At 41.9% G+C, this 115343-nt stretch carries 99 protein-coding genes, 7 tRNA genes and 2 rRNA genes (2 of these 108 only partly in view); 57 read left to right on the top strand and 51 right to left on the bottom strand.

The window, feature by feature from the left end; all coding sequences use genetic code 11:
• The 5 genes from AS219_RS03740 to AS219_RS03720 all read left to right on the top strand — a co-directional run.
• On the top strand, positions 1-1010 hold the 3' portion of the coding sequence (locus AS219_RS03740; RefSeq protein ID WP_067980248.1) for a carboxypeptidase. 346 nt of this gene lie to the left of the window's left edge; 1010 of the gene's 1356 nt are visible here — the last part of the coding sequence; its start codon lies beyond the left edge, outside the window; the stop codon is at positions 1008-1010.
• A 26-nt stretch (positions 1011-1036) separates the two neighbouring features.
• Positions 1037-1585, top strand: coding sequence for a signal peptidase II (gene lspA / locus AS219_RS03735; protein ID WP_369814143.1), 549 nt, complete (start codon positions 1037-1039; stop codon positions 1583-1585).
• Positions 1586-2911, top strand: coding sequence for a M16 family metallopeptidase (locus AS219_RS03730; protein ID WP_231861869.1), 1326 nt, complete (start codon positions 1586-1588; stop codon positions 2909-2911).
• Positions 2912-2913: 2 nt separating this feature from the next.
• Positions 2914-4260, top strand: coding sequence for a M16 family metallopeptidase (locus AS219_RS03725; protein WP_067980244.1), 1347 nt, complete (start codon positions 2914-2916; stop codon positions 4258-4260).
• A 130-nt stretch (positions 4261-4390) separates the two neighbouring features.
• Positions 4391-4464: transfer RNA gene (locus AS219_RS03720), tRNA-Arg, on the top strand.
• Positions 4465-4678: 214 nt separating this feature from the next.
• Here the strand turns inward: AS219_RS03720 and ychF are convergent.
• The 7 genes from ychF to AS219_RS03680 all read right to left on the bottom strand — a co-directional run bounded on the left by ychF (position 4679) and on the right by AS219_RS03680 (position 12627).
• Positions 4679-5731, bottom strand: a complete 1053-nt coding sequence (gene ychF, locus AS219_RS03710; protein WP_067980238.1) for a redox-regulated ATPase YchF — start codon at positions 5729-5731, stop codon at positions 4679-4681.
• Positions 5732-6852: 1121 nt separating this feature from the next.
• A complete protein-coding gene (locus AS219_RS03705) occupies positions 6853-7515 on the bottom strand; it encodes a hypothetical protein (protein ID WP_231861868.1) in 663 nt (220 codons plus the stop codon).
• 687 nt (positions 7516-8202) lie between these two features.
• Positions 8203-9237, bottom strand: coding sequence for a hypothetical protein (locus AS219_RS03700; RefSeq protein ID WP_067980235.1), 1035 nt, complete (start codon positions 9235-9237; stop codon positions 8203-8205).
• Positions 9238-9331: 94 nt separating this feature from the next.
• Entirely contained in the window at positions 9332-9925 is a 594-nt protein-coding gene (locus AS219_RS03695; RefSeq protein WP_067980232.1) for a hypothetical protein, read from the bottom strand.
• Between the two features lie 249 nt (positions 9926-10174).
• Entirely contained in the window at positions 10175-10507 is a 333-nt protein-coding gene (locus AS219_RS03690; RefSeq protein WP_067980600.1) for a hypothetical protein, read from the bottom strand.
• Positions 10508-10899: 392 nt separating this feature from the next.
• Positions 10900-11673: a DsbA family protein gene (locus AS219_RS03685; protein WP_067980228.1), complete on the bottom strand. Its 774-nt coding sequence runs from the start codon at positions 11671-11673 to the stop codon at positions 10900-10902.
• A gap of 249 nt (positions 11674-11922) precedes the next feature.
• Positions 11923-12627: a thioredoxin domain-containing protein gene (locus AS219_RS03680; RefSeq protein WP_231861867.1), complete on the bottom strand. Its 705-nt coding sequence runs from the start codon at positions 12625-12627 to the stop codon at positions 11923-11925.
• Positions 12628-12697: 70 nt separating this feature from the next.
• Between AS219_RS03680 and recR the strand changes: the two genes are divergently transcribed.
• The 6 genes from recR (at position 12698) to trxA (ending at position 15393) form a co-directional block, all read left to right on the top strand.
• On the top strand, positions 12698-13288 hold the full coding sequence (gene recR / locus AS219_RS03675) for a recombination mediator RecR (protein ID WP_067980597.1): 591 nt from the start codon (positions 12698-12700) through the stop codon (positions 13286-13288).
• Between the two features lie 113 nt (positions 13289-13401).
• Complete coding sequence (rplU, locus tag AS219_RS03670) at positions 13402-13701, top strand: 50S ribosomal protein L21 (protein WP_067980224.1); 300 nt, start codon at positions 13402-13404, stop codon at positions 13699-13701.
• A gap of 50 nt (positions 13702-13751) precedes the next feature.
• Positions 13752-14000, top strand: a complete 249-nt coding sequence (gene rpmA / locus AS219_RS03665) for a 50S ribosomal protein L27 (protein ID WP_067980222.1) — start codon at positions 13752-13754, stop codon at positions 13998-14000.
• 10 nt (positions 14001-14010) lie between these two features.
• On the top strand, positions 14011-14688 hold the full coding sequence (trmD, locus tag AS219_RS03660) for a tRNA (guanosine(37)-N1)-methyltransferase TrmD (protein WP_067980219.1): 678 nt from the start codon (positions 14011-14013) through the stop codon (positions 14686-14688).
• Positions 14689-14711: 23 nt separating this feature from the next.
• Positions 14712-15074 carry a 50S ribosomal protein L19 gene (gene rplS, locus AS219_RS03655; protein ID WP_067980216.1) on the top strand — a complete coding sequence of 121 codons (363 nt, stop codon included), beginning with the start codon at positions 14712-14714 and terminating at the stop codon, positions 15072-15074.
• A gap of 10 nt (positions 15075-15084) precedes the next feature.
• Positions 15085-15393 carry a thioredoxin gene (trxA, locus tag AS219_RS03650; protein WP_067980212.1) on the top strand — a complete coding sequence of 103 codons (309 nt, stop codon included), beginning with the start codon at positions 15085-15087 and terminating at the stop codon, positions 15391-15393.
• Positions 15394-15428: 35 nt separating this feature from the next.
• Here the strand turns inward: trxA and metG are convergent, their stop codons facing one another.
• Positions 15429-16958, bottom strand: a complete 1530-nt coding sequence (metG, locus tag AS219_RS03645; RefSeq protein ID WP_231861866.1) for a methionine--tRNA ligase — start codon at positions 16956-16958, stop codon at positions 15429-15431.
• Positions 16959-17189: 231 nt separating this feature from the next.
• Here metG and AS219_RS03640 point away from each other — a divergent pair, with 231 nt between their 5' ends.
• Positions 17190-17930: an alpha/beta hydrolase gene (locus AS219_RS03640; protein ID WP_067980207.1), complete on the top strand. Its 741-nt coding sequence runs from the start codon at positions 17190-17192 to the stop codon at positions 17928-17930.
• Between the two features lie 15 nt (positions 17931-17945).
• Here the strand turns inward: AS219_RS03640 and gpmI are convergent, their stop codons facing one another.
• From gpmI to AS219_RS03625, 3 genes are all read right to left on the bottom strand, one after another.
• Positions 17946-19418 carry a 2,3-bisphosphoglycerate-independent phosphoglycerate mutase gene (gene gpmI / locus AS219_RS03635; protein ID WP_067980204.1) on the bottom strand — a complete coding sequence of 491 codons (1473 nt, stop codon included), beginning with the start codon at positions 19416-19418 and terminating at the stop codon, positions 17946-17948.
• A 68-nt stretch (positions 19419-19486) separates the two neighbouring features.
• Positions 19487-20269, bottom strand: coding sequence for a tetratricopeptide repeat protein (locus AS219_RS03630; protein WP_231861865.1), 783 nt, complete (start codon positions 20267-20269; stop codon positions 19487-19489).
• A gap of 78 nt (positions 20270-20347) precedes the next feature.
• Positions 20348-20938 carry an OmpA family protein gene (locus AS219_RS03625; RefSeq protein WP_067980595.1) on the bottom strand — a complete coding sequence of 197 codons (591 nt, stop codon included), beginning with the start codon at positions 20936-20938 and terminating at the stop codon, positions 20348-20350.
• Positions 20939-21355: 417 nt separating this feature from the next.
• Here AS219_RS03625 and AS219_RS03620 point away from each other — a divergent pair, with 417 nt between their 5' ends.
• Complete coding sequence (locus tag AS219_RS03620; protein ID WP_067980196.1) at positions 21356-22096, top strand: Mrp/NBP35 family ATP-binding protein; 741 nt, start codon at positions 21356-21358, stop codon at positions 22094-22096.
• Between the two features lie 133 nt (positions 22097-22229).
• On the top strand, positions 22230-23786 hold the full coding sequence (gene guaA, locus AS219_RS03615; RefSeq protein ID WP_156469334.1) for a glutamine-hydrolyzing GMP synthase: 1557 nt from the start codon (positions 22230-22232) through the stop codon (positions 23784-23786).
• Positions 23787-23859: 73 nt separating this feature from the next.
• Here the strand turns inward: guaA and AS219_RS03610 are convergent, their stop codons facing one another.
• Together AS219_RS03610 and AS219_RS03605 are read right to left on the bottom strand one after the other, a co-directional pair.
• Entirely contained in the window at positions 23860-25581 is a 1722-nt protein-coding gene (locus AS219_RS03610) for a monovalent cation:proton antiporter-2 (CPA2) family protein (protein ID WP_067980190.1), read from the bottom strand.
• A 21-nt stretch (positions 25582-25602) separates the two neighbouring features.
• Complete coding sequence (locus AS219_RS03605; RefSeq protein ID WP_067980187.1) at positions 25603-26133, bottom strand: thioredoxin family protein; 531 nt, start codon at positions 26131-26133, stop codon at positions 25603-25605.
• Positions 26134-26510: 377 nt separating this feature from the next.
• Between AS219_RS03605 and infA the strand changes: the two genes are divergently transcribed.
• From infA to AS219_RS03590, 3 genes are read left to right on the top strand one after another with little or no spacing between them, the layout of a single operon-like run.
• Positions 26511-26792, top strand: coding sequence for a translation initiation factor IF-1 (infA, locus tag AS219_RS03600; RefSeq protein ID WP_067980184.1), 282 nt, complete (start codon positions 26511-26513; stop codon positions 26790-26792).
• 41 nt (positions 26793-26833) lie between these two features.
• Entirely contained in the window at positions 26834-27454 is a 621-nt protein-coding gene (locus AS219_RS03595) for a Maf family protein (protein WP_067980181.1), read from the top strand.
• A complete protein-coding gene (locus tag AS219_RS03590; protein WP_067980179.1) occupies positions 27444-27869 on the top strand; it encodes a transcription antitermination factor NusB in 426 nt (141 codons plus the stop codon). The genes AS219_RS03595 and AS219_RS03590 overlap by 11 nt, the downstream gene beginning before the upstream one ends.
• Before the next feature lie 8 nt (positions 27870-27877).
• Here the strand turns inward: AS219_RS03590 and AS219_RS03585 are convergent, their stop codons facing one another.
• A complete protein-coding gene (locus tag AS219_RS03585; protein WP_082784597.1) occupies positions 27878-29827 on the bottom strand; it encodes a hypothetical protein in 1950 nt (649 codons plus the stop codon).
• Between the two features lie 197 nt (positions 29828-30024).
• On the opposite strand from AS219_RS03585, the gene AS219_RS03580 reads away from it, so the two are divergent.
• A tRNA-Ala gene (locus AS219_RS03580) sits at positions 30025-30100 on the top strand.
• Between the two features lie 80 nt (positions 30101-30180).
• Here the strand turns inward: AS219_RS03580 and AS219_RS03575 are convergent.
• From AS219_RS03575 to AS219_RS03545, 7 genes are all read right to left on the bottom strand, one after another.
• Positions 30181-31836, bottom strand: coding sequence for a CTP synthase (locus AS219_RS03575; protein ID WP_067980172.1), 1656 nt, complete (start codon positions 31834-31836; stop codon positions 30181-30183).
• Positions 31820-32143, bottom strand: coding sequence for a preprotein translocase subunit SecG (gene secG, locus AS219_RS03570; RefSeq protein WP_067980169.1), 324 nt, complete (start codon positions 32141-32143; stop codon positions 31820-31822). Before secG ends, AS219_RS03575 begins: the two co-directional genes overlap by 17 nt.
• A gap of 59 nt (positions 32144-32202) precedes the next feature.
• The gene (locus AS219_RS03565; protein ID WP_067980166.1) at positions 32203-32967 is read right to left on the bottom strand and encodes a P44/Msp2 family outer membrane protein; all 765 of its coding nucleotides are present in this window, start codon (positions 32965-32967) and stop codon (positions 32203-32205) included.
• A 356-nt stretch (positions 32968-33323) separates the two neighbouring features.
• Complete coding sequence (locus AS219_RS03560) at positions 33324-34250, bottom strand: P44/Msp2 family outer membrane protein (protein WP_067980163.1); 927 nt, start codon at positions 34248-34250, stop codon at positions 33324-33326.
• Positions 34251-34574: 324 nt separating this feature from the next.
• Positions 34575-35345 carry a cell surface protein gene (locus AS219_RS03555; RefSeq protein WP_067980161.1) on the bottom strand — a complete coding sequence of 257 codons (771 nt, stop codon included), beginning with the start codon at positions 35343-35345 and terminating at the stop codon, positions 34575-34577.
• Between the two features lie 116 nt (positions 35346-35461).
• On the bottom strand, positions 35462-36325 hold the full coding sequence (locus tag AS219_RS03550) for an alpha/beta fold hydrolase (protein WP_067980158.1): 864 nt from the start codon (positions 36323-36325) through the stop codon (positions 35462-35464).
• Positions 36326-36424: 99 nt separating this feature from the next.
• Positions 36425-37249, bottom strand: coding sequence for a hypothetical protein (locus tag AS219_RS03545; protein WP_231861864.1), 825 nt, complete (start codon positions 37247-37249; stop codon positions 36425-36427).
• A 397-nt stretch (positions 37250-37646) separates the two neighbouring features.
• On the opposite strand from AS219_RS03545, the gene AS219_RS03540 reads away from it, so the two are divergent.
• The 8 genes from AS219_RS03540 (at position 37647) to AS219_RS03505 (ending at position 55600) form a co-directional block, all read left to right on the top strand.
• Positions 37647-38714: a patatin-like phospholipase family protein gene (locus AS219_RS03540; RefSeq protein ID WP_067980150.1), complete on the top strand. Its 1068-nt coding sequence runs from the start codon at positions 37647-37649 to the stop codon at positions 38712-38714.
• A gap of 130 nt (positions 38715-38844) precedes the next feature.
• Positions 38845-40617, top strand: coding sequence for an ABCB family ABC transporter ATP-binding protein/permease (locus tag AS219_RS03535; protein WP_231861863.1), 1773 nt, complete (start codon positions 38845-38847; stop codon positions 40615-40617).
• Between the two features lie 315 nt (positions 40618-40932).
• Positions 40933-41229, top strand: a complete 297-nt coding sequence (locus AS219_RS03530) for a VirB3 family type IV secretion system protein (protein WP_067980147.1) — start codon at positions 40933-40935, stop codon at positions 41227-41229.
• A 2-nt stretch (positions 41230-41231) separates the two neighbouring features.
• A complete protein-coding gene (locus AS219_RS03525) occupies positions 41232-43640 on the top strand; it encodes a VirB4 family type IV secretion/conjugal transfer ATPase (protein WP_067980143.1) in 2409 nt (802 codons plus the stop codon).
• Positions 43640-46180, top strand: coding sequence for a type IV secretion system protein (locus AS219_RS03520; protein WP_067980140.1), 2541 nt, complete (start codon positions 43640-43642; stop codon positions 46178-46180). Before AS219_RS03525 ends, AS219_RS03520 begins: the two co-directional genes overlap by 1 nt.
• The gene (locus AS219_RS03515; RefSeq protein ID WP_231861862.1) at positions 46167-48719 is read left to right on the top strand and encodes a type IV secretion system protein; all 2553 of its coding nucleotides are present in this window, start codon (positions 46167-46169) and stop codon (positions 48717-48719) included. Before AS219_RS03520 ends, AS219_RS03515 begins: the two co-directional genes overlap by 14 nt.
• A 10-nt stretch (positions 48720-48729) precedes the next feature.
• Positions 48730-52464 (top strand): type IV secretion system protein, encoded by a 3735-nt coding sequence (locus AS219_RS03510; protein ID WP_067980138.1) that lies wholly within the window; start codon positions 48730-48732, stop codon positions 52462-52464.
• Entirely contained in the window at positions 52451-55600 is a 3150-nt protein-coding gene (locus AS219_RS03505; RefSeq protein WP_067980135.1) for a type IV secretion system protein, read from the top strand. The genes AS219_RS03510 and AS219_RS03505 overlap by 14 nt, the downstream gene beginning before the upstream one ends.
• Before the next feature lie 12 nt (positions 55601-55612).
• Here the strand turns inward: AS219_RS03505 and yidD are convergent, their stop codons facing one another.
• The 3 genes from yidD to rpmH are packed head-to-tail and all read right to left on the bottom strand — an operon-like array spanning position 55613 to position 56393.
• Positions 55613-55921 carry a membrane protein insertion efficiency factor YidD gene (yidD, locus tag AS219_RS04005; RefSeq protein WP_231861879.1) on the bottom strand — a complete coding sequence of 103 codons (309 nt, stop codon included), beginning with the start codon at positions 55919-55921 and terminating at the stop codon, positions 55613-55615.
• The gene (rnpA, locus tag AS219_RS04090; protein WP_255353755.1) at positions 55921-56268 is read right to left on the bottom strand and encodes a ribonuclease P protein component; all 348 of its coding nucleotides are present in this window, start codon (positions 56266-56268) and stop codon (positions 55921-55923) included. The genes yidD and rnpA overlap by 1 nt, the downstream gene beginning before the upstream one ends.
• Entirely contained in the window at positions 56259-56393 is a 135-nt protein-coding gene (rpmH, locus tag AS219_RS04000; RefSeq protein WP_011452229.1) for a 50S ribosomal protein L34, read from the bottom strand. Before rpmH ends, rnpA begins: the two co-directional genes overlap by 10 nt.
• A 178-nt stretch (positions 56394-56571) precedes the next feature.
• On the opposite strand from rpmH, the gene AS219_RS03495 reads away from it, so the two are divergent.
• On the top strand, positions 56572-57591 hold the full coding sequence (locus AS219_RS03495; RefSeq protein WP_231861861.1) for a COX15/CtaA family protein: 1020 nt from the start codon (positions 56572-56574) through the stop codon (positions 57589-57591).
• 42 nt (positions 57592-57633) lie between these two features.
• On the opposite strand, the gene lgt is transcribed toward AS219_RS03495, so the two are convergent.
• Positions 57634-58434, bottom strand: coding sequence for a prolipoprotein diacylglyceryl transferase (lgt, locus tag AS219_RS03490; RefSeq protein ID WP_067980130.1), 801 nt, complete (start codon positions 58432-58434; stop codon positions 57634-57636).
• Between the two features lie 102 nt (positions 58435-58536).
• On the bottom strand, positions 58537-59139 hold the full coding sequence (locus tag AS219_RS03485) for a riboflavin synthase (RefSeq protein ID WP_067980584.1): 603 nt from the start codon (positions 59137-59139) through the stop codon (positions 58537-58539).
• A gap of 313 nt (positions 59140-59452) precedes the next feature.
• Between AS219_RS03485 and purC the strand changes: the two genes are divergently transcribed.
• Positions 59453-60175 (top strand): phosphoribosylaminoimidazolesuccinocarboxamide synthase, encoded by a 723-nt coding sequence (gene purC / locus AS219_RS03480; RefSeq protein WP_067980128.1) that lies wholly within the window; start codon positions 59453-59455, stop codon positions 60173-60175.
• Between the two features lie 136 nt (positions 60176-60311).
• A complete protein-coding gene (locus AS219_RS03475; protein WP_067980123.1) occupies positions 60312-60971 on the top strand; it encodes a peptidylprolyl isomerase in 660 nt (219 codons plus the stop codon).
• 55 nt (positions 60972-61026) lie between these two features.
• Here AS219_RS03475 and AS219_RS03470 read toward each other — a convergent pair whose 3' ends face one another.
• The 3 genes from AS219_RS03470 to AS219_RS03460 all read right to left on the bottom strand — a co-directional run bounded on the left by AS219_RS03470 (position 61027) and on the right by AS219_RS03460 (position 63149).
• A complete protein-coding gene (locus AS219_RS03470) occupies positions 61027-62196 on the bottom strand; it encodes an aspartate aminotransferase family protein (protein WP_067980120.1) in 1170 nt (389 codons plus the stop codon).
• Between the two features lie 12 nt (positions 62197-62208).
• Positions 62209-62916: a class II aldolase/adducin family protein gene (locus AS219_RS03465; protein ID WP_067980118.1), complete on the bottom strand. Its 708-nt coding sequence runs from the start codon at positions 62914-62916 to the stop codon at positions 62209-62211.
• A 156-nt stretch (positions 62917-63072) separates the two neighbouring features.
• A tRNA-Asp gene (locus AS219_RS03460) sits at positions 63073-63149 on the bottom strand.
• Positions 63150-63241: 92 nt separating this feature from the next.
• On the opposite strand from AS219_RS03460, the gene AS219_RS03455 reads away from it, so the two are divergent.
• Positions 63242-64291, top strand: a complete 1050-nt coding sequence (locus AS219_RS03455) for a mechanosensitive ion channel family protein (RefSeq protein ID WP_231861860.1) — start codon at positions 63242-63244, stop codon at positions 64289-64291.
• 9 nt (positions 64292-64300) lie between these two features.
• Here AS219_RS03455 and AS219_RS03450 read toward each other — a convergent pair whose 3' ends face one another.
• The 3 genes from AS219_RS03450 to AS219_RS03440 form a co-directional block, all read right to left on the bottom strand.
• Entirely contained in the window at positions 64301-65500 is a 1200-nt protein-coding gene (locus AS219_RS03450) for an MFS transporter (protein WP_067980116.1), read from the bottom strand.
• A gap of 189 nt (positions 65501-65689) precedes the next feature.
• Complete coding sequence (locus AS219_RS03445; protein WP_067980114.1) at positions 65690-66832, bottom strand: branched-chain amino acid transport system II carrier protein; 1143 nt, start codon at positions 66830-66832, stop codon at positions 65690-65692.
• Positions 66833-66850: 18 nt separating this feature from the next.
• Positions 66851-67432, bottom strand: a complete 582-nt coding sequence (locus tag AS219_RS03440) for a tRNA threonylcarbamoyladenosine biosynthesis protein TsaB (protein WP_231861859.1) — start codon at positions 67430-67432, stop codon at positions 66851-66853.
• A gap of 192 nt (positions 67433-67624) precedes the next feature.
• On the opposite strand from AS219_RS03440, the gene AS219_RS03435 reads away from it, so the two are divergent.
• The 6 genes from AS219_RS03435 to AS219_RS03410 all read left to right on the top strand — a co-directional run bounded on the left by AS219_RS03435 (position 67625) and on the right by AS219_RS03410 (position 73201).
• On the top strand, positions 67625-68242 hold the full coding sequence (locus AS219_RS03435; RefSeq protein WP_067980578.1) for a superoxide dismutase: 618 nt from the start codon (positions 67625-67627) through the stop codon (positions 68240-68242).
• Between the two features lie 33 nt (positions 68243-68275).
• Positions 68276-70843, top strand: a complete 2568-nt coding sequence (locus AS219_RS03430) for a TRAP transporter permease (protein WP_082784595.1) — start codon at positions 68276-68278, stop codon at positions 70841-70843.
• A complete protein-coding gene (locus AS219_RS03425; RefSeq protein WP_067980109.1) occupies positions 70844-71476 on the top strand; it encodes a CvpA family protein in 633 nt (210 codons plus the stop codon).
• A gap of 71 nt (positions 71477-71547) precedes the next feature.
• Entirely contained in the window at positions 71548-72006 is a 459-nt protein-coding gene (gene rplM, locus AS219_RS03420) for a 50S ribosomal protein L13 (protein WP_067980106.1), read from the top strand.
• Positions 72007-72008: 2 nt separating this feature from the next.
• A complete protein-coding gene (gene rpsI / locus AS219_RS03415) occupies positions 72009-72446 on the top strand; it encodes a 30S ribosomal protein S9 (RefSeq protein WP_067980104.1) in 438 nt (145 codons plus the stop codon).
• A gap of 200 nt (positions 72447-72646) precedes the next feature.
• A complete protein-coding gene (locus tag AS219_RS03410) occupies positions 72647-73201 on the top strand; it encodes a hypothetical protein (RefSeq protein ID WP_067980101.1) in 555 nt (184 codons plus the stop codon).
• A 22-nt stretch (positions 73202-73223) separates the two neighbouring features.
• Here AS219_RS03410 and AS219_RS03405 read toward each other — a convergent pair whose 3' ends face one another.
• The 3 genes from AS219_RS03405 to miaB form a co-directional block, all read right to left on the bottom strand.
• Positions 73224-74642 carry a cryptochrome/photolyase family protein gene (locus AS219_RS03405; RefSeq protein ID WP_067980096.1) on the bottom strand — a complete coding sequence of 473 codons (1419 nt, stop codon included), beginning with the start codon at positions 74640-74642 and terminating at the stop codon, positions 73224-73226.
• A 580-nt stretch (positions 74643-75222) separates the two neighbouring features.
• Positions 75223-75312 (bottom strand) — tRNA-Ser (locus AS219_RS03400).
• 353 nt (positions 75313-75665) lie between these two features.
• Positions 75666-77000: a tRNA (N6-isopentenyl adenosine(37)-C2)-methylthiotransferase MiaB gene (gene miaB, locus AS219_RS03395; RefSeq protein WP_067980573.1), complete on the bottom strand. Its 1335-nt coding sequence runs from the start codon at positions 76998-77000 to the stop codon at positions 75666-75668.
• Positions 77001-77436: 436 nt separating this feature from the next.
• Here miaB and AS219_RS03390 point away from each other — a divergent pair, with 436 nt between their 5' ends.
• The 3 genes from AS219_RS03390 to rpsU all read left to right on the top strand — a co-directional run bounded on the left by AS219_RS03390 (position 77437) and on the right by rpsU (position 79745).
• Positions 77437-79065 carry a ribonuclease J gene (locus tag AS219_RS03390; RefSeq protein ID WP_067980094.1) on the top strand — a complete coding sequence of 543 codons (1629 nt, stop codon included), beginning with the start codon at positions 77437-77439 and terminating at the stop codon, positions 79063-79065.
• A gap of 1 nt (position 79066) precedes the next feature.
• Positions 79067-79474, top strand: coding sequence for a cytochrome c maturation protein CcmE (locus tag AS219_RS03385; protein WP_067980092.1), 408 nt, complete (start codon positions 79067-79069; stop codon positions 79472-79474).
• Positions 79475-79550: 76 nt separating this feature from the next.
• Positions 79551-79745, top strand: a complete 195-nt coding sequence (gene rpsU, locus AS219_RS03380) for a 30S ribosomal protein S21 (RefSeq protein WP_067980089.1) — start codon at positions 79551-79553, stop codon at positions 79743-79745.
• Between the two features lie 29 nt (positions 79746-79774).
• On the opposite strand, the gene hemA is transcribed toward rpsU, so the two are convergent.
• Together hemA and AS219_RS03370 are read right to left on the bottom strand one after the other, a co-directional pair.
• A complete protein-coding gene (hemA, locus tag AS219_RS03375) occupies positions 79775-80995 on the bottom strand; it encodes a 5-aminolevulinate synthase (RefSeq protein ID WP_067980086.1) in 1221 nt (406 codons plus the stop codon).
• Between the two features lie 15 nt (positions 80996-81010).
• A tRNA-Gly gene (locus tag AS219_RS03370) sits at positions 81011-81083 on the bottom strand.
• 561 nt (positions 81084-81644) lie between these two features.
• On the opposite strand from AS219_RS03370, the gene AS219_RS03365 reads away from it, so the two are divergent.
• Positions 81645-82733 carry a metallophosphoesterase family protein gene (locus tag AS219_RS03365; RefSeq protein WP_067980570.1) on the top strand — a complete coding sequence of 363 codons (1089 nt, stop codon included), beginning with the start codon at positions 81645-81647 and terminating at the stop codon, positions 82731-82733.
• A gap of 121 nt (positions 82734-82854) precedes the next feature.
• Here AS219_RS03365 and AS219_RS03360 read toward each other — a convergent pair whose 3' ends face one another.
• The gene (locus AS219_RS03360) at positions 82855-84681 is read right to left on the bottom strand and encodes a hypothetical protein (RefSeq protein WP_067980084.1); all 1827 of its coding nucleotides are present in this window, start codon (positions 84679-84681) and stop codon (positions 82855-82857) included.
• A gap of 153 nt (positions 84682-84834) precedes the next feature.
• Between AS219_RS03360 and AS219_RS03355 the strand changes: the two genes are divergently transcribed.
• Positions 84835-84921 (top strand) — tRNA-Ser (locus tag AS219_RS03355).
• Positions 84922-84976: 55 nt separating this feature from the next.
• Here the strand turns inward: AS219_RS03355 and AS219_RS03350 are convergent.
• The 3 genes from AS219_RS03350 to AS219_RS03995 all read right to left on the bottom strand — a co-directional run bounded on the left by AS219_RS03350 (position 84977) and on the right by AS219_RS03995 (position 86925).
• A complete protein-coding gene (locus AS219_RS03350; protein ID WP_067980081.1) occupies positions 84977-85864 on the bottom strand; it encodes a bifunctional 5,10-methylenetetrahydrofolate dehydrogenase/5,10-methenyltetrahydrofolate cyclohydrolase in 888 nt (295 codons plus the stop codon).
• Positions 85848-86330 carry an NADH-quinone oxidoreductase subunit NuoI gene (gene nuoI / locus AS219_RS03345; RefSeq protein ID WP_067980078.1) on the bottom strand — a complete coding sequence of 161 codons (483 nt, stop codon included), beginning with the start codon at positions 86328-86330 and terminating at the stop codon, positions 85848-85850. Before nuoI ends, AS219_RS03350 begins: the two co-directional genes overlap by 17 nt.
• A 208-nt stretch (positions 86331-86538) precedes the next feature.
• Positions 86539-86925, bottom strand: a complete 387-nt coding sequence (locus AS219_RS03995; protein WP_082784594.1) for a J domain-containing protein — start codon at positions 86923-86925, stop codon at positions 86539-86541.
• Between the two features lie 80 nt (positions 86926-87005).
• On the opposite strand from AS219_RS03995, the gene AS219_RS03335 reads away from it, so the two are divergent.
• The 5 genes from AS219_RS03335 to AS219_RS03315 all read left to right on the top strand — a co-directional run bounded on the left by AS219_RS03335 (position 87006) and on the right by AS219_RS03315 (position 92579).
• The gene (locus AS219_RS03335) at positions 87006-87548 is read left to right on the top strand and encodes a NifU family protein (RefSeq protein ID WP_067980075.1); all 543 of its coding nucleotides are present in this window, start codon (positions 87006-87008) and stop codon (positions 87546-87548) included.
• A 166-nt stretch (positions 87549-87714) separates the two neighbouring features.
• The gene (locus AS219_RS03330) at positions 87715-88626 is read left to right on the top strand and encodes a ribose-phosphate diphosphokinase (RefSeq protein ID WP_067980072.1); all 912 of its coding nucleotides are present in this window, start codon (positions 87715-87717) and stop codon (positions 88624-88626) included.
• The gene (locus tag AS219_RS03325) at positions 88598-90556 is read left to right on the top strand and encodes a biotin carboxylase N-terminal domain-containing protein (protein WP_067980069.1); all 1959 of its coding nucleotides are present in this window, start codon (positions 88598-88600) and stop codon (positions 90554-90556) included. The genes AS219_RS03330 and AS219_RS03325 overlap by 29 nt, the downstream gene beginning before the upstream one ends.
• A gap of 114 nt (positions 90557-90670) precedes the next feature.
• Positions 90671-91975, top strand: a complete 1305-nt coding sequence (locus AS219_RS03320) for an AmpG family muropeptide MFS transporter (RefSeq protein WP_231861858.1) — start codon at positions 90671-90673, stop codon at positions 91973-91975.
• Positions 91976-92357: 382 nt separating this feature from the next.
• Positions 92358-92579, top strand: a complete 222-nt coding sequence (locus AS219_RS03315; protein ID WP_156469324.1) for a hypothetical protein — start codon at positions 92358-92360, stop codon at positions 92577-92579.
• Positions 92580-92846: 267 nt separating this feature from the next.
• Here the strand turns inward: AS219_RS03315 and AS219_RS03310 are convergent, their stop codons facing one another.
• Entirely contained in the window at positions 92847-95687 is a 2841-nt protein-coding gene (locus AS219_RS03310; RefSeq protein ID WP_067980063.1) for an AIR synthase-related protein, read from the bottom strand.
• A gap of 246 nt (positions 95688-95933) precedes the next feature.
• Between AS219_RS03310 and smpB the strand changes: the two genes are divergently transcribed.
• Together smpB and AS219_RS03300 are read left to right on the top strand one after the other, a co-directional pair.
• A complete protein-coding gene (gene smpB / locus AS219_RS03305) occupies positions 95934-96377 on the top strand; it encodes an SsrA-binding protein SmpB (protein WP_067980060.1) in 444 nt (147 codons plus the stop codon).
• Between the two features lie 502 nt (positions 96378-96879).
• Positions 96880-96955, top strand: a tRNA-Arg gene (locus tag AS219_RS03300).
• A gap of 99 nt (positions 96956-97054) precedes the next feature.
• Here AS219_RS03300 and pstB read toward each other — a convergent pair.
• From pstB to AS219_RS03285, 3 genes are all read right to left on the bottom strand, one after another.
• A complete protein-coding gene (pstB, locus tag AS219_RS03295) occupies positions 97055-97822 on the bottom strand; it encodes a phosphate ABC transporter ATP-binding protein PstB (protein WP_067980056.1) in 768 nt (255 codons plus the stop codon).
• A gap of 97 nt (positions 97823-97919) precedes the next feature.
• On the bottom strand, positions 97920-98378 hold the full coding sequence (locus AS219_RS03290) for a flavin reductase family protein (protein ID WP_067980054.1): 459 nt from the start codon (positions 98376-98378) through the stop codon (positions 97920-97922).
• A complete protein-coding gene (locus tag AS219_RS03285) occupies positions 98375-99217 on the bottom strand; it encodes a 4-hydroxybenzoate octaprenyltransferase (protein ID WP_067980051.1) in 843 nt (280 codons plus the stop codon). Before AS219_RS03285 ends, AS219_RS03290 begins: the two co-directional genes overlap by 4 nt.
• Before the next feature lie 363 nt (positions 99218-99580).
• Between AS219_RS03285 and AS219_RS03280 the strand changes: the two genes are divergently transcribed.
• The 5 genes from AS219_RS03280 to ispG all read left to right on the top strand — a co-directional run bounded on the left by AS219_RS03280 (position 99581) and on the right by ispG (position 105644).
• A 23S ribosomal RNA gene (locus AS219_RS03280) occupies positions 99581-102359 on the top strand.
• 52 nt (positions 102360-102411) lie between these two features.
• Positions 102412-102520, top strand: a 5S ribosomal RNA gene (gene rrf / locus AS219_RS03275).
• 55 nt (positions 102521-102575) lie between these two features.
• Positions 102576-103544: a pyruvate dehydrogenase (acetyl-transferring) E1 component subunit alpha gene (gene pdhA / locus AS219_RS03270; protein ID WP_067980048.1), complete on the top strand. Its 969-nt coding sequence runs from the start codon at positions 102576-102578 to the stop codon at positions 103542-103544.
• Between the two features lie 126 nt (positions 103545-103670).
• Complete coding sequence (locus AS219_RS03265; protein ID WP_231861857.1) at positions 103671-104348, top strand: inositol monophosphatase family protein; 678 nt, start codon at positions 103671-103673, stop codon at positions 104346-104348.
• Positions 104349-104399: 51 nt separating this feature from the next.
• Positions 104400-105644 carry a flavodoxin-dependent (E)-4-hydroxy-3-methylbut-2-enyl-diphosphate synthase gene (gene ispG, locus AS219_RS03260; protein ID WP_067980042.1) on the top strand — a complete coding sequence of 415 codons (1245 nt, stop codon included), beginning with the start codon at positions 104400-104402 and terminating at the stop codon, positions 105642-105644.
• A 168-nt stretch (positions 105645-105812) separates the two neighbouring features.
• Here ispG and AS219_RS03255 read toward each other — a convergent pair whose 3' ends face one another.
• The 3 genes from AS219_RS03255 to AS219_RS03245 form a co-directional block, all read right to left on the bottom strand.
• Positions 105813-107123, bottom strand: coding sequence for a TolC family protein (locus AS219_RS03255; RefSeq protein WP_067980040.1), 1311 nt, complete (start codon positions 107121-107123; stop codon positions 105813-105815).
• A 179-nt stretch (positions 107124-107302) separates the two neighbouring features.
• Positions 107303-107866 carry a hypothetical protein gene (locus AS219_RS03250; RefSeq protein ID WP_231861856.1) on the bottom strand — a complete coding sequence of 188 codons (564 nt, stop codon included), beginning with the start codon at positions 107864-107866 and terminating at the stop codon, positions 107303-107305.
• Between the two features lie 107 nt (positions 107867-107973).
• Positions 107974-109482 (bottom strand): acyl-CoA carboxylase subunit beta, encoded by a 1509-nt coding sequence (locus tag AS219_RS03245; RefSeq protein ID WP_067980034.1) that lies wholly within the window; start codon positions 109480-109482, stop codon positions 107974-107976.
• 494 nt (positions 109483-109976) lie between these two features.
• On the opposite strand from AS219_RS03245, the gene AS219_RS03240 reads away from it, so the two are divergent.
• Complete coding sequence (locus AS219_RS03240) at positions 109977-110678, top strand: TerC family protein (protein ID WP_067980031.1); 702 nt, start codon at positions 109977-109979, stop codon at positions 110676-110678.
• Positions 110679-110716: 38 nt separating this feature from the next.
• Here AS219_RS03240 and pyrF read toward each other — a convergent pair whose 3' ends face one another.
• Positions 110717-111403 (bottom strand): orotidine-5'-phosphate decarboxylase, encoded by a 687-nt coding sequence (pyrF, locus tag AS219_RS03235; protein ID WP_067980028.1) that lies wholly within the window; start codon positions 111401-111403, stop codon positions 110717-110719.
• Positions 111404-111864: 461 nt separating this feature from the next.
• On the opposite strand from pyrF, the gene rpsT reads away from it, so the two are divergent.
• The 3 genes from rpsT to hemH all read left to right on the top strand — a co-directional run bounded on the left by rpsT (position 111865) and on the right by hemH (position 114297).
• Positions 111865-112128, top strand: a complete 264-nt coding sequence (gene rpsT, locus AS219_RS03230; protein WP_067980025.1) for a 30S ribosomal protein S20 — start codon at positions 111865-111867, stop codon at positions 112126-112128.
• A gap of 104 nt (positions 112129-112232) precedes the next feature.
• Positions 112233-113180, top strand: a complete 948-nt coding sequence (locus tag AS219_RS03225) for a hypothetical protein (protein ID WP_156469323.1) — start codon at positions 112233-112235, stop codon at positions 113178-113180.
• A gap of 136 nt (positions 113181-113316) precedes the next feature.
• Positions 113317-114297, top strand: a complete 981-nt coding sequence (gene hemH / locus AS219_RS03220) for a ferrochelatase (RefSeq protein WP_067980019.1) — start codon at positions 113317-113319, stop codon at positions 114295-114297.
• Positions 114298-114314: 17 nt separating this feature from the next.
• Here hemH and AS219_RS03215 read toward each other — a convergent pair whose 3' ends face one another.
• Entirely contained in the window at positions 114315-115136 is an 822-nt protein-coding gene (locus AS219_RS03215) for a hypothetical protein (protein ID WP_067980015.1), read from the bottom strand.
• A 157-nt stretch (positions 115137-115293) separates the two neighbouring features.
• Positions 115294-115343: the final stretch of a hypothetical protein gene (locus tag AS219_RS03210; protein ID WP_231861855.1), read on the bottom strand. 421 nt of this gene lie beyond the right edge of the window; only the last 50 of its 471 coding nucleotides appear in the window; its start codon lies beyond the right edge, outside the window; the stop codon is at positions 115294-115296.

Below are 115343 nucleotides of genomic sequence, written 5' to 3'. Positions count from 1 at the left end.
GAAAGGTAAAGGACTTTTCTCTCGTAAAGGAGGAGTTTAAAAAACTCATTGAGGTGGTTGCGCAGATAGCGGCTTTGTATGCAAAAGATTCTAGTGTGGATAGATATTCAGCTCTGTTGAAGGCTTATCAGATCGATCCGGACCATCTTGAACAGCTCTGTATAGGTGTAAGTCCGTTGTTGAAAGGAAAAGTCCAGGGTTTAGGAGAAATTTCCTTGAATAAGCCCCAAGAGAAAGGAGATGCCAAGTGTAATCATAAACGCGTCGTTGAGAAGTTTTTTCCAAAGAATGTGGTTAGAGTTTTTTACTCGGATCATTTTCACCTCTCAGGCGGAGAAAATGGGCTCAAGTTGATTATGCAAGAAGGTGGGAGCGCATTCTTCCCGACATTATTGTTCCTTTTAGGGCAGGGACTGTATATAAGAAATCTTCCATATGACAAATGGAGGACACAGCCGATATGCAATCCAACCAGTATCTCTATGTATGCGGTTCAGGGTTTTTTGTTTTCTCATTTTCTTTTCGAAGAGAAGAACTTTGCTCAGTTTCTTGGTGTACAAGAGAAATCTGAGTATTCGAGTTCAATCATGGGTGCAAACAAGTTTGTTGCGCTTACACACTTGATGATACTATTCTCAATCGAGAAGTCGCTCATAAACGGTGAGGTTTCTGTTGATGATATTCAGAAGCTTTTTGTTGAGGATCTTTCGTATTATTTCGGTGTAAACGATCCGCACGCAAGTATTCTTGATAATCATCATTGGTTTTTTGGTGAATTTTGCTACTATCCTTCTTACTTGAAGGGGATGATTGCGTCTGGACAGATATTCCACGTGTTGAAGTCCGAATGTTCTGGGTTAAAAGAGGAAAAATCGTTAATAAGAAAACTAGTTGCGTGGTTAAGTTCTAATGTGTATACTAAGGGAGCGCGTTGTTCCATGGACGAGTTAATCACTAAGCTTACTGGCGAGCCGCTTGACTGCAGATTTTTCAAGAAATTTGACCAGTAGGTTGTTCCTCCAGTTCTTTCTTTTTAGTGTGCGCTTTACAGGGTGTTGGTTGTGTGTTGCGAAGGAAGTTGTTTGAGGGATCCGTTTTCTTTCGACAGGTTTTAGTGATCCTAGTTGGGTGCTGTGTTACCTTCTTAGACTTGTATACGAAGCGCATGTGCGCTTTAATGCTGGAAGGTGTTACAGAGGTAAAACTTTTTCCCGTCCTTAATTTTGTCAGGGCATATAATACTGGTGTGAGTTTTGGGCTTTTTGGTGGGTATCAGTTCTCGAACATTTTTTTCCTTCTTGTCAGTGTGCCCGCAATAGCATTTGTCTTGTTCTTTTCTCTTCGTGAGAGAAGGCTAGTTGCCTGTGTAGCCTGGGGTTTTATTCTTGGAGGTGCCATTGCTAACTTTGCTGACAGGGTGCGTTTTGGTGCTGTGCGTGATTTTATCGACTTTCATTTTTTAGATTTTCATTGGCCGGTTTTCAATGTTGCTGATGCGGCTATTTTTCTTGGTGTTGTGTTTGTGCTCTTTTATTCAACCAGCAGTAGGATCTCTTTGTCTGGGGGAGATCGTAGAATCAATTAGATGAGAAATATTATGAAGGAGTTTTTATCTTGTTTGCTCTGTGTTTTTTTGTTTCTCTTTTCGAGTCTGGGGCATTCGAAAGAAGACGAGCGTGTCCACTATACATTGAGTAACGGGTTGGATGTTTATCTGATAAAGGATACTTCCCTGCCCATTGTTTCGCATGTTCTACTTTATAAAGTTGGAGGTGCGAGCGATCCTAGGGGCGGTTCTGGGCTTGCCCATTATCTAGAGCACCTAATGTTCAGAAGCTCGAAGAATATTCCAAATATTAGTAAGGAGATAGATGGGTTGCATTCTTTGTACAACGCATTTACCTCCGATTATCGCACGGTTTACCATCAACTTTTTCATAAAGACAAGTTGGAGAAAGTCGTTCGTCTTGAGGCTGAAAGAATGCAGAATCTTGTGATCAGTGATGAGGCTGCAGGGTTGGAACGCAAAATCGTGATAGAAGAGCGCAAAATGAGAGTAGACAACAAACCAGTTGTAAAACTCGAGGAAGAGATGATGGCGGCCTTTTATCGGAATGAAACAGGTTGGAATGTTATAGGTTGGGAGGAAGAGCTTGAACTTTTTGATGCTGCGCTGGCGCAAAGAATGTACAATGCATGCTATCGGCCGTCAAATGCGGTACTTCTTATTCTTGGAGATATCGATGTTGCTGAAGTAAAGGGATATATAGAGAAGTATTATGGTGTCTTGAAAAATTCATCTTCTCGGTGGCGTTCGTGTTTTGGTAATTTTGCAGAGCCAGCACATCATTCGGACATAAATGTCAGAATGGTCAATTATAAAACAGAAGACAGGGCTCTAATATACTTTTTTCCGGCGCCTAATATTTCAACAGAAGAATATGCTGCGATGTTAGTGGCTTCTCAGGTATTAGCAGGTGGTAAGACAAGTGTATTGGGTATGGAGCTTGTTCACAATCTCGGGCTCGCACTCAATGTTTCGGTAGATTATGATTATTTCACTCTTCGTAAGGGGATCGTTGAAATAGTTATCACTCCGCTGAATCCAGACGTGAAGTTAGGAGTTCTCGAGGAAGGTGTTTCGGGTATCATGTCAGAGGTTATCAAGAATGGTGTCAATATCGAAGATATTGAAGCTGCAAAAATGACACTGAAAGTCTCCTTAATGAAAGCTTTGGACGGTTTCAGTGCTCGCAGCATTAGTCACGTTGTTGCCTTGTCTGTAGGTGCTGATTTTGACCACTTCCAGAAATTGGCAGAACGTATCTCAACTGTAACGCCGGAACAAATTAACAATGCAATTATGCAATTGATGAATGCGAAGAAAGTAATCGGGTACTTAGATAAATAGATATGCTTAGAGGTCTTGTCTTTGTTTTATTTTTTGTGATGTGTGGGTTTTCCCATGCAGTTGATACTCAGACCTTATTCAAGATTAGTGAAGTTGAGAGTAAGTATGGTGTGAGAGCGTGGTTTGTTCATAAAGATGATGTTCCATTGGTCTTTTACAGTTTTGTGTTCAAAGGGGGGGGCTATGCATATGATCCAAAAGCAAAACTCGGGTTGGCAGCCCTTGTTGTGGAGGTTCTTAACGAAGGTATAAGTGGTACAACCAACAGAGATTTTGTAAAAAGTCTTGAAAAAATAGGTGGTAAAATAGTATATGACCTTGGAACAAATGATCTTGTGGTAACTGTGAGTGCTCCAAAGGAATCCATAAGGCAGGCGATTGAGCTTTTTTGTGCGTCAATAGCAAAACCAAAATTGGACGACGAAACTCTGTCAAAAGTGAAAGAAAGACAAATTTCACAACTTAAGAGAGCTGAAGGTGATCCGGTATCTATTGCTAAGACGGAATTTTTCAAGGTTGCGTTCCCAGATTCAGGCTATTCGAATGTCCGTTGGGGACGCGTCGAAACGGTTAGCGCAATAAAGGCGGAGGATATAAAGACGAAAATTGTCAACGTTTTTAACAGAATCAACATGAGGATTGCAGTTCTTGGAAACACTCATGCTGATGATATCAAGTCCGTGTTGGACGATTATCTCATAGAGTTCCCTTTGACAATGATGGAGGTCAAAAAGCTTGAACAGCCTGTTTTCCGCACCTCAGGTGAGTGTATTTCAGTCGAAAAAAGTATCCCGCAGAATATTATTTTGTTCGGGCACACCGGAATGAGTCCAACAGACAAGGACTTCTACAACCTGGTGGTATTAAATCACATTCTTGGAGGTCCTGGACTTGAGTCGTTGTTGATGCAAGAAATTCGTGAACGCAGAGGCCATACGTATGGTATATACACGCAGATAATGCATTCGGCGGTTAACTTGTTGTTCGGTTTTGCTACAACAAGCAATGATAGCGCTCCTCAGGTGAGGGAGGAAATATTAAACGTGCTGAATGAGTTAAAACGTTCTGGGTTAACCTCTGCTAGTGTTGAGAAAGCTAAAAGCCATTTACTGGATACTTTTGTCCTGAAAATGGATAAGTCAGCTAATATGTTGGATATGCTTGTGCAAATGCAACAGGAAGGTTTGGGGATTGATTACATGCAAAGATACTTAGAGGGAATACGCAAGGTAAAAGTCGAAAATCTAAACTTATTTATAAAAGATTTTTTGAATCCTCAGTCTGTACTCTTTGTTAGTGTTGGCGCAAAGGCTTCATCCACTACCGGCGCAAAGGTTTGTCCAAAGTAATAGAGATATATTGAGAGGCTTTTGCTGCATAAATGAACATGATTCTTGTTATACATGGTGTGTCAATCACGTTAACTCAGTGGTGGTTCTAGCCTTTTTTTTAATTCCAGTGTAGAATCTGGCTCTGTGTGCACCCTTAGCTCAGCTGGATAGAGCGTTTGACTACGGATCAGAAGGTCAGGGGTTCGAATCCTCTAGGGTGCTTGGGTAACCTTAGTTTTCTGAGGACTGATTCCCAGTACCAGCTGGCAGTCTGGTTTTTTTGTACTCTAAGACGGTATTTGTAGGTGGGTTTGCTTCTTGCTGAGAGTTGGAGCGGCTACCTTTAGATAACACGCTATCTTTGTGTTTTTTCCGTCTCTGTATGTTTTCCCTAAGTCTCTTCGCTAAGACGTCCTTACTAATCTTTGACATAGCGCTACCCGTGTTTAAAAACGATTACATCTCCGTCTTGTATGATGTATTCACGGCCCTCTGAACGAACCTTGCCGAGTGCTTTACACTTTTGCTCACCACCGAGAGTGATATAGTCCGTGAAGCTTATTACATCGGCCTTAATGAACTTCTTTTCGAAGTCCGTATGAATGACTCCGGCCGCTTGAGGAGCTGTAGAACCTCTTTTGATAGGCCAAGCTCTTGCTTCTTTTTCTCCTGCAGTGAAAAAGACAACAAGGTCAAGAAGCCTTGAACTTGTCTGGATCACCTTATTTAGTTGTGATTCTTCTAAGCCAAGTTCATTCAAGAAAAGTTTGCGATCCTCTGGTGAGTCTAACAGAGAGATTTCCGCTTCTATTGCCGCGGAAACCTTAACCGCTTCGGACATATTGTCCTGTGCGAATTTTTCTGCCTGTTTGCTGAAATCGTTTCCTGAAATGACATCTTCTTGTGGAACATTACACACGTATAGAACCGGTTTTGCACTTAATAGATGCAGTTCTCTAAACGTTTGATCCATTAGATCACATGGAAGAGGATTTTTTTTATTTAATATCTCCAGAGCTTGTTCTATCGTCTGAGCAGAGGTTTTACTTTTTTTAAGACGATTTTCTAGACTCTGAATGTCTGCGAGGAGCAACTCAGTTTTTATGATTTCCGCATCGTACACTGGGTCTACCTTCCCATGAACGTGTCTTATGTTGTCATCCGGAAAACATCTCAGAACGTGTATTATAAGGTCTACTTCTCTTATGTGGGAAAGGAACTTATTACCTAATCCCTCACCTTTGTTCGCTCCCTTAACTAGCCCCGCAATATCAACGATTTCTAATTGGCTGAATACAATTTTTTGTGCCGCTGAAATTTCGGCTATTCGAACAAGGCGTTCGTCATATTCTGGTACTTTAGCAATATTTGGTTCTATTGTACAAAAAGGATAGTTTGCAGCTTCGGCTGCTTGCGTTTGCGTCATCGCATTAAACAGAGTCGACTTTCCGACATTTGGAAGTCCGACGATCCCGCACTTTAAGCCCATATCTAGAATTCACCACCTGGTGGGAGTCTACACTTTTTGCTGTTTTTACGCAACTTTTAACAATGGAAGACGTAGTGAACTGCTTTATCCTAAAAAAAACTTCATAAGTTTTTTGTGCAAATAGCTGTGTTTCTAATGAGAAATTAGTTTAGTGAGGTTCTTATCTACTGGGAACCCGGGAATTTATCTCATTCTAAAAGATATTTATACGTATTGCGGGTGTTACTTTGTTTTAATCTGGTGTTTTTGAGACTCACTAGTGCTGACTGTGGTGGTCTGTAGTTTATTATGTGGTTTGTATAGGATAGATGTCGCTGCAGCCGTTGTACTTTTTTATGTTTGCTAGACTTCTGATAGTAGATTTTCTGCACCGTTTTTCAGTTTACTGTGTCGGGTGGGTTTGTGTAGTTGCTGTAGCGATATGGCATCCACAGTTCTTTGTATCAATTTGTTTGTATACTTAACGTTAAACGTTCGATTTGCCATCGATTATGAGTTTCTTTTGATCCAAACAGATGCAAAGGTATGCTACCAGTGCTTCACTAGGGTCCTGTATTGACAGGAATAGTTTTTCATGAGTTTTGTGTTAGCCCACGAAAGCCATTTGATCTCATAGAGACAACATATATCGTTGGTATTTAGGTATGTGGATAATCCTTTTCTAAAGGTCTGATCTGGATAGTAATCTTATTGTGGTAATGTGCTTGCACTAAATATGTTTATGAATGCTCAGCCATCATTATGATTCGTGTTATGGCGTGTCCTCCTATTTGGAACTTGTCTTTCTATCTTCAGGACTGTGGCACCAACTTCGGTTCGAGCGTAGGCTAAGCTCTAGTTTGTTTTGTGGGTGGTGCCCCAATGGTGTGTTTATTACATTGTTCGTGCTATTGTTCCCAGTTCTACAAGTTTCTTGGCGAAGCTAGTTGCGTCTTCGAGATTGTCATTGCTGAACAGCTCTCTTAGTGCTGAATTAGTGAGTAATTTTTTCAAATTAGCAACTGCTTCATTATTCTCAAGCGATGCTTTGAAGTGAGGAGAAGTTAAGATTTCGGTTGCGTGTCCAGCTGTTGTTTCGTTTTTGAACAGATTGTTAAAATGTTGATTCTTTATCAAGTCATTTAATTTGCCGTGTTGATGATGCTAATTATAAAATCTATCACTCTTTTGGCGATTCCTTTATCCGTGAACGCTTCCCCAAAAAATTCGTTAGTAAGTATATCTTCTACTTCTTCACTAGCTGGACCTGCGAACAGCTTTTTGAAATTCTGATTTGTGAGCACATTCTTCACTTTATCTTTTCCCGAACATTCAACGAGTTCTTCGAAAGTGCCGGTCCTATCTGTAAGGATGTTTTTTATTGTGTCTTTGCCTGCACCTTTTAGAATTTCCTTGAACTTGCTGCTTTTTAGTATTTCCTTTGCCGTCTCATCTTTTAGTATTTCAGCCGCATTGCTGTTCTTGAGTAACTCAGCTGCATTCGCGTTCTTTAGGACTTCTCCGGCAGTATCATTCGTTATAACAGCACTGGCTATACTATCGGTAAGAATAGCTGTTGCATTGTGGTCAGTTAGTATGGTTTTTACGGTGCTAGCTTTAGTTTTATCTTCAAATAGTTCTTTGAAGTTTTCGCTGGTGAGTACATCTTCCAATTCTGCCTTACTCACGCCTTTTGATGCACTAGCAAAATTCGGATCTTTAGCCAAGCTGAGAAAGATTCCATCTATTAGATTTTCGAAATATGTGTCATCGGAAAGTACGCTCAAAAGTGTATCGCCTGGCATAAAAATTATTTATCTTAAGAAATTTACTAAGAAATGGTAGCTTTAAGTTATAAAAAATATATAAAATTGTAATGTTTAAGATTGCCAAGTTTTACATCTATTTTTAGCTATAGAAAATTGCATAAAGCCTTATTTTTTCTTTCATGCTAGAAGACGCAAAGTTTGCGTATAGATTGCCTAATGTAAAATTAGGATATAGCAACTTACAGGAACTATCGGAGCGCAGTGGTGTCAATTTACGTACGTTTTGATTATTGACACTTCCGACTTATCTTCTATGTTGTTGTGCCAAGGATGAGTATTTTGGTCTGGGAGTTTAGAGGGTCTAAGCTATTTTGGACTGTTCTTTTGATATGTGTTATCAAAACTTGAGCTTAGCCTACGCTCGAACCGAAGCTGGTGCCACAGTCCTGAAGATAGAAAGACAAGTTCCAAATAGGAGGACACGCCATAATACAAATCATAATGATGGCTAGATGTTGTCGCTATGTGACGGGAGTTCGCTTTAGAGCAGTTCCGGTTAGGGTAGGTGCTATATTCTAGCAGCAGGAAAAAGAGTTTATATAAATCCTTCTTGTTGTTTAGTGTGGGTAGAGTAGGATACTTTACCTTCTGCTACTTCAATGAAAGAGGGAAAAGTTTCTATGTAATTTCGCTTGGGCTGAGTTGTTTTACCCCATCCTATAATTAATTAACCGCATTACGGAGAGTGACTGCAATAGTCTCGCAATGTGGATTGGTAAAATCAGTATCTAATTCCTTTCTTTTCGTGCAAAGCTGTTCTCCAAAGCTTTTTAATTTCTCGGCATAGTTGGTGTTGTCGCTCTCTGTAAGTAAACCCTTTAGGCTAGCCAAGGCTCCTTCAAGTGCTTGCAGTTTTTTTGGGTTGTCCTTACATGTTTCAACTAGGGGTTTAAGCTCACTCTTGGTAAAAATTGCTTTAACAGCTTGGGCGCTATCTGTTTTGTCAAATAACCCTTTAAAGCTGTCATTAGTAAGGAGGTCTTTGAATTCGTTTTTACCTGCACTTTCTATAAGCTCTTTAAATTTACCCGTGCTGTCTGTAAGAATTTCTTTTAGTACGTCTTTACCTGCACCTGTTATTGTTTCTTTAAACTTACTGTTTTTTAGTACTTCTTTAGCTGTTTCGCTCGTAAGAATTTCCTTAGCATTGGCGTCTTTTAGTACATCGGCTGCATTTGTGTTTTTTAATATATCTTTAGCTGTGGTGTTTTTTAGTACTTCTTTAGCCGTGCCGTCTTTTAGTACATCTTTAGCTGTTTGATCCGTAAGGATTTCCTTAGCATTGGTGTCTTTTAGTACTTCTTTAGCTGTGCTGTCTTTTAGTATCTCGGCTGCATTGGTGTCTGTAAGTACCTCTTTTACATTATTGGCTTTCGTATCGTCCTCAAATAATTTTTTAAAGTTCTCATCTGTAAGAAGGTCTTTTACTTTCTCCTTACCAGTGCTTTCTATGAGCCCTTTAAAGTTACCTGTGCTGTCGATAAGTATGTCTTTTAATATATCTTTACTACTACTTTCTATTAGGTCTTTAAACTTCTTGGTGCTGTCTGTAAGGATGTCTTTTAACTCTGTCTTTCCATCGCCTTTGAGTATTCCATTGAAAACCGTGTCCTTAATTAGGCTGAGGAGAAGTGTATCAGTTAAGTTATTGAAATGCGTTTCATCGGAAAGTACGCTTAAAAGTGTATCGCCTGCCATAACAATATCGAAATAAATCCTAAAACCCCAGTGAAAGAGGGAAAAGTCTCTATGTAATTTCGCTTGAGCTGAGTTGTTTTACCCCACCCTATAATCAACTACTACTACCAGTGCAACTTACTGTAAGGTTCTTGCAACTACCGTTGGTAAAGGTGCTATCACACTCACTTCTTTTACTGCAGAGATCCTTTCCAAACTCTTGCAATTTCTCGGCATAGTTGCTGCTGGTGCTCTCTGTAAGTAAACCCTTTAGGCTATCCAAGGCTCCTTCTAGTGCCGTCACTTTGTTTGGGTTGTTCTTACATGTGTCAACTAGGGGTTTAAGCTTATCATTGGTAAAAATTGCTTTAACAGCTTTGGCGCTATCTGTGTTCTCAAATAACCCTTTAAAGCTGTCATTAGTAAGGAGGTCTTTGAATTCGCTTTTACCTTGACTTTTTATAAGATCTCTAAAATTACCATTGTCATCTGTAAGAATGCCTTTCAGTATGCCTTTACCTTGACTTTCTATAAGCTCTTTAAATTTGCCAGTGTTATCCGTAAGGATGTCTTTTAATTCTGTCTTTCCATCGCCTTTGAGTATTTCATTGAAAACCGTGTCCTTAATTAGGCTGAGGAGAAGTGTATCAGTTAAGCTATTAAAATGTGTGTCATTGGAAAGTACGCTTAAAAGGGTATCGTCTGGCATAGTGGTTTTCGTATCAAGAATTTTATGCAAGCATAATACTTCCTGGTTATGAAAAATGTATAAAGTTGCTGAATTTTATATCCATTTTTATTACGAAAGATCATGAAACTGTAATATTCTATCCCCCTTATGCTAAAAATGTGAACCATAAAGTATTTATTATTACAAACCGGTTGGGATATGATGAGCTGCTGCTCAATTGGGTCCCGACTGTACCTGAGAAATACAGTCGGTGGTCTTAGATTTTAATTATTTCTTTTTTGATTGAGACTTTTTTGCATTCTTTGCTTCTTCATCCAGATGCTTCAAGACATTCATGATTGCCTTGTTTTCGGTTCTTGCGTCGTCCTCTGGAAGCTTGCCGTCTTTTTTATCATGTTCAAGAACTTTGATTGTTTCTATCAGGGTCGGATTGTATCTAGGATCATGATCTATAACATATGAGATTTCGTCTTTTCTTTGCAGATTTGGAAGCTCGCGCGATAGGTCTTTGTCGTCACAAATGAGACTAAAGTCTTCTATACTACCCTCAACATGAACAAGTGCATCATCGTCATGTAAAGGAAATTCTAATGACATCATGTTTGTACCCCTTTCCAATGTATTATTTCTGAAGTCGCTTTTTTGTCTTGAAAATCCGCCCAACAGCTGAACTTTGCCTGCTGCACAGAATTGTCTGGCCAGAGTCTAGCTCGGAAAGCTGAACATTCTGTTAATTATTTCAAGAAAAGTATAAAAACTTATTCCTTATAACTGTCCAATTGTAAGTTTATTGTGGAATGATCCCATAAAATGGCGACTCCCCTGAAAGCAAGAAACAGTGCACAGGAGCCCCTAGTAACATTCAAGATGGTAAAAAGCTTATGAAGAAGGCCATAAGCGGAGCCTAAACAAGAAACCGCAAGATCAACCTAAAGAGCGGTGCGGCATTGTTCGAAAATGCCTCAAACCCGCAATGAGAAGTAAACTGTTGCTTATGATGCCTTTTCAAGCATCTCACGAAGTCCAGCTTCACTCACACCCTGTACTATCTTATCACCAACGATAAACACAGGCGTTCCATCTAATCGCAGTTTTTGTGCAAGCTGTATGGTTGCCTCAATCATAGCGGAAATTTCACTCTCATTCTGCTCGACAAATTTCAACACTTCCTGCGGATCAAGGTCGATTTCAGAAAGGATCTTCGTAATGACTTCTGGTGTGTAAACACCATCATGAGCCATCAGCCTGGAATGAAAGTCAGAGTACTTCAAATTTTGGATGTCCTTCTCTTTCATAAAAAGAAAAACACCGGTATCGTACTTTGCGGCAACTAATGAGCTCTGTCCGAGAATCGGCAAATTTCTCAGAGTGTACGTAACGTTTGGATAATCACGCTTTATCTTCAGTAGAATTTGTGAGGCAAGCTTGCAATAACCACACGAAGCATCAAAAAACTCAACCAAGACAGTCTTTGCATTCTTAGCAACAAAGGACGGATAGTTGGTGTCAAAAACCTCACTCTTGTGCTGAGCTATCAACTTGTTTATTTCTTGCTCTTTTTGTTTTTGTTGTTCCTCAAACTGTGCAAGCCGATACTGATTTACAGATTCTAGTATTTTCTCTGGATTTCTTTGTATGTACTCTTCCACGATCTTCTCCGTTTGGGAGACCGCATAAGCATCCTTTACACGCCCGTAATACCAATTCGACACAAAAGGAAAACCCGCTATAGCAATAAGGGCAAGCACTAACAAAAAGGTTCTCATATTTCAGGATCGGAACAGCAACAAAACCCACAACGCAGTATTGTCTTAGTTAACCTGCGTCATGTCAACATTGACTAACCATTTATGCAATTTGTGACAGTGGTGAGCCTACACTCTTTGTATAAACCAACGCATAGCGTCTGCCTTAAGCCGAGTACCACATGGTATGGTAGTTAAGTTCTAATAAATCAAGCTGGAGAGAGTACCAGGAGGTAAGTGAACCTCAACTGAATGACTAGTCCAATTCCACTATCCTTCTATAGTTCTTTTATCGTTCAGAATTTTTTCTATCTTCTTCTCAAAAGAAGAAAATTTCAGAGGTCCCGTGTACCTTTCACCGTTGATGAAAAGCACCGGAGTACCCTCAATACCCACTTTCTTGATTCCGAACAGTTTCGAATATAATACCTCATCCTTAACACCAAGATCTTCTGTGCAGGAAAGAAATTTTTCTTTTGCGCTCCCATGAAGATTCGCATCCGAAATGATACTGTCAAACATTTTGTCAGCATCTTCTTTGTTCTTTGCGTTGTTTCCAACATCAAAAAGTTTTCTTATCAGGCTGATCACGTGTTCGTCATTAGGCATTGTGTTTTTGCGGTAGCACATAAGAAAAACAGACGCATTGAACGATAGCTTATCAAGGGGAAAGTCCCTCATGATTAACATGACTTTACCCGTCCTACCATATTTCTCATATACAGGCAGGATGAGCTTTTCAAAGGCGGCTTTGCAGTGTGTACAGGAGAAAGATGAGTAATCAACAATGGTAATGGGCGCATCAGTGCTACCTATTGGTAAATCGCCAGGAAAGAGAAGATTCTCACTTACCTTCAGTGTTGTAGGATTGAATTTTAACGCATCAGGGTACAAGGACAACGGTGCGGAAAAAGCAAGCGAAAAAGAAAGAAGAGTAACTAAGCCACAGAGTAACCACTTATGAGAATAAGACATACACAAACACAGAATGTGCGCAGACGCAAAACCCGGATATCATTATACACGCGATTGAATGATAAAGTTAATGGACAAGAAGATAAAAGCCCTAATAAACCTTGCTGAAAATTTGCCGGGATTGGGGCCTAAGTCAGCAAGGAGAATAGTTTTGCACTTATTGAAGTCTAAGGAGACAACGTTGATACGGTTTATTGATGCGATGCAGGTTCTCTATGAGACAATCAAGCACTGTGAGCTGTGCGGAAATCTCGAAAGTGAATCACCCTGTTCAATTTGTAGAAACACTAAAAGAAGCTCAGATATCGTATGTGTAGTTGAGGAGATTACTGATCTCTGGGCAATAGAAAAGGCTGGAGTACACAGTGGAAGATATCATGTGTTGAATGGTGCATTATCCATTGTGAATGGTATTACTCCCGAAACGTTGCAAATAGAAAAGCTAAAACTAAAGGTTTCTTCTGGAACTGTAAAAGAGCTGATCATTGCTACCAACGCAACCGTAGAGGGCCAGACGACTGCACAGTACATAGTTGAAGTCTTGAAGGAGATGCAAGTGAAATTATCGTTTTTGGCGCATGGCATACCTGTGGGTAGTGAGATGGATTATCTAGATGAGGGAACACTGGGAATAGCATTCGCGAATCGTAGAGCTGTATAAAGTTGTGTTGACATACCGGTGCATAATATCTTAAGTCTTGGCCTGTAAGGCTGTACTTTACTTTTTTTGAGTCAGGATTTACAATCTTACCCAGTGGTGTCGGGGATGCCTTTATGCTTGCGGTAGTTGAACAAGGAAGTAAACAATACCTTGTCAGAAAAGGACAGGTTATCAGTGTGGAGAAAATCGCTGCTGAACCAGGGGAAGAGGTTGAGATTTCTTGTGTGAAGTGTGTCCTTGATGGAGAGACCAAACCTCATTTTGGTGTTGGTACGGTTAAGGCCTCGGTCCTGGCGCAGGAAAGAGGTGAAAAGCTTGTTATTTTCAAGAAGAGGCGCAGAAAAAATTCACGTAGGCGGAATGGACATAGACAATATGTGACGATTCTCAGAGTTACGGATATTGCTTTGTAATTGACTTTTCAGCTTGGGGTCTATTTTTTTATTATTTTTTGTAGAATCTTATGGCAACGAAGAAAGCCGGTGGTAGTAGTAGCAACGGTAGGGATTCGATAGGTAAGAGGTTAGGCGTAAAGAAATTTGGCAGCGAGAGCGTAATTCCGGGTGACATAATAGTCAGACAGCGTGGAACGAAGTTTCACCCTGGCAGGAATGTTGGAATGGGTAGCGATCATACCATTTTTGCTATGAAGTCTGGCTTCGTATCGTTCTCTGTTGGTCTGAAAGGTCGACGTTTTGTTCACGTAACGTAGATTCCCTGTCGTGCGTTTCGTCGTTCTGACGATGTTTCCAGAGGTTTTCCCCGGACCTTTGGGTGTATCAGTCGTCGGTAGAGGATTGACTAGTGGATGTTGGTCCCTCGAAGTTGTTCCGATAAGGCGCTTTGCTGTAAATAGTCGCGTTGACGATACTCCTTATGGTGGGGGACCTGGTATGGTGATGCGTGCCGATGTCCTGGGTGAGGCATTTGAGTACGCGAGCTCTGCTTATAATGTGGAGAGGCGTATATTTCTCAGTCCTAGGGGCACGAGATTCGCACAAAACTCTACCGCTAGTCTAGTGGAAGCTGGTAGTGTCTTGTTAATTTGTGGGCGCTTCGAAGGAGTTGACCAAAGATTCTTGAATTACTACAATGTTGAAGAGCTCAGTGTCGGTGATTACGTACTTTCTGGTGGCGAGATCGCTGCTATGGCGGTGATAGATAGTTGTGTTAGATGTATTCCCGGGGTTTTGGGCAATCTGGAGAGTCTCAAGTGTGAGAGCTTTGTTGGCCCCTCGTTAGAGTACGACCATTATACACGGCCGAACTCTTGGAAAGGATTGAGTGTTCCTGAAGTCCTTATGAGTGGGAACCACAGGAAAATAAATGAGTGGAGAATTAACTCCGCTGCAGCCGCTACGGGCAGGAATAGGCCGGATCTGGTTGTGGAAGAAAGTTAGGTTTGATTTTATAACAAGTCGATATGGGTGTCTTAGCTAAATTTAATGAGGCTCAGAGGGAAGCTCTTTCTGAAGGTAGGAACTATCCCGAGTTCAGGGCCGGCTATACCATGAGTGTAGAGTTCTATGTCCAAGGTACTTCTGGACGTACGCAAGTTTTTAAAGGTCTTTGTATTGGAAAAAGCAACAAGGGTGTGCACTCTTCTTTTACATTGCGCAAGCTCTCTGTGCATGATGTTTACGTAGAGCGTACTTTTCGTTTGTACTGGCCTTCTATTAAGTCCATTTCAGTTGAGAGAGAGGGTAAAGTGAGAAGGGCTAAGCTTTATTACATTAGGGCTCTCACAGGAAAGGCAACCAGAATAAAGAAAGAATACCGCAATTAAAGAGTTTCATATGGATGAGCTAAGTGATTTTTCTACGCAAGTTTCTGGTTCTTCTGGCCTTGTCCTTTTGGATTTTTGGGCAGATTGGTGTGCGCCGTGCAAGCAATTAATCCCTACACTTGAGGCTTTTGCAGAGTCCGCCGAGAATGTGAAAGTATATAAGGTCAATATAGACGGTCCTGGTCAGGATTTAGCTGTTTCTAATGGTGTAAGGGCTGTTCCAACGTTGATACTATTTAAAGACGGAAAAATTGTAGATCGCAAAGTCGGGGTTTTGTCATTGTCGCAACTCAAGGAATGGATTGCCACGTTCTCCTAGTGCAGTTACTCTCTGTACGTGTGGAATTGCTGTAACTACCGATGTTTCTTGAATAGCGGCGAGACCGGTAGCGTGATTTGTGTTCCAGGTTTTACACGTGACTCCCTGTTCATATTTGCTAGTTTTCGTTCCCCCGATGGAACTGCAAGCAGGTCCAGCATAGTACTTGCAGATTGCGGAATAAATGGCTGAAGTCCTATAGCAATTATTCTGAGCGCTTCTAGCACTGAGTATAAGATTCTACCTGCTTTCTCAGGGTTTTCCTTTAATTTCCACGGCTCCTCTGTAGATATATACTCGTTTGCCTTGCTGGAAAGTTGTATTATCCTATCCAAGCTACTATTAAGGTCGAGCAGTTCGATGTCATTTTTGTAGCCTTTAGCTAGTGAGTACGCAAATTCCAGGAGCTCATTTTCTGATTCGTAGATCTCACTCACTTTTGGGCCTAGCAGCCTGACTGTCAAAGTGAGTGTTCTATGTAAAAGGTTTCCTATATTGTCAGCTAGTTCACTGTTGATTCGTTCTATTAGACTTGCCGTATTGAAGTTACCATCTTTTCCAACAGTTATTTCTCTTATTAGGAAATATCTTATTGGATCTACACCAAACTCAGAAATTAATTCGAATGGGTCTATTATATTTCCAAGTGATTTCGAAATTTTCTCACCATCATTAAGCCACCAACCGTGTGCAAGTATCACATCGGGCGTTTTCAAATTTGCTGCCATAAGGAAAGCTGGCCAGTATATTGAGTGAAAACGTAATATGTCCTTTCCTATTATGTGTATTACACGTGCATTATCCCAAAAAGCGGAGAATAAAGAGTCAGTACTTGTATCGGGATAGCCAACGGAAGAAATATAATTCGTCAATGCATCAAGCCAGACATACACTGTGTGTGTTGGATCATCTGGAACATTTATTCCCCATTGGACTCGAGTTCTAGAAATAGATAGGTCGTGCATGCCAGCCTTAAGGAAGGCCAGCATCTCATTAAATCTACTTTTTGGTTGTATAAATGTTGGATTCTCAGCATAGAATTTCTTCAGTAGTTCAGAGAATTGAGAAAGTTTGAAAAAGTAACATGCTTCTTTTGTCCACGACACGGGTGCTCCTGTCGGAGCAAGGCCATTCTGCAGTTCGGCTTCTGTGTAAAAGGCTTCATCTCTTTCGGAGTACCATCCTGAGTACTCGTCTAAGAAAATAAACTCATTCCTACTTAATATACTCCACAGTGCTTGAACAGCATCCTTATGTCTTGTTTCAGTTGTGCGTATGAAGTCAGAGAAATCATAATGCATTGCCACACATAAATCGCGAAAGCGTTTGCTTACATGGTCTACAAAGTCTGTTTCACATTTTCCATGTTTTTTGGCTGTGTTTTGTACTTTTTGTCCGTGCTCATCAGTTCCCGTTGTGAAACGCACTTCATGACCGACTAATCTAAGTGCTCTTGTTAGTACATCAGCTATCAAGCTGCTGTATGCGTGACCTATATGTGGATTGTCGTTTACATAATACACTGGTGTGGTGACGTAATATCGCATGGGACGAGCGAAAAGCATTGAAGCCACTCTAACACATTTGTTGCTTCATTTCATAGTTGTGTACTAGAGCTCCATTCAGGTGCAAAGGTTACATGAAAAAGTTTAGCATATTGCTTTTTTACTCCATTAGTTACAAAATATATGTTCATCTGTGCTTTTTTCATCTGTTCAACAAGTGGTAACGGTTCTGCGTTGTATGCTGCATGATTCATGGGTGCACAGGTTTGCTAGAGTGTTTTTATTCGTACTATGAAAGGGGAAGGTTCTGAAATACTTTTTGCCAGTTCTTTGGGCAAGCTCCATGGGTATTATCATGATGTTCCTGGTGCCCAGTCTGTAGCGCTCGTTCTCCCACCTAATCCGAGGTATGGTGCTACGATGAAAAACAAGGTCGTGAAGTCTATTTACTCTTGTTTTGCTAGCAAGGGTTTTTCGGTTCTCAGAATGAATTACAGGGGGGTTGGATATTCTTCCGGTCAGGTTAGCGTACGGGATGAGGATTTGATCAAGGATGCCAATGCAGCTATAGAGTGGCTTCAGTCGTGTTATCCACTGGTAAGTTCGTTTTGGGTTTCTGGGTTTTCTTTCGGTGCTTGGCTTGCGCTGAATCTAGTCATGCGAAGACCGGAAATTTCTGGCTTTGTAGCAGTAGCCCTTCCATTGAAGGTGTACGACTTTTCTTTTTTGTCTCCGTGTATTGTTCCTGGCTTGATTGTTCAGGGGGATCAAGACCAATTTTGTGATGCTGCTGATCTAATTAAACTTACCTCTCCCGTTTCAGAGAGGCTGAGCAAGTTTAAAGTTGAGATTCTTGAAGGTGCCGACTGTCGTATGAGTGACAGCTATAACCTTGGGCTTTTACAGCAGAAGATTGATGATTATTTGTCATTTGCTTTCTCTACAGCGCCGGTACGTATCCATTGTGAGGACGAAGAAGTCTATCACGATACTGACATTGAGGAACGGATTCTGGTTGAGGAACAGGCTTAGTTGCTCCGTGGGTGGCTATTCGAGATAAATAAGGTCACTGGCTAGTTCTGTTGGTTTTTCTATGTCAAGAAGCTTGAGGACGGTTCCAGCGATGTTATATAAGCCTCCGTTGTTTACACGTTTCACCCTTTTTGACACTACAATGAATGGTACTAGGTTTGTTGTGTGAGCTGTGTTCGCAAGCTTTGTAGAGTGGTCGTACATAGATTCTGCGTTACCATGATCCGAGGTGACTATCATTTCGTATCCGTTAAGTTCGCAGGCCTCTTTATATAGCTCGCCAAGGCAGTTATCTAATGTCTCTATTGCCTCGATAGTTGCTGACATGTTTCCAGTATGGCCCACCATATCGGCGTTTGCGTAGTTGACCACAATGAAGTCAAACCTTTTTGACCTTATCGCCTTGATAAGTGCATCAGTTATCTCTAAGGCTGCCATTTTTGGGTACAAATCATACGTCTTGACGCGTGGTGAGTTTATCAGAATACGCTCTTCTCCTGGAAAAGCTGCCTCTTTTCCTCCATTGAAAAAGTAACTCACATGAGCATATTTTTCAGTCTCCGTGATTTTGAGCTGGTACATTCCAGCACCTGAGATAATCTCCGATAGAGTATTCGTGATATGATGCCGCGGGATCAGTGTTGGTAAAGGTTCTTCAAAGTACTGACTCATTGTCATCATTTCTGAGAATTTAATCTTGTCTTCACAGAAGTTCGTTTTACCGATAAGCTCAGAGGTAATTTGTCTTGCCCTATCTGGACGAAAATTTGCTATAAAAAGTCCATCTCCATCTTGGGCGCCTGCATATTCCCCAATCACTGATGGTGGAATAAACTCGTCGCTTATGCCCTGAGCATAATAATACTCTATGGCCTCAGTTGCTTTTTCGAAGATTCTTTGGTGCTTTGATGGTTTTACAATAACGCGATACGCTTCGGCCGTTCGGTCCCAGTTTCTATCTCTGTCCATGCCGTAGTAGCGTCCACTCAGAGTCGCAATTTTTCCTGTGTTCTCTTCTGTGAAATATTGCTTTGCTGCTTTTGGTGCTGTGTCACGACCATCTAAGAATGCATGTATACACACAGTCACTCCATGCGATGTGAGGTAGTTTGAGATTTTGTTTATATGTGCGACGTGAGAGTGTACTCCTCCATCAGAGAAGAGTCCGACAAGATGACACCTCTTCCCTTTGAGTTTGGTTGCAAACACATTCAACTGAGGGTTTTTGTCGATTTTTTCAAGCTCGTGGTTAACTCGAACAAGGTCATGATATATAATCCTTCCGCTACCTATGGTCATGTGACCAACTTCTGAGTTACCCATTTGTCCTTCTGGTAAACCTACTTCTAGGCTGCTTGCGGAAAGAAGTGAATGCGGAAACTTTTCTAACAGCACGTCATAGTGTGGGGTTCTAGCTTGGCGGATAGCGTTATACTTGTCTTGAGGTGAAACACCCCAGCCATCCAGTATACACAAAATTAAAGGCATCTACTGATATCAAGCGAACAAAAGATCCAACCTAGTGCAGTCAAAACACGCCGGGCGATTGTAACATATCACTCGAACTCTTGCATCACGTTTTCACAGCGTGCCGAGAGAATTTCTTTCTCCTTTTGAAGCTGTGTTTTGACAGTGGAGTTAGATGAAAATTCCTTAAGAGCCTTTCGCAAAATTGAGCATGCGTGATCATAGTCTCCTGTTGACCTTAATATGCTAATCGATTTTACCAGTGCAAGAGGTGCCCGAATCCCTGTTTTGTCTGCATGATAACTTTTTATAAAGCTTACTAATGCAGCTTTGTGTTGCTTCTTGTTCAGATGAAGGTTTCCGAGGAAATAATACACATCATCTAAGAAATTGCTTTTCGGAAAGCGTCCAACGAACTGGTTTAGGCTTTTTTCAGCTTCTTCACTTTGTGATCGCTCCATCAATAAAAGGATGTTTTTATAATGGTTTCTCTCTGCAGCATCATGCGGATCCATATTTTTTATCTTGTTTACATCGTACAGGGTTGTCTTGTCTATGTTGTCTAAGCTGCTCAATTCAGGTTCATTCTCCTTTATACTCACTTTCCGTGTGTCTTGAGGTTTTTTGGTTGGGTAAGGCACAGGCTTTTTAGGTATTTTGCCTTCTTTTTTCAATTCTCCAAGAATGATCTCGATCTTTGATATACTACTTCTTATTGTTTCGAGCTCTCTTACTACAGAGCTGAGATCAACATGCGGCTCAGATACTTGTTGTATTGCAAGAGCCACGGACCCACAGAAAAAAGGAGTGTATAGAGGGAGCAACAGTAGAAACCAAAACAGAACAAACCTCATGCACCCATACGCGGACATACAAACCTGTCGAAAGGACCGAACAGAAAGAAGAAAACTCGAAGGCTTTTCAACCCTCACCATGCTGAGTTCAAGGTACTACTCCTGATTACACTCCTGCACAAATTCTACAACAACCCTACGATTTTTCGCATGGGCTTCTTCTGTATCACCTTTGTCAACGAGCTCATCTTTACCTGCGGAAGCTGTGCAAAAATGACTCCTTAAACTATCCTTTGAAGAAGGGACAACCTGTGTAGCATCGTCGGAAGAACCGGGGAAACCTCCAAATTCTTGTGCAGGATCGTCTAGATTTTCAGAGACGGCTCCTAACAAGTACTCAAGAACCGCAACAGCTCTCTCATTGCCAAGTTTTGAACTGTCCTTAGGAGTGTCAAGCTTATCAGTATGACCTGTAATTAAAACTTTAAGATTAGGATTTTCACTGATTCTCAGAGAAATGCACTGGGCGATGTTTTCATAAATGAGTTGCTCTGCCTCAGGTGAAACCGCTGACTCACCAGATTTAAAATGAATTACGGCTAAAGTTCCACTTTTTTTTGGACACTGGCACTCAACGCCAGAAAATTGCGAAGAAGTGGAACTACCATGTCGCGACGTGCCTACACTTAAGCAGCCGGACAGCGACAAAAGCGCTGAAAATAATGCAACATTAACGATTCTTGACATTGTACCTCCAGTTCCCATTTCACAAAGCTTCTAGTCAGAACACCACCGCCTACATGTGGAACTAGGACGGCAAGCCCGCTAAGGAATGGTATCTAACCCAGCTTAACTAAAGATTAATGTCCGTTAAAAGTCAACTGCAAGTGTATGCTATTTTCAATATACACACGAATATAAAACAAGCTCCTTCTTTTAAACATCAGGTGCACAGTACCACTTGACTTGGATGAGTGTACTTTCTAAACAGCCGATGAGACAGATTCACAGTTGATAATTCTTGTTTTGACGGGAAAGTAAGCCCATTGTTTAAAACTGTAAATGCACAATACTACCATTTGATATGTGGAGTATTTCCATTAACAGCTAATACAGAAATTTTTTTAGTGATCTCTTTCTGTAGTAAAATATTTGGAGTTTGGTATGCCAAAAATTATCATTATTGCTTCCGGTAAAGGAGGTGTGGGAAAATCAACGATCGCGTTAAATCTTTCTGTTTTACTGGCGCGAAATTTCAGAACCGGTCTAATAGATGCTGATATTTATGGACCCTCTCTTTCGTTTATGCTCGGAACTGAAGCAAAAATCACAATGACTGAACGAGAAACACTAGTTCCTGTGGAAAAGTTTGGGCTTAAATATGTTTCAGTTGGTGCAATGGTAGAATCAAGTGCGCCGATACTATGGCGTGGACCAATGCTATCTAAGATTCTACGTACTTTTCTCACTAATACTGAGTGGGGTGAGTTAGATTATCTTGTCATTGATACTCCTCCGGGTACCGGTGATGTTCACATTACACTCTGTGGTGATTTTGATATCGATGGTGCAGTTCTAGTAACGACTGCACAAAAAGTTTCAATACAGGATGTCTCAAGAGCATGTGAAATGTTTAAGAAATTACAAATTTTTGTTCTTGGTGTAATTGAGAACATGAGTTGCTCCCATTTAGAGAAAGATGAGCAGTATATTATTGGAGACGCAGAAAATACGAAAGAATTTTCAAGGGCTTTTTCTGTCCCAGTGCTTGGCAGAGTTCCATTCTTGAGGCAAATCTCATATTCGTGTGATAGCTCTATACCAGCAGTTTTGGATGCTGAGATTACTATGATATACAAACCAATCTTAGATGCATTGCTTTTTAGGCTAAATGAAAGAGTGTGATCAGAATTTGTAAGACAAACTAAAGGGAGCGTTTGCATCGCAAGGTGTATTTTTTTACTTTTAACCATGCTTCACTAGATTTTGTTGTCTATCAGCAATATAATTTGCCCGTGTACTCCCGTGAGAGCAAATGATACCCGAAATAGCAATCATTGATCTAGGGTCGCAATTCACCCAACTAATAGCGCGAAAATTAAGGGAAAACGGATGCCGCTCGTGTATCTATACCCCATCTGATTTTACTTTTTCTGACAATGTAAAGGGCGTTATATTATCTGGCAGCCACCGCTCTACTAGTGAGTATGCGGACTACAGGGACTTAATCGCAATGGTTCTGAACGCGAATTCTACGCGTGGTATACCAGTGTTGGGAATCTGCTACGGAAAGCAGCTCTTGAGTAGTTTCTTTGGTGCTGATGTGGTTTCAGGCAAAAACCGCGAATATGGAAAGGCTAGACTCCAGATCATTGCAGAAAGCCCAATTGTGAACAACATCAGTGCTGCGGATTTTACGGTCTGGATGAGTCACGGCGATGCAGTTGTGACGCTTCCGTGTGGCTTTCAATGTATAGCAATGACAGACGACTGCCAGTTTGCGCTTATTGCTGATGAAAAGAGGAAGATATATGGTTTCCAGTTTCATCCTGAAGTCTCACATACTGAGAATGGTGATGTCTTACTACGCAATTTCATAGCAATTGCAGGAGTCGAAAATACCTGGGATTTACAAGTTTTTTCCGAGGAAGAAAAACGTATAGTAGTTTCCACTACCGGTGATGCAAATGTTCTTGCCGCAGTTAGCGGAGGTGTTGATTCAACGGTTGCAGCGAAATTTATGTACGGAGCAATAGGTGAGAGGCTTCACTGTATTTTTGTAGATACAGGACTTCTGAGAAAAAATGAAGCTAATGAAGTGAAAGAGCTATTTTCGTCGTTGGGAATACCACTGAAGATCGTTTCTGCAGCTGATAGGTTCTTTGGAAAGCTTGTTGGAGTTACAGATCCTGAAGAGAAGCGAAAAATTGTGGGAGAGACTTTTATCCAAGTGTTTGAAGAAGAAGCTCTCAAAATACAGGATGTGGAGTTTCTTTTACAAGGTACTTTATACCCCGATGTTATCGAATCGGGTGGCGGAGGTTCCCATACAATTAAATCTCACCATAATGTAGGCGGGCTGCCTAAGAAAATGGGGTTAAAGTTGCTTGAGCCTTTTAGGTTGCTCTTCAAGGATGAGGTAAGGGCAATCGGGCGTCAGTTAGGGGTGAACGAGGCCCTTTTAATGCGGCATCCGTCACCAGGGCCCGCTCTGGCAATACGAATCCTAGGAGAAGTAACTCAAGAGAAAGTAGCTATACTTCAGGATGTCGATGAGATATATATCTCGACGATGAAGGAATACAATCTGTATTCTGATATATGGCAGGCTTTCAGCATCTTATTACCAGTCCGTTCCGTCGGTGTGATGGGGGATAAGCGCTCTTATAATTATGTTTGTGCGCTGCGTGCTGTTACTTCTCATGATGGAATGACGGCTAGCGCCTACCCGTTCGAAGCTCATGATGATGCTAAGTTACGCTTTCTTTGCTTTCTGAATGAGGTTGCAACCAGAATACCTAATCGTGTGAGTGCAGTCTCTCGTGTAGTATACGACATTACATCAAAACCTCCAGCTACAGTTGAGTGGGAATAAACCTTGACATTTTAGGTGCTTTGCACGTGTGCAGAGCTCTTCGTGCTTGTGTTTATGTGTCTTAAGAAGATGATTACTCTTTGGCGATGCTCTTTGGAATTGCATAATCACACGCTCTGAAGCGTTCCTTCAGTGAGGCAATTGCGAAAGATCCCAGACCGACTGACTGTAACACTTCTGCCCCTATTTGCAGACCGGTTTCGTAAGTTTCCGGTACCAGTTTATGTGCACCTAACTTTCTATAAGTCTTGATATCAGAGAAATCCGACACGCGCACGACAATCGTAGCGTGGGGGAAACTTTGACTTATGAGAGCGACCGCCTTTTTGCTAGTAACCCCATTTTGCATCGAAAGCACTATAGTTGAAGCTCTGTCTGCAGCAATTGCCTCTAGAGTGGTACGCTTATTGATGTTTCCTTTAAAAATAGGGAACCCTTCATCTTGTGCTCTCTCTACAATTTTGGAATCCACGTCGATGGCAATGTAGTTAATTCTCTCCTCAGATAGCATCCGTGCAACCATTCTACCCACCCGGCCAAAACCTGCTATGACCACATGGTTATCAATATCAGCAACACTAGCACGCATCAGTTGGATGAGTTCATCTTCTTCGACTATTCTGTCAGGTGCTTCAAGTTTATTTGCAACCATAGCCCCAATACTCGAGAAAAGTGGTGTGAATGCCATACTCATTGTAACTGCGGAGACCAATATGTTAACCAGTGAGGCATCAAGGATTGCAGTACTGCTGTCCAACTTAAACAAGATGAGTGCAAATTCACTTCCCTGCGCTAGCAGCAAACCAGCATTTATTGCAGGGCCAGTTTTAAAACCAAACAATTTGGCTAACCCTATTATAATCGATGCCTTGAGTGTCATTAGAGCTAAAGCCACACCGGTAATTAATCCTATGTTTTCAGCGAGCGTTCTGAGGTCTATCGACATGCCAACTGTCATAAAAAATAAGCCTAGAAGTAAACTCTTGAATGGGAATATTACCTGCTCTACTTCATGACGGTATTCCGTTTCTGCCAGTAATAGACCAGCCACAAATGCACCCATTGCCATTGATAATTCAAGTTTCTCGGTTATATAAGCTGCACCGAGCACTATGAGTAATGTCGTAGCTATAAATAGTTCGCTACTCTTGGTGGAAGCGATAATCTTAAAGAAAGGCCTTAGCAATAACCTACCAGCAACGAAAATTAGCAACAACACCAAACCGGCCCTGATCAGTGACATCGCGATAGGAAGAAGGAGATTTTGTGGTGCATTATTTCCTAAGAGTGCGACGAGCACCAGCAGCGGCACAACTGTAAAGTCCTGCATGAGCAATACAGCTATTGAAAGCCTACCTACTTGGTTTGATTCCATTCCTGTTTCTTGCAGTACCTGAAGTACTATGGCCGTTGAAGAAAGCGCAAACGCACACCCTATTATGATTGATGCACTTGAACTGTTACCAAATACTCGACAGATTAGTATGATCAAAAGCGCAGTTATTATGACCTGTAGTGTTCCCAACCCGAAAACGTGGAGCCGCATGGACATGATCCGATCTAACGTAAGCTCCAACCCGATCAGGAAAAGTAGAAAAACAATTCCGAACTCAGCGAAGGTTTCCATGGGTGAGGAAAACTCGACTATTTTGAATCCATGTGTGCCAAGAACTGCTCCGGCAACAAAATAACCCAAAATTGGACTTATATTTAATTTCAAGAACAACGCTACCACTAAAACAGCGGTCGAAAGCAGCGCTATTACCTGGAACAAAGTAATGCCATCATCAAACATGCAAAGGTGATACCGTCAAAATTATTTCCACTTTATTGAACAGCCAATACTGGGTTTCTGTTTTCTCGAGACCTTTTTGCCATCGGCGATTTCCAGCATCGCATCGAGCAGATCATGGGTTCCTGATGTGAGATCCATGAAGTGTCCACGATACTGCAACTCAAGTTTTTTGTCGAAACCGAAAAAATCCGGCGTACAAACAGCCCCATAGCTTGCAGCAATCTTTTGTTCAGCATCATAAATGTAAGGGAATGAAAAACCGTATTCCCGTGCAAAGTCAGCCATTTTTTCTGGCGAGTCTTCTGGATACGAAGAGACATCATTTGGCATAATTGCTACTGCACCAATACCGCTCTCTTGCATCAATTTTACATCCTCGGAAAGTTGCCGCACTATTTGCTTTACATACGGACAATGGTTGCAAATAAACATCACCAAAGTACCATTGGGACCAGCAACACTTGACAGCGAGTACACTGAACCACCAAACTCAATCGAAAAAGGAGGCGCTTTGAAACCAAGTGAGGCTTCTGGAGTGCTCATCTTTACCATAATAGAAAATGCCAGAGACGGTGGAAGATGTTAACCTAAATGACCCTAAATCGCAAGAGTATCAAAAAAAGCGGCTCTCTCATTAACAAAAAATTTCCTTATTCAGATTGCATGTTCGTAAAGCATCATATTCTTGGGAATAGTTTGGGGTATGTGATGAATGAATATTTAATTATCCAATATGTGCATTTCTTCATTACATTCAGTTTGGATTTCTCTTGACTGGATCGGGGGAAGTTGTTAATCCGGACTTTAACAATTATCATACAAGTGGATCGCTGCTTGATATGAGAATCAAGTTAAGGTTTTGTATAGGATTCATTTAATAAAGTAAGAGTTGTAAATTTGTAAAATCCGTATGTCGAGGAAGCATTGTTATGCCTAGGGAAGATGAAAAGCGCTTTGTAGGTGAGGTAATTGAGGTTCTTAGGGGACCTGAGTTTCGAGTGAGACTCGAAAATGGGAAAGAAATACTGGCGCATTCTTGTGGTAAGATGCGCAGAAAGAAAATAAAGATTATCCTTAGTGATAAGGTAGTTGTTTCGATGTTTCTTCAGTATGACACGAACAGGGGGATCATCGTCGAAAGAGAGGGATTCCGAAAGAAGCGTACGGATGATCTTGGTGATGGAACTGCTAAAGATAAGAAACGAAAATGAATTATTATTCATGTTGACCATCCACTTATACATTATGTGACATGCACTCCGACTTTATTCTGGGTTCCTCATCAAAATGTAGGAGTCGGCTCCTCGAAGTTCTTGGATTTTTCCCAAAGAGGTCTATTGGACCAGAAATAGATGAATCACCAAAAGGGAGTGAGCTTCCTCTTACTTATGCTAAGAGAATGGCTTATGAAAAAGCACTTAAGCTCAGAGGAGTTTGCCGTGAGGAAAACGTAATAACGGCTGATACCGTAGCTTCTTGTGGTAGACGTATACTTCCCAAGGCGTGTTGTGATGAAGATGTACGCTATTGTCTTGAGCTCCTAAGTGGAAGGAGACACAGACTTTATACTTCGCTTTGTTTAGTTACAAAATCTGGTGAGATAAGACAAAAGACGGTCATGACCGTCTTAAAATTCAAAAGACTCTCTCACGAAGAGATAGAATTTTACCTGGCAATAAAGGAAGGTATTGGTAAAGCAGGTGGCTATTCAATACAGGGAGTAGCACAGGGCTTTGTTTTATTCATTAGAGGTTCATACTTCAATGTTGTTGGACTTCCAGCCTATGAAGTCGTCTCGCTTTTAAGGTCTGTAGGTGTGTTTCAGCAGAGTAAGGAAGCTCTCTGCTCACAAGGAGTAGAAGATGCCAAGTGAGAAAAGGGTCGCCAGGTTATTGTCTATTGAAGTGTGCTACTCAAGTTATTATTCTGATTTACCTAAATCAGAACTTATTAGTAGGGCCTTGGAGCTGCAGGAAGTACCCTATATGAGGCGGTATGAGCTTGGGTTACTCAATTCTGTCTTAGATTTGTGTCTTGCTAACACGGAAGTGGATACAGAGCTTATAGGACGCTTCTTATCTGAAGAGTGGGAGATTAGTAGAATGGATAATCTCAAGCTATCTCTCTTAAGGGTTGCCGTATCCGAACTTCGGCTAAGCAATGTTGCGCAGAGAAATCTTGTAATTAATGAATACGTAAGCTTAGGAAGACTCTTTCTACCAATAAAGGAAGTTGGTTTTATCAACGCAATACTTGAGAAGCTGGCGAGCGAAATTCAAGGACAGTAGATTTAGATTTACCTTTCGGCACCTCGACTTTCTTGATTCCTGATATTAATTCCTCGTTGTACAGTCAAATCTGTAAGACCTGTCTCCGGTTGCTCTGTATCTGAATCACCAAAAAGGGAACACTGTTCACTAAGCAACTCAGCAGATGAGGCTGTACTTCCAGTTCTTGTACGATTTGTGGATGATCTTGTTCTCGGCCACGGAAAATTGCGCGTGCTGTGTGAACTAACCAAACCAACAGAGCTGCTACTTCTTGCGGCGCTTGCAAACAGACTGGGAGAGTTATCTCCTCCTATTCCTTCATGATCATCCGTTTGTACTCTCTTTAGGCCAAAACATCCGGTCTTTCCTCCACTATGCGAAGCAAGAAATTGCGCATGGCAAGCATTAACTAGCACTCTTTGTATTATTTCTGGTTGCAGCTCCGGAGAATTCATTGTGCATGCGATTGCATCTGCTGAACTTGTTATGTATCCCGTGCGATCCTTACCGCTTTTACATGAGACGCATAAAACACTATCGTCACACGTCTGTTCCCATAGTGCCGTGACTTTAGCCGCGATCCTTGCATTTTTATTCCTAGGAGTACTTCTAAACGGTGAGGTTATCACTTCATAGAGTGAACGAACTCTACCAGAAAAGCCACTTTGTTTAAGCCCAAGCCTTCTGAGCTCGACTAGTTCCTTTGCTAGAGTTCTCTCTTCCCGCGTTGCTAGATTGCTTATATTACTGCATGCTTGTCGATATGCTCTTGTATTCCAAGTGTTAGTAGACTGCGTGAGATACCGTACCAAGTCTCGGCATCCGGGGTTTGTACTTATTCCAGATTTTTGAACGTAACCACCTATTACCTTGTTGCAAGTCTGGTGTATTGTGTTTTTACTGATAAACCTGAGTGCGTTAGTTGGTATGATGTGCGTATTTGGCTTGCCAATAGCCTTTTGTGTGGTGTCAACAACGTAGATGTCGAGGATATTCGCGCTCAGCTTGGGAAAAAACTTGTCTAAGAATCCCTGCAGTGGAACGCTCGAACACAAGGTAAGCATGTGCACACTTTTTCCAGGATTAGCATGACGTAGTTGCTGATAGCTTTCATTAGCTAGTTGTAATCTTAGTGCTGTGTCAGCATGCGTAGTAGCAAGTGACGCACTATGCATATAACTAGCCAGGGGTGTTCTACTGACGATATTGCCTGAACTGTCTATGGTGAGCTTTTCAAGTGTTTTTTTGAAAGCATTACGTAGACCGGGTGTACCTCTTAAATATGTTGAGAGAATATGCAGATTATCCACGAAGGCATCTGCATGCCTTCTGAAGATGGCTTGTTCAACAGGATCTAGATTTCGATACCAGGACTGCTGTGCATAATTCCGTAAAAGCTGTTTCTGACTTTCCGTTGTTTCTGTAATTGGGACATCAGTTTGAGAAATTATGCTATCTCCAACTCTCGTGACCGTCGCTACTGCAAAGTGATGCTTATCTCCTAGAGCAGCATAAGCCTCAGCCTTTCTTACCAGATTGGCAATTTTGTTCAGTGAGAGTGATGGCAGCACATCTCTCTGAAGGATTGTACAAACTTCGGTGTTAAAGGTCTTTAAAGATTTCCGGCATGCGTCTTCGTCACAACGCGGCAATCCAGTCTTTAGGACATTTAGAGCCCTACTTTTTAGCTGACGTCTTAGTGTTCCCTGCGCGGGGTCAGTACACACAGCAGCAACTATCTCATCAGCTGCCCTGAACATATTCAGTATCTGTAGCAGGTAGTCATGCGATGAGAATGGATTCCTTGGTGCTTGGAGTCCTTCTTGGAGTGCTGATAGGTCGTACCGCGTTATTTGTTGGTCGTTCTCATTTTTAATCCAAGCTATTCCCCTATCAGTATCTGCAGCTTCCTTGAGAATGAGTAACGCTTCCTCGTAGCTGAAGCTTTCTTCTGTAACCCTAGTGATGAGGTCCATTAACGAAGCGAGTGCGCGTAGTGGTCGGGGTGATTCTGATGACTGCATGTATACTCAATAAGATTGTGGTCTAAATCCCTTTTCAGTATTTTAATACTAATAAATTTACGAAAATATAAAGGAGAAAAAATTCTCGAATGAAGAAGACATAACTGTGGCTTGACATCTACCGCATGATCGTTTCTAATGTGCCAGGAGGGGGTATAGCTCAGCTGGTAGAGCATCTGGTTTGCACCCAGAAGGTCGCAGGTTCAACTCCTGTTGCCTCCACCACTTACTGTGGCTTTCCCTCTAGTTGCTAATTCTAGCATAAATCCGCCTAAAATGCACGTTCGCCGTATGCGCGAGCCCTGTCAGCTGTACTTGCGTAGCAATCCTGCTTTCACAAATGACAAAAATAGTGGATGTGGTTGAAATATCCTGGATTTGAATTCTGGGTGAAACTGTACCCCCAAGAACCATGGGTGATCTCTGAGTTCAAGGATTTCTGGAATGCTATAATCTTTCTCTGAATACCCAGAAAAAAACATACCTCTTTCTTCTAGTGCAGGTAGATAACGCGGATTTGCTTCATATCTATGCCTATGCCGTTCTACAATCACTTCTGTTTCATTGTAAATTGCGTAAGCTTTCGACTCCTTCTTTAGAACACAGTTGTACTTGCCAAGGCGCATCGTGCCGCCAATTTGTGAGGATTGACTACGCCTTTCCACGGATGAGTCTGGACGGTGCCACTCATCCAAAAAGCAAATCACCGGCGCTTCACAATTTTTGTTAAACTCCGTTGAATCAGCACCTTCAATCCCAACAACGTTTCTTGCAAACTCTAAAACTGCCAGCTGGAAACCAAAGCAAATACCCAAAAAGGGAACGTTATTAACCCTTGCGTGCGTTATCGCTGATAGCTTGCCATCTATTCCGTTATTACCAAAGCCGCCCGGAATGAGTATCATGTCAAACTTTGAAAGATCAGACATGTTGTCCCCTCGTGCGTCTATAATCTGGACGGATAAATTTACGCCCACAGCGAAAGCGGCGTGCTGCAAAGCAGCATCAACTGAAATATAGGCATCACACAAATCTGAGTATTTACCGATTATCGCCACAGAAAGTCTTTTGGTACTGCTTGCAAGAGATCGTGTTTCTTGCACGACTTTCTTCCAATAAGACACGTCTGCTTCTAGTGGACCACGTCCAAGAAGTGCACTTATCTTTGTATCAAGTCCTTGCTCTTTGTACATTACAGGGATCTCATATACGTTGTCGACATCCTGTGCTTCTATAACGTTACCCTCTTTAACGTTACAGAACAGAGCTATTTTCCTTTTATCTGCACTAGACATTCGTGCAGATTGTGTTCTGCATATTAAGAAATCGGGCTGTATACCTAATGCGTTCAGTGCCTTGACAGAGTGTTGGGAGGGTTTTGTTTTAAGCTCACCAGAGGATTTTAAGTAAGGAACAAGGGTAAGATGCAAATATATAACATTCTCCTTTCCGACTTCATACGCAACCTGCCTTGCGGATTCAAAAAACGGCTGTCCCTCAATATCTCCAACTGTACCACCGATCTCACATAGTATCACATCGTACCGATCAGATCCGGAGTAAATAAAGTCTTTAATAAGATTTGTGACGTGGGGTATAACTTGTACAGTTGCACCAAGATACTCACCATTCCGCTCACGCTCTATGAGGTCAACATATATTCTACCCGCTGTCGTGCTATCATGACGGGTGCAATTTATGCCAGTGAATCGCTCGTAATGACCAAGATCAAGGTCGGCCTCGGTACCATCCTCAGTGACGAAGACTTCACCGTGTTGCAGTGGACTCATGGTCCCAGGATCGACGTTGAGGTAAGGGTCCATTTTCCTGATGCAGACACGGAATCCCATAGACTGCATAAGGGACGCTATGGCAGAAGTCGTAAGTCCCTTACCAACAGACGACGAAACACCACCTGTGACAAATATAAAGGCGCAAGACCCCCTACTCGGAAGAGGCATAGTCAGTATTTTCAGATTCCCTATGATCTGCTTCCAGGGCCCTCTCTAACTCTCCTTCCACTTCGTTTACTATAATCTCAGTGTTCGAAGCAAAATTTAATTTTCCCAGAAAGATGGTGTTCAGGAAAAATATAAACAAGAGGACCCAGGTAAACCTAACAAACAAACTAGATGCACTTCTGACAGGAAAAAGAGCCCCACGCCCAGAGGCAAAAGCACCAGCTACACCAGAACCTGAATTTTGACACAGGACCAATGTAACAATTAAGACCGCAACAACAAACTGTAAAACAATCAAAAATAACATGCACACCTACACAAAATCAGCGGTACAAAACCCCACCCTGTAGCAAGAGAAACTAAGAACTATGCGTTCATAGGCACCATCACACCAACTTCAAAGTTGTGTACCATGTGTGCAACTTTAGGTGCAAAGGTAGTATTACCATCATCTGCTTTTGCGCCTGTATACTCTCTTTCGTTGAGGTATGTAAATTTATACCCGGCATAAGGCACAACAGAAGCCAAACCGGTCACATTGACACCAGCTTTCAACTGAGATGCAAGGTGATAAGCAGTGACTGAATTAGATTTTTCAAAATCCAGAGCAACTCTTTGTGCACCAAAACCTACACCAAAGTATGGACTTATGTATTCAGTAACAGCAACGTCATAGTTTACACTAAGCATACCACCGATAAAGGTTGCACCTTTATAAGTTGCAGTAGTATTTGCACTATTTGTAGTGGTACCACTAGTTCCGCTGCCAGTTGTAGTGGTAGCTGCAACAACAGGAGTTGTAGACAACTTGGTATCTTTTTCAGCAGTGACTTTGTGTACACTACCTTCGATTTCAACTCTCATGCCACCAAAATAGTAGCCGAGTGCACCAGATCCACCCATGAGTCCGAAATCATATTTTGGTTTGAATGCCTTTTTATCTGCTGTAGTGGCATAGGCGCTACCACTCCATTCAGTTTCTTGGATCATGCCAGGAGCATAACCGACTTTAGCGTAAAATACATCTGCTTCGTCAACAAAATCCTCCGCACCACTCTGCCCATAAGAAGGAGATGCGCACGCAAGGACACCCACAAGGGCAGCACTCACTAGGAACTTTCTATTTATCATTTAGTTCACCTCTTTGAAGTTTCATAGGGAAAGTCTATATCATGCCCTCCAAGAAGTCCATCGTCAAGGGCCTTTGAAGTAGATCTTTTTGATTTTCTGAGTTCAAAATCGCCCAATCGATTTGATATGCTTACCCACTCGAGAACATATCAGATTTAGGTGAATCCACAAAAAAGTGTCAAAAAATAAGTCTTAAATCGGACAAAACAAAGAAGTCGCGAGCAGCGTTCTTGTGGCGATTCCATTTTGTAGTATACATCCGACATAACGGAAATTTCCCCTTGAAATACACTAATCTACATGAAGGAAGATAGACTTTCTTGGAAATCTATCTTCCGGTGTGAGTAAGTAATGCATTACGCATCGAGCAAGAATGTAAAGCCTACCTCTAAGTTATGAAGTATGTGTTTTGCCACAGGCGCAAAGTTTACACCTGCTACTGGGCTTGTCTCTACCTCATAGTCACGAAAGAGGGATGTTATGAGACCACCACTAGATGATTTGGATCTTATCACACCCAAACCTGTTACTGGTTCTTTAGTTCCTGTTTCCGCGAAGTAGCGTGCGGTATATCCTAAATAAGGTACTACGCCAGCCTTCTTTAGATAATCAACATCGAAAGAAAGACCGACTTTACCCTGTGCAACAAAAGGTGTACTCACTAGCTCTTGTGCTTCGGATAATTTGTACTTGACCTTAGCAAATCCGATACCGCCTCCTACAAACATGTTTAGTACCTTACCGGCACTGAAGTCGTGGTATACATTCAATAAGCCGGCCTTGTAACTGAAATCCGTGAATTGCATAGGTCCGACGGGCACAAATTGTATACCGTCTAATTTTTTATCCTTATCTGTCCCCGTTGGTAGATTGGATGGTACATCTGCGACACCGTAGAAAGTTTCTTCTGCTCTTTCAGCAAGTTTACCTGCACCGTTTATCAGGACTTCAAATTCTATTCTTGCCTGTTCGATATGGTAGCCAACTGCTAGACCGACACCCATCATGTTGAACGCATGTGTAGGTCTGAATTCTCTCACCACAGTACCATTGAGATAGCCATCTGGTTTGCTCGAATGAGAGTCATTCCAGGCATTTATCGCTGCAAGCCCAGTATCCATGAAATTACTCTCTCCAGAGAGCTTTGTTATATTGAAGACCCTTCCATAAAGTCCAATTTCTGAGTTTGGGGTTTCAGGATCTGTAGCTTTGGCTTCGTATGCGGGGGCTAGAGCAAGCAAACAAAGACATGCAGCACTTTTCAAAAAACGGTTATCAATCATTTATAAACCCCCGATGGTTCAGTAAAATGCAAAGAACTAACCTAATTTTGTAAAAAAAAATATTACTTTTTTTCGTATTAATCTCAATTAACTATTTAAAATAGCATAAAAAATAATCTTTTTTCAGAATTTGAGTGTATAAAATTTGAGAAATCTTGCTTAATTCCGAAATCTCAGAGCAAGGAGGAATTTATAGTGTGAGGTTAGATGTTAGTTTTTCCTAACGCTGAGCTTACCATTTTCTCTAGAAACGGAGCCCAGAAGATCTCATACGCAAGAACACAGTATGAGAGAGTATTTGCGGTCACTTTAATCTAAGTTGTACTAGCGCGCATGAAATACTACACCCGCCTCAATATTGTGAGAAACATGACTCATCTCACGAATCTTGTTCACTGATCCTTTCACCTTGTCAACAATGCCTAGATTTGGATCTAGATGGTCTGTAACTATTGCTGGGACATCAGTGAATTTTTTTGCACATAGGCTTGAAATTAACATTAACCTGTACCCAAAATATGGTTTTATTGCCACTGAGAACAGTTCAAGATCCGACTTTAGTCCCATTCTTAATTGTGTTACAAGAGGGAACCCGTAACTACCGTCATCTCCTTCGGTGAGTATACTGCCGCTACCAATGCCAACGCCTACATAAGGACTTAATAGAGTTACCCCAGAGAATTCTAGGTTGGTATTGAGGATCCCCAACAGATATACACCTTCCGCGTTAAAATTCTTATCACTAGTTGGAGTGGTCTCAGTTTTGCTTGTGGGGTCGCTAGTTTGAGGAACTAAAGACGAAGAGGTGGTGCGTCCATACAGGCACTCTGCCTCTATACTAATGCCCGACACAGTGAATCCGATTTTACCACCGAAACTCTCGAGTGTACTGTCCATAAGTCTATCCTTAGTTACAGTGAGAAGTTTTCTTTTTTCTGTGCGTAGATCTTCTCCACTGATTTTGCCGGCTACAAAAGCACTGTAATTAGCACCGGCATAAAATCTAGCACCCGACTTCACAGGAAATGCGTTAGCGGAATCACCAAAGAGAAGAGCGAGCAGTAAAGCCCAGATCGCAGGTCTGGAAATATTCATAAAGGGTAAGGCCGATTTCTCATTCCAAAAGGGCAATATATCATAAAGATATTTCTTATCAACAAAGATAAAAGGTGTGTATCAATGGGTTCTGAAGTTTGTGTGTTCGGGAGACTCTAATTTTGTTTTTGCTTTTCCGAACTATTTGCGAGTAACCAAGATTTGATGTCTTCTAACTGTTTGTGATCCATGAGTGAGGGTGCATGTCCTATACCAGCGTATTCTAGACACGAAATTTTCTGGTGCGACTGAGCCATTTTAGTAAATGTTTCTTCTGATAACATACGTGAAAGTTCTCCTCTCAGTGCAAGTATTGGAATATTTTGGTTAATATTGTGCCATATTTCCCATAAATCTCTGGATCCAGTTATTTTTTCCTTGTGGTTTCTAAAAATTTCTGGGTCAAAGTCCAATACATATTTTCCTTCCTTGGTATTTCTGAATGAATAATGCAGTACATGTTGCCAATGTTCTTCTTTGCGCAGGCCAAGTGGTTTTAACATTACTCTTAAGAATTTTTCTGCCTCGTCAAGTGATGAAAAAGTTGGGTACATGCAGAGATATTTGCTTAATACCATCATTGCCGAGAAGTCTGTATATGGTCCTATGTCATTTATAACAAGTGCTTCGATTTTTTGAGGAATAGTAGACGCTAACATCATTGATATTATTCCCCCCATTGATGTTCCTACTAAAATGCATTTCTGTGGAGCCAATCTGTTTATAAATTCCAAAAGAATTTTTTGGTAATTCTCATATGTATACAGCTCTGGTTGCATGTATTCGCTTTCTCCTCTACCTGGCACATCAATAGCTATGACCCTAAAATCGCTTTCTGCTAATGTTTTGGCCAGATAATCAAAGTCACGTTTATTCCTGTTAATACCGTGGATACAAATTACAGGTCCAAGTTTACCCTTACAGTTCCAGTCTAGGTATACTATTTTTCCAAAGCTGGTTGTTATGCTTTTTTTCTCCACTCTTCCTGTTAAATTTCTTAAGCTCGAAAATAGCCTACGAAGAAAGCACTTTCAATGGTGGATGAGTTGATTATGCATGTTCTGCACTTTCAAAGCGGATTAGACAGCACAGAGAGGCTGAGAGGTGGAAAGATTTTCCAAAGAAACAGAAGTAGCACTCTCCGATTCTTGCGAAGGACTTTCTTCATTCACGCTGTTCGCCCTCATTTCTTTTAGCGCGGATACGAGCAGAAAAGTTAGAACTATGCAAAAAAGAGCTATTGAGGAGAAGAATACTCCCAAAAGGCAAGATTCTATTTGTACAGTGTATTTCTCGAAAAGGACGTCATCCTTGAAAGTTTCTTTAACTATGCCTTTGAGAATCTCGGCTAGGGGATTATTACGAATATTGTAGAACTTTAGTGCAAAGTTCAAAATACTTTCGGGTCTTTTGCTAGGTAGTAGAAAAAACGGTATGAGTAATATAGTGACAGCCAAGAGAGTTCCAAGTGTGAATCCAAGAGTAAACTGTGCTGCTTTTAAGACAGACTTCCTTTTCCTTTTTTGCTCTGATTGCCCTTCGACAACATTCTTTCTCCGTTCAAGTACACCTGCTACTTCATAGGCGGTTAAAACGATAAAACCTCCGATGATAAGGAATGTAGTAATCATACTGACAAGGATTGCTTTGGTGAAAAAAGACCTGCTACTACTAAGCAGGTACCCCTTGTTCCAAAAAAGGAACTGTGCCAGTGGGTTCGAACGTTGAGATAAGTAGAGTTGATCCAAGGTACTCGCTATGAGTTCATATAGGACGGCAGAATCATGAAGGTATTTCATTATTGCCAAGGTGATAATGCTTTGCAGCGCTACCTGTACCAGGAAGCCAAGCAGGGCAGTAGGAAGCCATTCAAACCTTCTTCTTGGTTCTAGCGGGTTCCTCATTTTAACATAGCCGGACGAACGTCCATAACATCCCGATCCCATTTTCTAAAACAAAGTTGAACAATACGACTGCGCATGATCATAAACCTGTGGTAGCAACAAAGCTGCATACACAGAACGGCGCATATGAACACAAGGATTATATGCGCTGTGTAGATCAAATGTAAAGTTATTTACAATAACGATACCTATCAACTCATGATTCGATAAAATTGTATAACAAAATATGTTACACTACAGCTCTAGTTTGCGGTGCAAAATCCGTCTGAATTGCTTTTAGGTCCTTAGAGCTTGAAAGAATTTGTCTAAGCTAGTTGCATCGGATCATTATTTCATTTGTTCGCTTCTGGCGGATAAAAGTGTTTTTCTTCTGTATATCTGAAAGTGCAGTGATACTATGCCGTATAGAAATTTGGTTTTTAAAGGTGGTGGTGTAAAGGTTCTTTATAGTGTTGGAGCTATGGAAGCACTAGAAGAACATGGTGTCCTAGATTCCATAGAACGGGTTGCGGGTGTTTCATCGGGAGCTGTGTTGGGTCTTCTCACAGCGATGGACATGAGCGTAGAGGAGATAAGAGATTTTTTCCTTAAGGTCCCTTTTGCAGAAGAAGCAGAGGCAGTGTGTCTGCCTGAACAGACCAACAGGTTTTTTGAAGAGTATGGTAGATATACCGGGGAGAAATTGCTTGGGCAGTTGTGCAGCCTACTAGAGAAAAAGTGTGGTACCTCCAGCGTTACCTTTGCTGAAATGCACGATCTTGGATTTAAGGATCTTTATGTCTTTGCCACAGATGTTACGAACAAAAAACTTGTTCAATATTCCTGGGAGGATACACCGGATTACAGTGTTGTGGATGCTGTAAGGGCTTCTGCTTCTTATCCGTTTTACTTTGTTCCATGCCGTGGACCAAATGGGGAACTTTTAGTTGACGGAGGTCTGTTGGACAATTACCCACTTTGGCTTTTTGATCAACCTCAATTTCTTTCTGATCCAGACGCAGACTACAATAAGGAGACGCTTGCTATTCACATAGGTATGTGTGGTGAGGAACAGACTTTGTGGACGCATAAAGATTTGCTCTTCATGATGCAGTTGTTCAACGATATGCATCCTGGTGTAATCTCTAAGAGAATCGGAGAGCTGGACTTCTCTCAAGTGCTTTCTGGGCCTGCTGAGTATAATGATCTCCTTGGATATCTGATGTATATCTTTGATGCTGGTAGGACTGCTCAGCCTAGGTATCATCATCCTAATTTTGCTGGGGAGATGAGCATCGATACAAACTTTGTTAGTTCAAACGGTAGGGTGTTGAGCACTTTTGATCTTGATCTTAGCGAAGAAGTTCGTCGTGAGCTTATGGAGCACGGGAAAAAAGAGGCGAACAAATTCTTTGAGGAAGTATGTCTTCTTGAAACAGAGTTTTGTTTTCTACCAGAAGATCCTCCACAAATTGACCTGTTGTAGAATGTTACTTGGAGACTAGTGTAGTGAAAGCAGACTTGGTATTCACTTCTAAATGTGCTAGCACGTAGGTCTAGACTGGATACATCCGCGGTATCAGGTTACCGATATTTTGGTATTTAAACCGCGTTACATGATAGACATGACAACGTTATCATTAATTTTTGACTTATTGTGGCGCAAGAGTTCAATTAGGTTACGCTTTGCTCTTGTTTCAGCATGTGGGTTTCTCTGTTTGGCGAAGATAAGCAGCAGTCTGGTACCATTCATTTATAAATTCCTTTTTGATGCAATCGAGAAATTTGACTCGGTACAGAATTTTTCTATTGGATCAGTTATTTTAGTTGTCTTCGCTTATGCAGGAGTAAGGTTTCTATCTCAAATTTTGAATGAGCTAAAGGAGATATGTTTTGTTTCAGTTGAACAAAATGCTGCTAAAACATTAGCTTTAGAAACCTTTTCTCACCTCCAGTATATGGGGATGAGGTTCCATTTAAGTAGGAAAATGGGTGAAGTATCTAAAGTAATGGAACGCGGTGTAAAGGCAATCGAAACATTCTTGAGATTTGCAACTTTCAGTATATTTCCAACTTTCCTTGAAACGATCTTTGTTTGCATACTTGTTTTTCTTTTCTATCCGTACTACTACTTTGTGCTGCTTTTTCTGACATTGGCTCTCTATTGTGTTTACACGATCTTAATCACACAGTGGCGGACTGGCTGTATAAAGGAAATGAAGCTAGCTGAAACGAAAGCTGCATCCAAAGCAGTTGATAGTCTGATAAATTATGAAACTGTCAAATATTTCAATAACCAAAGCTACGAAGCCACTTGCTATTCCAATTTTCTCAAAGGCTATGCGGAACTTGCGGTAAAAAACAGGAGGAGCTTGTCCGTTCTCAATGTTGGCCAGGCGCTAATCATTGCTCTTGGGTTAGTTGGAATAAATCTTGCAGTTATTCTTGATATTCTTGCCAATACTGCGACGATTGGTGATTTTGCTCTAGTTAATACATACCTTTTGCAGCTTTACATTCCTCTGGGAAATCTTGGTTTTGCGTATAGAGAAATGCGTCTTGCTTACCTAGATGTAGATTCAGTTAGAGAGTTGTTATCAAAAGGATGTCATGACAACGTGCAAAACCGGAGCTCTGAGTTTGTATTCAAGGAAGGAGTGGTTGAATTCAAAGATGTGAGCTTTGGATATTCTGATGATCGCCAAGTTCTAAGGAATCTCTCTTTTCGCATGGAGCGTGGGAAAACTCTTGCGATAGTTGGAAAGAGCGGTGCTGGTAAGTCAACAATATCGAAATTGTTATTTGGGTTTTATTCTCCATCCAAAGGCCAAGTCCTAATAGATGGCCAGGACCTCAGTACTTTGAGACCTGAGACTTTTCAACGGTATATCGGTGTTGTTCCACAGGATATTACCTTATTTAATGATACCATCTTCAACAATATTGCATATTCTGATCCGCAAAATACAAAGTTAGATGATGTAATCAGAGTTGCGAACCTTGCAAGTGTTCACGAGTTCATTACCCGTACAAAGGAACAGTATCAGACTGTCGTCGGAGAAAGAGGTCTCAAACTTTCTGGTGGTGAAAAACAAAGGGTTGCTATTGCACGTATGTTACTCAAAAAGGATGCAAAAATTCTTGTATTCGACGAAGCTAGCTCTTCGCTTGATAGCAAAACAGAATCCGCAATTAAAGAGAGCATTATGAACGCTGGGAAAGATTGTACGTCTTTGATTATTGCGCACAGATTGTCTACAGTGGTTTACGCAGACGAAATCCTAGTTCTCGCTTGTGGTGAGGTGGTTGAAAGGGGGACTCATTCCACGCTTCTTGCAATGAAAGGTGCATACTACACACTATGGCAGCATCAAAATCGGTTTGGATAAAGAATTGCTTTATATTCTAGGAATAGGATAAATAAGATGCATCACTGATCTGCTCTGGAGTGCCTTGTTTATCTGTTAACAAAGAGCGCCACTTTTGCTACTAGATATAGATTTTCTGTGTGGTCGTGGCTAGAATTTGTCCGACCAGGATCCGTGTAGCTGGTTGTGGTGACAGGGATTCTTGGGTTTGAGTATTTTACAAGAGTAGTGTTGTGATAGTTATGTTGGGAAATACTTAACGATTAGGTAATAATGTGTATCTGAATGGGTGCGGTGTATCCATGATGTCATGAGTTGATAGCGGGATTGTGAAGTATGGGTGTAGGTAGTTTGGGTCTTGATCCGCTCTTTAAGGGTCTTACGCGTCCGGCAATGTTCCTAGGTGTGAGTTTCACTTTCAGTGCAATGAATCTGATTGTCTCGTTGCTTGGGTATATACTAACAAAAAATCTTTTCATCATGCTTTTTTTCATGCCGGTCATACACGGAATAGGATATCTTATCTGTTTTAACGAGCCCCTCTTTTTGGAGCTTTTTCTAGTAAGGAATCAGAAATGCATGAGGTGTAAAAATCGTCTTTACCATAATGCTAACTCTTATGATGTGCTCTAAGGATGTTCGATTTCTCCATTTTTAAGAACTACAAAGCTAAAGTTGCTTCTTCCGAGTATCATGCTCGGAATTTTATACCATATAAGGATCACTTAGATTCTAGCACCGTCCTCCTTAAGGACCACTCTATGCTCAAGGTTATAAGGCTGGTGGGTTACCCCTTCGAGACCGCCGATGATGAAGATGTAGACATCCATAAGGCACTAAGAAATCAGCTTTTCAAAAGCGTCTCTTCTGGTCATTTTGCCCTTAGTTTCCACTTAATCCGTAGGAGAGAAGGAAGTCAAGCTCGTGCTTTCTTTTCTAACAAGATACCTAACTATTTTGCTGACTATGTCAGAAAAAGGTGGCGCCAGAAACATGGAGACAAAAGCTCTTTTGTGAACGAGTTATACATAACAGTCGTGAGACGCAACGATAGAAAGGTTGAGTTCTTTAACGATTTGTACAGAAAGGTAACTCGTAAGGATACAAAAGAAGGTCGTATCGCCGATCTGAAAATTGCCCATGAAGAATTGGAGGAAATGACAAACAAGCTTTTGATAAGCTTGAGGAATAACACACCACATCTCCTTGGATTGAAAAAAGTTGGCAATGTCACATACTCCGAAGTTTTAACTTTTCTCTCTAGGATTGCCAATTGTGGTGTAACACAGTCAGATCTTGTTCTTCCTTACAACCGACTGGATGAGGCTCTTTGTGGTTGTAGGATGTATTTTGGACGAAAGTCGATAGAGATAGTCACACCGTCTAGAAGTGAGTATGCTGGGATTATAAGTCTGAAGGAATATGGGCAGAACACATCAGCTGGAATGCTCGACAATTTTCTGCAAGTCCCATATGAACTTGTTATCACTCAGACATTTCAGTTTGTACATAGACAGGTTGCAATCAGTAAGATGCAGGTTCAGCAGAGTCGAATGTTACAAACTCAAGATAAAGCTATTTCGCAAGTTGCTGAAATAACTAGAGCTCTCGATGATGCTATGAGTGGTCGAATTGCGTTTGGGTTGCATCATTTGACCATACTTTGCCGTGAAAAAACTGAAAAAGGACTTGAGAATGCACTGTCACTGGTTGAATCCGAGCTGACAAATGCAGGTGTGTATGCTGTCCGTGAAAAGATAAATCTGGAACCTGCTTTTTGGGCGCAGTTACCTGGAAATTTTGATTATATAGTTAGAAAAGCAACAATAAGTACACTGAATTTGGCAGGTTTTGCATCGCAGCACAATTATCCATTTGGGAAGATGGAGGGTAATCACTGGGGAGATGCGATCACTGTTTTTGATACTGCTTCGGGTACGCCATTTTACTTCAATTTCCACTGTAAAGATGTTGGGCATACACTAATAATTGGCCCGACGGGTGCAGGTAAGACTGTCTTGCTCAACTTTTTATGTGCACAGAGCATGAAGTTCAGGCCGCGGATGTTTTTTTTTGACAAGGATAGGGGTGCTGAGATTTTTATTCGTGCACTAGGTGGTGTCTACACAGTGATAGAGCCAAGGAGTAAGAGTGACTTTAATCCTCTTCAACTTGACGATACACACGAGAATAGAACCTTCCTGACAGAGTGGTTAAAGCTTCTAGCTTCCGTAAATGGAGATAAGTTCACTGCAGCGGATATTGCGATGCTCAATGATGCTGTGGCAGGTAATTTTAAGTTAGACAAAGCGGATAGAACTCTAAGCAATCTTTCTGCGTTTTTTGGATTGGAAGGTGACAATAGTTTGGCTACTCGCCTACTAATGTGGTATGGAAATGGTTCGCATGCAACACTTTTTGATAATCAGGAAGATTGTCTTGATTTTTCGAAGGCCAGTGTATTTGGTTTTGAAATGGGACACCTTCTTAGAGATAGCGCGGCGCTCGCACCTGTTTTGCGATATTTGTTCCATAGAATAAGCATCTCATTGGATGGCTCTCCCTCCATGATTGTGTTAGATGAGGCTTGGGCTCTTATAGATAATCCGGTTTTTGCGCCCACAATTAAGGACTGGCTGAAGGTTCTTAGGAAGCTAAATACGTTTGTCATATTCGCTACCCAAAGTGTAGAGGATGCAAGTAAGAGTGCGATAAGTGACACTCTGGTCCAACAAACAGCAACGCAGATTTTTTTGCCGAACCTTAAAGCAACAGAGGTTTATAGATCTGTGTTTATGCTTAGCGAGCGCGAGTACACGCTCATCAAGCATACAGATCCAGCTACGCGGTTTTTCTTGATAAAGCAGGCTATGAGCGCTGTTATAGCGCGGATCAACCTTGCTGGAATGGAAGATATTATATCAGTCTTGTCTGGACGCGCGGATACGGTGCTGCTCTTGCACCGCATTATGGAAGAGTATGGTGAGGAACCAGTGAAATGGCTTCCAATTTTTTATGAGAAAGTGAGGGAGTTAGGTCAGTAATGAAGCTTTTTCTTAGAGGGTTACTTTTACTCTTTGCACTTAACCTTTTGGATAACAATATATTACTTCTTAAAAGCGGATTCTTTTTTTCTTACGCGCATGCGGAAGAAATTGCTCTGCCAAAAGTAATGCCAGGTGAAGCATCTTATCCCGAATGTGGAACTGATGTAGCTTTTGCACTCATAGGTCTAATTGCCGGTATTGTAGCTGGAATAATAATCATTGCTGGTAGTGGTGGAATCATGGTCGCTATTGGTCTTGGATTGATCGCTGCTGCGGTAGTTTCGGCCATGCAGCTGGTGGGCTGCCTTTGGTCATTTGTTAGAAACCCGGTTCTTAGGACGCGTGCTGGATATTACAAATACTGTCAGGATGAGAATACAGGAGCTGAAGTCTGTTCAGAGGAGAAAATGGCCTATTGCGAGCAGAAAGAGACTAATGAAATCAATAGTAATGCAAAGGGTTGCACATATGCTTGGCCACGCAACAGAGCAGAGAACGGAAGGTACATTGAAATATGTTACAGGGAGCCTTTTGATTGGGGTTATATCTCCAGAACGGGGCAGGAAACTCAATTGGACAGCAGGGAAAGCAATTTCACTGCAATTAACCTGGGTGTGTTAGGTGGCGAGAACAAAATCCAAAGTTTGGACACCCTTCTGGACATGAAAAGAAAAGTAAGTGTGCGCTCCATACAGTGTGTAACACTTAAGCACATGGAAAGTAGGAGAATAGGTCCTTACGTTTTTTCCGCTGAGTACGATGGATCCAAGCTTTGTGGCTATGTCACATTTTCTAGAAGAGCGAAAGTTGGCTGTCATTTGAGGGATCCTGTCGATCCTGCGCCTATGTGCATCAAATCAAAGCCGATCTATGATCCTGAAGATCTTTCTAGGGTGTTAAGTTACGATAACTCAGGTTGTTTCAATTGTTACATAAGTAATGCGTGTTATGGTGTGACCGGTTTGATTGCTAAGGCCCAGTTCCCAATGACATCTTTGGTGGTTCAGTGTCTCAGGGAATCCTTGAGGAATATTTTAGTATCGGACTGTAGAAATGGAGAAAATGATGGTTTCTTGGTTATTGCACAGAAAAAGTTGAAGACTGCCGTAGAGGCTGTGCTGGTCCTCGCGATTCTGCTATTTGGCTTCAAACTGTTAAGTGGTGGTGTAAGCGGTATACAAGAGTGGACGATATTTGTCCTTAAAATTGCTGCGATTGCTTATTTCACGATAGGTGATGGAATGATCGTCTACTATGATAGATTGCTAACACTCTCTACCGGTCTGGCAGATATCGTCTATAGTGGAGGAGGAAAAAAAGATGTGTGTAACTTCGATTCATCCGAGTACAATGAGCTCGTAGTTACGAAGGCTTTTTCCTCTGAAGAAAGGGCGTGTTTCGAGGCTTTTGTCAAGTCAGGTCATAAGAGGAACTTCGCTGAATTGAGGAAGTTTATTAATACAGGTGTATTAAGTTGCTCTTCACTGAAACCAGCAAGTGGTGGCGAATTGCCGATATTCTCGAAGTTGGAATTGAAAAATCTCTCCTATATGACTCTTTGGGATAAGTTGGATTGTAGGGTGGCATTTTACTTGGGTAGTGCTCTTGCTAATCCGACTGTTGCAGGTGGGGGTGTAGCGACTGTCATGACAGCTGGTGCGATAAGTGCACTTGGCGCGGGGATATTCATAGTACCCGTATTGATCTTGGCATTCTTTTTTGCAGGACAGATGGTAATTGCGTTATTGGTCCTAATGTATGTGATACTGATGTTCCTCATTATCCTGTGGATAGTTCATCTTTTTATACTGGCAATAATCGCGCTTACGATACTTATACTTTTTTCTCCGATTTTTATTCCGATGATTTTGTTCCAGGTAACGAAACCTTTCTTCGAAGGCTGGTTGAAAGAGGTTATGGCTTACTCGCTGTATCCTATAGTTCTATTCGGATTTTTAGCGCTTGTTTTTTCTGTCTTTGATAAGCTTTTCTTTGATGATTTAACCTTCCAGCGGATCTCCAAGTTGGATGGTGTCCGGAGTTACTACAGCTATAAGCTTGCGAATCCAAATCAATGTAAAGAGAAGAATGCAGACGGAGAATTGAGGAGTTCAGCAGTTCTCGCATGTGTAATTCAGGAGATGTCACTTACTGAGAAGCCGCTACTTTTTGGTGTGTATGTCACTACGGTCGCGAGTGATGCTTCGGCCACTAGTGCTTTATGGATAAAGCTGGGCATGATGGCTTTAATGCTGTTTTTGTTTTTCCACTTCCTTGGTATTTTAGGTGGTTTGGCGGCAGAGCTTGTTGGTAACTTCCGGGCAGATCTTTCAAGACATGTCAGTAGTCCTCAGGTTATGGCAAGAAAACTTGCTGCTGTTTCGTTTAATGCTGCAAGTACCCTGGTTTCAGGAGGAAAGAACATAGGCAACAAACTTGGGGAATCACTTCCGAGATCGAAGAGTGCTGGTATTCAACAAACAGTTCAAGGTGCAGGTGGTGCAGCTGGTGCAGGTGGTGCAGGTGGCGCAGGTTAAGCAAACAGTATACAAGATGCTGACGAAAGTCAGGTTCAGAGTTGGTGGGTTTACTGTGTCTAGTAGAGGGTTTTCTCTTGCTTGTTTGTTGCTCCTTCTTTGTTTATCTGGATGTGCCGGGGACTGTATTTCTGGTGCTAGCTCTAATGATATTAGAGAAGGTACTTTGCGAATCTGTGCCAATCCAGGTGATGTGGGTAATAGAAATTGTCTTGAGTATATGGGCGTTGGTGAAGGAGAAGTCCCTGGTGCTAAGACTCGCTGGGTTAACTTAGGTATCAATCTGGAAAGGGGCGATATATTTGAATATAGATTTGAGAAATCTGAGGATTATTCGCTTTGTCATCCTCCTTGTCCTGATAGTTGCTTGAGCGAAGATGGTGAGAATCTCTGTGATACTCCTAGTTGCAGATCAGTGGATCTTAAGTTTCCAGATGGCAAAGCTGAGATCGATCTCGAACTCGTTGAGGGTGATGAAGTTTCAGTAGGTTTGAGGCCCGCTCTGGAATCTGGCCTAATTAATAATGATATTTGTGCAGGTAAAGATGCAAGAATCTACCCGGGAAATTATCAGGAATGTATGAAGCATAGAGGGGAACCCTATGGAGGTCTTTTTGCACCAGGGATTAATCTGGCGATTAATAGTAAAGGTTCTTTAGACAAGTTTAAGGTTGTTTACAGCATGGGTAGCCGTATAGATGAGTCGATTTACACAGCCGATTTCTGTAGAGCCGTAGTTTTTGGAGAAAATTCAGAGCAGTATAGCAGAGAGATAGAAGATCTAAGGGTGAGAGTCCCTGGGATTGTTCTCCATGGGTACTGTAAAAGGCTTATAGAAGCGAGATACGGAAAATTTATAGAAAGCAAGGAGGCCTTGGTTGAATTTGAGCGTGAGGATTTTGTTTTGCGGTGGCTTCATCTCTATTTGAAGGATGATAATGGGCAATTTTCTTATTTGTGTGGAAATAACGCGAGTATTCCAAATCTTTGTAGCATTGCAAGGGGGGGTTATTTTTCTGACCGCACGACCGTTTCATTGAATAAATTCTTTAGGGTATCTTCGAAGTCCTCCAGGGGAATGAGACTACAGTTCGGTTCTAATGATCCGAATGTTGTGCAAAATGCTATTTTTAAACTCAAAGTAAGCAGGAAATGCAATGTTTCTGGTTTTGATGAAGTGAAGGTGTATACCTCTGATCAAGAGCCCAATTTTGAACCCTCAGTTCATGGTGAGGGTGGTGCCTTTTTAGTGCCAAACTCTGCCAATCTAATAGATAGAAATGGGTCTGTATACGTGGGAATAGTAGATCAACGAGGAGATCAAAAGGCTGGAAGCCGTGGTTACATATCAGTACATTATGTCCTTAAGCGACAAGATGGTACAAAATTTTTTAGTAAAGCAACTAACAGTATAAAGAGTAAAATAATAAGGATTTTATACGGCAAGACAGTCGATGAATACGGCAGGTTCAGCGAGGGTGACGATGTTGCTGGTGCGGTAGGGAGTGTCTATAAAGCAGTAGCAGGAAGTACGCTCACAACCGCAGTGCAAGCTTCTATCGTACTTTACATCGTTATCTATGGTTTAGCCTTCTTATTTGGCCTTGTTAGGACGCCTCACGTTGATTTGGTGATCCTACTTGTAAAGCTTGGTATAGTTGCGGTTCTTTTCGGTCCCAATAGCTGGAAATTTTTTAATGAGAATTTGTTTCAACTCTTTGTAGAAGGCTCTGGGCAGTTAATCAATTACTTTTCGGGCAGTATGAATGGGGTAGATTTTGCGTTTCTTGATAAAGTGCTTGCTCCTTTTAGCACGCAAGAGAATTGGCTCAGGATCTTTAGTTTTTTGTTTTCCGGTGGTTTAGGGATCTTGTATTTCTTATTGATACTTGTTGGCCTAATACAGATTTTCATGGCCATGCTTAAAATCATTGTTGCGTACGTCATGTCGATTGTGATGGTGGCGATGCTTCTATGTTTTGCACCGATCTTTCTCGCTATGATTTTCTTTAAGAGGACAAAATCCATTTTTGATAACTGGATAAAAAATTTGGCACAAGTGGCCGTGACCCCTATTATCACATTTGCCGCATTTGCGGTGTTAACAGAAGTTGGGTTGGGAATAATTCACGCACTTTTCGATTTCCAGATTTGTCCTAGATGTGTAATTGAACCAGATTTTGTGCTGTTCAGGTTCTGCCTACTTGCCGTGTATTTGCCAACTTCATACGATACCGGAGGAATAATGGTTGCGCAAAATGCAGGTGGGATGCCAGTAGGCATAAGTTTAGTGGTGTCGTTCATTGTGATTAGTAACGCAGTTGTCGCCTTCACTTCAAGAGCTGCAATTCTTTCTAGTTCAATTTTTGGTGCGATTGCATCTGACGCGACGGTTCCTGCAGAGCAATTCATGGATAGTATGAAAGCAATTGTAGGCCAAGATGCTCAAACACAGTATCAAAAAGCACACATGAGACATATTAAAGAACTCGATCAGGAGAAAGATGAGCCTGAGAAGCCACCAAAACGTAGTAGATAATGGAGTATTCATGCGTAGAGTAGTTCTGGGCTTATTGCTTCTTTTAAGTGCTTGTGACATAGGGTGCATCTATCCTGGTGATGGTGTAAATGCAAACTTTACAAACGTCATTGTGCCTGCCTACCTGGAAGGTATGGATCCCTCTAAACCTAGTACATTGTGGGTAGATTCGGGCATCAAAATTGGAGAAGGTGAAGAGGTACCCTTTGGTGTCATTGGTGACATAGATCTATGTGGGAAACTTTTCAATAGAAAGGAATTTGAAATGTGTCCTGAATGGAATTGTCAAGTGATCGAGGTAAGTAATAGATTTTGTGCTAATGGTGCTCCTGGAGGCATACATAATCCATCAAACCTTTTGGACATTAAGAATAAGGAACCTCTATGTGAGCAATCGTCGACAACTTCACAAAGGTATTATGTCGATACTTACCTAGAAGTTTCACCGGGAGACAAGGTGCTCTTTGAGTTGGTACCAGTAGTCAGCGTCGATCTAGTGGATTGCGACAATATACCACTCGGGTTTTCCTGGTATAACGACGAAGATTTTAAGGACGTGAAAGGAAAAAAGATACAACTTGTTTCTGGAGATGATGTGGATCCAGGTACTATATGCAAGGCTGGTGGACAGGTCCTTATACATAGAGGTGCGTATGAGTTACAAATCTTTCTTCCTCCTTCGTTTAAGGGGGAGTTGTTGAATGCATCTCTTGTTGGAAACGGCTATACGCCGAGAAGCAACAGAGTCATAGTTGGAAATAGTAATGCCAAATGGATAGAAGCGGCTGCGGTCGATATGCGGGTCATTGTTCCACATATTTTATCTGATAAAGACTTTTGCGATGTTGGGTTCAAGAGTCAGGTTGACCCTGAAGAAATTCGTGGAGGAAAGAAGGTAAATTGGGAGTACAAGTACAAGGATTCTTGTACTTCGCAAAAAGATAGAGCGAAGCTTAAGAGGTTCGAGACGTACAAGGTAAATAAAATGTGTGGAAATTTCGTTTCGGACGGTACATATAAAGATGGAATCTATAGCATTAGATATGATGATGATTTTGATGCTTTAAATCCTTGCTTCCGTGCACGCAGAAGGAACGAATCAGACTTGGAAAAAGCATGGGCCGATCTACTTGTTGCTAAAATAGGTAAAGCTGCTGTTAAAGATAAGTCGTCACTACTGCAAAGTGAAGATGAAGCTCAGTTGTGTATTTATAACATCGGTACGAAAGAAACATCTCTCTACAGTGGTAGGGTAAAACAATGCATGAATATTGATGAGTACGGTGGAGCTATACCATCGTTAGAGTTGAATACGTGGTTTACCATTCCGCGCAGTATAAGTGGTGGAAGTCCGCTACTCCTTGGGATTGCAGGTAAGGAAAGTTCTTCAAAAAATGACATATACTCGGGTTACCGTGTAAGAGTTCGAAAAAGTTGCTCGTATCAAAACGGGGAGAGGCTTTATGTTTATATTGGTGATGGTCCTCCAAGTATTGCACCCGGTGATCCGAGTCCAAATGCACATGAACTTCGCTTCAGTATTGATGCTCCTAAAAGGGCAGTCGTTAATCCGCAAAACATAGATCCAAGTACTTACAGCCTTTCTTTCAACGGGAGTGGAAAGGTCTATTTTGGTATAGCAGGGGCAATTGATAGTAGTTTGGTGAAAGCGGTCAAAACCGGGAAATACCTTCCTAGTGAGGATAATAAATATACAGTCAGTATAGTGCAAGAACGGTGGTATCCAAACTTTTCCGGTCCTTTTAACACGATCTATCACGCGATCGTAAAACTTTTTTATGGGAAGGGTGAAAAAAATCCATATGGTAAACCTGAAGCGACAGGAGTGATAGTACAAATTTACAATGCAATTGTCGGGAGAATTGCACCTGCTGTCCAAGCCTTGATAGTGCTTTATCTAGTCACTTATGGGTTGTCATTTCTACTTGGGATAATCAGAGATCCAAGGTCGGATGTTATTCTGCGAGTGACGAAGATAGCATTCATTTTGCTCTTAGTGAGCGATTACAGCTGGAAGTTCTTTGGCGAAACAATTTTTGATCTGTTTGTTAACTCTTCTAATGAGCTCATCTACTATTTCACTGGCAGCCTGAGTGGGAAATATTCTCCAGACAGCACCTTTGAATTCCTGGATAGAACCGTTGGTGTGATAATAACAAACCAGTTTTGGTTAAGGATGCTGGCCCTTTTTCTTTCAGGTCCTGCCGGTTGGTTTATCATGTCAATCATATTGTGGGGTATATTTCTCTTTTTCAGTTGCATCATCGAGGCAATGGTGATCTATCTCATGATATTGATTGCGACAGGTTTACTATTTTTGTTGGCACCTGTCTTTATCGCTTTTTTGATTTTCCAAAGGACGAAACCTTTATTTGAGGGTTGGCTCAAGATGTTAATTTCTTTTGCTCTGCGCCCAATTTTTATTTTTGGAACCCTCGCATTATTAAACGCAGTAATGATGGCGACGCTATACGAAGTAAATAATTTTGGTGTCTGCCCTAGTTGTATTGTTTCCACAGATATATTTGGAAGTGATTTGTGCATTATTAGTTCGCTTGTACCTATAGGATTTGATGCTGGAATGGGTGGTATGGACCGTTTTCTCATTCCAGGTACTGCGAAATCTGGCTTCTTAGGTCTTCCTGTGTCATTGGTTTCAGTGGTTGTTTTTCTTTTGGTGGCTCACTCTATGAAGAGCTTCCTGAAAATAACGGATTCCATGGTGGATATGATTACAGGTACCATGATGGGCTATACTGGTGTTACAGGCGGTGGTAGTCCGTCTGATGCAGGTCATGCTGCATATCAAGCTATGTTATCCGTTGCCGGTTTGGATGATGCAACTCAGTCCGAAATAGGACAAGCAATTAGAGCAAATCCTCGTAGCCGCCGCAGTATTACGTTGGAAGTTGCTGAAGATGCTAAAAAAGTGCCTTCAAGTAAAGACGACCCACTGAAGAAAGCTGAGCGTATTCCTTTAGATGGTTCTTCCAAAGATTCGAATATGAAGTCGGTATCTTCGAACAATGAAGGATCGTCCAATGTTCCCATTAAGGGTGATGGAGTGCAGGCCGATACAAGAGGCAGTCACGGCGTCGATGGTCTTGCAGGTGCTCCTGGAGAAGGAACTTATAGCCTAGCAGGTGCTCCTGGAGGAGAGAGCGGAGAAGGAAGCGTAGCTAATCCTATATACCAAGGCGGTCCTTCTGATGGAGAGCATATTCATGCTGAGAGAGGTGGTGTGCGTCCTCAGGATCCTTATAGTCTTGCAAGTGGAGAAGGAACTTATAGCCTAGCAGGTGCTCCTGGAGGAGAGAGCGGAGAAGGAAGCGTAGCTAATCCTATATACCAAGGCGGTCCTTCTGATGAAGAGGATATTTATGCTGAAATAGATGATGTGCGTCCTCAGGGTCCTTATAGCCTAGCAAGTGGAGAAGGAACTTATAGCCTAGCAGGTGCTCCTGGAGGAGAGAGCGGAGAAGGAAGCGTAGCTAATCCTATATACCAAGGCGGTCCTTCTGATGAAGAGGATATTTATGCTGAAATAGATGATGTGCGTCCTCAGGATCCTTATAGCCTAGCAGGTGCTCCTGGAGGAGAGACCAGAGGAGATAGTTCACAAGGTTTGTCAACAGGGGAGAGCAAAAACTCTCATGAAGAGGCTGATGAATCAGGTGATGGAATTCATACCCAGGGTCAGGTAGGTGACGATGAAAAAGATTAGGGTAGTGGAAGTGAGTAGTGCTATAGCGCGATATTGTCCGAATGCTTTAAAGCGTGTTTTTATACTCATACTTGGGCTGTTTTTACTATCTGGCTGTGAGAAATGTGAAAATGCGTGTCCAAGATGTATAGCGGCAGACGATTTTGGTATACCTAAGTCAAGCGCTTCCGCGTTAATTGAGCGTGCTAGCATACTTCTCAAGTCCGATGCAGAAATGCTTGGTTTAGAGAGCAATACTGCAGGCAAGCAGATAATGCGCTGGGAGGATTCCGGTTATGTTACTTCAGGTGAGCCAATCACTTTGAATGTGGAGGGACGGTGGCTATTCATACCTGTACGTAGTGCACTCAACTTTTCTAAAGATGAAATGCAAAAGGTGTTCCGTTGTGGGGATATTGACTACGAGGCTCTAAAAGGAGCAAGTGAGGAATTTAGGAGAAATTTTCCACACCAATCCTGCACCTACTTACCGACACAAATGACGGATATTACAACAGGCTGCTTAATCAATGGTGTAAAAATAGATCCTAAATTTTCCCAGTCTGGATGCATATTAGAAAAGGGGTATGGATTGTATTTACTTTTTCACCGCCCTGGTGATCCGAATCCTAATGCTACTTTTGCATCTATTGCAACCCCATCCTCTCCGACGATGCATGTTGCATATAGTGGGGATGATATTCGTATAGAGTCGATCTTTACAAGCGATTGCACGCATTTGAAGCTGAAGCCCGGTTGGAGAATCTATTACAAACTTATGGATGTCTTCTATCAGAATAACATAGGTGGTTATTCTCTAGAATTTCGTACAGGAGTTGTTGACCCAAAAAATACTGCGAAGTTTTTTGAGGGTGTGCGTTCCACGCTACAAAAGCTTCTTACCGGACAGAATGAGGTAATATACAAAGCTATTACATCCAATAACGACTATGTTTCGTTAGTCAAGGCGCTAATAGTTCTGATGATTGTTCTCACGGGTCTTAGGTTTCTTATGGGAATGTCTGATAGTCCGCCAAGTGAGTTACTGATAAAAGTTTTAAAAATGGCAGTTATTCTTCAGCTAATTTCTCCAAGTAGCTGGGATTTCTTCTACAACAATTTGTTCCGTCTGTTTATAGATGGACTAAACGAAGTCATAGCAGTAGTGAATTCTCATACTGGTGCTGGTTACCAGCCGGATCAACCTTTTGCCTTTCTTGATGACACCGTGAATCTTTTGTTCAAAATGCTTGTTTCGACAAAAGTTAAGGCGATCCTACTTGCGTATCCATTGGGAGTTTTTTGGTGGTTAATCCTTTTCTTTATACTGGTAATCTACGTTGTACTTGTCGCATATGCGTTTGTTGTTTATCTAACCGCCCTTGTTGGAATATCGGTGCTAATTGTCTTAATGCCGATCTTGTTTTTAGGGATGCTATTTGGGCAGCTTAAACATACTTTCGATAACTGGTTTACCCAGGCACTGAGTTTCTGTTTCCAAGCGATAATGATCTTCACTGTAGTTTCGCTGTTTTCAGCGATGATAAAGGACCAATTTTATAGAAACACGGGTTACACAGTCTGTTGCAACAAGTTCTGGATTTTTCCATTTAATGTTTCTGTTTATGCTTGGACGCCCGGGCAGAGATTTCTACCGCTCACTATGGATCATATGTGGGACAGTAAACGCGTTGAGTTTACTGGTGGTGCAAAAGTGATTGATATACCACCTCATTACGAGAAAAAAGGTTGTAGATTTGTTGATTATCCATTCTATGATCCACAAATTAGCGATGTTAATTGTGGAGTCGCGGGTTTTGCGGGAAAAGGAGGGGATTGGGAGCGGATAGAGCAGATAAGAGAATCTGATTCTGGACTGCTTGATATGGCTGAGGTATTTGTGTTGTTGCTCCTTTCAGTGATTATGTTCCATATGAGGGATCTTTGTCAGTCTATAGGAGCATCGCTTGTTGGTGCATCACCGTTCCAAGCTGTGATAGGTGGTGCTTATGCTGCTCAGGATGGCATAGGGGGACTCTACAGAGCTGGGAAAATGATGGTAGGTGCCCTTGCCGACAAACTTCCTGTACTTAGTAGAGTACGCAGCGGCATAAATGATATTGCCTCTCTTAGAGGTTATATTGGCGAGAAGGTTGCAGCCAAATTAAACGAGACAAACTTAGGTGAGACAACAATGAAAGTACTCTCCACTGTTGGTGATGTTTCTAGCGGTGTTATTAAGGGCACAAGTTATCTCTTAGGTGTGAATTCGGAACTCAGTGACCACTATTATGAGAAAAAAGCCTTTAGGCAAATTCACTATACACAGGCTCTTATGGGGTACCACCTTGTATCTATTGTGGGTACTAGAGATTTAAGTGATTCACCAGGAATAAGAATGCTTTTTGGTGGTCTTAAACATATGTCGGATAAATATTTTGTTGGAGAAAAGGAGGAAAGTCTTTTTGGTGGTTTACGTAAACTCTACGTCTGTGAACGGGAAAAAATCCATGATTACTATCTTGGCATTCAACGTGAGAAACTACCGGAATATACGAGTGATACTAAAGAGCACAAAGACTTAGATGCTCATTTCTCCGCTTCTGCTGAGGGTGGTCCTTCGATGAATGAGAGTTCAGAAGCTAGTGAGAATCTGCCACGTCATCCTAATTCATTACCTCCTTCATATAGCGAGATCGAATTCGAAAACACGGCTTCTGATATTTCGTTGGAGACCCCTGGGTCTGTCAGTACTGGTGAAGCATCTCCAGAATTAACATCTCGCACCATTGTCGAAGAGACATCTAGTGCTCCAATGGGAGAGGAAAGTAGTACTTCTGACATTTCGAGAGAATTGTCTCAAGATACAAGTGCTAGTGAAGCATCTCTCGAGTCAGCATCACACAGTGATGTGCAGCCAGATACTGCACAGGGTCCAGATAAAGTAGAGACTGCTTCTGCATTTTCTAACACCACTCAAGATACGGCAGGTGTTTTCTCCGTTGTAAAAAATGTTCTAGATAAACAAAGTGCATATGAAGACCCTATGCGTAGTGTTATTCCGGGAGAAGAGGAAGCCAAGAAGTCCAGGAGAAAACGTAAAGGACGGAAATTGCCAGGCCAGGTTACCGAAACTGAGGAAGAGACCAGTGACTAGTACCTAATAGCTCTACTTAGAAAGGTGCTTATTAAAAGTCTTCCTTGTGCATTCTTGTTGGAGTTTAGGGTGCGCAAAAGGGTGGCAGCTTAGAAGACGCTTGAGAGAGAAGAACATAGCTTTTGGCAAGGGATGTGTTTTCAACATTTCCAATGCATACTCTGAACAAGTATGCTCGTATATGCAGCATCGTGGTTTTGACGGTGATATTGCATATCTGTAGAAAGTAATGGCAAATACCGCTAGAGTAGTGAAAGGACCCCTGCGGTTTCGGAGACACGACAGAACGTAGCAAAAAACAAATACAAAAACGAAAAGCATCATAGCGAGCGTGAACGATTTGCTCTTTCTAGACAAGACAAAACGTCCCTCCTTATTGCTGAAAAATCGGAAAACACAGACGCGGGCGAGGGGATAAATATATAAGCACGGTTCAGCAGCTTTTTCATGGAAACAAGAAAAGGAAGCAATGCACGCAGTCTCCTACGAACCTTATTCCGTTTAACCGCAGAACCAACCTTTTTCGTCACTATAAACCCTACCATAGGCTCCACAGTTACCTCGCGCGATATAAGGAGCAAAACACTTCCAGAACGGCAGCCGAAACTGTGACATTGATAGTACCGAAACGCCCTGCCAGAAAGAGTTCTAACCCCTCTTAAGCGCACAAGACGTGCCTACCTTTTCTTCTCCTATTGTTGATTATAGCTCTGCCACTTTTGCTTGCCATGCGGGCTCTAAATCCATGCCGTCTTTTACGTACTATTTTACTTGGTTGATAAGTCCTTTTCATTTCTAGCTCCAACAGCAGGAACACAACAGCGTAGATTCTACTATGGATTCATGGATGGTTTCAACGCCTTCATTAATCCAACTAAAACTACTTATCCGTTTTTTATCAGATTTAGTTTTGAAAGCTTGCTCATCTTTAAGTGTTTGTATGGACGAACTTTTTCATTGCATAGTTTTATGTGATCATTGCCGTATTGGGGTTGTTAAAGAGTGTGATTGCAATGTCTTATAGAACATGGCTTGCTGTCTGTATAATTCTGATCTTGTCTATGGTGTCAATTGGTGGTTTCACGCGATTAACTGAGTCTGGATTATCGATTACTGAATGGAAGCCAGTAACTGGAGTGATTCCCCCACTTAGCAAGAGTGCATGGCAAAAAGAGTTCGATAAGTACAAAAATACTCCCGAGTATAGAGTACGTCACTTTTCGATTTCTTATGCCGAGTTTCAGTTCATTTACTTGGTAGAATATTTTCATCGGCTTGTTGGGAGAGTACTGGGATTAGTTTTCGTGACAGGTTTGGTTTATTTCTTTGTTGTGGGTAACCTATGTAGGGGGTCCCAATTGAGGCTGGGCCTTGTTTTAATCTTGGGACTGGTGCAAGGGTTTGTTGGTTGGTACATGGTCAAAAGTGGTTTATTGGATGTGCCAGCCGTTAGCCATTATAGACTTGCTTTGCATCTTTTTTGTGCATCTTTACTTTTCGTAGTGTTGGTCTACGAATTCCTGTTGCCGACAGTAGTTAAAGGAGCAATCTTCGAGTGGAAGCTAGTTGGATACTCACTTATGTTTCTCTTGAGTATGCAGATTGTATTTGGAGGCCTTGTAGCTGGGCTGAAAGCTGGTCTTGTATGCAATACATTTCCTCTAATGAATGGAGAATTTTTTCCTGCTGAGATATTTAATGAAGTAAGTTTAAAGTGGTTCGATGATCCGGTTTTTGTGCAGTTTTTGCACAGAATGAATGGTTTCTTGTTGACCTTGGTGTGTCTTATATATCTTATAATTTCATTCTTTCGTGATCGGACCTTTCGCGCTAGGGTTTTTCTGATAGCATCGATGGTGTTGCTGCAGATGTTTTTCGGTGTTCTAACGTTACTTTTTCACGTGCCAATTGATATTGCATTGTTGCATCAAATAATGGCTTTCATCCTGCTTGGTATTTGTGTGTCTTTTTTAAGGGTGCAGCACGCATAAATCCTGTACTCCCAGAAGCTATCCTCCAAGTGCTGTTGAATCTCAGCTACCTGGGACTCCCTCCCTGGACGCTTTCGTAGCGATTAAAATCATTACGATACCTATTCCTATCATTGGTAAAGAGAGAACCTGTCCCATAGTAATAAAATGAAAAAAATAACCAATTTGAGGATCTGGTTCTCTAAAATTCTCTAGAACTATTCTTGTTGAGCCATATAGCGTGAGCCAGATTCCGGATAGCATTCCAGGGTATTTCAAGATAGGTGTCTTAAAAAAGAGTAGTTGTGTAGCTAGGAAAAGGAGAAACCCTTCAAAGAATCCCTCATAGATTTGTACTGGGTGTCTAGGGAGGCCATCACCATTTGGGAAAATGACACCCCAACTATGGGTAGTTGGTCTACCATATAGTTCGGCATTTACGAAGTTCCCAAGCCTTCCAAGAAAAATGCCTAAACTTGCAGTGGAAGTGATTAAATCTGTAAGGTAGAAAAATTTGTACGAGTGCTGACACGAGAAAAGAAACAGCACTAGCATTAGTCCGAGGAGACCCCCGTGAAACGACATACCTCCACGCCACAGCATCAGTATTTCAAGTGGGTTTGCGATGTAATAGGTCGAATTATAAAAAATGACATAGCCAAGCCTACCACCAAAGATTATTCCCAGTGTGGCGTAATAGAAAAGACTATCTAGCTCCTTGTGCGTGAGATTCGCGTGCTTCGAAATGAAAAGATAACTGTAAATGATACCAAAAACATATGCGAAAGCGTACCATCTCACCGTAATAGGGCCAAAAGAAAAGGCAACCGGGTCAAGGTATGGTAAAACTATGGCGCAAGTCACCGGCTGAGTTGAATCATCACAGAACGAAGTTAGTAAGCTCAAATAGGTGAGAAATCAAGTATAGGTGGTGATTCCGCATTATCACGTACACATATAAGAGGTCTATACCGCAGGTTTGGTATGCTCGAGCAATCGCTTTAGATAGCGAGCTAATAAATCGCTTTCTACATTTACTTCATCACCAACTTTGTTGCTGTGAAAAATAGTGTGACTCCAGGTATATGGGATGATGTTGACACTAAATTCGTTTTCGAATACCCCGTTAACCGTGAGGGAGGTACCGTCGATACAGACGCTACCCTTATACGTTATAAATGGTGAAATTCCTTCCGTAAGGGCAAACGTGAAGACGTGTGATTCACCAACTTTTTCTATGGCGGTAATCGTAGTAGTTTCGTCAACATGACCTTGTACGAAATGTCCGTCGAGTGTATCGCCAATCCTAAGGGAAGCTTCCAAGTTTACCTTTGCACCTTTCTTGAGTGCATGAAAGTTGGTTCTGCTAAATGTTTCTTGAGAAATGTAGAATTCTAGTTCTGTATTGGTGATAGAAGTTACTGTGAGACAAACGCCATTACATGCTACCGAGGAACCGAGTTCCACATTCTGTGCTAATGCTTTCGCATCAACTGCAAGGGAAATTTGTTTATCCATCACAGTTAACTCTGTTACTAAACCTAGTGCTTGCACTATTCCCTTAAACATAACTTTGCTGCTTAAAACACCAGCTACAGGCAACATTTTCATTCTGAGTGCACAATGGAAGTTTGTCTACACTATATTCTGATTACGAAGGAGAGGTGAATTAAAAGCAGTCTAAATCATATATCACATCTTGCTTCTTACGTTTCTGAGAATAGTATGGATTCGAATCAAAGGTTTATTCCGCAAATGAAGGACTAACTTGAAGGTCATGTCCGGTAGTCAAAGTAAAAATAAACTTTCCCTAAGTCGTTAAGTAGATTGCTTTATGCTATAATCTTGATACCTTTTGGGGTCTTTGGGTGTTGGGTTGACAATGAGGGAAAGACGAAAAATTTACGAAGGAAAAGCTAAGATACTGTTTAGTTTTCCTGACAATCCTAACCTTGTAACGCAGCATTTTAAGGATGATGTTACAGCTTATAATAATCAGAAACATTCTGTTATTCCAGGTAAGGGAGTAATCAATAACTATATATCAGCCTTCTTCATGCAAAACCTGCAGAATGTCGGAATTAAAACACATTTTGTAAAGGTACTGAACATGAGAGAACAGCTTGTCAAAAAAGCTGAATTAATACCCATTGAACTCGTCGTACGCAATATAGTTGCGGGTGGTCTCGCAAAAAGGCTTGGTTTAGAGGAGGGAATGATCCTTGATGCTCCGCTGATAGAGACATATTACAAAAGTGATTCGCTTGGAGATCCGATGGTCACTGATGATCACATTCTTTCATTTGATTGGCTCAGACAATCTGAGATAGAGGAAATAAAAGTCATGGCGTGGAGGATAAACGATTTCCTAAGTGGCGCTTTGTCCTCTGCCGGTATCACACTTGTAGACCTGAAGCTCGAATTTGGTTTCTATGATGACCAGATTATTTTGATTGATGAAATTAGTCCTGATACTTGTCGTTTTTGGGACACTGGCACAAAAGAAAAAATGGATAAAGATCGCTTCAGAAGAGATTTAGGTGGAGTGAGTAAGTATTACAGAGAAGTTGCCAGGCGTTTGGGTATTCTGAATGGTTCATTCTGAATGCTGTCTCAAGATAGTCAAATTTTACAGTCCGCGTGTGTAGACGGGTGTTATAAGTTTTGTGGATCTGGATTTTCTATTAATAGCTTTTTATTGAATTGCGAGTACTACCATATAATACTTTCAATTCTAGAGTATGATGAGGAACAGTATAGCAACTATTACTGCGTTTGTTCTGTTTTTTTGTGGAGTCAGTTGCTCGTATGCGTCTGTTGTATTGCTGCAGCCTCAAGAGAATGTGTTATCATATACCGAGCGTGTGAGTTTTCGTAAGGTTCAACAAATGGAAAAGAAGAACGCTAATCCGGTAGTACGTCTTGAAATAGGTGCTGGCGCGGAAATGTTGGGTGAGATAGACATTGAACTTGCAGCGGATGTAGTACCTAGAACTGCAGAAAACTTTCTTCAACTCTGTACAGGTGAGAACGGATTTGGCTATAAGGGCTCTGTGTTTCATAGAATAATACCTTCCTTTATGATACAGGGAGGTGACTTCACTCAAGGGAATGGTACTGGTGGTCACTCGATATACAACAATGATGTTTTTCCCGATGAAAACTTTGTCATAAAACATACTGGTCCCGGGAAGGTCTCTATGGCTAATCGGGGTCCAAATACGAATGGATCACAGTTTTTTATTACTACAGTGGAGACGCCTTGGTTGGATGGTAGACACGTTGTTTTCGGACAAGTTGTTAGGGGAATGCCGGTTGTGAGAAAAATAGAAAGCTATGGTTCCAGCAGCGGTAGACCATCGAGGGTTATCAAGATATTGGATTGTTGGCAGGTATCGTAGCTGTCTGATTGGATAGAGAAGAGTAAGATTTGCTAGTAGGCGTTGGTGCAATTTCCTAACTTTTCAAGTTTTTGTAAAGCACTTCGGCTGCGAAATCTATGTTGCTTTTTTCCACAATCAGTGGAGGTAGAATCCTCAGGACCTGTCTTTTTGATGTACGATTTAGCGCTAACCCAGATTTTAAGCATTTCAGCAGCAGATCCCATGTATCTACAGTTTGAGCTATCTCTACTCCCATAAGCAAGCCTCTACCTCTAATATCTATTACCTGGTCTGGGAGGAGTGCTGCGATCTCTCTTAAAGAGCTTGATAGGTATTCTGACATCTTTATCACATTACTCAGCAATTCTTTGTTTAGTAGATCCAGAGTTGCACTGACAGCGGTCATGGCAAGTGCGTTTCCTGAGTAGGTTCCTCCATGAGTACCGAGTGGAAGTACAGAGGCAATATCTTTGTTAACTATACATCCCCCTACAGGAAACCCGTTACCCATTCCCTTTGCGCATGTGAGTAAGTCTGGTTCTATACCGAGATTTTCATGGTGAAAGAGCCGCCCGATTCTCCCGAAGCCTGTTTGTATTTCATCGAAACATAACAGAAATCCAAATTTCTTCCTTAGTATCTGCAAATTTTCCAGGTAATCATTTGTTATTTCATAGACTCCACCTTCGGACTGTATAAGTTCGAGTATGACTGCCGCTGTATTATGATTCACCTTTGCTTTCAGTTCATCTACGTTATTTGCTTCTATCTGTGTAAATCCCTTTAATAAAGGTGCAAACCCGCGGCGCGCTTCTTCCGTGCCACCAGCTGAAATACCAGTAGCGCTCCTTCCGTGAAAGCCATTTTTCAGTGTCAGTATTTCGGTTTTAGCTGTGTCACCGCATTCATAGAAGTACCGTTTTATAAATTTGACTGCTGCTTCTATTGCTTCTAGACCAGACGAGCAAAAGAAAACTTTGTCTCCAAAATTTGTTGAATTAATTAGTTTTGTGGCAGTTTGTTCTTGGATTTCACTCGAAAAAATATTCGAACAGTGCCACAACTTATGGATTTGCTCACTGATTTTTTTGTTTATGTACTCATTGCAATGCCCAAAGTTGACGGTCGCAATACCACTTGTGAAGTCGCAATACTGTTTCCCATTGGAGTCGAAAAGATATATCCCTTCGGCTCGTACTATCTTTACCGGAAATTTCCTTGAAAATCCTAGGACTGCAGACATAGACTCAATAGATCAGATCGTCTTTTCAAATAACTTCGAGAGAGCTTTCCAATCGCGTTCGCCCAATCTCTCCTCAAATGTAAGCATATCCTGCCTTGCCTTTCTACATACATCCGATCCTGGAAGTATGTATTTCTGTCTTGTGGAAAGAATTGCAACTTGGGTTCTACAAGCTTGTTCTAGAAATCTGGTATAGAAAAGAGCCTCTTGCAGGTCACTACCGCACGTTAGCAAACCATGTGAACGCATTAGCATTGCTTTGTAAGAACCTAGGCTATTCACTAGATCCGCTCCTTGAGTCGCTTTATCCAAAGCAAGAGAGTCATAGTTGTAATAGGAGATGTTCTCAAAAAAGGGCATCGCAAATTGGGAAAGTGGTAAGAGTCCACACTCCATAACAGAGACCGCAATACTTGCCTGTGTGTGCAGATGGTATACAGCGTTCACATCACTACGGCTGCTATATACGGAGCCGTGTATCGTGTAAGCTGTTTTATTGTATATGACCTCTTCTCCCTCGAGAATTTCGCCGTCCAAGCTGACTTTGATCAAATCATCGAAAGTGACCTGATTAAAAAGAACACCAAACTTTGCTATGTAGAAGAAATCTGCATTTTCTGGGCGGACAGTGATGTGAGTGTAGGTGAGATCATCCATACCAAGATACCCGATAATTCGGTATGCGCACAAAAGGTCTTTCTTGATAGGAAGATCAGACATCGATTAATGAATAAAACCAATGAATAAAACCATGTACGGGCGAACACAGCACAAGCACGCACTTAATTTGTTCATGTCATCACAGTTTCTTGTTTGTCACACCCTGTTTCTAGGAAAAGCGTCCTAAACAAACCTATGAAACCGGGGTTCTCAAAATGGCGGGGATGACGAGACTCGAACTCGCGACCTCCGGCGTGACAGACCGGCACTCTAACCAACTGAGCTACACCCCCAAAAACAACGGGAAGAGTAAGCAGTAACGCACACGTTGTAGCCTTACACACCCCAGTGGTGATAGTATTACACGTGTAGAGAGGGTGTCAATATGGGAGAAGCATTGTCTATTGGGTATATAGGATTGATGGGTAATTTTGTTGAGACGTATGGTGGTATTTTTATTGCCTTAGGGGCGGTATTGGCAATTTTACTTTGTGATGCTTTGATCCGTTTTAAAATTCAATCAAGTTCGGAACAGCATCTTTTTTTCCGCCTTCTTAAAAATATTAGATACCCTCTGCTCATTTCGATGATTGTAGGTGGTCTTTTGCTCTCTCTGAAGAGTAGCACCATTTACGAGAAATTCTGGGCTTTATGCATGACACTAGAAGTTGCACTTATTGGATGTATCGGTTGGGTATTTATTCGAATAATCAAAACTGTTGAGAACCATTACGCACTAAAGGAAGAGAATTATTCTTTTGTGATTAATGTTCTTACAACGGTCACAAAAAGTGCGCTGCTGTTGGTGTTAGGCTTGATGATACTGGACAAACTCAACATCAATATCAGTGGAATTTTGGCTGTTGGTAGTATAGGTGGTGTTGTTCTTGGTTTGGCTTCAAAGGATTTATTTTCAAGTTTTTTTGGATTTGTAACGATTCTTTTGGATCGGCCATTTAAAGTCGGGGATCTCATTTATTCGAGTGACAGGAATATCATGGGGGTAGTTGACAAGATCACTTGGCGTTTTACTCGAGTCATTACACTTGAAAAAAAACCCATGTATATTCCAAATGCGATTTTCTCAACAATCGTTATTCAAAATGAGAGTGAAGTTCTTGCAAGGCGTATCGATGAAGTCCTGAAATTTGAATTTCGTGATAGTGCAATAATTCCGCAATTTACAAAGGAAGTGGCTTCGTTTCTTGAGAACAATGAACTGCTCAATCAACAATTTAAGGCAACTTTTAATGTGAGTAAGATAGGAAGTGCAGTGGTTGCAATTAGGTTGATCGCGTACACAAAAGCAAGGGTTTGGACGGAGTTCTCCTCAACTCGACAGGAAATCCTTCTTGCGATCTTTGAAACCGCAAGAAGAATGGACCTCAAACCCATGTATCCGGAAACAGAGATATGCCTGTACGACAGCCGTTAATCCGCTCTTTTAGTCTAAGAGCGGATTTTTATTCTTTACGCAAAACCTCCAGAAGAGGGGTAACGCTAGGACCGCAATTGCTAAGCAATACGTGATAACTGAAAGCCCTGCTATAATTCTGTCGGGATCTGCTACGCTACTTCCAATCACAATGCTTATTGTTGAGTGAAAGAAATACCCAAAAGCCATCATTATCATATTGGCACATGCTGCAGCAGTTCCTGCACAGTTTTTTGGTACCATGCAAGAAGCAAGGTGTATTATTAATGTTTGGTAGCAGCAAGCTACACCCACTACGAACAGCACAGCGGATACCAAGTTGAGTGATAATTGGGCGTAGAACAACAACTGGAAACCTAATAGCATCACACATCCGCAGAAGGTGAGGATCGAATAATAGTTGTTGAAACGTGCAACTATCAGCCCTATGATTGGTGACCCCACTGCTATCCCTAGCAGTATTAACGATGGCAGAAAGGCTGCCATTGAAGGCGTAATGCTAGGATAAACGACGGCAAAGAACTTGGTGGCCCAATTGTCGGCGAAGCCTTCCACAGGACCTATCATCAACCCACCTATCAATGAAATAACCAACCACTTCTTGAACGAAAAAAGCTCTGACAATGCCTTTGTGGCTGTATTCTCACTGCGCTGCTTTTCTCTTGCAGGAATAAAGATGTACGCAGAAACTGCAATAACGAGGCCCACCATCAAAAGCACGGAAAAGGTGCTATACCACCCAAACGTTTGTATACAGTAATGCAATGGGTGGCCGCCATACATCGCTCCTACTAACGCAATGGATACTGAGCTTCCCAAGACGAAGGAGAAATTTTCTTGCGCAAAAAGATCCCTGACGACTTTTAGTAGGCCTAGTATGCCAATTGAAGACGCTCCGCCTAGAATCAACCTTCCCACAATCAAGAGCTCTATAGACGAAGTATAAACCAGAGGTAACATTCCGATGACCACTAACAAAGCCCCAACAAAAATCACCATCCTAGCACCCACACGGTCCAGGATCATTCCCACTGGTATGTGAAGCAGAGTGTATGCAATATAATAGAGCCCACTCACTTGTCCTAGGGTGGCAGGCGAAATGTCAAACTTCGTCATTATGTCATCAACTATTACATTCGGCAGAACACGAAGTATGTACTGGTACATGAAGAATAAAGTCGCTATCAGCCACGGAAGAATATTTCCCATATGTTTACCTAAAAACGCAAAATCACATATAAAACGACAAAGGTATCTCCCCTACTACAGGAAAGGTAGTTTGCTTTCCGGTGCGCAAAGGCCACCCATTGTCGAAGTCATTGGTAGGCGTTATAATAATACCTCCTGTGGTGAAATATCAAGCGTCGTCTTCGATATTTCTTATCCCCTTTGTTCACTTCATAGTCCTGCACCCATATATATGCTGATTGCTGCCGCAAGCCAAAAGATCATAGGCGAATATCTACGCATGTGCTGACAATAGCCAGAAGCTAAATTACACAAGATAAGCACAATAAGGGCAGGATACAGTAAGCTCAAAATACTTATCAGAAGGGTTGTCAAAGTCTGAAATCCGAACGAAGCAGAAATCATGCTACAAATGACAGTTCCGCAAACAGATAGTTTAAAGTCGATGCCGGCGCGCTCTGTGAGCCATTTTGATACTAATTGTACTAATGCAATCACAGTTGTAAGACAAGCAAAAAAGACGGTAAATGCCACTACCACTGATGACGCTTTACCCACAACCAAACATGTTAGAGAATTGAACAAGTTTGCCTTTGGTATTTCGTTAAGAGCGATGGCATACTTCGCGCCCAGGAAAAGCAGTGCCGCGTATACAATTCCTAAAAGGAAAAAGCCGAATATCGAGGAGAGTAAAGAATAATTTAAAACATCACTTTCTGGTACTTCCTTTTTGAAGTGATCCAGTATGATTTTTGCGAAAAAAATCGCCGCGCAGGCATCCATTGTTTGGTAGCCTTCGAGGGCTGCAAATGTAAACGAAGAAAATCCAGTAAGGGTAGCGTCCGACATTACCTGATTTGATGAGATCCCAGCGATTACTATCACCAGTATTCCCAGTATCAATGCCGGTGTAAGCCACTTACCAACGATCCGCACAACTTCACTTTCACGTAGGACAAGCAGAAACGTCAGTGTGCCGAAAAGAAGGTTAAAATGAATGAAACGAATACTACTGCTCATAATTTTGAGTGCTTCGAAAGAAACTATGATGCATCTAGGGATCCCACCAAGTGGTCCCAACAATAGCAGTATTAAAACTACCAATATCGTACTGACTCTTTTTCCTGCTAAGGCGAAAAATTCATCTGTTTTGCATCCTATCTTGATCATACTTATTAGTCCCAATAGTGGTAAGAAGATCCCTGTAGATGCAAACCCAAGAAATCCATACATGAAGTTACCTTTTGTTTCTAGGCCAACGAATGTTGGGTAGATGAGATTCCCTGCGCCGAAGAAAATCGCGAAAATGGTCAGTGAAGCTATAGCAACCTGTATTGGTTTGGAGACAGGCATAAAAATTGATGATCTTGGTTATATGTAGAGTGGAACGACGGGGTGGAATTCATTTTTGAAATCTTTCTGCTGAAGTGCCAGTAGAGCTAAATCTTCCGCAGAGACCTCACAAATATGTCCGCAACCAGGGATGTTGGTTAGTAAAATGTCTGAACTAATCTTTCCCAAATCTTTTCGGTCTATTCTGACAATTTTCGCATGTTCCTCAAAATTTCTTTTGAGCTCTTTAAGATAACAAAATGAGTCGTTGTACCCACGTAGTACTATTGCAATCGTGTTCCAGTTTTTCATCCTTTCCTTATTGTTCCTCTCGAATTTATCAAGCACAACCGAGAAAGCATTGAGACCTATAAGCTTCTTACTCGAGAAAATTGACAGCCCTTGGAGAGCTGCTATTGCTGCTCTGATGCCAGTGTAGCTTCCTGGTCCCGTATTTACAGCGAATAAGTCAATCTCCTCGAAGGTCTTCCTTTCTAGAGAGAAAAGAAACGGAAAAAAATGCTCGGAAAATCTGCCCTCGATTGCCTTAGAGGAAGTTATCTCACCATCTTCTACGATTGCCACAGAAAAATTAAACTCCCCCGATGAGTCAACGGACATGACATTCATGAGTTGCCTTCCAAATATGCTACACGCGAAAAAATTAGCTTATCTAGGTCGACGCATTATCAGTTTGCCAGCCTAAAAATTGCCACAGAACCAGATTGTCTATTTCATCGCACATTGTGCCAAGTTTTGCAAAATATGTTCCAAAGTGGTAGTATCCTGCTTTGTTAATTGATGGTATCTGCAATGACAGTTATATTACCGGACCTGCCTTACCATAGAGATGCTCTGGAGCCACTCATCTCTGAGAAGACTTTGAGTTTTCATTATGATAAGCATCATTCAGGTTATGTAAATAAGCTAAATGAGCTGTTGGTCAATAACGAACTCAATCACGGGTACGGGTTGGTTGATATCATAAAAAAAAGTTATGGAAGAGAAGGTTGTGAAGGGATTTTCAATAACGCTGCACAAGTTTGGAACCACTCATTCTACTGGAACTCCATGTGCTCTCCATTGCATAAACCTCAACCGGATGATGCTTTTATGGGACAGGTCGTGCGAGATTTTGGTAGTCTCGACGCATTAAAGGAACAGCTTGGTCTTGCTGCTATCGGTCAGTTTGGTAGCGGATGGGCATGGCTAGCTTTCGATAAGTTGAAAGATAAACTGGTGGTTCTCAAAACATCTAACGCTGAAACGCCATTAACTGTGGAGGGTTTGTCTCCATTGCTTGTGATTGATGTATGGGAGCATGCTTATTACCTAGATTATCAGAATCGTAGGCCCGATTATGTAGCGGCATTTCTAGGTCAATTGCTTAATTGGGAGTTTGCTTCCACAAATTATGCTGCATCTGTATAAGCATGCAGCCTCTCTTTTTCTTGATAGAGTTTTATGGTTCGAAAGGAAGATTATGAACATCTGACCGAGTCTGAGCTTGGTTCTCGCCCACCAAAGGGTACATTGTTGTACATGGTCATTTCTTGTGTGGCGCTAGCTTGGGCATTTTTTCAACTTTGGGTTGCGTCTCCTCTACAGTTCCATCTGGCGAATTATATTGGTTCAAATGCTTTCATTTTCAACGATTTTCAAGTGCGTGCTTTACACCTTGCATTTGGGCTTTTCTTATCTTTGTCGATGTTCCCAGCTTTCTCGACTTCAGAGAAGAGATACATCCCTCTTGCGGACTGGTTGCTGAGCTCCATAGGTATATGTGCGTGTTTATATCTAGTGGTCTTTTACAGGCAAATTGCACTGAGACTTGGAATTCCAACGATAATTGATCTGCTGATTGCTGCATGTGGAATATGTGCTCTCCTCGAGGCTACACGTAGAACAGTAGGTTTTGCGGTTGTGGCTGTTGTATTGGTGTTTCTTTTCTATTCTAGATTTGGTGAAGTTATGCCAGATGTTATTGCTCACAAGAACTACATGTTCTCAGCAATTGCTTCACAGCAGTGGTTTTCTACCGAGGGTGTGTTTGGAACAGCTATTTCCGTATCTGCAGACTTTGTTTTCTTGTATGTCCTTTTTGGGGGTCTTTTGGAAAAGACAGGTACAGGGAATTTCTTTATCGAACTTTCATTTTTACTTTTAAACAGATTTAGAGGTGGACCTGCGAAAGCTGCTGTAGTGTCTTCGGGACTTATGGGGATGATTTCTGGTTCTTCAATTGCGAACACTATTACTGTTGGTTCATTGACCATTCCTATGATGAAGAAAATGGGCTTCAGCGCTGAAAAGGCTGCTGCTATAGAAGTTTCTGCTGGGATAAATGGTCAAATTATGCCTCCAGTAATGGGAGCTGCTGCGTTTCTGATGGCAGAGTACCTTTCTATTCCCTATATCGAAGTTGTCAAACATGCCTTTTTACCCGCGATTTTAACGTATATAGCGCTTCTATATATTGTTCACATTGAAGCCTGTAAGCTTGATACCATGCCTCAAGTTATTCCAGATGCCAAGAGGATGAAGCTCCATACCATGATTTGGTATTTGTTGCTTGTTTGTGCATCCATTGCGGTTCTTGTTTCGGGTCTCTACATCCTTATAGAGGGGTTTCTACATTTCTCAGGTCTGAAGAGGATTGCCGGTCCTTACGTTACGCTTGTCATGGGTGGGTTGTGTGGATTAGTGTACGTTTTTCTCCTGTGGTGCCAATACAGGCTGAGCAAGGCGCCAGATGTTGATAAATCTAGTGTGGCCTTTAAGTTAAAAACGGGCTTACATCACTTTTTACCTCTGATCATTCTGGTGTGGTGTCTTCTTGTGGAGCGAATGTCTCCGGCGCTTTCTGCTTATTGGACGATACTTTTTCTATTTTTTGAGTTACTTACGAAAGAAATCATTGTAAATGCTCTTGAGCGTAGGTGTGGGTTTTATTCTGCGATGCGTGTTGGTTTCGTTAACTGCATTAATGCAATGATAATGAGTTCAAAGAACATGACAGTGGTGGCAGTTGCAACTGCAGCAGCAGGCATAATTGTTGGTTCGGTTTCTTTGACAGGCATAGGGTTGAAAATTGGTGCCGTACTAGATGTTGTTTCTAATGGGAACCTTTTACTAACCCTGTTTCTTACAGCAGTAATGTGTATAGTCTTGGGAATGGGGATGCCTACTACAGCATGCTACATCATTGTTTCAACTTTGATGGTCCCTGTATTGATGTATGTGACAAATAAGAGTGGGATAGTACTTACACTATTTTCGGTTCACTTATTTGTCTTCTATTTTGGTCTCATGGCTGATGTTACACCCCCGGTCGGTTTAGCCTCGTACGCAGCTGCAGCCATAGCGGGTGGCAACGCAATCATGACGGGAGTGCAGGCGTTTTTATACAACATTAGGACCATGTTACTTCCATTTTTGTTTGTCTTAGACCCTCAAATCTTAGGATTTAACCTTTCAGGTCCTTTGGATTTGTTCCAGGTTGTTGTTTTCTGCATACTGGGAATAATATCCGTAACGGCGGGATCACAAGGTTACTTCCTCATCAGGAGCAAGTTTTACGAGTCGGTTATACTTTTCTTCGTGGGAATCGCTCTTTTAGCTCCTTCCATTTTTGTTAATCTTGTCACACCGGAATACCTGCCACTCGAAATGAATGAACATATCTTAGAAAGATCCAGTGACTCTAAAAGGATTAGGGTTGTGCTGCAAGAACGAAGTTTTTTTGGCAGCCCTGAAGTGAAAAAGGTCACAATACAGAGTGGTGTCGACGGTACAATAGAACAAAAGCTTCGTTCCTGTGGAGTAGTAGCCGCATATGATGAGGACCGTATGCTGAATGTTGTATCAGTCGATCACAATGCAACAGCTCAATGTGCCACATTTGATACCTCTATGAAGATTGTACAAATTATGGTGTCACGACCGCAGATGCCAAAGTGGGTCGTATACGCTACAGCTTTTTTACTATTTTCTTGTATTTTTCTGAGCCAGAGGAAGCGTAAAGTGTCCTAAATGTTCGATCTAGTATTGTTATTTGTCTTCCTTCTCACAGTTCTCGTTGGTGTACTGAGGGGTGCAATTAAGGAAGTTTTCAGTGCTGCTGTTATCATTATCTCTGTGATGTTCACTTATCATAATGCCAATGTCTTTCTCGAGTTGTTTGACGTCAAACCTGGGCCGATAGTTGCTCCGCTTTCAGGGATATCTGTTTTTATCACTAGTTTTGTTATTCTGGGCCTTATAAATGGCTGGGTTATGTATCTTATTGCTCCTGTGAGATTGGGGCCTGCAGATAGAGTATTGGGCGGTTTTTTTGGTGTTCTTCGGGGGATTGCGTATTGCTATTTGTTGTTTGCTATGATCAACGTCTTCTACTATGCCCTGAACGGGGATGAGATAGAAGATGCTTCGCGAGAGCCTGGGTATTATCTTCCCGTATGGTTAAAAAGTGCTAAGAGTTTTGGTGCACTTAACTATCTGGACAGTGCCGTTAATGCGGTTATTCCAGATGAAGTTTTTGCTTCCTTGCGTACCTATTCAGCGGCTTTTAACAACAATTCCCCCGAATCAAGTAGAAGCGATGAGAGGGTATTTCTTCCAGGGCTGTTAGACTCTCTTCTTGACGAGGAGTCAGACTTCGACTAGAGAAACGAGTATAAAGATAGTATACAAGCTGCTAGTTGACTGGCATTCTACGTGATATTAGAATCACCCCTATGAGTACGTTTTTTTTAAAGCAAGCGCAGATAGAAAAGCAGTGGGTTGTTGTGGATGCAACAGACGCCGTTGTTGGAAGGCTTGCTGCTTTTATTTCTACTGTCTTGCGGGGCAAGACCAAGCCTACATATACTCCACATATGGACTGTGGGGATAACGTAATTGTTGTGAATGCCTCTAAGGTTAAGTTTTCCGGTTCTAAGATGTCCGATAAGGTTTATTATAGGCATACCGGATATCCTGGTGGGATCAAGAGTACAACTCCGGCCAAACTGCTTGGTGGAAAAAAGCCTTGTGAAGTTGTCAAGCTTGCTGTTAAGAGGATGCTAGACGATGGCCCGATGGCACGTAGAAGGTTTAAGAATCTCTATGTTTATGCTGGTCCTGAGCACAAGCATGGGGCTCAAAAACCGAGCGTTGTGGATTTTGCGTCGTTAAATAGAAAAAATAGAAGGTAACTATGCTTGATGGTGAATCTCAGGTAAAGAGAGTGCCGGTTGTGGATAGACAGGGCCGTGCGTATGGTACAGGACGCAGGAAGGCGTCTGTTGCTAGAGTTTGGGTTAAGGCTGGTACGGGGAGCTTCTGTGTAAACGGAAAGTCTGATCTTATGTCTTATCTTAAGCACCAGTATCTCTGCCAGGATGTGTATCTCCCGTTGCGTGTCTGTGATGTCGCGGGAAAGTTTGATGTTTTTGCTACTGTCAAGGGTGGTGGAATTTCAGGGCAAACCGGTGCACTGCGACTTGGTCTTAGCCGGGCTCTTCAAAATTTCAATCCTTGTTTCAGGGGCACCCTAAAAGAGAGTGGCTTCTTGGTTAGAGATCCTCGTGTAGTTGAGAGAAAGAAATACAGTAGGAAGAAGGCACGTAAGAGCTTTCAGTTTTCCAAGAGATAGCGTCGGTTTGGAAATGTTACAGAGGCTGTTACTGTGCCTTCTGTTTTGCCCAAGTTTTGTGCATATCCTGCCACGCTTTCCGTTGGAGATGAGCTGCCTGGTTTTAATGAGATCACTACTCCCGATAGGGTTTTTGCTGCAAGCATTCAGGCCGCGGTCGAATTCGCTGCATTGATGTTGCTTCCCCTTCTGAATGTTGTGTGCTCCGCATCGTTCACACTCCCAAAGAGACGAGTCCTCTAAGAATAAGTGAAGATCTGGAATCACTTCGTGAACGTGGGAGGTCTTTAGCTTCACTCTTAGAAAAAGGTGTCCAATTAGTCGTTGTGCACAATCCTTCTGAGAGTAGCCCTCTTTATAAAGAAAATCTTGGGAAGTACCCTTCTCTTTTTGATGTAGTTACACACGAGCCTCTTGAGGCAAAGAGCGGAGCCACATTGATTATCTCCCAAAGAGTGTCGGAGCGGTTTTTCTATTTTGAGGTTACTGCCCAACAAGTGGATGTGCCCGCGGATGGTGCTGGTCTCTCATTGAAATTCGATGATTCATCCGATGCACGGATTCTTGATCTAACGAGACAACGTATAGGTCTGCTTGGGGGTATTCGAGTAAGAGTACAGACTTCCGTGCAGGGGGAAATCTCTTTATCTGAATTTAGGGTAAGCATAGGGTTGTTTTTTCCAGCGTCTCTAGGAATCCCGGGATCGGTTGTGGGGGATACTGGTGCGAGTTCTTTAAGTATCAAAGAAAAATAATACTGTGTTTTCCTTAAAAAGGTCATGGAATTAATGAGTTTTTCCTGTACATGATATTTGCAATTCTAAATGCTGTTAGGGCTTTTTTCCTTGACACTTTTTCATCTACCACCAGCTCAACTGGTGTCTGGCGTTTTTTTTGTAAGCGAACAGGAGTGGAACACATACTGCTGTACTCAGGGAGCCATTTGTATATGTATTGTAGTTGTGGATCAAATTTTTTTATTTGCATGGTTGGACTAAAGATTCGGAAATATGGTACAGAGTCTGCACCAGAGCCTGCAATCCACTGCCAGTTAAAGGTGTTGCTTGCAGGGTCAGCATCCACTAAATGTTCCCAAAAAAAATTTTCTCCATATTTCCAGTGTATCAAGAGATTTTTTGTAAGGAATGATCCAACTATCATTCGCACTCGGTTATGCATGTGTCCAGTGCTCAGGAGTTCTCGTATACCAGCATCTACGATTGAATATCCAGTTGTTCCCTGAGACCATAATTTGAATTTTTCTTTATCATTTTCCCATGGGAAATAGTCGAATTTTTGTTGTAAATTTTTCGAATCTAATTCTGGGTTTGTGCTTAAAATGCCGTAAGCGAATTCTCTCCAAAGCAGTTCTGTGAGAAATTGCATTGATTGAGGAAAAAATCGTGCAATAGAAAACCAAATTCGGTTTGGTGAAATTTGTCCAAAATTTATGTAAGGCGAGAGGTTTGATGTACCGTTTTTTGCCGGATAGTCACGATCGATGTGATAATTTTCTAGTTTTTTATCAACAAAGTCCTGTAACAAAGTGTGTGCATCTTTTTCGCTTATCTTCCATTTCCTATCTATTCCCTGCTCAAAACGGTGGTCTTTATCTTTAATGATGTTTTGCGGTGTAACTGAAACTAATTCTGCTATTTTTATTTCTTTGCAGTAACGTATTTCTACAGGAGGAGGGATGGGAAGACGAGGTTCCAACTGTTCTTCCATGACTTTATTTTTAAATGCTGTGAAAAGTCTGTATGTATCTCCATTCTTCTTGCGGAGTTCAGACGGATCCCATAATAACCTAGCATTAAAATTCCGAACGGTAATATTCGGGTAATATTTTAGAATCTCCGTTTTCATTTGTTCATCATATTTGTCTTGTTTGGGGTCATATGTGGTGTTCCAGTATAGTGCTTCTGCTTTATAGTGAGATAACAAAGTCTTGAGGATGGTTATCGTATCACCGCTATAAATTTTCAGATGATGGTCCAAGGATTTATTTAAATCGATTAGGCTTCTTGCGATCCAAATTCTAGCCGCTTTTCCGGGTTTTCTAGTGCTACAATTGTTTTCATCGATTATATACACAGGAAGAATATTCCAAATTTTTGTGGCCTCAGATAATGCAGGATTGTCGTCAGTGCGAAAATCTTTCCGAAACCATACTATTGCTATTTGAGAAACGCTCATTTGTTGTGAGATGTCCTGTTTTTATCTGTTCTAGCATAATCTTGTTGTTTATACGAAAACTGATGCCCAAGTAATGGTGTGAATTGATTTGCTGTGGTGGAAGTATTCAAGATGCTTGAGCTAGAAAAGCGTCAGGTGTGAGAACTCAGTTGTTTGCATGAGATCCACATAATTGCTGCAATTCATAGAAGAGTACGACGCCATGCAGCTTTGCTCCATCTTATGTATGGGCTCCTGCCCGTTTGAGTTGTGTATTGTTTTAATGTTGAGGTATAGAGAGACACTTTCTTGAAGGCTTTGGGTTTCCTGTATTATCAAGAATAAGCACAGTTTATGATGATACTCTTTCATAGATGCTGAACTCGTCATGGAAGAAATGACTCCGGCATTCTCACGAGTATGTCTCCGTTGCATATCCGCGGATTTGAATCAAATACCCATCCATAGAAAGCAGAGAGATTGATATAGGAATAGAACCCCGCTAAGACGCTGGTAAAAAAGGTGCTCCTTAATTTTGTGTGCAGAAAAGGACTACCTACTAACGGCCACTATAAACGACAAGCACCAGACGAATTACACCCGGAGAGGGAGGGATTCGAACCCTCGATACGACTTTTGGTCGTATAACGGTTTAGCAAACCGCCGCCTTCAGCCTCTCGGCCACCTCTCCAAAACTGCTTCTTGTGTAACTCTAACTGAAATCACCATTGATGGCAAATGCAACTGACTTGTTCCAGGAGTCACTAGTGCAATGAGCACCAGAAAAATTTAGTAAAATAAAAATCTTATACGAAGAGTGACACTGGTCAATCGAAATAATATCTGGAGAAAAGCAGCTTGCCGACAGATTTCTATGAAAGGCATGACGCAAACAATACCGTATAATACACTGACATTTTCCTCACTCTATTCTGGCGTGAATACCGGTGCACCTTCCGCTGAGGTATCATCTATTTTGCCAAGCGGATTGGTACTGCAGTGGAAGGTTTGTTGCACGCATTTATAGCATACAAAATATGCTCATTAGGTCACAATGATATTTTCTGCAACGCATTTTAGTGTGAAAATTGACGCATCTTCTACCCGCATACTCACTATTTTACCAAGTAGACTGCTATCATGACAAAAGACTTGTTGCATGTATTCGGTCCTGCCAGAGATTTTGTCTGGGTACTTTTTATCGAATAGGACTGTGACGGTTTTCCCAATCATTTTTTGGTTGAACTCTAATTGTTTTTCCTTAAGCAGTTGTTGTAGTTTTTGAAGTCTCGTATTTTTTGTTTCTTCGGCAATTTGTGTATAAGCAGCACCCGGGGTGCCAGGTCTTGGGCTGTATTTGAAGCTATAGCATTGTGCATAATTTACTTGTTCTATCAATGCGAGTGTCTGTTGAAAATCGTCATCACTTTCTCCGGGGAATCCCACTATAAAATCAGATGAAAAAGCGATATCGTTTCGTGCATTCTGGAATTCGTGGATTATTTTAAGATAGTCTGCAGTGGTGTATTTCCTGTTCATTTTTTTGAGGATTTTGTCTGATCCAGATTGGACCGGTAGATGTACGAACGGCATAAGCTTGCTTTCATTAGCATGTGCATCATAAAGCTCTTTATGCATATCAACAGGATGCGAGGTGGTGTAGCGTATTCTCTTTAGTGAGGGAATCTTGCCTAAGTGTGAAATTAATTGCCCTAAGTTGAGTACCTTATCTCCGGAGTTCAATGGCCCATGGTAGCCATTCACGTTTTGTCCAAGTAAGGTAATCTCTTTAACGCCTTTGGTTGTTAGGCTTAGTGCCTCGCGATAGACGTCTTCTATTGGCCTGGAATACTCAGCTCCCCTTGTGTACGGGACAGCGCAGAATGCACAGAACTTGTCACAGCCTTCTTGTATAGAGAGAAAAGCTGAAGATTGATGTACCTGTCTTTTACTAGTTTCTTCTGCTAAGTAGTCAAATTTTTCTATAGGGTCAAATTCTATTTTTATTGCTTTCCCAGATTGTCTGTTGACTTTTGCAATAAGTTCAGGCAGCGAGTGGATACTTTGTGGACCAACAACTATGTCAACATTTTCTGCTCTACGCATTATCTCTTCGCCCTCGGCTTGTGCAACACACCCAGCAACCACAGTGAGAATTTTCTCTTGCTTCTTTTTTTGTAGAAGTCTTATTTGTCCAAGCTCGGAGTAAAGTTTTTCGGTTGCTTTTTCCCTAATGTTACACGTATTTAAAATTATTAAGTCTGCATCCTCAGCTCTTTCTGAGAGTGTGAACCCTAATCCGCCAACGATTTTCTCGATCATTTCCGAATCGTAAACATTCATCTGGCAGCCATAAGTCTTAATATGGAACTTTTTCAGACTGTTATTTTTTTTCTCTATTTCTTCCATGTAAACCTTCGTGTGAGAAAACATGACTACTTACGCTAAGTATAACAGCAAAGTACAACTCTTTAAGGTGTTCGGTTTGTGCTAGTTCATTATAGACTACCTGATTGTTGTATGATTGTTCAAATAGCACTGAATCTGTACTTCTCCCTTTTTTCCGCAGTTTTCATTGTGTGCAATTTCCAGAGATTTTGTTATAATTCAGGGATCCTGGGATTGCTGTAACAAAGAAGTCCCTCTGCATGGTGGATCCGAGAGTTTTTACCTGGTTTTCCGCGCCTGTGGATTTAGAAAGTGTTAAAAATCGCGTTTACTGAAAGGCTTATAAGGAAACTTCGTGGTGCGGTTGTTCTGCGAATACTCGCTTAAGACACAAATGTAGTTAGAAAGTAGATATTGTTGGTGATAAATGACGGATAATAATTTAATTTTTTTACCTCTCGGGGGTACTGGTGAAATAGGAATGAATGTCACCTTGTATGGATACAAGGGACAGTGGATCATGGTTGATTGTGGCGCTGGTTTTGCCGATGCAGAATTGCCTGGGATAGACATCGTTGTTGCAGATATCAGTTTTATTGAAGAGCGCAAGGATGACCTTTTAGCTATAATTATCACACATATTCACGAAGATCACTGTGGTGCACTTCCATATTTATGGGATAGATTAGCTGTTCCTATATACACCACTCAGTTCACTGCGAATTTCCTACTAAAAAAAATTGGTCGTGATAAGGTGCAATTTCCGATCCACGTTGTTGAACCAGGGAAGCTATTGCATTTGGGGGAGTTTAGGCTCGAATTCATTAACATGACCCACTCGGTACCCGAAATGAGTGCGATAGGGATTCATACTGCCGATGAATTAGTGATTCATAGTGGGGATTGGAAGATAGACGATGATCCCGTTGTTGGAAAGACGTGTGATTTCAAAAGACTTGAAGAACTTTCTGAGAAGGGAGTTCTGGCAATGGTGTGTGATTCAACTAATGTATTTTCTCGAGGGAGGTCTGAGTCTGAATCCTCATTGAAGGAGCCACTGAAGGAAGTGATTTCCAATGCGAGTGGAGCGTGTGTTGTGACGCTTTTTTCCTCGAACATTGCAAGAATAGAGACTGTGACAAGGATAGCAAATGAATACGGAAAGACAGTTGTTGTTTTAGGAAGGTCTCTTCTTTCTGTCATTTCTGCTGCAAAGGAGAGTGGTTATTTGGAAGATCTCAATTACATCGATGAAATAGGATTGGCCCACTATAACGGGAGCAGAAAGTCGTTGATTATTCTTGCAACAGGATGTCAGGGAGATGAATTAGCTGCGGTTAATAGGCTTTCACAAGGTACGCATAACAGTTTCACCATAAACTCTGATGACACCATCATCTTTTCCTCAAAAATGATTCCAGGAAACGAAAAGAGGATAGCAAAGATGATTAATAGGTTTATTGCTATGGGGGTGAATGTTGTCACAGAAAAAACACATTCCGTACATGTGTCGGGACATCCATATAGAGATGAGTTAAAACAGCTATATCAATTGCTTAAGCCAAAGATTCTTATTCCTGTGCACGGAGAAAATCTACATCTTCATGAGCATGCAAAATTTGCGCTGGAATGCGGTGTAGAAAACGCTTTAATCGCAGCAGACGGTGACATAATTGAGATATCTTCAGCATCGGGTGCACGCAAGATCGATCAGACAGAAGTTGGCTTCTGGTGCGTGGATAATGACAGGTTACAACATCCGGACAGTCACGTTATCAAAACAAGGAAGAGATTGCAATTAAGCGGAATGATTTTGGTAATTCTCGTGATGAACAAAAAAGGAAAATCACTAAAGAGGCCTACCATTGTTGCGTTTGGTTATAGCGAGGAAGGAGGGTGGAAAGAAAATGCATTAGCCTCCATTGATAGGAGCTTGAAAACAGATAAAAACAGTGATTTCAGGACAATCACAAAGACAGTAAGAAAAATTGTGCGTGGCTCACTAACTAGCAGGATAAAAATTCCATTGATAGAAGTGCAAATAGAAAGGGTGTAATATGCTACTTCTCCGGTGGAAAAGGTTTTGGTTTTTATCATTAGGCCTTCTGCTTTTTTCTGGAGCTGTTTCGTTGCTGTTATTTAATCTTGGTGAGAGTATCTCCTTCTTTTATTTGCCCAGTGATATTGAACGCACTGTTGGTTCAAACAGGGAAATAAAAGTAGGGGGAGTGGTCGGGGGTATAAAAAAGTCAAAGGATGGTGTGAGATTCTTGCTCTCTGACGATACAGCCGAAATAGAAGTGTTTTATGAGGGTATCCTACCTGCACTTGTACAGGATGGAATGAATGTTGTAGTTATTGCTAGATTTGAGGATGGGTTACTTTTTGCTAAAAAAGTCTTAGTCAAGCATGATGAGCGGTACTATCCTCCGGAAGACTTCATTAAACCTCTCCGAGGAAAGTGAATAGCTTTGATGGGATGGTGTTTTTTAGTTCTGATATGGTAGAATTTCCGGTGTTATCTTGAATAGGAGGCATAGTTTGGGACAAGTTTTTATGGTTCATCATGGAGATGTTGAACAGGCACTTCGTAGATTAAAGCAACATTTATCCAGGGAAGGAATAACACCTGGAAAGAAGCGTATTTTCGAAAAGCCTTCTGAAAAGAGGCACAGGAGAGCTGTAGAAACTAGGCGCAAGATAAGAAAGCAGAAGCTCCGTGTGGTACCGTACTGATTAGTTGCCGCCCCACTTGGGTATGCGACCTACGTTGCCCTCTTTGCACCTTTTCTCTGTTGTATTCTTCCAAGCACTTCTTTTAGTGCGAATACGAGTTCTTCCATCATTGTGTCGGTATGCTGCGGTGTTGGTGTGATTCTCAGACGTTCTGTGCCGCGGGGAACCGTTGGGTAATTTATGTGTTGGATGAAGATCTTAAATTCTTCCAGTAAAGTTTTAGATGCATATTTGCATTCTTCTGGATGCCCAATTACGACTGGTATTATGTGTGTTGGGGCATCTTTGTATGGGATGTTATTTGCTTTGAACATTGCCTTAAGTTTTGCAACATTCTCCTTTTGCTTTTTTCTTTCTTCATCGCTGTTGTACAGGTGTGTGATGCTTGCTCTACCAGCGTTTGCGATCACAGGTGGAAGTGCTGTAGTAAAAATAAATCCAGATGCGTGACTTCTGACGACGTCGATTATATCAGCTCTAGCTGCTATATACCCTCCCACGACACCATATGCTTTTGCAAGTGTTCCCTGGATTATATCCACTCGATCTATCAAGCCCATTTCTTCTGTGATTCCACCACCGTGTTCACCGTACATTCCTACGGCGTGTACTTCATCGATGTACGTCAAAGCATTATACTTCTCTGCAAGATCGCAAATCTCTTTTATTGGTGCGACATCCCCGTCCATTGAGTACACCGACTCGAAGATTATTATCTTGTAAGCTTCGTTGGGAACCTGTGAAAGCAATTCTTCTAAATGATCAATATCATTATGGCGGAAGATCCTCTTCTCGCAACGACTGCTTCTAATACCTTCTATTATCGATGAGTGGTTATACTGATCGGAGAACGCGATACAGTCTTTCATGAGTGAGATAATTGTGGATATTGAAGCAAGATTGGCAACATAACCACAAACGAAGGACAAAGCAGCCTCTTTCTGATGTAACTTCGCAATTGTTTTTTCGAGGAGAACTACTTCTTTGTTATTTCCGGATATATTTCTAGTACCACCAGCGCCGGCACCCATTCTGTCGATGGTCTCTTTCATAGAGTCACAAACTGCAAAGTTCTGCCCCATTCCTAGGTAGTCATTGCTACACCATATGACTATTCTTTCGTTTGTTTCCTCGTTTATAGCACAGGGGAACTCACCAGAGATTCGTGCGAGGTTAACAAATTCACGGTAACGTTTCTCGTTTTTGATCGTATCGAGAGCTTGGGCAAAGACACCACTATAGTTAGACATGCGCAAAGAAAAGGGAGCGGAAAAAGGGACTCGAACCCTCGGCCTCAACCTTGGCAAGGTTGCGTTCTACCAACTGAACTACTTCCGCTTGGAATTGAGCAAAGCAATACATCGGGATTGTAGCACTTCTGTGAAAGTGCAACAATCCATTTGGCGTAATAAATATGCTAAATATTTTCTGCTGAACAAAACACGCAGCGCAATATTGATTGTATCAAAAGTAATTCGATACGATTCGAAGGTTGTTTATTAGCTTCAATACGTTTTTCTTGCATTTACCAATTGATATGGCGAGAATGGTTTTCCTAATGAATAATTGGTGGATGTATTACCGTTGATCTCTCTTTGGTCAATTAGAGAGAAACACTGCCTAAATAACGATGCAATTCCAGAAGAGCATCGTTTTCTCGTGATTGAGATTATACAGAATGATTGAAATTATACAGAACTTTACTACTTGTGTTCATACTTTCCACAGCTATACTTGGCAGTTCTATGTGAGCGCGTCTTTCTTTTTTTGTGTGCAGCAGGTTTATCATCTTGCTGATGTCAGGTTTTTACGTGTGTAGAACTGTTTCTGTGGAAAAGAGTAATGGATTTTGCAAAGAATATTCCTTCATTTTGGGGCTCCCTATTTCGAAACTTAGGCATGAAATGGACAGTAAGTTTTAGTTTTCTTTTCCTTCTATTATTTGGAAGCGCATCTGGTGAGAGTTTTCACTGGTTCCAACTTATGGGTGGTAATCAATTGTGGTTCCGTTTTGTAGTTGAAGAGGTAGATATTTGCCCAAATGTTGTTGTCGATGGTGTTGAGCACTTAATGGATCAGCATCATGCTGCAGATGGCTCTTTCCCATTGAGTTGTGTTTATAAATTGAATCTTGAGGCTCTTCCTCAGTCATTTATTTTTGGTGACAGGGAGATTCTGCCGCGATTCAAAAAGGATGAAGTGAGGAAAATAGCCGTAATTGGCGATACGGGCTGCCGTAACAATCGTTTTTTCTCTCCACAAGATTGTAAGAAAGAGTGGTTTTTCAAAGAAACAATAGACGCTATGTTGGAACATGATCCAGAAATGGTTATCCATGTTGGAGACTACGTTTACAGAGAGGGAAGTAGAGCAAGCACTTGGACTACGTGGAAGGAAGATTTTTTCCTTCCAGCTACCGCATTACTGAACTCTAACATTCCGTTGCTTTTGGCAAGAGGAAACCATGAGAACTGTAACAGGGGTGGTGAAGGCTGGGCCTATTTCCTCAGTATTGCAAAGGAGTGTTTGCCTTATGAAGAGCCATATACATTTTCGGTTAATGGCCGTGATATCGTAGTAACGGATTCATCGATTGCAAGGAAACTTTATGAAGATGTTGCACATGTCAATAATGTTAATAATGGCAAGAGGACTTGGATTGTGACACATAGACCGCTCGTATTTAAAAATAAAGAGGGCCTATATGTAGGAAATACAACAATATTTAAAGATCTAAAGAAAGAAATAGAATTAATAATGTCTGGGCACGTCCATGTTGCCCAGTTTCTTAGGTTGGATGGACACATACAGTTTATCTCGGGTAACAGTGGAGCACGTCTTTCGCATTGGCAGACCGGTACGGCTAGTGATTCGCAGTTGGAGTATGGATTTGGCATCATTGATCTCCTCAATGATAATGCGAAGATTACCAGCTACGATCGCTTCAATAACGAAATGATGTCTGTATATTTGTCAGCGAATAATTAGCTCCATACTTTCGATACCACATTTCCTATGCCATGTCGTTTAGTGGCGGGTAAGTGGAATGTGGTTTCGGCAAGCATGGGTGCACTTTTTGGATCTTCCTGCTACCTGTTTTTCCGTCTTATTAGCGCCCTCTTCTTGAGCTTGATGAATGCCTTTGTTGAGTTTCAGGGTGAGATAATCTGCTGCTAGGTGTGCGCTGAGGGTCTTCTGTAGGATCTGTGGTGTCAGTACGAGAGGATTGGCTTGATCTGCTTTGTTGTGATGTAACAGCAGCAGAGCTAACACCTGATGTACTAGGCTGTTCGTCGTCTTGAGGGGTTGTATCCAATTTTCTGCGTTTACTTTCCGGAGCGCAGGGTGCATGTCCCGCTGCTGCCGCGCGACGAGATGGTTGACCGTGTTGTTGGGTGGATTTAGGAAGAACTATATCCACATCCTGGAGTCCTTCCGCGATCTCTTTGTCGGTCAGTAGCTTGCTGGTCTTAGTCATCCATATCGACGATGTCCGCACATTGCCACCGAAGTCGCTGTCAGCCAGGTCTTCCTTACATTTATCAACTAGCAAACCAAGAAACATCCTTAGATCTCTAAACTCTTGCTTAGACATCCCCGGTTGGTGTGAGGTAGGGCCTCTCCCTCCTGATGGGTGAGAAGGCTCATTACCACTAGATTCTCCTTTTTGTGATGTAACAGCAGCAGAGCTAACACCTGATGTACTAGGCTGTTCGTCGTCTTGAGGGGTTGTATTCGATTTTCTGCGTTTACTTTCCGGAGCGCAGGGTGCATGTCCCGCTGCTGCCGCGCGACGAGATGGTTGACCGTGTTGTTGGGTGGATTTTCTCTTCCTAGGAGGAACTATATCTAAGGATTGGCTTGATCTGCTTTGTTGCGATGTAACAGCAGCAGAGCTAACACCTGATGTACTAGGTTGTTCGCCGTCTTGAGGGGTTGTATTCAATCTTCTGCGTTTACTTTCCGGAGCGTAGAATACACGTCCCACTGCTGCCGCGTGACGAGATGGTTGAACGCGTTGTGGGGTGGATTGAGGAAGAGCTAGCTTCAGCTTGTGGCATTCTTTTAGAAACTCTTTTGATGTCAGAACTTCTGTGGAAAGCTGATCTAGCCGATTAGTTGCTGTCCACACACTGACCTTTTCCTCGCAAGCCAGTAGGTTTCTACAGTCATCATAAGCCTGCTTAAGATCTACATCTTCATCCTGCAAATCGTGAGACCCTTCTGTCTCAGAGCCGTGGGGAGATGAAGGTGCAGCCCCATGTGAAGGTTCCTCGTCACCTCCAGGCCCAGATGTTTGTTCTCCTTCTTGTGATGAGGTGTGCTCTTCATCGCTTTCCTCACTTTCAGTGGAAGTAGAAGTGGAAGGTGAAAATAGCCCTTGTGGAGAAGGTGCTGGCGGAAGGGGAGACGCTCCTCCAGGCCCAGATGTTTGTTCTCCTTTTTGTGATGAGGTGTGCTCTTCGTCGCTTTCCTCACTTTCAGTGGAAGTAGAGGTGGAAGGTGAAGATGGCGAAGCACCGGATTCTTCTGGTGTAAAAAGCTTATAGTCTACCTGAGGTGCACTTGTTTCAGGGGGGGAATGTGCTGTACCTTCACCATCAACGATAACAAATGCACCAGGTGAAGGTAGGGGAGTGCCATGTGCTGTACCTCCACCATCAACAAGAACAAATTCACCATGTGAAGTTACGGGGGTGCTATCTGCTGTACCTTCACCATCAACGATAACAAATGCACCAGGTGAAGGTAGGGGAGTGCCATGTGCTGTACCTCCACCATCAACAAGAACAAATTCACCATGTGAAGTTACAGGGGTGCTATCTGCTGTACCTTCACCATCAACGACAACAAATGCACCAGGTGAAGGTACTTCCGAAGTAGGACTCCTAGGACTATCAGGATTTTCGTCATCTGACCCCGTAGGATTGTGCATTTTCAGATTTTGATTAAAACTACACTAACTATTTTATAATATAATGAAAATTTTAATCAACATCGATAATTCCTATCCTTCCGAACAGGGCTGTGATGGTTCTTTTATCTGCATAGATTGCAAGATAATCTGCTTTATGTTAACTTCCTCGGTGGATGGGTGGCCGAGCGGTTTAAGGCAGCAGTCTTGAAAACTGCCGTGTGTGGAAGCATACCGTGGGTTCGAATCCCACCCCATCCGGTTCCTTGCCGCTTCAATTCTTAGGCTTGAGTTGACCTTCTTGTGTTTGGTGTGTCTAGATAACAACCCTGATCACGTCTCGATGATCCAATTCGTTTTGTATACAGGTGGCAATTACTGTGTTCAGCATGAGAAAAGCGATTGTCATTGGTCCAACACCTCTTGGTACCGGTGTAATGAACTTTGCTTTTTGAAAAACGTTTTCAAAATCGACATCGCCAACTAATCTACCATCCACTTTGTTTATTCCGACATCTATAACAGTTGCCCCAGGCTTGATGAAGTCTCTTTTCACAAAGTGTGGTACACCAACAGCTGAAACAACGATATCTGCCTGCATGGTTTTTTCCTGTATATCTCTGGTTTTAGAGTGTGTAAGCGTAACAGTACAATTCTCATGCAAAAGAAGCATTGCCATGGGCTTACCAACAATATTTGAACGTCCTATAACAACAGCATCCATGCCAGATAAATCGTTCCCTAGAACTGATTTTATTAGATATAGAGAGCCCGCTGGTGTACACGGTTTTAATAATGCATCTTTACTGAGAGTTAGTCTGCCAACATTTTCAGGGTGGAAACAATCAACATCTTTTTTTGAATTAATCGATTCAATAATTCTGCTCGAATTGATGTGTGAAGGCAGTGGTAGTTGGACGAGTATGGCATTAACACTAATGTCGCCGTTTAAAGATTCCACTAATCGTATTAGTTCTGCCTCAGTCGTTTCCTTTGGTAGTGCTATAGTTTTCGCGTTTATACCAAGCGACTCTGCTTTTTTCTGCTTACTTCGAACATACACCTGACTTGCCGGATTTTCACCAACGATGATGACTCTCAGACTGGGTATCAGGCCATTATTTTTCTTGAGGTGCGCTACAGAAGTTGCAATGGATTCACAGATACCCGAGGCAATTCCGAAACCATCAATGAGTTGTGTCATTTCTATTGAGCATTCTAATTAATGCACTTTCCCATTTACTACCATTGTCGAGTAATTTCTTCTTGTTGTAGAGCAAATCTTCACGGTTTTCTTCTGCAAACTCGAAATTTGGTCCCTCGACGATTGCATCCACGGGACAAGCCTCTTGGCAAAATCCACAATAAATGCATTTTGTCATGTCTATATCGTATCTTGTGGTCCGCCTACTTCCATCAGAGTCTCTGGGAGCTGCCTCAATTGTGATTGCTTGGGCAGGACAGATCACTTCACATAATTTGCAGGCTATACAACGCTCTTCCCCGTTTTTATAGCGCCTGAGCGCGTGTTCACCCCTGAAACGCAGACTTATAGGTCCCTTTTCTTGCGGATATTTTATCGTAACCTTTGGTGCGAAAAAGTACCGCAGGACGGTCTTGAAACCGACAAAAAAGCGGGTCAGCTGCATCTGTCTTACGAACTTAAACATACACCGACCAAGAACGATGAAATGCTAACATATGTGCCTTGTTAAGTAAAATGCGTGTTCTAAAAACATAACGCCGTACATGAAGTGATTTTCGGGTGGTGTTCTATGTGGAAGGTAGTCTGGCCCTCAATTAACTGAAAGCCTAGAAAAGGTGCAAGAGACACCTGAAGTCTCAGTAATTACAGGTCACGTTAAGTAATCCTCAATCCTATTTTATAAGTGTATCTCGGGCTTTATTGAGTTGTTGTGCGAAATAATGTGAACCGCCCTTATCAGGATGTACTTTTTGTACGAGAGCGTGGTATGCCTTGTTGATTTCTGCCTTGCTGGCATTCGCAGGTACCCCAAGAATTTCTCTGGCCTGCGCCTTGGACATCTTTTCCGCTGAATTGGAAGATGATATTCCTTGCTGAAACTGCTGCAGATTCTCGAAGTTGAAGTTTCCGCTCTTCATCATTTCGTAAACAGCATCGTATATCTGCGAGAAATTTTCAGAAAGTTGAAACTTTTTCCTGTAGATGAACGCAACCACTAGCAGAAATAATATCGGCAAGAGAATCACTAGTAACAAAATCAGCAAGATTATCGAGAACATTTACGAGCGTTGAAACTACGAAGCATTGTATATTATAATCCCGCTGTAGTTAATAAGTGATTGTTCAATACACTTGAAGTATGTTCATACAAACCGAGCACACCCCGAACCCGAATGTACTAAAATTTTTTCCTGGTGTAAACATACTTGATAGTGGAGTTGCTGATTTTGCTACAGCTGATGACGCTTTTGGTCATAAACTTCCTGAGATGCTTTGGCAAATACAAGGTGTTTCTGGTGTGATGCTTGGGGTGGATTTCGTATCTGTGAGTAAAACTGCAGATGCGGAGTGGGATATATTGAAGCCGCAGATCTTTAGCGTGATAGTCGAGTATTTTACTGCTGGCTCTGATCTTGTTCGACCTGTAACAGAAGACGAGGAAGTCGAGTGTGTTGATGAGGTTTCTAAAAAAATACGAGAAATTATAGATACCAAGGTCCGGCCTTCTGTTGTCGAAGACGGCGGTAATGTTGTGTTTAAAGGTTATAAAGACGGGATTGTATATCTGAAACTTCAGGGAGCATGTGCTGGCTGTCCCAGTGCTTCTGTGACTCTCAAGGATGGTATAGAGAACCTGCTTCAGTATTATGTTCCTGAAGTTAGAGAGGTTCAGCAGGTTTGATGGATAGGCTCTCCTTGTTGGATGAGTATTCTTTCAAGCTTGTGCGTCGGTGTGACATTCTTTTTGTACTACCATTTCTTTAAAACGTGATTTTCTGTGGTGGATTTGTTCTCCCATATCCTATATCCTTTCCTAGTCAATTTAATGTGGCTGTTGCGCTAATAACATGAAAGTGCTCATGGGTAGCAAAGCTGGAAAACTTGGCCAAGAAATAGCTTCACTTCTTGACTTGGCCATGGTTCGTGCACAAGTAAGTAGATTTCCTGATGGTGAGAGTAATGTTCTTATACATCATGAAGATGTTGTTCCTGGAACCGAGGTCCTTGTCCTGCAGAGTCTCTGTAGTGATGGCGACATAATGGAGTTTTTGTTCATCGTTGATGCTTTGAACAGGTTAGGGGTGCGCGATATTACTTTGGTTTCTCCATATTTTGGTTACGCTCGCGCTGATAGGATTGTTACGCCTGGCTCGTCTGTTGCAGCAAAAGTAGTTGCGCGCCTTGTCGGAGAAAGGATTTCGTCGCTTTTGGTGCTTGATGTACACTTTCCTCAGTTTGAGGGCTTCTTCGAGATCCCGGTCTATAATGTTCTTCCGTGGTCGCTGCTTAAGGAAAGTATGCATGTGGATCACAATATGGCGCTTGTCGCACCCGATGTTGGTGCTGTAAAAAAGTTGAAGCCTCTATCCGAAGAGCTTGGCACAAGTCTTGTTATCATGAATAAACGCAGACCTAGAGCCTGTTTATCCGAGGTTACTGAGGTGGTCGGAGAAATTTATGGTAAAGACTGCATAATAGTTGATGATATCGTTTGTGGTGGTGGAACCCTCTGTAATTCGGCTGCTAAACTTAAAGAACTCGGTGCAAAATCTGTTGTTGCATTTATTACTCATGGTGTATTTTCTGGTAGTGCGAGGCAGAAAATTACAGGCTCACATGTAGATAGGATTGTTGTAACTAACAGCATACCTGGCGGTGAGACTCAGGGAAAAATAGAGGTTATTAGTGCTGCAGACTTGCTCGCGAGAAAAATTCGTTCAGTGTACTTAGATGTCAATACAAAAAGTCCTAATTGCTAACCGCGGGGAGATCGTATCAAGAATAGCACGCACCTTAAAAAAATTGGGTAAAAAGAGTGTTGCTATTTATTCTGATCTTGATGTTAATTCGGGCTATATTCAGCATACAGATGAGGCCGTTTATATAGGCGGTGTTACCGTTAGTGAGAGCTATAACAATATGGAATCCATACTCGCAGCGGTCAGAAAAAGTGGTGCAGATGCTGTGCATCCTGGATATGGTTTTTTATCTGAGAACTCTAGTTTTGCCCGATCTGTTGAGCAAGCTGGTTTTACTTTTATTGGTCCCAGCTCAGAGTGCATCTCTATGATGAGTGATAAGGTGATGGCAAAAAAGATTGCTCAGGAAGCCTCAATTAATCTTGTACCCGGGTATATAGGGGAAATTTCTGATTATGAACAGGCTGTCTCTATTGCTAAAGAAATAGGCTTCCCAGTTCTGATAAAGGCTGCCGCAGGAGGAGGAGGTAAAGGAATGCGGTTGGTCAATAGGGAAGATGAATTGCGCGAAGCTATGCAGCTTGCTTGCCATGAAGCCCTGAATTTTTTTGCAGATGAACGAATTTTCATCGAGAAATATATCAAAAACCCTAGACACATAGAAATACAGCTAATTGCTGACAAAAATGGCCACGTTATTTGTTTGGGTGAACGAGAATGTTCGGTACAGAGACGGCATCAAAAGGTTGTTGAGGAGGCTCCGAGCCTTGTACTCGATCGGGGACTCAGAGAAAAAATGTATGAACAGTCTATTAGATTAGCTCGTGCAGTTGGGTACACTTCTGTTGGAACGGTGGAATATATACTGGACCAGGAGCGAAATTTCTATTTTATGGAGATGAATACTCGCATCCAAGTTGAGCACACAGTAACCGAAATGATTACTGATATTGACATAGTCGAGGAGATGATCCGCATCGCCGAGGGTAATGATCTATCAAAGAAGAAAAGCGTTACGAAGTTCAACGGTTGGTCATTTGAAGCACGCATATATGGTGAGGATCCCATGAATAACTTTATGCCAACGAGTGGTTTTGTACGTCGTGCTGATTTTCCCACGAATGCCAGGGTTGAAAGTAGCGTAAGTACAGGTTCCGAGGTTGGTATGTTTTATGATCCGATGATGGCAAAGATTATCGTTAAGGGTAAAACGCGTGCTGATGCGTTAAAAGGAATGTGTGAGGCGCTCCAGATGACGTGCATAGTGGGTGTAAGGAATAACTTGGTGTTTTTAGAGTCTCTATTTCGTAATACCGACTTTATTAGCGGAAATATAAACACTCATTTTGTAGAAAAGCAGTATCAAGGGGTGGGTTGGTATGAGTCCCTGGACAAATGTGCGACCCTGCGTTTTATTGCAGTGATTTTGTATGCCATGATGGATATATGGAGTGGCTCATTTGAGGAAAGTCGTACTTTCATTGTAAGACTTGGGAGTCAGGAGTATGAAGTTGATGTTTCCATTGCAAGGGGTAAATTTAGCTTCGTCCTTGCTAAAGAGAAATATATAGTCGAGATTCTGAGAGAAACAAAGGAGGGCTTATTTCTTGCAAACATTAATGGTGAAGCATTCGCTGCGAGGTTTTTCAATACCGATAAGTTAAGTAAACGAGTTGAGCATGATGGTCGTTCACTGTTGTGCATTGCTCTTCCTAAGGAAGTGTATACGAAGTGGTCATCTGTGCAGAAGAATACCTCAGGTATACAACAGGCAGACAAAATGGTGTCTACAATGACAGGAGTCATAGTAAGCATTTATGTTCGTGTTGGTGACACAGTCAGACCAGGTGATCCGTTATTTTTACTCGAAGCAATGAAAATGCAGAATACTATCACCGCTGAACGGGCTGGCACTGTGAAAGAAGTCTCCGTTGTGCAAGGGCAAAATGTGAGCGAGGGTGATTTATTATTGAGTTTTCTAAAAGTATAAATGTATAAGCAGAGACCTAGACTCTACTTGGTCCTAAGAGTAATCGGTCTGCGGATAGGCGCTTGTAAAAAGCCTTTCTATGATTTGTTCCTGAGTGTGTGATTCTTGTACAGAGTGAAAAGAAGGAAGTTATTGCTAAGTTTCTACATCAAGGTCATTGCTACCTTTTTTCTTGGGTTTTCCTGTGGTGTTCCAACTGTCCTCGTCGCGCCCACTCTAAGTGTGTGGCTAGCAAAGGCTGGTGTAAACTGTTCAAGTATTGGGTTGTTTGCCCTCGTGGGTATACCATACGTAGTAAAGTTCCTATTTGCACCATTTTTTGACCTCTATACTGTCCCAATACTTGGTCGATGCTTCGGGCAAAAAAGAGGGTGGATACTGCTATTGCAGCAGTGTGTTTTTTTCTCGATTGTCGGACTGAGCTTCATGAATCCCTTAAAAAATATATATCTCATGGGCTTTTTTGCTTTGGTCGTCGCATTTTTTTCTTCCCTTCAGGAAGTTGTGGTTGATAACTATCGAATTTCTATTTTGAGAACAAAAGAGCAACTAATAGGTTCTTCTAACGTGTTACTTGGATGGAGGGTCGCACATTTAATCAGTGGTGCTCTAACACTTTTTCTAGTTGATTATCTTTGTAACTCATACGGATTGTGTGAGGATTTTATTAATTGGAGAATACTCTATATCTTCTCAGCCTTTTTAAGCTTGAGTGCTAGTGTAACGGTTCTGTGCATGGGTGAACCAAAACTGAAAGCTTTAAAAAAGGAAATGAGTACCAATTCACGATCTTTCCTTCCTGAGACAATCATCCAACCACTGAGAGAGATTCTACAAATGAAGAAGAGTGTTTATATTATCATTTTGGTTGTTATATATCGTTCTTGTGATTCACTCATAGCGACGATGATTTCTCCATTTCTTTTAGAAATCGGCTTTTCACTCACTGAGATCGCAGTTGTTGCAAAAACATTTGGTTTGCTTTTTCTTATTGTGGGGGGTGTTATTGGTTCAAGAATTGTCTATAGGTATGGGATTATCAAGGGGCTTATTTTTGGAGCCGTAGTGCAGATGCTTTCGAATGTGATGTTCGTTGTGCAGTCAAAGGTAGGATACAATCTTCCATTGCTGTACATGACCATAGCAACGGAAAATATTTGTGGGAGTATTGCTACCACGTCTATTATTGGATATATCTCAGGACTTGCAAGCAAAGCTCGCTTTTCCGGGAGTGTATATGCAATTTTCAGTTCCCTCTTTATAGTAGATCGCTCGGTTTTACCTGTCGTTGCAGGGCTAATTGCTGACTATTTTGGGTGGACGGTTTTGTTTGTTACAAGTGTTGTCTCAGGTCTTCCAGCATTGTTTTTGGTCTTGTTTCTAGAGAAATACGCCAAAATCGAAAAGTCTTCGCGATGAGCATGTGTCATTTGCTTTTGTTCTGTGATGCTGCTGTGATTAATTTGCGTCATTGGCTTACTTTCTGAATTTATTAAACTATTTAGCTAGAACCTTGTAGCTGATAAATGCTCTTTTGTCTTTCAGCAGAGCGCTTTTGCTTGGAGAGCTGTCTGTGATGTGTGTAGGACTGGTAGTAGAGTTTTGAGTTTGAAGAAAGTTCTCTAGTGCTTATGACTTACGACGTGGTGAAAATGATTTTGCAAAGTGTTGGTGTGGTCTATCACAAGCAATATCAATGTATTTTATAAAAATTTTAAATTTTAAAAATTATCAGCATTGAAAAATTCTTTATTTTGTGTAAATACTTAAAAAATTAATTATATGAGTGAGAGTATACGTTATGATCAACGAATCGCTAGATTGCTGTTCTTCTTGTTGTGAGTATGCGGCGGAACCTGCGGAATTTGAGTGGAATGTATCATTGGAGTTATCTGGCTTTGTTCAGTTTCCAGCTATTTCTACTGACTCTAGCAAAACAACACAAGCGGACAATTTAGCTAAAACTGATCTCATGGCATCTGCAATAAACTATATGAAGTCTTTGTTACACCTAGAGGAATAGGTCTATTGTAGACATATCAAATTCTCGGCTTTGGTGGCCTTTCTGGTACTGTTGAGAATCTCCTCTCAACTCGGTAGGGTAGGACCGTTTTTTCTATGGAAGTCTTAGATCTGCAAGAATTTGTGGCGCTGAAGCTGCATTTATACTTCCGTTCATTAGCGTAATGCGCTCCAAACAAACAGTAGTTCATTAGAACTAAGGGAAGTTTGCAAACGGTGTCCTACATTAATACTTCTTCCTCTCCATGCCGTGCCTCTGTAAGTCAAACTAGAGTAGGGTGCGTTTGTATGCTGACAACAGTGCATCAATCTTAATTTTACTGGATTTCCCCATTTCCAGTACAGCTTCCTGTGTAACCTTACCAATTTTTGTAATCTCTGTCTCTAAAAATGTGTCCATGAAAGCCAACTCGTTTTTCGGGGCGACAGTGACAATAATTTCATGTGATTTTTCAAGATTCTCTTTCTTGTCTTCAAGGGAAATCATTCCACCATGGCCGTTAGCCATAAGCATTTTTGCGATTGATACAAGCCTTCCACCTGACCCTACTGGAATAGCAGAAGCTACTAATTTATTTTTCAGTGCCAAGTGATAGCGTCTGAAAACTTCCAAGGCTCTTTTTGCTTCCACGTTCATATCGATGAGGTATATTAAATCCTCTGGATATTTTGTATCTAGCGAAACGATATCTTCGTAATCATCCACTATTCCGATTGCGGTTATTAACAATGAGGGGATATTGGAAACTTTGACTTTTGCACCTGAGGCAGTGTATCCGCTAAAATCATTAAACATGCTGTCCTTTCCCGAAATGAAAGGAGTGCCTAAAGCTATAGAGATATCGTGACAAGCTCTCCCGGCTTCTTTGAGTAGCCATAGTTTTTCTGGATCATTCGAGTCGGACCAACAAAAGTTATCTAGAAGAACAATTTTGTGAGGGTTTACTCCGATTGTTACTAAGTTCCTTACTGCTTGTTCAATCGAAGAGCATGTGTCCAAATATGGATCACGTGTCATAATTGCTAAGTCTTGCGCTTGCCCTATGCACTTCTTAGAGTTGTGTAACGGTTTTATTGCTGTTACCTCTGAGAAAATTTTATTTCTTCCTTGTAGTGGTTTGAGAATAGATGTTCCCTGAACTTCATGGTCATACTGCTTTGCTATAAATTTTCTGCTGCAGACATTTTTATCTCTAATTGTTTCCTCAAGGGATGAGAAGGTCACATGAGGCTTTTCTGGCATTTCTTTTGGTTTTTTCGTTTGTAAATGGACCGTAGGGTTTCCATCATGTAGAAAGTGCAATGACAAATCAAAAACAGTTGTGCCCTCGAAAGTGATAAGTCCTCTGCCGGATTTGTTAAATTCACCTATGACAGCAAACTCAACACCATGTCTGGTCATAATGTGCCCGAAGGTCTCTAACTTTCCGCGTGGAACTGCAAATGTCATTCTTTCTTGAGATTCAGAGATCCATATCTCCCACGGTGCAAGCCCACTTGTCTTTAAAAGCACTTTTTCGAGATGCACTACAAATCCCTCTCTTCCCATTTCTCCAACAGAAGAAGATAACCCACCGGCTCCATTGTCAGTAATAGCGTTATAAAGTGCTGCGTCTCTTACTTCACGTATTATTGCATCGGAAAGCTTTTTCTGTGTAAAAGGGTCGCCTAATTGAATCTCAGTACCTTTGACATTTGAGTCTGTTATTCCAGCTGAAGAAAAAGTTGCTCCGTGTATGCCGTCCCGTCCCGTTCTTCCACCCGCTATGACAATCAGATCCCCATCCTCTGGTCCTTTTATCCAGGATTCTTTCTCTGCAATTTTCGCTGGGATTATGCCTGCACATCCGACAAACACGAGTGGTTTTGCTTTGAATGCGCTGCTGAAATAAAGTGCGCCTTGTGGAGTTGGAATACCAGAACAATTGCCTCCAGTGTTGACACCCTGAATTATTCCCTTAAGGATGCTTCGCGAATCCAGTTTGGGTTTTGTCTTATGTATATCGTGATACAAATCTAGTCTTTCAGTGTCTGGGTCTTCAACGCAGAAAGCATAATAATTTGCTATAGGTTTTGCTGCCAGCCCAAAACCCAGAATATCTCTGTTAACTCCAAGAATTCCTGTCATTGCACCTCCGAAGGGTTCCAATGCAGAAGGGCTGTTATGTGTCTCGACCTTTACGCAGATGAGATGATCCTTATCGAACCAAATTGCACCTGCGTTGTCAGTGAATACGGAGGCACAGATATGGTTTGGATTATTTCTTATGATCGTCTCAGTCGACTTTTTTATGTATCCCCGGAATATTCCTTCTTGTAGGTCATCTATAGGATAAGACATGATGTTGTGCTTACAGTGCTCAGACCAAGTCTGTGCAATAGTCTCAAGTTCTATGTCACGCAGGTGGCTCCTGCCTTCCTTTGACCTAAAGTGCTCAGCTATTTTGGATAGTTGAACTTCACTGAGGTTGAGTGCGTTCTGACGATTGAAAGCATCTAATTCCTCTAGAGTGAGATTTTGTGTCTTACCAGAAGAAATGATATTTAAACTCTCGTAAGGGTAGTAGAATGTTACTTTCCTGCTATGGATGGCTTGCAGTGAGATTTCCTCAATCATGGGATTGTACAGCAGATTAAGGTTGGGCAACCTACCTCTTCCTATCATGAGTGTGCTTGTTTCTACTTGTATGTCTTGTTCTATTGTGTTGATGCCCCTTTGCCTCAGTAATGTGGTCACAATATCCAAGATTACTTCCGCTAATAAGTTCTTTACTCCTCGGAGGGTTTGTTTTTCTATTACCCAGAAGTCGCTTGTATAACATCTTCTGAAATCCCATAGAATACTACTGCCTTCGTGCTGACTTATTTCACTGGTTTCAAAAATTTCTATTTTGTTGTGATCCGCGTTGTAAATGAAGCACCTGAATTGTTCTGCAACATGATTAGTCAATGCGTGCACGATCTCCAATAGACTTTCCTTAGAAGAGTGATTTGTGGAATGGAATCGGTACACATCAATAACTTCCCGAATATTGATCACACCATCGCTTTCAAGTGTCGTGATTCTTGGATCTGAGTGCGGTTTACGAACTTCTATGATTGCCTGCATTGCCTGAGAACTTCTACTCCTTTGTCATCCTTATACTTGGGACCAGTCATGATTAAATCGCTTTATTATGACTGGGTCAATGTGAGGACAATCTTCGTTTATACTGTTAATCGATCTCGATTGTGGAGATTGCAATTGCAGGATGAAGTTTTATACGAATCTTGTTTTGCTGATGGTGTAAAAATGTTCTCACTTTCTCGTCAAGTAATAGAGTGTTAGGATCTACATGCAGGTAGCGTCTACATAATGAAAGTCATTGCAACCAATAAAAAAGCCCGATTTGATTACTCATTAGTTGATGAGTTTGAAGCCGGGATTGTCTTACTTGGAACGGAAGTTAAGGCTTTGAAATATCATTCAGCTTCATTAAACGAGGCCTTTGTTGCCTTCAGGCGTTTTGAGCTATGGCTTAATAACATGCATGTTCCACCCTATAAGCCTGCAAGTAGGTTCAATCACGTTCCTACTAGGTCTCGTAAATTACTTGTCCACAAAAGGCAGTTAAACAAAATATCCGGTGCAATAAGAACTAAAGGATTAACTCTAGTTCCATTATCTATATACGTGAACGAGAATGGGCTTATAAAAGTTAGGTTTGCCTTAGCAAAAGGTAAGAAAAAATATGACAAGCGTCAGGATATCAAGGATCGTGATTGGGCAAGGAAGCAGGCCCGGCAGGATTTCAGTTAGTCATACACGCGTCTATCTATTTATGAGGCAGTCACTTTACTTTGTATTGCCTGGACCCTATGTGCAGATGAAGCAATTTTTCCTTTATATCACGCACATTCTGCTTTCTATACTAATGCGAAAGAGTAGATATTCCGGGTTTTTGGGCGGAGCAGTTAAGATGTGTATAAGATCCCTGAGAGCTAGACGCGTATTTTGATTTGTTTGGATTGATCATTTCTGTAACGACATAGAAACACGGATGTGGCCCTCTGATTTTTTCCTTTTACGTCTCTGTATTTTGTTGTATTGACACTGAACAAATAGAGCTCATTACCTGCGTGCGTGTATTTTGAATAGGAGTCATAGCTTGTTTCCACGTAATGAGTGTGTTGAAATCAAATGGTTTTTATTTTGCAAAGCTTAGATCCTTATGAGAGCAATCCAAGAGATATAGTTCTACCATCAGTATGGAAGAACAAGTTGTTCTAAGTAGCTAACTGATGTGCTAGGATCGCTGTACGCACTTGTAGCTCAGTGGATAGAGCGTTGCTCTCCGGAAGCAAAGGCCGTAGGTTCGATTCCTATCAAGTGCACCATTAACCATTAAATGTGGAAAAGGAGACTAGAAGTTTTTACTGTAGCGTGCGGAGTTACATTTTTACGAGGTGTGTCTTTGAACTTATCCTCGTTTTTTGTTAGTCGTTTGTACTAAAGTAGTTCCTCACAGAATCTTCCTTCAATTTTTGGAACACTTTTTCTGTCTGTCCGTGTTCTACAATTTTTCCCTTTTCTAGGTATACGATTGAATCGGAAATGTTTCGTGCTTGTTTCATGGAATGTGTCACGATTATGATGGTGAACTTCTTTTTTAGTTCTATAACGAGGTCCTCTATGAGTTTTGTTGCTTTTGGGTCAAGAGCAGAACAAGGCTCGTCCATTAGGAGTATAGTTGGCTTGACTGCTACAGCTCTAGCTATGCAAAGCCGTTGTTGCTGTCCACCTGAAAGTTCCATTGCATTTTGATGCAGATTCTCGTGCACTTCTTCCCAAAGTCCGCTCCTTAGGAGACTCTTACAAACAATTTCGTCTAATTGGCCACGTTTGTTTGTTATTCCTTGGAGCCGCGGACCGTAAGCGACATTATCATATATTGATTTTGGAAAAGGGTTTGGTTTTTGAAATACCATTCCAACTCTGGTACGTAGCATTACCACATCTACTGTTGGGGCATAGATATTGTAATTGTCTATCAATAGCTCACCCGTGATCCTGCAATCATCAAAGAAGTCATTCATCCTATTGAAGCATCTCAAAAGGGTCGTTTTTCCGCATCCGGACGAGCCTATAAGCGAAGTTACGGATTTTGAGTAGATATCGAAGTTTATATCTTTAAGGACATGTTTTGCTTTATAGAAAACGTTGAGATTCTTTACGGATGCTTTGATTTTTTTATCTAAAGACATAAGAGTCAGATCTATTAATTACTACGAAAGACGCGTTCCATATCTCACTGCTATTTTAGGAGAAACGCGATTCCTTCCGGGTCTTTAACTGCTATGTCTATCTAATCGAGCAGTAACCCCTCCTATAGTAGACCAAAGGAAGGGATTTTGAAACATTAAGCTTTTTTTCTTCTACCGTGGCGACAATGATTTTGTGATCGCCGGCATCGTACCTATACTTAGTACGACAATGCATCCAGCACAATGCTCTTTTCAATTCCAAGCTTGTTGAAAATTCCTTTTCCCACGCTTGGATATTATTCTGCGAGAATGAAACTGAGGTTTGTGCAGCTGTTTCGTCTAATACGCTCACCACAAAGTCTGTTGCGGGGAAGAAGATGTCAAACCTATTGGAATTTCTATCTAGGCAGTATGAGATTAACTGGGGCTTCAGTGAAACTGAGCAGAGTGAATTAACAGTTATTCCGTACTTTTCTCCCATGAACTCAGTTGTCACAACTGATACTCCTGTAGCAAATCGACTCATACACTCTTTAAATAGGGCTTCATCACTCATAGTCTGCCTAGTAGGATAACAAGAAAAATTAGCACGCCAACAAAGTTCATTCGCTTGAATGTCATTTCACAGCTTTTTGGATCGTCTAAGTCTATAGAGTCTGTAAATTTTTCCTCCATAAAGAAGAGGGCTGCTAAGCCAATGTAATACAGAAGGTTAAGTCCAGGTAATACAGCAGAGAAAGCAAGAAAGGATAGTGCTAGCCTTGCGTACTTCTTCAGCCATACTTTTGAGCCAAACTTCCCAAGTGAAACAGAATGTAATCCAAGTGCCGCATCATAGCGTTTGTCTTGGTGTCCGTAGATCGTGTCGTAGTAAAGTGTCCAGAAAAAACAAGCAAAATAAACAAAAAGTGCTGAGGTGTGAATGGAATTTACAACTACAATCGATGCGAAAAGGGCTCCAACATTGAAGACAATTGCAAGAAGCAATTGAGGGTAAGCAAAATATCTTTTGGAAAATGGATAAACCACCACTCCTACAATCGTGAGTGCGCCAAGTGCAGTTGCTTCAAAAGGAAGAAAAGCCAATAATGCTGTTGCTAGTATAACTAGAATTGAGAACAACAGTATTGCTTCGGTGACACTTATTTCTCCAGATGCTAAAGGCCTTGCAGACGTTCTTTTGACTTTTCCATCGATGTTGCGGTCAGCAATATCATTTGCAATACAACCTGCTGATCTTACCAAAAAAGCACCCAAAAGAAAAAATGGAATCCACAAAAACGAGTAGACACTATTTCCAAGAAGTGCGACTACGAACAAAGCGGGAAAAAAACACAACCACATTCCGCTAAGACTCTGGAACCGGATCAGGGAAGCATACTTTTTAATTTTCATTTTTCAAGGTAGTTCTATTAGGAAGTTGTAAGTTTAAGTTTCATTTTTGTAATACCACGCGAAGGAGTGAAATTCGAGTGTGTAAACTACGAAGATAAGGTATGCATTCATGGACGCTCAAGGTTCAAAGTGAGTCTTTTGTTTTATGGGTTCGGTGAAATCCAAGAAAATCGAACCGTTGACATTGTTTTTCTTTGCATGTAACCTGGGAACACGTGCTTCAAAAAACGCCGGTTTCGGTGGATGCACAGCCGTCGCTGTTCGCGCAGCGTGTTGTTTGAAAAGTTTGAAAGATTAATAGGTCTCAAATAAAACAGAAGTATGATAAGTAGGTTTTGTTCTGTACATAACCTAAGATGTATACTGTAAAAAACTAAGAGTGTCTGATGGATGCCTTGGTGCCAAGAGGCGAAGAAGGACGTGTTAGGCTGCGATAAGCCGCGGGTAGTTGCCAAAAAACGTTTATCCGTGGATCTCCGAATGGGGAAACCCGACTAGCTTGCTAGTCATTGCATACTGAATTCATAGGTATGTAAAGCGAACCCAGCGAACTGAAATATCTAAGTAGCTGGAGGAAAAGAAATCAACCGAGATTCCGCTAGTAGTGACGAGCGAACGCGGACCAGGCCAGTGGCTTGGACAAGAAAACTAGAATGCTCTGGAAAGGGCAGCAAGATAGGGTGATAGCCCCGTATAGGTAATGCTTGTTCAAGTCCTCGAGTAAGGCGGGACACGTGAAATCCTGTCTGAACGTGGGGGGACCACCCTCCAAGCCTAAATACTACTTGGCGACCGATAGTGAACTAGTACCGTGAGGGAAAGGTGAAAAGAACCCCTGTTAGGGGAGTGAAATAGATCCTGAAATCGGACACTTACAAACAGTCGGAGCCTGAGCATCGTCCTTCGGGACGGTGTCTGCGGGTGACGGCGTACCTTTTGTATAATGGGTCAGCGACTTAATTTATTGAGCAAGCTTAAGCCGTATCAGGTGTAGGCGTAGCGAAAGCGAGTCTTAATAGGGCGATTAGTTCAATGGATTAGACCCGAAACCAGGTGATCTAGCTATGGCCAGACTGAAGGTGCGGTAAGACGTACTGGAGGGTCGAACCCACTGGTGTTGCAATACCAGGGGATGAGCTGTGGCTAGGGGTGAAAGGCCAATCAAACCTGGAAATAGCTGGTTCTCCGCGAAATCTATTTAGGTAGAGCGTCGCATAATACATATTGCTGGGGGTAGAGCACTTGATGGGTTAGGGGGAGTAAAATCTTACTGAGCTCAGCTAAACTCCGAATACCAGTAATAGTTCTGCGGCAGACACACTACGGGTGCTAAGATCCGTGGTGAAGAGGAAAACAGTCCAGACCGCCATTTAAGGTCCCCAAATTGCAACTAAGTGTGGAAGGATGTTGGAAGGCCAAGACAGCTAGGAGGTGGGCTTAGAAGCAGCCATCCTTTAAAGAAAGCGTAACAGCTCACTAGTCTAAATAAGCTTTCCTGCGCCGAAGATGTACCGGGGCTAAAGTTGTATACCGAAAATGCGGATTGTTGCGGGTATCCCCGCAGCAATGGTAGCGGAGCGTTCCATAAGCCGTTGAAGGTCGACCGTGAGGTCGGGTGGAGGTATTGGAAGTGCAAATGCTGACATGAGTAGCGTAAGGAGTGTGAAAAACACTCCCACCGAAAACTTAAGGTTTCCTGTTTAAAGTTAATCTGAGCAGGGTTAGTCGGTCCCTAAGACGAGTCCGAAAGGGGTAGTCGATGGAAACAAGGTTAATATTCCTTGACCTGTAAGTAGTGACGGGTTGCTGTGGTGGTATTCTCTTATTGGATTGAGAGTGCTGCTTATGCGGCTCCAAGAAATAGCTCTTACATATAGGCCGTACCGCAAACCGACACAGGTAAGTGGGTAGAGTATACTTAGGTGATTGAGATAATGATGTTGAAGGAACTCGGCAAATTACATCCGTAACTTCGGGAGAAGGATGACCTTGTTGTGGGCAACCACGATAAGGTGGCACAAGCCAGGGGGTAGCGACTGTTTACTAAAAACACAGGACTCTGCGAACACGTAAGTGGAAGTATAGGGTCTGACGCCTGCCCGGTGCCGGAAGGTTAATAGGAGAGGTGAATAGCTTTGAATTGAAGCCCCGGTGAACGGCGGCCGTAACACTGACGGTCCTAAGGTAGCGAAATTCCTTGTCGGGTAAGTTCCGACCTGCACGAATGGCGTAACGACTTCCCCGCTGTCTCCAACATTAACTCAGCGAAATTGAACTCCCCGTGAAGATGCGGGGTACCTGCGGTCAGACGAAGAGACCCCGTGCACCTTTACTGTAGCTTTACATTGGTATTAATGACAGGATGTGCAGGATAGTTGGGAGACAGTGAAACTCAGGCGCTAGTCTGGGTGGAGTCGTTGTTGAGATACCAACCTTCCTGTTATTGATATCTAACTCTGCTTTCTTATCGAGAGCGAGGACAGTGTATGGTGGGCAGTTTGACTGGGGCGGTCGCCTCCTAAAGAGTAACGGAGGCGTGCAATGGTAGGCTCAGGCTGGTTGGAAATCAGTCGTCGAGTATAATAGCATAAGCCTGCCTGACTGCGAGGCTGACAAGCCGAGCAGAGACGAAAGTCGGTTATAGTGATCCGGTGATTCCGCGTGGAAGGGTCATCGCTCAACGGATAAAAGGTACGCCGGGGATAACAGGGTAATAGCGTCCAAGAGTTCATATCGACGACGCTGTTTGCCACCTCGATGTCGACTCATCACATCCTGGGGCTGTAGAAGGTCCCAAGGGTTCGGCTGTTCGCCGATTAAAGTGGTACGTGAGTTGGGTTTAGAACGTCGTGAGACAGTTCGGTTTCTATCTGCCGTGGGTGTTGGAAATTTGAGAGGAGCTAACTCTAGTACGAGAGGACCGAGTTGGACATACCAATTGTGTACCAGTTGTCCCGCCAGGGGCACCGCTGGGTAGCTACGTATGGAAGGAATAACTGCTGAAAGCATCTAAGCGGGAAGTCCACCTCAAAACTAAATTTCCCTATAGGGCCGTGGGAGACTACCACGTTGATAGGCTGGGTGTGTAAGCGCGGCAACGCGTTGAGCTTACCAGTACTAATAGCCCGATCGATTTACAGTTTAGTCTTGGATTTTATGTACAGGACTGAGCCTACTTTCTGTGATTTCATGGGTCTAGTGATAATAGCGAAAGTGAAACACTCGACTCCATTCCGAACTCGAAAGTGAAACCTTTTTGCGCCGATGGTACTGCTTATGTGGGAGAGTAGGTGGTTGCTAGGTCCTTGAAATCACAGACATTTTGCATGGCTGCGTGTTTGGTTAGTGTCTCGAACGTATGTTGCTCGAACCTTTAGATTCGTCGGTTCTTCTTCCTCTTTATGAGAGAATGCTTTTGATCCGGCGCTTCGAAGAGAAGGCTGGGCAGCTTTACAGCATGGGTGAGATATGTGGGTTTTGTCATCTTTACATAGGGCAGGAAGCAGTTGCTGTTGGTTTGGAATATTGTTTGGGTAGAGAAGACTCTATCATTACCAGTTATAGGGATCATGGTATGATGCTTGCTCGAGGTTCTTCTCCCGACGTTATGATGGCTGAGCTTTTGGGAAAGTCTTCTGGTTGTTCTGCTGGTAAGGGTGGGTCAATGCATATGTTTGATCCTGAAAGGAATTTCTTTGGGGGTCATGGTATTGTTGGTTCGCAAGTTTCTCTTGGCACAGGAATTGCTTTCGCAGAGAAGTATAGGGGATCTAAGGCTGTTGTTGCAAGCTGCTTTGGGGATGGAGCGGTTAATCAAGGGCAGGTCTATGAATCTTTTAATATGGCCGCTTTATGGAAGCTTCCCGTCCTTTATGTTGTGGAGAATAACATGTACGCTATGGGTAGTTCTGTTGAGAGTGTATGTGCTAATCCTTCACTTTCTAACAGGGGCGAATCGTTTGGTATACCTGGCTACTCGGCTGATGGTATGGATCTCATGGATGTGATTCGTGTCACAATGGATGCGGTTGAGCATGTGCGGAACGGCAATGGTCCGGTTCTTGTGGAGTATAAAACTTATCGATTCAAGGGACATTCGATGTCTGATCCAGCTTTTTACAGATCGAAGGAGGAGGTTTGCTCTTTTAAGAAGCGGGATCCTCTGAAAGGTGTGGAGGCCTTGCTTCTGCAGGCAGGTGTGTTGTCCAGTGAGCTGGAGCGTGTACAGAAAGTAGTTAAGGAACAGGTATCAAGCAGTGTGGCTTATGCTCGCGCTTCTACTTTTCCTTGTCAGGCGAGTCTTATGACAGATATTTATTCAGAGTAAGAGTTGCTTTCTATGAGAAAGTTGTGAGTCTTCATATGGCTTGCAATTTTTTTCCGTGGTGTTAGCATTTCGGTGTTTCCCGTGTGGAATCGAATAATGATGATGCGCTCGAGCATTGTGAGGAAGGTGAGTGAAGTAATTCGCAGGGTGTGTAATTCACTTGTCAGAGATTTCCATGAGATACAGCGTTTACAAGGTTACCCAAATTTATCGTCGTTTGTTCAGGTGACGCATGAACGTTTACGATCGAAGTTATTGTCCGAGCTCGACAGTTATAATGCTGCTACCGGATCCAGGTACGAGTTTGTTCTTTTTCCAATAGATGGAAGAGAAAATTTTTTCCGCGGTATACCGGACTTTACGGTTTCTGTGCTGATAAAAAAAGATGGTAAGGCCTTTGCTTGTCTTGTTGAGCTTCCTATGACTCATACTACGTTTTATGCGGAGTTATCTTCAGGAGCTTATCTTGAAGATCTTGGAGGGACGATGCGTCTGAAAATAAAAAACTGTGTAACTTTGGATATCACTAAAGCAGTAGTCTTTCTTGATTGTGTGGAAAATCAATTAAGTCTTGCGGGACGCAGAATGTTAGGTTGCAATAGTCTGGCTGCCTGTTATGTTGCTTCTGGCAGGGGAGATATTCTACTTCTAAAAGTAGGAGATGTTAATCCGGAGTTGTTGTTGCTGATAAGATTGCTGATAGCAGAGAGTGGGGGAAAAGAATTGTGGTTTCGGGATATGGTGTTATTTGCGCACCTGGATTTATGTGAAAAGTTCAAGCAATTGCTGGGTGTGACTCGGTAAAGGCGGACTCGCTTTTCAGGTAAGGTTATAATCAGTAAATTTTAGGTTGTGATGTCTGAACTCGATAGGAAGTCGCTTGTTGTTAACGTAGCTGGCGTTAAGATAGGTGGAGGAAACCCGATAGTCGTGCAGTCCATGACCTCTGGAAGCAGAACAAATCCAGATGACGTATCAGCAATAGCTGTAGATGAATCACGTGAAGCTGTGGCTTTAGCTATGGCTGGTTCTGAGCTAATAAGGATTGCAATAGACAGTGAGAAGGCTGCAGCAGCGATTCCTTACATAAGGGAAAATCTGGATAAGTCTGGCTTTGAAAAAGTTCCGCTTGTTGGATGTGGTCAGTATGAGATTAAGCGCGTGCTTGAAACCCAAGCTGAAGCGATCAGCTCTCTGGGTAAGATAAGAATTAATCCAGGTAATATAGGATTTGGTTCAAAAAGGGATGCAAATTTTGACAAAGTAATTGAGTTGATTTGCAAACACGATCTTCCAGTTAGAATTGGTGTTAACTGGGGGAGTCTAGACCAATCGGTGTTGCGTCAAATAATGGATGATAATGCGAAAAAGGAGAAACCAAGCTCCTACCATGAAGTACTGAGATGTGCACTGATTCAGTCTGTCTTGGCCAGTGCTAAGCGTGCTGAGCAGGTTGGACTATCACCAGATAAAATCATACTTTCCTGTAAGGTAAGCAATTTTCAGGATTTAGTAGCTGTTTACTCTTCCTTGGCCGAGCAATGTTGTTATCCGCTGCACTTGGGACTGACAGAAGCAGGTATAGGTACCTCAGGAATAATAAAAACGACTGCAGCACTCTCAGTACTTCTTAATAGGGGTATTGGCGATACAATACGCGCTTCTCTAACGCAGAAACCCGGCGAGTCGAGAGTAATAGAGGTCGAAACATGTAAGTTGATATTGCAGTCAATAGGTTTAAGGGTCTTTGCCCCTCAGGTTACTTCATGTCCTGGTTGTGGAAGGACGAATGGAAATTATTTTCAGCAGCTTAGCAATGATCTGAATGATTTTATAAGCGATAATCTTTTTGATTGGCAGAAACTTTATCCAGGTGTTGAGAATTTAAAACTTGCGGTGATGGGGTGTATTGTTAATGGTCCTGGTGAGAGCAAGCATGCGGATATAGGTATTAGTCTACCTGGTTATAATGAGAATATGGTAGCAGCGGTTTTTGTTGACGGAAAACTTTCAGCAAAACTTACTGGCACAAACATTCTCGAGGAATCAAAGCGAATTATTTTAGAGTACATCAGGGACAAGTATACGCCAAAAAGTTAGGCGAAGTGCTCTTGAGGAATCAAAGCGAATTGCTTTAGAGTACATCAGGGACAAGTATATGCCAAAAAGTTAGGCGAAGTGCTCTTGAGGAATCAAAGCGAATTGCTTTAGAGTGCGTCGAAAACTAGTGTGTCCTATAACGTTAGACTAGATCCGCGTCCATGGGAATCACGACTTTTGCTGTGTGGATGTGCTAAAATCTTCCCTGAGCAGTATGTCTAGTGCCCTGTCTCCGTATATCATAAAAAGAAGCTTGTAGAACGCACCTACCTTTGCGGCTTCTGCCTGTCTGAGCTGCGTCTTCACTTTTAACAACTCTAATTCAGCATCTATCACATTCAGGTTGCTTTTAAGATTAAGCTGTGCTTCCTGCCTGATACTATCGGCAGCAATATTGCTTGCTTTTACAAGTTCTTTTAATGCAGATGCTAAGAGTAAAGCATTGTGGTAATCGTTCCACGTGTTTTGGACCTCTTCCTCCAGAAGTTTGCTTTTTGCGTGGTACTCGTGTTCCTTAAGAGACCTATCTTCATATGCTATTGCTACGGCCAAAGTGTTTCTGCCTCCTGTGAAGAGTGGCATACCTATACTGATTGTCGTTTGTGCACCAACTCTCCGAAATCCACCAGCTATGTTTTCTTCGGATGGCACATAACGTAATGTTGTTTCAAGGCTCATTGCTGGAAGCCACCTTCCCATACTTTCCATTACCCTCAATTTTGCTGACTTTATAGCGTTCCTCGCTGCTTTTATAGGAGCATTATTTGCAAATGCAAGAGTAACACACTCTTGTAGAGTCTGTGGCAAGTACTGCACTTTCAAAATAGGGTCTTCGAGCTTTGTGTGCATGCTTTTCCTTCCAACCAGGTGGTAGAGAGATGCTCTACTACTCTCGGCCTTATTTTTGCTTTCCAAAAACTGAGATCGTGCCGACAGGAGCTTCGCTTTTGCGTATGCTAGTTCTCCTTTTGTACTTTCGCCTAATTTCAGCGACTTTTGCACTGCGTCCAGATTTATTTCCAGTGCACGTATGGTTTCCTTATGGAGAGTGAGGATCTCCTCTGTTCTGATTGCTTCCAGGTAGGCATGGATGACATGCAACATAACATTGTGAATGGCATCGGCATATAGGAAGGTCGCATTGAGATAGTCATGCTTTGCTAAGAGTAATTTAGACAGTGGGGCAAAGGGATTACCAATATTCTGTGTCACAGTCAGTCCAATTACTGGGTTTGCTTTAGTGCTTCCTGCAGGTGACCAAAACTTGCTGTCAAAATCATGTAGCAGTCCAAGTGAGGCCACTGGAAGGAGTTCCGAGATAGACATCTTTTTTCTTAAAGATGCGAGCTCGTGCTGCTTTGATAAAGATTTTACTGTGTCGTTGTTGAGCAGTGTGTCGTGAAATGCATCCTCCAGGCTGTAGGGATATGCAAAACCTACAAGTGAAAGCCATAGCAGTAAAAAAACCAAAAGGCGCATCTTCACATGCAAAGAACAAAGCGCAATAGTAGCACCTATAAGCCTATATTTCAAAATGTTCCCATAGGAATCTGTCTCGCTTTTAGAATTCGAATACTGCGAAATGGTTGTTTACTTTACTTCCGCTATAACAATTGTAGATATTCATGGATTCGCGTTTCCGAAATCAGACTAGTGCGCTATTCAATGATTTGTACGTCATTGGTTTTGTCTGATCTAGTTTGAGAACGTCTAGGTTGTTTATTGTTTGAGTGATTACTACCGTCGTATTGGTATATTTGGGTATTACTTCTACTCTTACTCTTAATTGCATTTGAATTTAGGGTTGTACTTGTTGTGCTGATACTAGCATTATTCGTGCTTTCATACAGTTTGTTTTCAGACTGGTCCTTGCACCATTTCGTTGAATCATAATTTCTTACAGCATTCACTAGAGCTATACCAAAGGTCGAGGAAGGACAGGCGTTGCAATACGTGATTGCCCTTTCAAGTGTTTGAGCTATTTGTTCCATGTTTACGGAACTTTTCCCAACTGATTGTATAGATGCAAGCACACGTAAAAACTGAGTCCTTTTATTGGAGTCACCAAGGCGTTCAACAACGGATGCACAAGGCTCCATGCCACCCTCCACGTAACTCATTGTTAAAAAATACTCCATAATAGGATTTGCTGCTGCAAATCCGGTGCTTACTGCTAGAACAACGAATAGTAAGAAAGGCAGACGCATAGGCGAAATGGACAACTCTCTGCAATGCTACCACATAAAAACTAACCAGAGTATAACTGCAATTCCACATGGACCGTCATGTCTGGTGTAGTCTCGTTGACGTATTCGATCTATAGTGCTGGTTAGAGCGGAAGATTATCGTGTTTCCTCCAAGGTTTTTCCATTTTCTTGCCAGCCAGCATTCTGAAGGCTTCTGCTATTTTTCTTCTGCTATCCGAAGGTTTTATTATATCGTCCAAGTATCCGCGCGCGGCAGGTATTCTTGGATTTGCAATCTGCGCTCTGTAATCTGATGCCAATTCCCTGATTCTATCTATTCTGTCTGGTGTATCGATTTCTCGCTTAAACACGATTTCTACGGCTGCTTCTGGTCCCATGACAGCAATTTCTGCATTTGGCCAAGAAAAGTTTATGTCTCCACCAAGATGTTTTGATCCCATCACTATATAGGCGCCACCATAAGCCTTCTTTACAATGAGTGTCACTTTTGGGACTGTTGCTTCAGCATACGCGTAAAGCAGTTTTGCTCCGTGTTTTATTATTGCATTTTGTTCTTGAGAGGATCCAGGTAAGAAACCTGGTACATCAACGAGCGTAAGGATCGGGATATTAAATGCGTCACAGAAACGAACAAAGCGTGCTGCCTTTCTAGAAGAATTGATATCAAGACAGCCTGCCAAAATAGATGGTTGATTTGCAACAACACCTATACAAATTCCGCCAATATGAGCAAAACCGATCAATACATTTTTCGCAAAATCAGGCGAAAGTTCAAAGAACTCTCCATCATCGACTATTGCCCGTATGATATTACCCATATCATATGGCAAGTTTGACACTACCGGAGTAGAACGATCTAACCACTCGATCTGTCTGAACACGGAATCAGTACATTCTTTTTGACGTGGGGCCTCGATGTTGTTTTGTGGCAGAAAATCAAGAAAATTTCTCACCATAATAAGCATCTCGACGGAGTTTTCGAATGCTTTATCGCATACGCCTGATTTTTTCGTGTGTATCTCGGAACCACCAAGCTCGTTTTGTGTAAGATCTTCCTTGAGAACGGTCTTCACAACTTTTGGGCCGGTAACGAACATGTAGCTCGTGTCTTTAACCATGAAAATAAAGTCGGTCAATGCAGGTGAGTATACAGCACCGCCAGCACACGGTCCCATAATCAATGAAATTTGTGGTACAACGCCAGAAAGTTGAACATTGCGCAAGAATATCTCACCGTATCCACCAAGAGAATCAACACCTTCTTGTATCCTTGCACCACCAGAATCGTTTATCCCGATGATTGGAGCACGAGTCTTGGCTGCAAGGTCCATAATTTTGCAGATTTTCGAAGCATTCTTTTCGCTGAGTGAGCCGCCAAAAACTGAAAAATCTTGCGAATACGCAAAGACACTCCTCCCATTGATTTGCCCATGTGCCGCAATGACACCATCCCCATCTATGGATTTTTTTTCAAGTCCAAAATTTGTACATCTGTGGCGAACCAAACTATCGATCTCCACAAATTTCCCATCATCGAATAGGATTTCTAGTCTCTCGCGGGCAGTAAGCTTAGAAGTTGGAGATTGCGTTTTTGTTGACTCACCCAGGGAAAGCTGAAGAGATTTTTGCATGCTAAAGGTGCCTGACTGGTAGAATGTATTATATCTAATTGATCTGTTTGCGGTCAATAAAGCGGTTTAAAAGATGTAGTAATAATGTTATCAAATCAACCCTTTCTGTGCTTTGCGTTTCCCTAATCTACAAGTGGCGTGTAGGGTTTTGCAGTGCGTGGTACCTGAATTATGTTTCGTGTTCCATTTTCATGTAGTGAATGCAAATTATTATCCGTATCTGTTGCCACTGGTGTTTTATCAATCTCATTTTTTTAGATACAGGCGTGGTGCTATGCAATAAAAATATAGTGCTACGTAACAATTTTTTCAGATTTATCTGACAGAAAGAAGTGAATCTTTAGGAAAATCAATATGAAATTGGGCACTTTTGAGTATAAATATCATGTCGTTTTTGGTGTGTTGATAGTGCTCTCTTCTCTTTGCTAGAGTATGGTAGTCTTATTTGCTGATGAAGCAGCCTTGCTTAGTGGTACGGGGATGCCAGACTTTCTGTGATTCATGGTTTGAGTTTCAATGTGTTTTCTGAGCTCGGTGTCTTCTTAGTACTCCTTTTCCTTGAGGTGATACTCGGTATAGACAACATTGTTTTCATTGCAATTGTCACCGGTAAAATGCGTAATGGGGCCACTGTCAGGTATATTGGGCTTGGACTTGCTCTTTTACTCCGTCTGCTGATGCTCCTCTGCGTCTCGTTTGTTCTGACGCTGAAAAAACCGGTGTTCTATTCGCTTTCACTGCAGGATATAGTTTTCCTAGTTGGTGGGGTATTTCTCTTGTTTAAGGGTATAATAGAACTTGCACAGTGTGTTAGGTCGAAAGATATTCACTACGAGGTGAAGAGCAGTTTTCTTGCTGTGTGTTACGTTGCATTTGTAGACCTCGTGTTTTCAGTAGATTCTATCCTTACGGCGGTTGCGATTACCAAGAATATTTTTCTCATAGGGTTGGCTTTTACTTTAACGATTATCTTTATGACCGTCACGGCAGGCTCTGTGTCAAAATGGATAGAACGATTCCCGGAGTTGAAAACACTTGCACTTGTATTCGTTATATCCATAGGAGCTCTTTTGTTCTCGGAAGGGTTGCACATCGAGTTTAGCAAGTCACACCTATATTTCGCATTTGCTTTCTCGCTGATTGTGCAGCTGTGCAATATTGCACAAAAATGCAGGAGCACTACCGGAAAGAGTTAGGTGCTTCTGATCTGTGTATATTGAAATCTCGCAGTGGCCTATTTGTTCGTCAGTGAAGAAATTATTTCCCTAGTCGCTTTTACTGGATCTGATGCACGTGTTATTGCTCTACCGATGACTATGTAATCGGAAACGCTGTTTTTTAATGCTGAAATTTGAGAGACTCTTTTTTGATCATCAGAGTATGCACTGACGACTCCCGGTGTGATGATTGTAAATTCCTTTCCACAAACTTGTCGCACTATATGGGCCTCTTGATTCGAACATACGACACCATCTAGACCGCATTTTTTCGCAAATATAGACAGTTTTTTCACATAGTCCGGTAGAGGAATCTCAATGCCGTTATTCTCTAGATCCTTTTGTACGAGACTTGTCAAAACAGAAACTCCAATTAAAAGTGTTCCGGTATCCTGAAGTGCTTCCTTAGCAGCCATGAGCATTTCCGTACCACCAGTGATATGGACAGTAAGGAAGTCAACACATTCCATCTGCTTGATAACGCTAATAGTTCTAGCAACTGTATTGGGAATATCATGCAATTTGAGGTCCAGGAAAATTGGTAGCCCAAGAGCAGCGATTTTCTCAATACCTGCAATACCGCACGAAGAAAAAAACTCTAACCCAAGTTTTATAACATGCACGTATTCCAATATGCTGTTCACTAGCGAGTACGAGTATCCAAAATCAGGATTATCTACTGCACAGATGATTTTTGGTTTCACTTTCTATGGTTTGCTGTATTTATCCCATCGGTACATGTAACATAGTACTCGATTTTCTACATGATCCACAGTTGAATATTTACACATACGACTTCACAGGTTTGCAATTACAGTGATGAAGCGTTGCGACATTTTCCAGTCCATCCTGTTTGTATTAGGCATTGCCCAAGAAGTTACTTAACTAATTTGTTTATCGATCAAAATGTAGACTGTTCCCATCCTTTTATGTGGAAAAATCGTTTTATGTGGAAAAATCGCCGGAGGGCACATAAGAACACCCATAACACTAATCGTTAGTCACAGAGAGTTTTATTAAAAGTTACATAACTGCTGACTGTTTTGTCGGAAACAAGATTGTTGAAATGCCATTTTGACTGTTGTATTATAGCAGCCACGGACGCACGGACAATCTCTTTGTTTGTGCCGTCGGTGTTAGAGTAAAAAGTAAATGATGTAAAGGAATGGCAAACACTGCTAGCGCGAGGAAGATGGTTCGCAAGATCAAGCGAAGAACTTTGATCAACAAGATGCGTATGAGCCGTATAAAGACCTTCGTAAGGAAGGTGAGACAGGCGATCGCTGTTGGGCCTAAATCGGCTGCTGCTGAGGCTTTGAGGGTTGCCCAGCCAGAGATTCACAGAGGTGTCACGAAGGGTGTTCTACATAAGAACAGGGCTGCTCGAATTGTCAGTAGACTCTCTGGGCATATAAAGAAAATGGCTTGATCTTGTTTTTTAGGGTATTTTTGTTTTCTTCTTACTGTTTTGTAGGGAAGATCCATAGATCGTCGTTTTAGTTGGGTGGTTTTTCTATTTTTTCGGTTTGTGCTATGACAAAAGTGAATATAAGGATGCTGCAGAAGTCCATCTTGTGCGGCTTTAAAGGTACGGTGAATTTTGCCATTGCTGCTGTGGTTGCGGCGAACGGTGCTACTATTAGGGCTGCTGTGCCAGGTGGTGGATCAGGACCACGTAAGAGGTATGAGGGTCTCTATGGTATGTACAATAATGTGGTCCCGACAGTTGAAACGCTGCTGTGTATGGGGGTTTTGTGCACCGTGCTAGAGCGTGTTGCCTTCAAGAATGCCATCCAGGACACAACGACAAGGATTCTGGTCTCCATGTTAATTTGTATGGTGCTTATGATGATGATCTGCACCTTACTTAGAGTATTTGACAAGCGCAAAGACTGCTGTGCTGACTACGACTATGAGGAATCCTATGGCAGAGTGGGGGGTTACGGGCCGCACTTCGCAGTCCCTAGTGGCACGCGCGAGAGGAATATGCTGTCCGCGCTTGCTCCTGGTAAGCTGTCCAAGCGTTTTGCGTTTGATCGGCATGTTCCTGAGCCGCCTAATGATGGTTATCCGATCCGTACTCACCGGGAGAAGGCTTTGCACTTTCTTGGAGCAGTTGCTGCTTTGCCGCTATGGCTTCTTATGCTTGCGCTAAACTGCGTTGAATTGCCTTTCGTACTTCTCTTAGATTGTGTGGCTTTATGCACTAAAGCAGGGCGTGCACGTCCTCTTGGTGGTACCCGTGATGTTGCGGCCCAGATGCTGTATGGCATCTATAACGTGTGTGAGCCAGTTACCTGTCTCTTGCCACATAGGGCGCAAATGGCAGTTGGTGCGGCGTTTGAGAAGGTTTCGCACGCCATCCTACCTTCCCGTCGTGCAGGAGGGGGAAGTGGTGGTACTGAACCTGGCTCTGAAGTCAATGAAGTGCGTGTCTCAGGTGCAGAACAAGGGGCCGGCGAGAGCCCAGTACTCGTGTGATTGCTGTCCTTTTCTTGTGTTAGTTGGGTGAAACAGTTTCACCCTTGTTTTCGCCTGTTGCTGGGCATGTGACCGATGTGGGTTGTGTCGGGGCCGGTTCTTGCTGTTGTGTCCTGCTGGGTTTTGGGGATGCTATATGAGTAAGATCGCTGTAGTTTTGCTTAATCTTGGGGGTCCCGACTCCCCTGAGGCTGTGCGGCCGTTTCTGTTTAATCTATTTTGTGATCGTAGGATTATTAACCTACCCAATCCGTTGAGATATTGTCTTGCTTGGTGGATTTCTTGCAGGAGATTTCGGGAAGCTCGTAAAATATATAGCCAGATGGGCGGCAAGTCATCGATATTGCCCGAAACGAATATGCAAGCGAAGCTTCTTGGGGACTTACTTGGTCCGCAGTATGAGGTTTTCGTTGCTATGCGTCATTGGCATCCCTTTATTCAACAAAGCGCAGCTAGAATCAATGGAGGAGAATTTACAAAGGCTATTCTCCTACCGCTCTATCCTCAGTTTTCTACTACTACTTCTTTGTCGTCGATAGAACAGTGTTTGAAGATCTTGCGTATCCCGACGCAAATCGTGTGTTGTTACTACGATAACCAGCTCTTTATAGAGGCGCATGTAGAAACTATTTTACCGATTTATACCAACGCATGTGCTTTAGGGAAACCCATTATTTTGTTCTCAGCGCATGGCCTGCCGTTGAGGGTTATCGAGGCTGGTGATCCGTATAAATTCCAAGTGGAAGAGTCTGTAAAGAGGATAGTTTCAGCCTTAAAAATAGAAAACTTGGATTGGGAATTATGCTATCAGAGTAAAGTTGGTAAAGCAAAATGGCTTTGTCCTGACACGGAAAGCACTATACGGTCTCACTCAGGACGACCTATAGTAGTTGTACCAATAGCATTCGTTTCCGAGCATTCAGAGACACGTGTAGAGCTGGATGTTGAATATGCATCATTAGCTAGGGTGGGATATTTTAGAGTTCCAACCCTTTCTGCGCATCCGAAATTTATACGCTGCCTGGCTGAATTATGTCTTCTTAGTTCTCGTAGAGAGGCTGGATCAGAGTGTTCTATGAAACATAAGATGTGTTTCTGCAGGTCTAAAGTTGAGTAGTCCTCATATTTTTATTGTCACGATGGCCCTAGTAATTCTTCCTCGTTCTGTCGAGAGCCTGCGTTTATTACTTCTGGTGGGATTTCGTGTACTGTGGTCGGTTTGATTACCTCTATTCCCATCTTTCTTTCTTGCAGATACTGATTACACATTTGTGCTAATTCTTCTACTGGTAACGCACGAAGTGCAAGTAGTTCCCTATGTACGCTGCTAAACGCTACATCTGCTTTCCTTATCTCCTTTTTCATACAAAATGTTGCAACTGCAAATGCAATTGCTATAGAAAAACACACAGCCGTGAGTGTAATGAAAGTTGGTAGGCCGTATTTCTTTAGTTGAGAACTATGAGTTAGAGCGGCACCAATTAATGCAATTGTTGCAGTGATAAAGTATATGCAAAAAACAATGCTGAAAATTCCAAAAATCTGTGATTTTTTCTTTAGTGCCCTAAGGGTTTTTGTTGCTATTTCATAGCGATCTTTTATTCCAGGTGTCTTTTCATCCTCCAGTGAAGCGAGTTTGGATAAAATCCATTCAGCAAGTCTCTCTGAAGGAGTGATAGTAGTTGTTGTATTATAAATGAACTCAAAAACTACTCCTTCTGGGTCACGCAAAATAGGTTTAACAAATGCATCTAATTCAATCTGTGCCTTGATTAGAACACTCCTATCAGGAGCTAAGATATGCGTAACGATCATGCTCTCATTTCGTTTTTTTATGCGGATGTATCGTGGCTCTATTGCTCCGAAACACTCACTGAGAACCGTTTCTGCTATTTTTGCCGCACTGTCACTAAGTAAAAATACAAACCGTCTTTTAAACTTATACGTTGGCAACATTGTCTACGGATAAAACTTTTACTAAACAATAAGGGGGAGCGAAACCAGAGGTACTAATTCCGGATAAGGAAGACTGCAAAACAACAAGACCGCATGGTTCTAATTATAGCATTTTTCTTAGTATACTAACGCTTCTAGAATTGTGGTCCTTTGTAGATTAAAGATTTTTCACACTAAGTGTATAAATTCCAAGGTCTAGAACGACAT

The organism is Neorickettsia sp. 179522 (assembly GCF_001593535.1).
GTDB classification, from domain to species: domain Bacteria; phylum Pseudomonadota; class Alphaproteobacteria; order Rickettsiales; family Anaplasmataceae; genus Neorickettsia; species Neorickettsia findlayensis.
The sequence above is the reverse complement of the archived record's forward strand: the minus strand, read 5'-3'. Positions and strand labels throughout refer to the sequence as shown.

Excerpts from the sequence above, each read along its gene's own strand:
- AS219_RS03730 (WP_231861869.1), top strand. The coding sequence starts at position 1,586 with ATGAGAAATATTATGAAGGAGTTTTTATCTTGTTTGCTCTGTGTTTTT.
- AS219_RS03725 (WP_067980244.1), top strand. The coding sequence starts at position 2,914 with ATGCTTAGAGGTCTTGTCTTTGTTTTATTTTTTGTGATGTGTGGGTTT.
- ychF (WP_067980238.1), bottom strand. The coding sequence starts at position 5,731 with ATGGGCTTAAAGTGCGGGATCGTCGGACTTCCAAATGTCGGAAAGTCG.
- AS219_RS03705 (WP_231861868.1), bottom strand. The coding sequence starts at position 7,515 with ATGCCAGGCGATACACTTTTGAGCGTACTTTCCGATGACACATATTTC.
- AS219_RS03700 (WP_067980235.1), bottom strand. The coding sequence starts at position 9,237 with ATGGCAGGCGATACACTTTTAAGCGTACTTTCCGATGAAACGCATTTC.
- AS219_RS03695 (WP_067980232.1), bottom strand. The coding sequence starts at position 9,925 with ATGCCAGACGATACCCTTTTAAGCGTACTTTCCAATGACACACATTTT.
- AS219_RS03690 (WP_067980600.1), bottom strand. The coding sequence starts at position 10,507 with ATGATGTCATTAGAATTTCCTTTACATGACGATGATGCACTTGTTCAT.
- AS219_RS03685 (WP_067980228.1), bottom strand. The coding sequence starts at position 11,673 with ATGAGAACCTTTTTGTTAGTGCTTGCCCTTATTGCTATAGCGGGTTTT.
- AS219_RS03680 (WP_231861867.1), bottom strand. The coding sequence starts at position 12,627 with ATGTCTTATTCTCATAAGTGGTTACTCTGTGGCTTAGTTACTCTTCTT.
- recR (WP_067980597.1), top strand. The coding sequence starts at position 12,698 with ATGGACAAGAAGATAAAAGCCCTAATAAACCTTGCTGAAAATTTGCCG.
- rplU (WP_067980224.1), top strand. The coding sequence starts at position 13,402 with ATGCTTGCGGTAGTTGAACAAGGAAGTAAACAATACCTTGTCAGAAAA.
- rpmA (WP_067980222.1), top strand. The coding sequence starts at position 13,752 with ATGGCAACGAAGAAAGCCGGTGGTAGTAGTAGCAACGGTAGGGATTCG.
- rplS (WP_067980216.1), top strand. The coding sequence starts at position 14,712 with ATGGGTGTCTTAGCTAAATTTAATGAGGCTCAGAGGGAAGCTCTTTCT.
- trxA (WP_067980212.1), top strand. The coding sequence starts at position 15,085 with ATGGATGAGCTAAGTGATTTTTCTACGCAAGTTTCTGGTTCTTCTGGC.
- metG (WP_231861866.1), bottom strand. The coding sequence starts at position 16,958 with ATGCTTTTCGCTCGTCCCATGCGATATTACGTCACCACACCAGTGTAT.
- AS219_RS03640 (WP_067980207.1), top strand. The coding sequence starts at position 17,190 with ATGAAAGGGGAAGGTTCTGAAATACTTTTTGCCAGTTCTTTGGGCAAG.
- gpmI (WP_067980204.1), bottom strand. The coding sequence starts at position 19,418 with ATGCCTTTAATTTTGTGTATACTGGATGGCTGGGGTGTTTCACCTCAA.
- AS219_RS03630 (WP_231861865.1), bottom strand. The coding sequence starts at position 20,269 with ATGTCCGCGTATGGGTGCATGAGGTTTGTTCTGTTTTGGTTTCTACTG.
- AS219_RS03625 (WP_067980595.1), bottom strand. The coding sequence starts at position 20,938 with ATGTCAAGAATCGTTAATGTTGCATTATTTTCAGCGCTTTTGTCGCTG.
- AS219_RS03620 (WP_067980196.1), top strand. The coding sequence starts at position 21,356 with ATGCCAAAAATTATCATTATTGCTTCCGGTAAAGGAGGTGTGGGAAAA.
- AS219_RS03610 (WP_067980190.1), bottom strand. The coding sequence starts at position 25,581 with ATGTTTGATGATGGCATTACTTTGTTCCAGGTAATAGCGCTGCTTTCG.
- AS219_RS03605 (WP_067980187.1), bottom strand. The coding sequence starts at position 26,133 with ATGGTAAAGATGAGCACTCCAGAAGCCTCACTTGGTTTCAAAGCGCCT.
- infA (WP_067980184.1), top strand. The coding sequence starts at position 26,511 with ATGCCTAGGGAAGATGAAAAGCGCTTTGTAGGTGAGGTAATTGAGGTT.
- AS219_RS03595 (WP_067980181.1), top strand. The coding sequence starts at position 26,834 with ATGCACTCCGACTTTATTCTGGGTTCCTCATCAAAATGTAGGAGTCGG.
- AS219_RS03590 (WP_067980179.1), top strand. The coding sequence starts at position 27,444 with ATGCCAAGTGAGAAAAGGGTCGCCAGGTTATTGTCTATTGAAGTGTGC.
- AS219_RS03585 (WP_082784597.1), bottom strand. The coding sequence starts at position 29,827 with ATGGACCTCATCACTAGGGTTACAGAAGAAAGCTTCAGCTACGAGGAA.
- AS219_RS03575 (WP_067980172.1), bottom strand. The coding sequence starts at position 31,836 with ATGCCTCTTCCGAGTAGGGGGTCTTGCGCCTTTATATTTGTCACAGGT.
- secG (WP_067980169.1), bottom strand. The coding sequence starts at position 32,143 with ATGTTATTTTTGATTGTTTTACAGTTTGTTGTTGCGGTCTTAATTGTT.
- AS219_RS03565 (WP_067980166.1), bottom strand. The coding sequence starts at position 32,967 with ATGATAAATAGAAAGTTCCTAGTGAGTGCTGCCCTTGTGGGTGTCCTT.
- AS219_RS03560 (WP_067980163.1), bottom strand. The coding sequence starts at position 34,250 with ATGATTGATAACCGTTTTTTGAAAAGTGCTGCATGTCTTTGTTTGCTT.
- AS219_RS03555 (WP_067980161.1), bottom strand. The coding sequence starts at position 35,345 with ATGAATATTTCCAGACCTGCGATCTGGGCTTTACTGCTCGCTCTTCTC.
- AS219_RS03545 (WP_231861864.1), bottom strand. The coding sequence starts at position 37,249 with ATGAGGAACCCGCTAGAACCAAGAAGAAGGTTTGAATGGCTTCCTACT.
- AS219_RS03540 (WP_067980150.1), top strand. The coding sequence starts at position 37,647 with ATGCCGTATAGAAATTTGGTTTTTAAAGGTGGTGGTGTAAAGGTTCTT.
- AS219_RS03535 (WP_231861863.1), top strand. The coding sequence starts at position 38,845 with ATGATAGACATGACAACGTTATCATTAATTTTTGACTTATTGTGGCGC.
- AS219_RS03530 (WP_067980147.1), top strand. The coding sequence starts at position 40,933 with ATGGGTGTAGGTAGTTTGGGTCTTGATCCGCTCTTTAAGGGTCTTACG.
- AS219_RS03525 (WP_067980143.1), top strand. The coding sequence starts at position 41,232 with ATGTTCGATTTCTCCATTTTTAAGAACTACAAAGCTAAAGTTGCTTCT.
- AS219_RS03520 (WP_067980140.1), top strand. The coding sequence starts at position 43,640 with ATGAAGCTTTTTCTTAGAGGGTTACTTTTACTCTTTGCACTTAACCTT.
- AS219_RS03510 (WP_067980138.1), top strand. The coding sequence starts at position 48,730 with ATGCGTAGAGTAGTTCTGGGCTTATTGCTTCTTTTAAGTGCTTGTGAC.
- AS219_RS03505 (WP_067980135.1), top strand. The coding sequence starts at position 52,451 with ATGAAAAAGATTAGGGTAGTGGAAGTGAGTAGTGCTATAGCGCGATAT.
- yidD (WP_231861879.1), bottom strand. The coding sequence starts at position 55,921 with ATGCTTTTCGTTTTTGTATTTGTTTTTTGCTACGTTCTGTCGTGTCTC.
- rpmH (WP_011452229.1), bottom strand. The coding sequence starts at position 56,393 with ATGAAAAGGACTTATCAACCAAGTAAAATAGTACGTAAAAGACGGCAT.
- AS219_RS03485 (WP_067980584.1), bottom strand. The coding sequence starts at position 59,139 with ATGTTTAAGGGAATAGTGCAAGCACTAGGTTTAGTAACAGAGTTAACT.
- purC (WP_067980128.1), top strand. The coding sequence starts at position 59,453 with ATGAGGGAAAGACGAAAAATTTACGAAGGAAAAGCTAAGATACTGTTT.
- AS219_RS03475 (WP_067980123.1), top strand. The coding sequence starts at position 60,312 with ATGATGAGGAACAGTATAGCAACTATTACTGCGTTTGTTCTGTTTTTT.
- AS219_RS03470 (WP_067980120.1), bottom strand. The coding sequence starts at position 62,196 with ATGTCTGCAGTCCTAGGATTTTCAAGGAAATTTCCGGTAAAGATAGTA.
- AS219_RS03465 (WP_067980118.1), bottom strand. The coding sequence starts at position 62,916 with ATGTCTGATCTTCCTATCAAGAAAGACCTTTTGTGCGCATACCGAATT.
- AS219_RS03455 (WP_231861860.1), top strand. The coding sequence starts at position 63,242 with ATGGGAGAAGCATTGTCTATTGGGTATATAGGATTGATGGGTAATTTT.
- AS219_RS03450 (WP_067980116.1), bottom strand. The coding sequence starts at position 65,500 with ATGGGAAATATTCTTCCGTGGCTGATAGCGACTTTATTCTTCATGTAC.
- AS219_RS03445 (WP_067980114.1), bottom strand. The coding sequence starts at position 66,832 with ATGCCTGTCTCCAAACCAATACAGGTTGCTATAGCTTCACTGACCATT.
- AS219_RS03440 (WP_231861859.1), bottom strand. The coding sequence starts at position 67,432 with ATGTCCGTTGACTCATCGGGGGAGTTTAATTTTTCTGTGGCAATCGTA.
- AS219_RS03435 (WP_067980578.1), top strand. The coding sequence starts at position 67,625 with ATGACAGTTATATTACCGGACCTGCCTTACCATAGAGATGCTCTGGAG.
- AS219_RS03430 (WP_082784595.1), top strand. The coding sequence starts at position 68,276 with ATGGTTCGAAAGGAAGATTATGAACATCTGACCGAGTCTGAGCTTGGT.
- AS219_RS03425 (WP_067980109.1), top strand. The coding sequence starts at position 70,844 with ATGTTCGATCTAGTATTGTTATTTGTCTTCCTTCTCACAGTTCTCGTT.
- rplM (WP_067980106.1), top strand. The coding sequence starts at position 71,548 with ATGAGTACGTTTTTTTTAAAGCAAGCGCAGATAGAAAAGCAGTGGGTT.
- rpsI (WP_067980104.1), top strand. The coding sequence starts at position 72,009 with ATGCTTGATGGTGAATCTCAGGTAAAGAGAGTGCCGGTTGTGGATAGA.
- AS219_RS03405 (WP_067980096.1), bottom strand. The coding sequence starts at position 74,642 with ATGAGCGTTTCTCAAATAGCAATAGTATGGTTTCGGAAAGATTTTCGC.
- AS219_RS03390 (WP_067980094.1), top strand. The coding sequence starts at position 77,437 with ATGACGGATAATAATTTAATTTTTTTACCTCTCGGGGGTACTGGTGAA.
- AS219_RS03385 (WP_067980092.1), top strand. The coding sequence starts at position 79,067 with ATGCTACTTCTCCGGTGGAAAAGGTTTTGGTTTTTATCATTAGGCCTT.
- hemA (WP_067980086.1), bottom strand. The coding sequence starts at position 80,995 with ATGTCTAACTATAGTGGTGTCTTTGCCCAAGCTCTCGATACGATCAAA.
- AS219_RS03365 (WP_067980570.1), top strand. The coding sequence starts at position 81,645 with ATGAAATGGACAGTAAGTTTTAGTTTTCTTTTCCTTCTATTATTTGGA.
- AS219_RS03360 (WP_067980084.1), bottom strand. The coding sequence starts at position 84,681 with ATGCACAATCCTACGGGGTCAGATGACGAAAATCCTGATAGTCCTAGG.
- AS219_RS03350 (WP_067980081.1), bottom strand. The coding sequence starts at position 85,864 with ATGACACAACTCATTGATGGTTTCGGAATTGCCTCGGGTATCTGTGAA.
- nuoI (WP_067980078.1), bottom strand. The coding sequence starts at position 86,330 with ATGTTTAAGTTCGTAAGACAGATGCAGCTGACCCGCTTTTTTGTCGGT.
- AS219_RS03995 (WP_082784594.1), bottom strand. The coding sequence starts at position 86,925 with ATGTTCTCGATAATCTTGCTGATTTTGTTACTAGTGATTCTCTTGCCG.
- AS219_RS03335 (WP_067980075.1), top strand. The coding sequence starts at position 87,006 with ATGTTCATACAAACCGAGCACACCCCGAACCCGAATGTACTAAAATTT.
- AS219_RS03330 (WP_067980072.1), top strand. The coding sequence starts at position 87,715 with ATGAAAGTGCTCATGGGTAGCAAAGCTGGAAAACTTGGCCAAGAAATA.
- AS219_RS03325 (WP_067980069.1), top strand. The coding sequence starts at position 88,598 with ATGTCAATACAAAAAGTCCTAATTGCTAACCGCGGGGAGATCGTATCA.
- AS219_RS03315 (WP_156469324.1), top strand. The coding sequence starts at position 92,358 with ATGATCAACGAATCGCTAGATTGCTGTTCTTCTTGTTGTGAGTATGCG.
- AS219_RS03310 (WP_067980063.1), bottom strand. The coding sequence starts at position 95,687 with ATGCAGGCAATCATAGAAGTTCGTAAACCGCACTCAGATCCAAGAATC.
- smpB (WP_067980060.1), top strand. The coding sequence starts at position 95,934 with ATGAAAGTCATTGCAACCAATAAAAAAGCCCGATTTGATTACTCATTA.
- pstB (WP_067980056.1), bottom strand. The coding sequence starts at position 97,822 with ATGTCTTTAGATAAAAAAATCAAAGCATCCGTAAAGAATCTCAACGTT.
- AS219_RS03290 (WP_067980054.1), bottom strand. The coding sequence starts at position 98,378 with ATGAGTGATGAAGCCCTATTTAAAGAGTGTATGAGTCGATTTGCTACA.
- AS219_RS03285 (WP_067980051.1), bottom strand. The coding sequence starts at position 99,217 with ATGAAAATTAAAAAGTATGCTTCCCTGATCCGGTTCCAGAGTCTTAGC.
- pdhA (WP_067980048.1), top strand. The coding sequence starts at position 102,576 with ATGTTGCTCGAACCTTTAGATTCGTCGGTTCTTCTTCCTCTTTATGAG.
- ispG (WP_067980042.1), top strand. The coding sequence starts at position 104,400 with ATGTCTGAACTCGATAGGAAGTCGCTTGTTGTTAACGTAGCTGGCGTT.
- AS219_RS03255 (WP_067980040.1), bottom strand. The coding sequence starts at position 107,123 with ATGCGCCTTTTGGTTTTTTTACTGCTATGGCTTTCACTTGTAGGTTTT.
- AS219_RS03245 (WP_067980034.1), bottom strand. The coding sequence starts at position 109,482 with ATGCAAAAATCTCTTCAGCTTTCCCTGGGTGAGTCAACAAAAACGCAA.
- rpsT (WP_067980025.1), top strand. The coding sequence starts at position 111,865 with ATGGCAAACACTGCTAGCGCGAGGAAGATGGTTCGCAAGATCAAGCGA.
- AS219_RS03225 (WP_156469323.1), top strand. The coding sequence starts at position 112,233 with ATGACAAAAGTGAATATAAGGATGCTGCAGAAGTCCATCTTGTGCGGC.
- hemH (WP_067980019.1), top strand. The coding sequence starts at position 113,317 with ATGAGTAAGATCGCTGTAGTTTTGCTTAATCTTGGGGGTCCCGACTCC.
- AS219_RS03215 (WP_067980015.1), bottom strand. The coding sequence starts at position 115,136 with ATGTTGCCAACGTATAAGTTTAAAAGACGGTTTGTATTTTTACTTAGT.